Source organism: Bradyrhizobium sp. sGM-13, assembly GCF_018398875.1.
Taxonomy (GTDB): Bacteria; Pseudomonadota; Alphaproteobacteria; order Rhizobiales; family Xanthobacteraceae; genus Bradyrhizobium.
Genome location: NZ_JAGWDK010000022.1, coordinates 1 through 113,007, shown reverse-complemented (window position 1 = coordinate 113,007; position 113,007 = coordinate 1). Strand labels below are relative to the sequence as shown.

Annotated in this window: 105 protein-coding genes, 1 tRNA gene and 4 pseudogenes (1 of these 110 only partly in view); 67 read left to right on the top strand and 43 right to left on the bottom strand. The window is 62.8% G+C overall.

The genetic code is table 11. From position 1 onward, the window contains the following. On the top strand, positions 1-875 hold the 3' portion of the coding sequence (locus KJQ96_RS27980) for a tripartite tricarboxylate transporter substrate binding protein (protein WP_213289594.1). Its footprint begins 133 nt before the window's first position; the window shows 875 of its 1,008 coding nt (coding positions 134-1,008); its start codon lies beyond the left edge, outside the window; its stop codon occupies positions 873-875. Positions 876-990: 115 nt separating this feature from the next. On the opposite strand, the gene KJQ96_RS27975 is transcribed toward KJQ96_RS27980, so the two are convergent. The 4 genes from KJQ96_RS27975 to KJQ96_RS27960 form a co-directional block, all read right to left on the bottom strand. Continuing rightward, positions 991-1,665 (bottom strand): dienelactone hydrolase family protein, encoded by a 675-nt coding sequence (locus tag KJQ96_RS27975; RefSeq protein ID WP_213289593.1) that lies wholly within the window; start codon positions 1,663-1,665, stop codon positions 991-993. Positions 1,666-1,716: 51 nt separating this feature from the next. Then, positions 1,717-2,061, bottom strand: coding sequence for a hypothetical protein (locus KJQ96_RS27970; protein WP_213289592.1), 345 nt, complete (start codon positions 2,059-2,061; stop codon positions 1,717-1,719). Beyond that, the gene (locus KJQ96_RS27965; protein ID WP_213289591.1) at positions 2,058-2,846 is read right to left on the bottom strand and encodes an alpha/beta fold hydrolase; all 789 of its coding nucleotides are present in this window, start codon (positions 2,844-2,846) and stop codon (positions 2,058-2,060) included. The genes KJQ96_RS27970 and KJQ96_RS27965 overlap by 4 nt, the downstream gene beginning before the upstream one ends. 198 nt (positions 2,847-3,044) lie before the next feature. Next, the gene (locus tag KJQ96_RS27960) at positions 3,045-3,656 is read right to left on the bottom strand and encodes a TetR/AcrR family transcriptional regulator (RefSeq protein WP_213289590.1); all 612 of its coding nucleotides are present in this window, start codon (positions 3,654-3,656) and stop codon (positions 3,045-3,047) included. 81 nt (positions 3,657-3,737) lie between these two features. Between KJQ96_RS27960 and KJQ96_RS27955 the strand changes: the two genes are divergently transcribed. Further along, entirely contained in the window at positions 3,738-4,562 is an 825-nt protein-coding gene (locus tag KJQ96_RS27955) for an oxidoreductase (protein ID WP_213289589.1), read from the top strand. Between the two features lie 251 nt (positions 4,563-4,813). After that, complete coding sequence (locus KJQ96_RS27950) at positions 4,814-5,911, top strand: HD-GYP domain-containing protein (protein ID WP_213289588.1); 1,098 nt, start codon at positions 4,814-4,816, stop codon at positions 5,909-5,911. A gap of 122 nt (positions 5,912-6,033) precedes the next feature. On the opposite strand, the gene KJQ96_RS27945 is transcribed toward KJQ96_RS27950, so the two are convergent. Together KJQ96_RS27945 and KJQ96_RS27940 are read right to left on the bottom strand one after the other, a co-directional pair. Then, positions 6,034-7,614, bottom strand: coding sequence for an AMP-binding protein (locus KJQ96_RS27945; protein ID WP_213289587.1), 1,581 nt, complete (start codon positions 7,612-7,614; stop codon positions 6,034-6,036). 95 nt (positions 7,615-7,709) lie between these two features. Beyond that, positions 7,710-8,129: a VOC family protein gene (locus KJQ96_RS27940; protein WP_213289586.1), complete on the bottom strand. Its 420-nt coding sequence runs from the start codon at positions 8,127-8,129 to the stop codon at positions 7,710-7,712. Positions 8,130-8,279: 150 nt separating this feature from the next. Here KJQ96_RS27940 and KJQ96_RS27935 point away from each other — a divergent pair, with 150 nt between their 5' ends. The 11 genes from KJQ96_RS27935 to KJQ96_RS27885 all read left to right on the top strand — a co-directional run bounded on the left by KJQ96_RS27935 (position 8,280) and on the right by KJQ96_RS27885 (position 17,135). After that, positions 8,280-9,257 carry a tripartite tricarboxylate transporter substrate binding protein gene (locus tag KJQ96_RS27935; RefSeq protein WP_213289585.1) on the top strand — a complete coding sequence of 326 codons (978 nt, stop codon included), beginning with the start codon at positions 8,280-8,282 and terminating at the stop codon, positions 9,255-9,257. Positions 9,258-9,338: 81 nt separating this feature from the next. Continuing rightward, complete coding sequence (locus KJQ96_RS27930; RefSeq protein WP_213289584.1) at positions 9,339-9,596, top strand: DUF3551 domain-containing protein; 258 nt, start codon at positions 9,339-9,341, stop codon at positions 9,594-9,596. Positions 9,597-9,748: 152 nt separating this feature from the next. Further along, on the top strand, positions 9,749-10,219 hold the full coding sequence (locus KJQ96_RS27925) for a helix-turn-helix transcriptional regulator (RefSeq protein ID WP_213289583.1): 471 nt from the start codon (positions 9,749-9,751) through the stop codon (positions 10,217-10,219). Next, complete coding sequence (locus KJQ96_RS27920) at positions 10,219-10,560, top strand: SRPBCC domain-containing protein (protein WP_213289614.1); 342 nt, start codon at positions 10,219-10,221, stop codon at positions 10,558-10,560. Before KJQ96_RS27925 ends, KJQ96_RS27920 begins: the two co-directional genes overlap by 1 nt. A gap of 15 nt (positions 10,561-10,575) precedes the next feature. Then, positions 10,576-11,313: a thioredoxin family protein gene (locus tag KJQ96_RS27915; RefSeq protein ID WP_213289582.1), complete on the top strand. Its 738-nt coding sequence runs from the start codon at positions 10,576-10,578 to the stop codon at positions 11,311-11,313. Between the two features lie 168 nt (positions 11,314-11,481). Next, positions 11,482-11,844 (top strand): DUF1428 domain-containing protein, encoded by a 363-nt coding sequence (locus KJQ96_RS27910; protein WP_213289581.1) that lies wholly within the window; start codon positions 11,482-11,484, stop codon positions 11,842-11,844. A 147-nt stretch (positions 11,845-11,991) separates the two neighbouring features. Then, positions 11,992-13,149 (top strand): ABC transporter ATP-binding protein, encoded by a 1,158-nt coding sequence (locus tag KJQ96_RS27905; RefSeq protein ID WP_213289580.1) that lies wholly within the window; start codon positions 11,992-11,994, stop codon positions 13,147-13,149. Positions 13,150-13,177: 28 nt separating this feature from the next. Beyond that, a complete protein-coding gene (locus KJQ96_RS27900) occupies positions 13,178-14,092 on the top strand; it encodes a carbohydrate ABC transporter permease (RefSeq protein ID WP_213289613.1) in 915 nt (304 codons plus the stop codon). Further along, positions 14,089-14,925: a carbohydrate ABC transporter permease gene (locus KJQ96_RS27895; protein ID WP_213289579.1), complete on the top strand. Its 837-nt coding sequence runs from the start codon at positions 14,089-14,091 to the stop codon at positions 14,923-14,925. Before KJQ96_RS27900 ends, KJQ96_RS27895 begins: the two co-directional genes overlap by 4 nt. A gap of 30 nt (positions 14,926-14,955) precedes the next feature. Next, a complete protein-coding gene (locus KJQ96_RS27890) occupies positions 14,956-16,230 on the top strand; it encodes an ABC transporter substrate-binding protein (RefSeq protein ID WP_213289578.1) in 1,275 nt (424 codons plus the stop codon). Positions 16,231-16,310: 80 nt separating this feature from the next. Then, positions 16,311-17,135, top strand: coding sequence for a phosphodiesterase (locus KJQ96_RS27885; RefSeq protein ID WP_213289577.1), 825 nt, complete (start codon positions 16,311-16,313; stop codon positions 17,133-17,135). A 34-nt stretch (positions 17,136-17,169) separates the two neighbouring features. On the opposite strand, the gene KJQ96_RS27880 is transcribed toward KJQ96_RS27885, so the two are convergent. Further along, entirely contained in the window at positions 17,170-18,288 is a 1,119-nt protein-coding gene (locus tag KJQ96_RS27880; RefSeq protein ID WP_213289576.1) for an amino acid ABC transporter permease, read from the bottom strand. Positions 18,289-18,292: 4 nt separating this feature from the next. Next, positions 18,293-19,480 (bottom strand): amino acid ABC transporter permease, encoded by a 1,188-nt coding sequence (locus tag KJQ96_RS27875; protein WP_213289575.1) that lies wholly within the window; start codon positions 19,478-19,480, stop codon positions 18,293-18,295. 116 nt (positions 19,481-19,596) lie between these two features. Here KJQ96_RS27875 and KJQ96_RS27870 point away from each other — a divergent pair, with 116 nt between their 5' ends. From KJQ96_RS27870 to KJQ96_RS27855, 4 genes are read left to right on the top strand one after another with little or no spacing between them, the layout of a single operon-like run. Next, positions 19,597-20,472, top strand: coding sequence for a MurR/RpiR family transcriptional regulator (locus KJQ96_RS27870; RefSeq protein ID WP_213289574.1), 876 nt, complete (start codon positions 19,597-19,599; stop codon positions 20,470-20,472). A 5-nt stretch (positions 20,473-20,477) separates the two neighbouring features. Beyond that, positions 20,478-21,827, top strand: coding sequence for an aspartate aminotransferase family protein (locus KJQ96_RS27865; protein ID WP_213289573.1), 1,350 nt, complete (start codon positions 20,478-20,480; stop codon positions 21,825-21,827). A 10-nt stretch (positions 21,828-21,837) separates the two neighbouring features. Continuing rightward, positions 21,838-22,848 (top strand): amino acid ABC transporter substrate-binding protein, encoded by a 1,011-nt coding sequence (locus KJQ96_RS27860; RefSeq protein WP_213289572.1) that lies wholly within the window; start codon positions 21,838-21,840, stop codon positions 22,846-22,848. 56 nt (positions 22,849-22,904) lie between these two features. After that, positions 22,905-23,546, top strand: a complete 642-nt coding sequence (locus KJQ96_RS27855) for an arylsulfatase (protein ID WP_213289571.1) — start codon at positions 22,905-22,907, stop codon at positions 23,544-23,546. 121 nt (positions 23,547-23,667) lie between these two features. Here the strand turns inward: KJQ96_RS27855 and KJQ96_RS42140 are convergent. Together KJQ96_RS42140 and KJQ96_RS27845 are read right to left on the bottom strand one after the other, a co-directional pair. Then, positions 23,668-24,744 (bottom strand): annotated as a pseudogene (locus tag KJQ96_RS42140) (MFS transporter); the annotation flags it as partial. Positions 24,745-24,787: 43 nt separating this feature from the next. Beyond that, positions 24,788-25,357, bottom strand: coding sequence for a hypothetical protein (locus KJQ96_RS27845; RefSeq protein WP_213289570.1), 570 nt, complete (start codon positions 25,355-25,357; stop codon positions 24,788-24,790). 326 nt (positions 25,358-25,683) lie between these two features. Between KJQ96_RS27845 and KJQ96_RS27840 the strand changes: the two genes are divergently transcribed. Beyond that, positions 25,684-25,869, top strand: coding sequence for a hypothetical protein (locus KJQ96_RS27840; RefSeq protein WP_213289569.1), 186 nt, complete (start codon positions 25,684-25,686; stop codon positions 25,867-25,869). A gap of 120 nt (positions 25,870-25,989) precedes the next feature. Here the strand turns inward: KJQ96_RS27840 and KJQ96_RS27835 are convergent, their stop codons facing one another. Both KJQ96_RS27835 and KJQ96_RS27830 read right to left on the bottom strand, forming a co-directional pair. Continuing rightward, entirely contained in the window at positions 25,990-26,307 is a 318-nt protein-coding gene (locus KJQ96_RS27835) for a hypothetical protein (RefSeq protein ID WP_213289568.1), read from the bottom strand. Continuing rightward, on the bottom strand, positions 26,307-26,489 hold the full coding sequence (locus KJQ96_RS27830; RefSeq protein ID WP_213289567.1) for a hypothetical protein: 183 nt from the start codon (positions 26,487-26,489) through the stop codon (positions 26,307-26,309). Before KJQ96_RS27830 ends, KJQ96_RS27835 begins: the two co-directional genes overlap by 1 nt. A gap of 76 nt (positions 26,490-26,565) precedes the next feature. Here KJQ96_RS27830 and KJQ96_RS27825 point away from each other — a divergent pair, with 76 nt between their 5' ends. Next, positions 26,566-28,263 (top strand): methyl-accepting chemotaxis protein, encoded by a 1,698-nt coding sequence (locus KJQ96_RS27825; RefSeq protein ID WP_213289566.1) that lies wholly within the window; start codon positions 26,566-26,568, stop codon positions 28,261-28,263. A gap of 117 nt (positions 28,264-28,380) precedes the next feature. On the opposite strand, the gene KJQ96_RS27820 is transcribed toward KJQ96_RS27825, so the two are convergent. Continuing rightward, entirely contained in the window at positions 28,381-29,484 is a 1,104-nt protein-coding gene (locus KJQ96_RS27820; RefSeq protein ID WP_213289565.1) for a transporter, read from the bottom strand. 387 nt (positions 29,485-29,871) lie between these two features. On the opposite strand from KJQ96_RS27820, the gene KJQ96_RS27815 reads away from it, so the two are divergent. After that, positions 29,872-30,390, top strand: a complete 519-nt coding sequence (locus KJQ96_RS27815) for a copper chaperone PCu(A)C (RefSeq protein WP_213289564.1) — start codon at positions 29,872-29,874, stop codon at positions 30,388-30,390. Between the two features lie 538 nt (positions 30,391-30,928). Beyond that, positions 30,929-31,153 carry a hypothetical protein gene (locus tag KJQ96_RS27810; RefSeq protein WP_213289563.1) on the top strand — a complete coding sequence of 75 codons (225 nt, stop codon included), beginning with the start codon at positions 30,929-30,931 and terminating at the stop codon, positions 31,151-31,153. Between the two features lie 162 nt (positions 31,154-31,315). Here KJQ96_RS27810 and fabA read toward each other — a convergent pair whose 3' ends face one another. After that, entirely contained in the window at positions 31,316-31,846 is a 531-nt protein-coding gene (gene fabA, locus KJQ96_RS27805) for a bifunctional 3-hydroxydecanoyl-ACP dehydratase/trans-2-decenoyl-ACP isomerase (protein WP_213289612.1), read from the bottom strand. 211 nt (positions 31,847-32,057) lie between these two features. On the opposite strand from fabA, the gene KJQ96_RS27800 reads away from it, so the two are divergent. After that, the gene (locus KJQ96_RS27800) at positions 32,058-33,386 is read left to right on the top strand and encodes an MFS transporter (RefSeq protein WP_249734614.1); all 1,329 of its coding nucleotides are present in this window, start codon (positions 32,058-32,060) and stop codon (positions 33,384-33,386) included. Positions 33,387-33,402: 16 nt separating this feature from the next. On the opposite strand, the gene KJQ96_RS40490 is transcribed toward KJQ96_RS27800, so the two are convergent. Together KJQ96_RS40490 and KJQ96_RS27790 are read right to left on the bottom strand one after the other, a co-directional pair. Continuing rightward, the gene (locus KJQ96_RS40490; RefSeq protein ID WP_375293210.1) at positions 33,403-33,630 is read right to left on the bottom strand and encodes an MAPEG family protein; all 228 of its coding nucleotides are present in this window, start codon (positions 33,628-33,630) and stop codon (positions 33,403-33,405) included. A 387-nt stretch (positions 33,631-34,017) separates the two neighbouring features. Further along, positions 34,018-34,094 (bottom strand) — tRNA-Arg (locus KJQ96_RS27790). Positions 34,095-34,266: 172 nt separating this feature from the next. Here KJQ96_RS27790 and KJQ96_RS27785 point away from each other — a divergent pair. Next, on the top strand, positions 34,267-34,743 hold the full coding sequence (locus tag KJQ96_RS27785) for a universal stress protein (RefSeq protein WP_057844660.1): 477 nt from the start codon (positions 34,267-34,269) through the stop codon (positions 34,741-34,743). 19 nt (positions 34,744-34,762) lie between these two features. On the opposite strand, the gene KJQ96_RS27780 is transcribed toward KJQ96_RS27785, so the two are convergent. Next, positions 34,763-35,170 carry a YccF domain-containing protein gene (locus KJQ96_RS27780; RefSeq protein WP_213289562.1) on the bottom strand — a complete coding sequence of 136 codons (408 nt, stop codon included), beginning with the start codon at positions 35,168-35,170 and terminating at the stop codon, positions 34,763-34,765. Positions 35,171-35,314: 144 nt separating this feature from the next. Here KJQ96_RS27780 and KJQ96_RS27775 point away from each other — a divergent pair, with 144 nt between their 5' ends. Then, the gene (locus tag KJQ96_RS27775; protein ID WP_213289561.1) at positions 35,315-36,394 is read left to right on the top strand and encodes an LLM class flavin-dependent oxidoreductase; all 1,080 of its coding nucleotides are present in this window, start codon (positions 35,315-35,317) and stop codon (positions 36,392-36,394) included. A 209-nt stretch (positions 36,395-36,603) separates the two neighbouring features. Beyond that, positions 36,604-38,502 (top strand): cyclic nucleotide-binding and patatin-like phospholipase domain-containing protein, encoded by a 1,899-nt coding sequence (locus KJQ96_RS27770; protein ID WP_249734612.1) that lies wholly within the window; start codon positions 36,604-36,606, stop codon positions 38,500-38,502. Here KJQ96_RS27770 and KJQ96_RS27765 read toward each other — a convergent pair. From KJQ96_RS27765 to KJQ96_RS27755, 3 genes are all read right to left on the bottom strand, one after another. Then, positions 38,415-41,525: an EAL domain-containing protein gene (locus tag KJQ96_RS27765; RefSeq protein WP_375293209.1), complete on the bottom strand. Its 3,111-nt coding sequence runs from the start codon at positions 41,523-41,525 to the stop codon at positions 38,415-38,417. The two genes, KJQ96_RS27770 and KJQ96_RS27765, sit on opposite strands and share 88 nt — an antisense overlap. A 108-nt stretch (positions 41,526-41,633) precedes the next feature. Next, positions 41,634-43,409 (bottom strand): bifunctional diguanylate cyclase/phosphodiesterase, encoded by a 1,776-nt coding sequence (locus tag KJQ96_RS27760; RefSeq protein WP_213289559.1) that lies wholly within the window; start codon positions 43,407-43,409, stop codon positions 41,634-41,636. Positions 43,410-43,571: 162 nt separating this feature from the next. Further along, positions 43,572-44,534: a sensor histidine kinase gene (locus tag KJQ96_RS27755; protein WP_213289558.1), complete on the bottom strand. Its 963-nt coding sequence runs from the start codon at positions 44,532-44,534 to the stop codon at positions 43,572-43,574. Positions 44,535-44,727: 193 nt separating this feature from the next. On the opposite strand from KJQ96_RS27755, the gene KJQ96_RS27750 reads away from it, so the two are divergent. Both KJQ96_RS27750 and KJQ96_RS27745 read left to right on the top strand, forming a co-directional pair. Then, positions 44,728-45,564, top strand: coding sequence for an SDR family NAD(P)-dependent oxidoreductase (locus tag KJQ96_RS27750; protein WP_213289557.1), 837 nt, complete (start codon positions 44,728-44,730; stop codon positions 45,562-45,564). Positions 45,565-45,702: 138 nt separating this feature from the next. Then, a complete protein-coding gene (locus tag KJQ96_RS27745) occupies positions 45,703-46,200 on the top strand; it encodes a cupin domain-containing protein (RefSeq protein ID WP_213289556.1) in 498 nt (165 codons plus the stop codon). A gap of 84 nt (positions 46,201-46,284) precedes the next feature. Here the strand turns inward: KJQ96_RS27745 and KJQ96_RS27740 are convergent, their stop codons facing one another. After that, positions 46,285-47,661, bottom strand: coding sequence for a cytochrome P450 (locus tag KJQ96_RS27740; RefSeq protein ID WP_213289555.1), 1,377 nt, complete (start codon positions 47,659-47,661; stop codon positions 46,285-46,287). A 204-nt stretch (positions 47,662-47,865) separates the two neighbouring features. Further along, positions 47,866-49,107, bottom strand: coding sequence for an LLM class flavin-dependent oxidoreductase (locus KJQ96_RS27735; protein ID WP_213289554.1), 1,242 nt, complete (start codon positions 49,105-49,107; stop codon positions 47,866-47,868). Between the two features lie 289 nt (positions 49,108-49,396). Here KJQ96_RS27735 and KJQ96_RS41455 point away from each other — a divergent pair, with 289 nt between their 5' ends. Together KJQ96_RS41455 and KJQ96_RS27730 are read left to right on the top strand one after the other, a co-directional pair. Then, positions 49,397-49,522, top strand: a complete 126-nt coding sequence (locus KJQ96_RS41455; RefSeq protein ID WP_256441671.1) for a hypothetical protein — start codon at positions 49,397-49,399, stop codon at positions 49,520-49,522. A gap of 126 nt (positions 49,523-49,648) precedes the next feature. Beyond that, entirely contained in the window at positions 49,649-50,860 is a 1,212-nt protein-coding gene (locus KJQ96_RS27730; protein WP_213289553.1) for a PHB depolymerase family esterase, read from the top strand. A gap of 34 nt (positions 50,861-50,894) precedes the next feature. Here the strand turns inward: KJQ96_RS27730 and KJQ96_RS27725 are convergent, their stop codons facing one another. After that, positions 50,895-51,563 carry an MBL fold metallo-hydrolase gene (locus tag KJQ96_RS27725; RefSeq protein WP_213289552.1) on the bottom strand — a complete coding sequence of 223 codons (669 nt, stop codon included), beginning with the start codon at positions 51,561-51,563 and terminating at the stop codon, positions 50,895-50,897. Positions 51,564-51,724: 161 nt separating this feature from the next. On the opposite strand from KJQ96_RS27725, the gene KJQ96_RS27720 reads away from it, so the two are divergent. Both KJQ96_RS27720 and KJQ96_RS27715 read left to right on the top strand, forming a co-directional pair. Further along, complete coding sequence (locus KJQ96_RS27720) at positions 51,725-52,540, top strand: RMD1 family protein (RefSeq protein WP_213289609.1); 816 nt, start codon at positions 51,725-51,727, stop codon at positions 52,538-52,540. 187 nt (positions 52,541-52,727) lie between these two features. Beyond that, a complete protein-coding gene (locus KJQ96_RS27715; protein ID WP_213289551.1) occupies positions 52,728-53,213 on the top strand; it encodes an MmcB family DNA repair protein in 486 nt (161 codons plus the stop codon). A gap of 23 nt (positions 53,214-53,236) precedes the next feature. On the opposite strand, the gene KJQ96_RS27710 is transcribed toward KJQ96_RS27715, so the two are convergent. Then, on the bottom strand, positions 53,237-54,958 hold the full coding sequence (locus KJQ96_RS27710; RefSeq protein WP_213289550.1) for a SulP family inorganic anion transporter: 1,722 nt from the start codon (positions 54,956-54,958) through the stop codon (positions 53,237-53,239). A 158-nt stretch (positions 54,959-55,116) separates the two neighbouring features. Here KJQ96_RS27710 and KJQ96_RS27705 point away from each other — a divergent pair. After that, a pseudogene (locus tag KJQ96_RS27705) lies at positions 55,117-55,233 on the top strand (hypothetical protein); the annotation flags it as partial. 27 nt (positions 55,234-55,260) lie between these two features. On the opposite strand, the gene KJQ96_RS27700 reads toward KJQ96_RS27705, so the two are convergent. Then, on the bottom strand, positions 55,261-55,815 hold the full coding sequence (locus KJQ96_RS27700; RefSeq protein WP_028347745.1) for an ActR/PrrA/RegA family redox response regulator transcription factor: 555 nt from the start codon (positions 55,813-55,815) through the stop codon (positions 55,261-55,263). A 116-nt stretch (positions 55,816-55,931) separates the two neighbouring features. Further along, positions 55,932-57,257, bottom strand: coding sequence for an ActS/PrrB/RegB family redox-sensitive histidine kinase (locus KJQ96_RS27695; RefSeq protein ID WP_213289549.1), 1,326 nt, complete (start codon positions 57,255-57,257; stop codon positions 55,932-55,934). Positions 57,258-57,385: 128 nt separating this feature from the next. Between KJQ96_RS27695 and KJQ96_RS27690 the strand changes: the two genes are divergently transcribed. The 4 genes and pseudogenes from KJQ96_RS27690 (at position 57,386) to KJQ96_RS27675 (ending at position 61,520) form a co-directional block, all read left to right on the top strand. Further along, positions 57,386-58,180, top strand: a complete 795-nt coding sequence (locus KJQ96_RS27690; protein ID WP_213289608.1) for an ABC transporter ATP-binding protein — start codon at positions 57,386-57,388, stop codon at positions 58,178-58,180. Then, positions 58,177-58,995: an ABC transporter permease gene (locus tag KJQ96_RS27685; RefSeq protein ID WP_213289548.1), complete on the top strand. Its 819-nt coding sequence runs from the start codon at positions 58,177-58,179 to the stop codon at positions 58,993-58,995. Before KJQ96_RS27690 ends, KJQ96_RS27685 begins: the two co-directional genes overlap by 4 nt. A 128-nt stretch (positions 58,996-59,123) precedes the next feature. Beyond that, a complete protein-coding gene (locus KJQ96_RS27680) occupies positions 59,124-60,473 on the top strand; it encodes a polyhydroxyalkanoate depolymerase (protein WP_213289547.1) in 1,350 nt (449 codons plus the stop codon). A 196-nt stretch (positions 60,474-60,669) separates the two neighbouring features. Then, positions 60,670-61,520 (top strand): annotated as a pseudogene (locus tag KJQ96_RS27675) (M48 family metallopeptidase). A 215-nt stretch (positions 61,521-61,735) separates the two neighbouring features. Here KJQ96_RS27675 and KJQ96_RS27670 read toward each other — a convergent pair. Then, positions 61,736-63,952, bottom strand: a complete 2,217-nt coding sequence (locus KJQ96_RS27670) for a transglycosylase domain-containing protein (protein WP_213289545.1) — start codon at positions 63,950-63,952, stop codon at positions 61,736-61,738. A 144-nt stretch (positions 63,953-64,096) separates the two neighbouring features. On the opposite strand from KJQ96_RS27670, the gene KJQ96_RS27665 reads away from it, so the two are divergent. Beyond that, on the top strand, positions 64,097-64,522 hold the full coding sequence (locus KJQ96_RS27665) for a DUF1330 domain-containing protein (protein WP_213289544.1): 426 nt from the start codon (positions 64,097-64,099) through the stop codon (positions 64,520-64,522). Positions 64,523-64,689: 167 nt separating this feature from the next. Here the strand turns inward: KJQ96_RS27665 and KJQ96_RS27660 are convergent, their stop codons facing one another. Together KJQ96_RS27660 and KJQ96_RS27655 are read right to left on the bottom strand one after the other, a co-directional pair. Beyond that, positions 64,690-65,916, bottom strand: a complete 1,227-nt coding sequence (locus KJQ96_RS27660; protein WP_213289543.1) for an ABC transporter substrate-binding protein — start codon at positions 65,914-65,916, stop codon at positions 64,690-64,692. A gap of 286 nt (positions 65,917-66,202) precedes the next feature. Beyond that, positions 66,203-67,426 carry an ABC transporter substrate-binding protein gene (locus KJQ96_RS27655; RefSeq protein ID WP_213289542.1) on the bottom strand — a complete coding sequence of 408 codons (1,224 nt, stop codon included), beginning with the start codon at positions 67,424-67,426 and terminating at the stop codon, positions 66,203-66,205. Positions 67,427-67,702: 276 nt separating this feature from the next. Here KJQ96_RS27655 and KJQ96_RS27650 point away from each other — a divergent pair. Beyond that, positions 67,703-68,215: pseudogene (locus KJQ96_RS27650) on the top strand (methylated-DNA--[protein]-cysteine S-methyltransferase); the annotation flags it as partial. 733 nt (positions 68,216-68,948) lie between these two features. Here the strand turns inward: KJQ96_RS27650 and KJQ96_RS27645 are convergent. The 4 genes from KJQ96_RS27645 to KJQ96_RS27630 form a co-directional block, all read right to left on the bottom strand. Further along, positions 68,949-69,335 carry a response regulator transcription factor gene (locus KJQ96_RS27645; protein WP_213289540.1) on the bottom strand — a complete coding sequence of 129 codons (387 nt, stop codon included), beginning with the start codon at positions 69,333-69,335 and terminating at the stop codon, positions 68,949-68,951. A gap of 94 nt (positions 69,336-69,429) precedes the next feature. Beyond that, entirely contained in the window at positions 69,430-70,101 is a 672-nt protein-coding gene (locus tag KJQ96_RS27640) for a response regulator transcription factor (RefSeq protein WP_213289539.1), read from the bottom strand. Further along, the gene (locus tag KJQ96_RS27635; RefSeq protein WP_309142477.1) at positions 70,098-71,864 is read right to left on the bottom strand and encodes a PAS domain S-box protein; all 1,767 of its coding nucleotides are present in this window, start codon (positions 71,862-71,864) and stop codon (positions 70,098-70,100) included. The genes KJQ96_RS27640 and KJQ96_RS27635 overlap by 4 nt, the downstream gene beginning before the upstream one ends. Before the next feature lie 1,053 nt (positions 71,865-72,917). After that, positions 72,918-75,713, bottom strand: a complete 2,796-nt coding sequence (locus tag KJQ96_RS27630; RefSeq protein WP_213289538.1) for a [protein-PII] uridylyltransferase — start codon at positions 75,711-75,713, stop codon at positions 72,918-72,920. Between the two features lie 209 nt (positions 75,714-75,922). On the opposite strand from KJQ96_RS27630, the gene KJQ96_RS27625 reads away from it, so the two are divergent. Both KJQ96_RS27625 and KJQ96_RS27620 read left to right on the top strand, forming a co-directional pair. Next, positions 75,923-76,432 carry an OsmC family protein gene (locus KJQ96_RS27625; protein WP_213289537.1) on the top strand — a complete coding sequence of 170 codons (510 nt, stop codon included), beginning with the start codon at positions 75,923-75,925 and terminating at the stop codon, positions 76,430-76,432. Positions 76,433-76,575: 143 nt separating this feature from the next. Continuing rightward, positions 76,576-77,370: a hypothetical protein gene (locus tag KJQ96_RS27620; RefSeq protein ID WP_213289536.1), complete on the top strand. Its 795-nt coding sequence runs from the start codon at positions 76,576-76,578 to the stop codon at positions 77,368-77,370. A gap of 7 nt (positions 77,371-77,377) precedes the next feature. Here KJQ96_RS27620 and KJQ96_RS27615 read toward each other — a convergent pair whose 3' ends face one another. Both KJQ96_RS27615 and mutS read right to left on the bottom strand, forming a co-directional pair. Further along, complete coding sequence (locus tag KJQ96_RS27615; protein ID WP_213289535.1) at positions 77,378-78,418, bottom strand: hypothetical protein; 1,041 nt, start codon at positions 78,416-78,418, stop codon at positions 77,378-77,380. Positions 78,419-78,451: 33 nt separating this feature from the next. After that, positions 78,452-81,184, bottom strand: coding sequence for a DNA mismatch repair protein MutS (gene mutS / locus KJQ96_RS27610; RefSeq protein ID WP_213289534.1), 2,733 nt, complete (start codon positions 81,182-81,184; stop codon positions 78,452-78,454). 300 nt (positions 81,185-81,484) lie between these two features. Between mutS and pcaF the strand changes: the two genes are divergently transcribed. The 13 genes from pcaF to KJQ96_RS27545 all read left to right on the top strand — a co-directional run bounded on the left by pcaF (position 81,485) and on the right by KJQ96_RS27545 (position 93,822). After that, positions 81,485-82,693, top strand: a complete 1,209-nt coding sequence (gene pcaF, locus KJQ96_RS27605; protein WP_213289533.1) for a 3-oxoadipyl-CoA thiolase — start codon at positions 81,485-81,487, stop codon at positions 82,691-82,693. A gap of 134 nt (positions 82,694-82,827) precedes the next feature. Further along, positions 82,828-83,529: a protocatechuate 3,4-dioxygenase subunit beta gene (gene pcaH / locus KJQ96_RS27600; RefSeq protein ID WP_213289532.1), complete on the top strand. Its 702-nt coding sequence runs from the start codon at positions 82,828-82,830 to the stop codon at positions 83,527-83,529. Beyond that, complete coding sequence (gene pcaG, locus KJQ96_RS27595; protein ID WP_213289531.1) at positions 83,530-84,135, top strand: protocatechuate 3,4-dioxygenase subunit alpha; 606 nt, start codon at positions 83,530-83,532, stop codon at positions 84,133-84,135. Between the two features lie 45 nt (positions 84,136-84,180). After that, positions 84,181-85,119 (top strand): LysR family transcriptional regulator, encoded by a 939-nt coding sequence (locus tag KJQ96_RS27590; RefSeq protein ID WP_213289530.1) that lies wholly within the window; start codon positions 84,181-84,183, stop codon positions 85,117-85,119. 129 nt (positions 85,120-85,248) lie between these two features. Next, on the top strand, positions 85,249-86,139 hold the full coding sequence (locus KJQ96_RS27585; protein WP_213289529.1) for a shikimate dehydrogenase: 891 nt from the start codon (positions 85,249-85,251) through the stop codon (positions 86,137-86,139). Positions 86,140-86,191: 52 nt separating this feature from the next. Next, a complete protein-coding gene (locus tag KJQ96_RS27580) occupies positions 86,192-87,328 on the top strand; it encodes an ABC transporter substrate-binding protein (RefSeq protein ID WP_213289528.1) in 1,137 nt (378 codons plus the stop codon). Positions 87,329-87,586: 258 nt separating this feature from the next. After that, positions 87,587-88,462 carry a branched-chain amino acid ABC transporter permease gene (locus KJQ96_RS27575; RefSeq protein WP_028347722.1) on the top strand — a complete coding sequence of 292 codons (876 nt, stop codon included), beginning with the start codon at positions 87,587-87,589 and terminating at the stop codon, positions 88,460-88,462. Next, complete coding sequence (locus KJQ96_RS27570) at positions 88,459-89,457, top strand: branched-chain amino acid ABC transporter permease (protein WP_213289527.1); 999 nt, start codon at positions 88,459-88,461, stop codon at positions 89,455-89,457. Before KJQ96_RS27575 ends, KJQ96_RS27570 begins: the two co-directional genes overlap by 4 nt. Then, positions 89,454-90,197, top strand: a complete 744-nt coding sequence (locus KJQ96_RS27565) for an ABC transporter ATP-binding protein (RefSeq protein ID WP_213289526.1) — start codon at positions 89,454-89,456, stop codon at positions 90,195-90,197. The genes KJQ96_RS27570 and KJQ96_RS27565 overlap by 4 nt, the downstream gene beginning before the upstream one ends. An 11-nt stretch (positions 90,198-90,208) precedes the next feature. Then, positions 90,209-90,949 (top strand): ABC transporter ATP-binding protein, encoded by a 741-nt coding sequence (locus tag KJQ96_RS27560; protein ID WP_213289525.1) that lies wholly within the window; start codon positions 90,209-90,211, stop codon positions 90,947-90,949. Further along, positions 90,946-92,817 carry a bifunctional sugar phosphate isomerase/epimerase/4-hydroxyphenylpyruvate dioxygenase family protein gene (locus KJQ96_RS27555; protein ID WP_213289524.1) on the top strand — a complete coding sequence of 624 codons (1,872 nt, stop codon included), beginning with the start codon at positions 90,946-90,948 and terminating at the stop codon, positions 92,815-92,817. The genes KJQ96_RS27560 and KJQ96_RS27555 overlap by 4 nt, the downstream gene beginning before the upstream one ends. Positions 92,818-93,010: 193 nt before the next feature. Next, on the top strand, positions 93,011-93,346 hold the full coding sequence (locus KJQ96_RS27550) for a metalloregulator ArsR/SmtB family transcription factor (protein ID WP_213289523.1): 336 nt from the start codon (positions 93,011-93,013) through the stop codon (positions 93,344-93,346). Beyond that, complete coding sequence (locus KJQ96_RS27545; protein WP_213289522.1) at positions 93,343-93,822, top strand: SRPBCC domain-containing protein; 480 nt, start codon at positions 93,343-93,345, stop codon at positions 93,820-93,822. The genes KJQ96_RS27550 and KJQ96_RS27545 overlap by 4 nt, the downstream gene beginning before the upstream one ends. A 23-nt stretch (positions 93,823-93,845) precedes the next feature. On the opposite strand, the gene KJQ96_RS27540 is transcribed toward KJQ96_RS27545, so the two are convergent. From KJQ96_RS27540 to KJQ96_RS27530, 3 genes are read right to left on the bottom strand one after another with little or no spacing between them, the layout of a single operon-like run. Continuing rightward, positions 93,846-95,405 (bottom strand): MDR family MFS transporter, encoded by a 1,560-nt coding sequence (locus tag KJQ96_RS27540; RefSeq protein WP_213289521.1) that lies wholly within the window; start codon positions 95,403-95,405, stop codon positions 93,846-93,848. A 4-nt stretch (positions 95,406-95,409) separates the two neighbouring features. Next, a complete protein-coding gene (locus tag KJQ96_RS27535; RefSeq protein WP_213289520.1) occupies positions 95,410-96,579 on the bottom strand; it encodes an HlyD family secretion protein in 1,170 nt (389 codons plus the stop codon). Then, positions 96,572-97,051, bottom strand: coding sequence for a MarR family winged helix-turn-helix transcriptional regulator (locus KJQ96_RS27530; RefSeq protein ID WP_213289519.1), 480 nt, complete (start codon positions 97,049-97,051; stop codon positions 96,572-96,574). Before KJQ96_RS27530 ends, KJQ96_RS27535 begins: the two co-directional genes overlap by 8 nt. 153 nt (positions 97,052-97,204) lie before the next feature. Between KJQ96_RS27530 and KJQ96_RS27525 the strand changes: the two genes are divergently transcribed. Both KJQ96_RS27525 and KJQ96_RS27520 read left to right on the top strand, forming a co-directional pair. Next, on the top strand, positions 97,205-97,690 hold the full coding sequence (locus KJQ96_RS27525) for a Fur family transcriptional regulator (RefSeq protein ID WP_065746567.1): 486 nt from the start codon (positions 97,205-97,207) through the stop codon (positions 97,688-97,690). 34 nt (positions 97,691-97,724) lie between these two features. Then, positions 97,725-98,663 (top strand): DMT family transporter, encoded by a 939-nt coding sequence (locus tag KJQ96_RS27520; protein WP_213289518.1) that lies wholly within the window; start codon positions 97,725-97,727, stop codon positions 98,661-98,663. Between the two features lie 180 nt (positions 98,664-98,843). On the opposite strand, the gene KJQ96_RS27515 is transcribed toward KJQ96_RS27520, so the two are convergent. Then, on the bottom strand, positions 98,844-99,719 hold the full coding sequence (locus KJQ96_RS27515) for a sulfurtransferase (protein ID WP_213289517.1): 876 nt from the start codon (positions 99,717-99,719) through the stop codon (positions 98,844-98,846). Between the two features lie 268 nt (positions 99,720-99,987). Here KJQ96_RS27515 and ispG point away from each other — a divergent pair, with 268 nt between their 5' ends. The 5 genes from ispG to KJQ96_RS40475 all read left to right on the top strand — a co-directional run bounded on the left by ispG (position 99,988) and on the right by KJQ96_RS40475 (position 103,947). Further along, positions 99,988-101,280: a flavodoxin-dependent (E)-4-hydroxy-3-methylbut-2-enyl-diphosphate synthase gene (gene ispG, locus KJQ96_RS27510; protein WP_213289516.1), complete on the top strand. Its 1,293-nt coding sequence runs from the start codon at positions 99,988-99,990 to the stop codon at positions 101,278-101,280. Between the two features lie 226 nt (positions 101,281-101,506). After that, complete coding sequence (locus KJQ96_RS27505) at positions 101,507-102,400, top strand: TauD/TfdA family dioxygenase (RefSeq protein ID WP_213289515.1); 894 nt, start codon at positions 101,507-101,509, stop codon at positions 102,398-102,400. A gap of 208 nt (positions 102,401-102,608) precedes the next feature. Beyond that, a complete protein-coding gene (locus KJQ96_RS40485) occupies positions 102,609-103,220 on the top strand; it encodes a Rieske 2Fe-2S domain-containing protein (protein ID WP_249734610.1) in 612 nt (203 codons plus the stop codon). After that, positions 103,217-103,483: a hypothetical protein gene (locus KJQ96_RS40480; protein WP_249734608.1), complete on the top strand. Its 267-nt coding sequence runs from the start codon at positions 103,217-103,219 to the stop codon at positions 103,481-103,483. Before KJQ96_RS40485 ends, KJQ96_RS40480 begins: the two co-directional genes overlap by 4 nt. Further along, on the top strand, positions 103,459-103,947 hold the full coding sequence (locus KJQ96_RS40475; RefSeq protein WP_249734606.1) for a hypothetical protein: 489 nt from the start codon (positions 103,459-103,461) through the stop codon (positions 103,945-103,947). The genes KJQ96_RS40480 and KJQ96_RS40475 overlap by 25 nt, the downstream gene beginning before the upstream one ends. Before the next feature lie 18 nt (positions 103,948-103,965). Here KJQ96_RS40475 and KJQ96_RS27495 read toward each other — a convergent pair whose 3' ends face one another. After that, entirely contained in the window at positions 103,966-104,340 is a 375-nt protein-coding gene (locus KJQ96_RS27495) for a nuclear transport factor 2 family protein (RefSeq protein WP_213289514.1), read from the bottom strand. Between the two features lie 101 nt (positions 104,341-104,441). Here KJQ96_RS27495 and KJQ96_RS27490 point away from each other — a divergent pair, with 101 nt between their 5' ends. Then, positions 104,442-104,870, top strand: coding sequence for a GFA family protein (locus KJQ96_RS27490; protein ID WP_213289513.1), 429 nt, complete (start codon positions 104,442-104,444; stop codon positions 104,868-104,870). Positions 104,871-105,089: 219 nt separating this feature from the next. Continuing rightward, a complete protein-coding gene (locus tag KJQ96_RS27485) occupies positions 105,090-106,856 on the top strand; it encodes a caspase family protein (RefSeq protein ID WP_213289606.1) in 1,767 nt (588 codons plus the stop codon). A 59-nt stretch (positions 106,857-106,915) separates the two neighbouring features. Here KJQ96_RS27485 and KJQ96_RS27480 read toward each other — a convergent pair whose 3' ends face one another. Beyond that, positions 106,916-107,596, bottom strand: coding sequence for a DUF1345 domain-containing protein (locus tag KJQ96_RS27480; RefSeq protein ID WP_213289512.1), 681 nt, complete (start codon positions 107,594-107,596; stop codon positions 106,916-106,918). A 121-nt stretch (positions 107,597-107,717) separates the two neighbouring features. After that, the gene (locus KJQ96_RS27475) at positions 107,718-108,638 is read right to left on the bottom strand and encodes a polyprenyl synthetase family protein (protein ID WP_213289511.1); all 921 of its coding nucleotides are present in this window, start codon (positions 108,636-108,638) and stop codon (positions 107,718-107,720) included. A 118-nt stretch (positions 108,639-108,756) separates the two neighbouring features. Here KJQ96_RS27475 and mtgA point away from each other — a divergent pair, with 118 nt between their 5' ends. From mtgA to KJQ96_RS27460, 3 genes are all read left to right on the top strand, one after another. Then, positions 108,757-109,485, top strand: coding sequence for a monofunctional biosynthetic peptidoglycan transglycosylase (gene mtgA, locus KJQ96_RS27470; protein WP_213289510.1), 729 nt, complete (start codon positions 108,757-108,759; stop codon positions 109,483-109,485). Positions 109,486-109,642: 157 nt separating this feature from the next. Further along, positions 109,643-109,825 (top strand): 50S ribosomal protein L32, encoded by a 183-nt coding sequence (gene rpmF, locus KJQ96_RS27465; RefSeq protein ID WP_028347701.1) that lies wholly within the window; start codon positions 109,643-109,645, stop codon positions 109,823-109,825. Positions 109,826-109,959: 134 nt separating this feature from the next. Beyond that, positions 109,960-110,727 (top strand): hypothetical protein, encoded by a 768-nt coding sequence (locus KJQ96_RS27460; protein ID WP_213289509.1) that lies wholly within the window; start codon positions 109,960-109,962, stop codon positions 110,725-110,727. Between the two features lies 1 nt (position 110,728). Here KJQ96_RS27460 and KJQ96_RS27455 read toward each other — a convergent pair whose 3' ends face one another. Further along, on the bottom strand, positions 110,729-111,016 hold the full coding sequence (locus tag KJQ96_RS27455) for a hypothetical protein (protein WP_249734603.1): 288 nt from the start codon (positions 111,014-111,016) through the stop codon (positions 110,729-110,731). A gap of 244 nt (positions 111,017-111,260) precedes the next feature. Between KJQ96_RS27455 and KJQ96_RS27450 the strand changes: the two genes are divergently transcribed. Continuing rightward, positions 111,261-112,949, top strand: a complete 1,689-nt coding sequence (locus KJQ96_RS27450; protein WP_213289508.1) for a bifunctional diguanylate cyclase/phosphodiesterase — start codon at positions 111,261-111,263, stop codon at positions 112,947-112,949. Positions 112,950-113,007 lie beyond the last annotated feature (58 nt).

The following is a 113,007-nucleotide window of genomic DNA, read 5'->3' as shown; positions in this document are numbered from 1 at the left end:
TCACATTCGTGGTGCCCTATCCTGCGGGCGGCGCCACCGACGTGCTCGCCCGTCTGCTTGCCAACAAGCTGTCGGAGTCGTGGAAGCAGACCGTCCTCGTGGAGAACAAGTCGGGCGGCGGCGGCGTGGTCGGCAACGACTACGTGGCCAAGGCACAGCCAGATGGTTACACCGTGCTGGTCGGCATTACGCAGATCATTCAGGCGCCGAGCCTCGTTACGAAGCTGCCCTACGATGTCTTCAAGGATCTCGCGCCGGTCACCCAGATCGCGCTGTCGACGATCGTTCTGGTGGTTCCCGAGCAGCAGCCGATCAAGTCCGTCAAGGAGCTGATCGATTATGCCAAGGCGAACCCCGGCAAGCCTTACGGCACCTTCGGCAACGCCACGACGTCTCACCTCTACGGCGAATTGCTCAAGAAGACCGCCAATATCGACATGACCCATGTCCCCTATCGCGGCTCGGCTCCTCTGACGAACGACTTGCTCGCCAACACGGTTACTTCGGCGTTCCAGGACCTGACCACGGCGAGCTCGCAAATCAAGGCGGGCAAGCTCAGGGCGCTGGCGGTTGGCGGCGAGAAGCGCAGGAAAGCGTTGCCCGACGTGCCGACGATGGCCGAACTCGGTTACCCCGGTTTTGAGATCGAAGGCTGGCTCGGCGTGTTCGTGCCCGCCGCAACGCCCAAGGAGATCGTGACGAAGCTTTCCGACGAACTCGCCCGCATCATCGCCTCGCCCGAGGGTGTCGCCGGGATCGAGACGCTCAGCCTCGTGCCCGTGGGCGGATCGGCGGAAACGTTCGAGAAAGTCCTGCGCCGCGATTACGAGCGGTGGGCCGATGTCGTGAAGGCAACCGGCGTCAAGGGCGAGTGAGGCGTTAGTTGCAAGCCGTCATTCCGGGATGGTCCGAAGGACCAGACCCGGAATCTCGAGATTCCGGGTTCGATGCTTCGCATCGCCCCGGAATGACGGCGGAGAGATTTGCGCGCTATTTGCTCAAATGCTTGCCGAAAAACGCCAGGCTGCGCGGCCAGGCAATGTCGGCGCTGGCCTTGTCGTAGCTGGCGCGTTCGTCGCAGTGAAAGCCATGCTGCGCGCCGGGATAGAGATGGACTTCGACCTCCGGCCGCTTGGCCTTGATGGTTTCGACGTCGGTTAGCGGAATGCCCGCATCCTTTTCGCCGAAATGCAATTGCGTCGGCACTTGCGGCTTCTCGTCGGCAAAGCGGACAACAGCGCCGCCGTAATAGCCGACCGCGGCAGACAAGCCCGACAGCTTGGTCGCTGCCGCATAGGCGAGGCTGCCGCCGAGGCAGAAGCCGATGATGCCGACCGGGCCGACATCCTTCACGGCGTCGATCCCGGCTTGGGTATCGCGCAGCATCGCGGCCCAATCCGGATTGGCGATGAACTTTCGTGCGTTTGCAATCTCGTCAGGCGAATAGCCGCATTGGAAGTTCGGTTGCGTGCGATCGAAAATCGACGGCGCAATCGCGACATAGCCTTCGCCCGCCAATCGGTCGCACACCGAGCGGATGTGGTGGTTGACGCCAAAAATCTCCTGGATCACGACGATCGCCGCTTTCGGCGCGCCAGCCGGATCGGCGCGATAGCCGCCCAGTTTGAAGCCGTCCGAAGCCGTCAGTTCGATATCTTGTCCCACGGATCATCCATTTGCGTTTGAGTTGCACGAGATCGATGTTCTGGGGGTCGGCTACTGCCATATCCAATTGTGACCCCAGTCGCCCTTCCAGCCGGCCAGCCTGCCCTTACGAAACTGCAGATAGAGCCGGTCCTTCTTGTAGAACAGCCCGCTGCCGCCGACGTTGCGGAACGCGAGAAAGATTTCATCGCCGGGACGGCCCCTGATGTAGTTGAGCGGGACGCCGAGCGCGCGTGCGGCTTCATCCGCCTCCATGCCAAACGCCAGCGGGATGTTGTTCGACAGCGTCTCGGTGAACGGTGGCGGGTAGGGGCCGCCGATCGGCGGCAAGTGCTGCGCGGCCGCTTGCGTGAAGCTGCTTGCGATAAGGGCGAGGGCGACCGCCGCTGTCTTCATGACGCGGCCTTCTGGGGTGCCTTGGCATCAAGGCTGTCGAGGAACGGCAGCACCGCGTCGATGAAGCCCTGCGGCTGGTCGATGTTGACGGCATGGCCGGCAGCCGGGATCACCACCTTCTGCGCACCCGGAATCTTGGCCGCCATATAGTCAGAAGCGGCGAGGAACGGGGTGTCGTCGGCGCCGACCACGATCAGCGACGGCACCTTGATATGGGGTAGTGATTCGATCACGCGGGCATCGCGCTGGATCAGCATGCCGCGCGCGGCGCGCGCCAGTCCCGAGGCATCGCGATGGATGACGCTGGAGCGTTCGCGGCTGGCCGATTTCAAAACCTCCAGGCCCTCGCGCTCGAAGCGGTCGCCGGTATCGTGCGCGCGCTTGTTCCAGACCTCGCGCGCCTCGTCCTTTTTGAATCCTGGGCCGGTATCAATGATCAGCAGCGCGCGGACGCGGTTTGGATGAGCGCGGTAGAACGCCAGCGACATGTAGCCGCCCAGCGAGAGCCCGCCGACGATCGCGTTCTCGGTGCCGACGGCGTCAAGCAGCGCCGCCATGTCGGCAACCGTCAGCGCTTCGCTATAGGCTGCGGGATCACTGGGATAATCGGATTGGCCGTGGCCGCGCATGTCCCACAGCACGAGCTTGTAATGCTTCGACAAGGCCGCGATCTGTCCCTGCCACATCCCACTGGTCGATGAATAGCCGTGGGTCAAGAGCAACGGTGGGCCGGAGCCGTGAACCTCGTAATAGATGCGGACCCCGTCGCGATCGATCGTCGGCATTGCGGCTCCCTGGGAGTTCCCATGCAACTGTCGGCGGCATCCTAGCGCGATCTGCTCGCGAATGGGAAATGCGGAAAGCGAGGGGCATATCAGCGCATTGACAAGGCAATGACCGCTTGTTGACGACGGCCCGAATTACTCCACGATGAGCAAAACAGCGGCGCGCATCGGTTCGCGATCTCCACCGCTTTTAATATTTCATCCTTGTACGCCTTCATGTTCGACAGAACCGTCGGCCAAGCCGGCAAGCGCCGTTGCCGCACGAATGCCCGCAGCAAGCATGGCGTCTGACAACTTTGGGTCATCGACGGCGCGCGAAAGCTGAAGCGTCCCGATGAAGAGGGCAAGGATCGCGGTCGCTGTATCCTGGGCTTCGGGGATGGAGTTCCCCTGCGGCAACCGTCGCGCCATCTGCTCGATGAGCGTGCGTAACCGAGCGGTGTAAGCCTTCCGGACGGAGAGGGGCTGGCGGGCAATTTCGGGCAGTAGCGCCGCGGAGGCGCACCCGGTGCCGGGCCGATCACGATGATGCTGAGACAAATAAGAACGGATCAGGTGAGCTAATGCGTCCGGCTTGGGGTCGGGTTCGGCCAGGCTTTGCAGTTGGTCGGCGAGCGCTCGCTCCAGGCCTTCCCTGACCAGGTCGCTCTTCGAGCGGAAGTGCGAGTAGAACCCGCCGTTCGTCAGTCCTGCCTCCGCCATGATCCCGGTCATTCCGGCGGCGGCAATGCCGTCCCGTCTGAACCTTTTCGCTGCAGCCTTCACGATTCGCTGGTGTGAGGTTTCTTTTTGCCCCTTGGCGTAGCGCATAGTGGGTCCTCCGGCCGCCTATTGAATTATGATCATCATATGATATTTATACTTTAATTTAAACGGCTGTTCAATGCGTCCATGGAGGTTCTCATGCGGCAAGACGGTAGAGTGGCGATTGTGACCGGGGCTTCCACGGGCATTGGGTTGGCTTCAGCAAAGGCCTTGCGCGAGGCCGGATTTCGCGTGTTCGGCACCAGTCGACGGATGGCCGCAAGCGGGCCCGACGGCATTGCGATGGTCGCCTGCGATGTGACCGATGACGGTTCAGTGAAGCTTGCCGTCGACAAGGTGCTCGATACGACGGGCAGGATCGACGTTTTGGTCAACAACGCCGGGACGGGCCTGATGGGCGGAGCCGAGGAATCGTCAATCGGTCAAGCCCAGGCGCTGTTCGACGTAAACCTGTTCGGAGTCATGCGCATGAGCAATGCGGTGTTGCCGCATATGCGGGCTCGGCAGGGTGGAAGGATCATCAATATAAGTTCGGTGCTTGGCCTGATACCGGCGCCGTTCTCGGCGCTCTACGCCTCCACAAAGCATGCTCTCGAAGGTTATTCGGAATCTCTCGATCACGAGGTGCGGAGCTTCGGCATCCGCGTTTGCTTGCTGGAACCGGCGTATACCAGCACTTCCTTCGAACAGAACATGGTGCTTCCGGATCAGGCACTGCATGCATACCGCTCGGCGCGAACACGGGCGGTCGCGGTTCTGCAGGAAGTGATGAAGACGGCGGATAGGCCCGAAGTCGTCGCGACGAGAGTGGTTGAGGCGGCGACTACAGCATCGCCTCGTCACCGATACACGTGCGGTAAGATGGCTGGCCGGGTGAGCGTGCTGCGCCGCTTTGTTCCCGAGCGCATGTTCGACAAGAGCCTTCGTAAGCAAATGGGGCTGCCGGTATAGTCGTTTCACGCGCCATCTTCAGACCCAACGGCGCGGCTCACGCGCAACGACGTGGCCAATCGCATGCCAATGCCCCGCAAACACATCCGCTTTCGCGGATGATAACGTCGCGGGTGCGGTGCATCGCGAACCAGATCGCTAAAATTTTAGCGTTCACATTAGCCTATGTTCACGATGCCTCTTAAGCCCCGGGGAACCCCTTATCCGCTAGCCTCGGTTGCAAGTCATCATCGCTAGGGGTCTGGGGTTTCATGACATCCGCAACCAACAAGACTTCGACCAGGCGCCGGCTGTTGCTCGCTTCGGATCGGAGCGATCAGAGCAGCGAACTCGCCAGCATTTTGCGGTCCGTCGGTCAGGTCGACACCATCGCGACTTCCGACATTCCCGACAGCCCGGAACGGGATCTGGCGGGCATCGTGGTCGACATCAACCTGCGTTCCGCCGAAAGCGTGCAACTGGTGCGCAACAAGCTGCGGGCCGAGGCCTATCGCGAGATGCCGCGGCTGTTCGTGCTGGCGGACGCGCTTCACCACGGATCGATGCAGGCCTGGGCGCTCGGCGCCACCGACACGATCGCGCGGCCGTTCGATGCACAAGGCATCCTGCAGCGGATCCGCGCCGCGTTTCCGGACAGCGACGGCTACGACGAAACCGATCGCGGCAAGGCGCTCAACCGGGGCGTCGAGGCGGCGCATGCCGTGATGGTCAAGATCTTCGAAAAGCTTCCGGCCGGCGTTCCCCTAAAGTTCAGCGACATCATCGAGGCCGAGAGCAAGATTCTCAAGGCGATCAAGCACTCGTCCTTGCGGGAATGGTTGACGGCGGTCGGCTGCCACCACACCGGCAGCTATCGCCATTGTCTCTTCGTCACCGGTTTTGCGGTGGCGTATGCGCAGCATCTCGGCATGCGAGACGACGACCAGCGCCGTCTCGCCCGCGCGGCCCTGCTACACGACGTCGGCAAGGCGTTCATTCCGGTGGCGATCCTGGATAAGCCGGGCCCGTTGACGCTGGAAGAGATGGAAGAGATGCGCCAGCATCCGCGCCGCGGCTACGACGCGCTGTCCGCGCAAGGCGGCTTCCCGCCCGAAATGCTCGACGTGGTGCTACACCACCATGAATTTCTCGACGGCACCGGCTATCCCAACGGCCTGAGCGGCAAGGAGATCAGCGACATCGTGAGGCTGACCACGATCGTGGATATCTACGCGGCCCTCGTCGAGAAGCGCGCCTACCGGCTGCAGTTCACCCACGCCCGGGCCTACGGGATGATGGAAGAAATGGGCGACAAGCTCGACCAGCATCTGCTGCACGCCTTCCGCCCGGTGGCCTTCGGGTATTATTGATTCCGCGGTCCGGTCAGTAGGGTGGGCAAAGGCGCGTTTGCGCCGTGCCCACCATCACTTGCACCGTTGCCGACCAATGGTGGGCACGGCGCTGCGCCCTTTGCCCACCCTACGAGCCGCTCTCACCCTAGCATCTTCCGCAATTCCGCTTTTGCCACCTTCTCCAGCGTCGAGCGCGGCATGTCGTCGACGAAGTGAATTTCGCGCGGAACCTTGAAGTCGGCGAGGGCGGTTCTGCAGGCGGCCGTCACTGTATCATGGAGATCGGCCGGTGCGCCCGCGACACCGGCCTGCGGAATGATGAAGACCACCGGCACTTCATCCAGCATCGGGTGCTTCTTTGCCACCACCGCGGCCTCGCGCACGCCGGGCACCACCGCGATTACCTGTTCGATTTCGGAGGCCGCGACGTTCTCGCCGCCGACCTTCAGCATGTCCTTGGTACGGTCGCCGAACCGGATGAAACCGTTCTCGAGCAGCGTGACGCGGTCGCCGGTGATGAAATAGCCGTGCTCGTCGAAACTCTCGCGCGTGGCTTTTTCGTTGTGGAGGTATTCTGAAAACAGCGACAGGCCGGGAATGCCCTTGATCAGGAGATTGCCGGTGCCGCCGACTTCAGTCGGTGTGCCGTCGTCCTCGACGATGCGGATCTGATATTCCGGCGCCGCGCGGCCGATCGACATCGGCGTATTGGGCTGGTCGACTTCGCCGACGATGCCGTGGGTGATGGTCTCCGTCATGCCCCACCAGCCGATCGTCTTGACGCTGAAGGCGACAAACGGCGGCGGCTCGGATACCGCGGTGCCCCAGAGCCGGAAGTTGTGGTTCTTCGGGATCTCGTGTTCCAGCAGCGCCTTCATGCAGAAGGGAATCGTCGAGGTCCAGGTGCAGTTGTGCTCGAGCGCCACGCCCCAGAAGCGGCTGGCCGAAAACCGCGGCTGGATCACGCAGGTCGCGCCGACCCACAGCGATGCCAGCATCGAATAGGCCAGCGCGTTGGTGTGAAACAGCGGCAGATAGGTCTGGTGCACGTCGCCAGCATGCAGGTCCTCATGCGCGGCATTGATCTTGGCGCCCCACAATGCGTTGGCATGCGTCCATAGCACCGCCTTTGGCCGCGACGTGGTGCCGGAGGTATATTGCACGCTGCACGGCGCGAACGGATCGGTGGCGCGGCGCGGCCGGTCGGCGCTGTCGGCGAAGAGCTGTTCAAAACTGTCGCCGCGCGGCGCGACTTGCGCGGGCGTACTGCCGGCGTCGTGCGAAATCACGGCGATCCAGCGCAGGTCGCGGCAATTGGCCGAGATCAGCTCGGCGTAGGCGGGCTGGGTGATGGCGGCGACCGCGCCGCAATGGCCGGCGAAATACTCCATCTCGGCTGCCGCCGAGCGGGTGTTAGTGGTGACGGCGATCGCGCCGAGTTCGACACAGGCGAACCAGGCCAGCATGGCCTCGATGCAATTGTCGAGATGGATCAGGACGTATTCGCCGGGCTTGACGCCGCGATTGGCGAGGCCAGCGGAAAGCGCGCCGACGCGCTCGTGGAATTCCCCGTAAGACCAGTTGCGCGCAGGCCCCTCGAACGGCGCCCAGATCAGGAATGGATGGTTGCGGCGGCTTTCGGCACGCATCCGCAGCAGCCACGGCACGTCGAGCCCTCCGAACGGTCCGATAATGCCCGGTGCGGCCTGCGAAAGTGGCATGATTCCTCCCGCGCGGCTCTACGGCCGCCTTGGTTTTTGCTTGGAAGCAGTTCTGCCATCGGACGGCGCAGGGCGCAAATCGGGATTCCTACGCCCTAGCCCGTCCCATCCTCATACGACGAAATCTCGATCAAGCTTCCGTCCGGATCACGGCAATAGACGGAGCGCAGCCTGCCGCGGGCGCCTTGCTTCGCGACTGGGCCTTCCTCAATCGCGACGCCGTTGGCCTGCAGGTGCGCCACGACTTCGTCCGGCGTGCTCGACGTCAGGAAGCACAGATCGTCGCTGCCGGCGGCTTCGTGGTCGGCCGTGAACCACTCGACCTTGTCGGCGTCGCGCGGCCGCACGTTGATCTTCTGGTTACCAAACACCAGCGAGGTCCGCGGCGTTTTGCCCGGACCGGGATCGAACACCTTGACCTCCATGCCGAGGATCTTCCGGTACCACTCGGCGGAACGCGCCACGTCCGACACATTAATCACGAGATGGTCGAGAGCGTTAACCCTGACAGACATGCCTTATCCTTTCGTCGCGGTCGCAGACGCTGCGCCCCACTGGCCGCACCCGAGTTTGTTTGTTACAACGCGCGCCGCGTTCGGTTCAATAGAACCGCACCTCAATAGAAACGGACCGGGCCTGAACCCCGGCCTCCAAGGAGAAGTTTTATGATTTCACGCCGTACCGCGATTTGCCTGGCCGCCATCGGCCTTTCCACTGCCGCTTCGATCGGCAGCGTTTCGGCGGCGGATTATCCGACCCGGCCGGTTAAATGGGTCGTCGGATATCCGCCGGGCGGCGCGACCGACATCATAGCGCGGCTGATCGGCCAGCGGCTCTCCGAACGGCTCGGCCAGCAATTCGTGATCGAGAACAAGCCCGGCGCCGGGAACAATATCGCGACCGAATCCGTCATCAACGCCGAGCCGGACGGCTATACATTGCTGCTGGTTAATCCCGCGAACTACATCAACGCCACGCTCTACGCCAATCTGAAGTTCAACGTGGTCCGCGATCTTGCGCCGATCGCGGCGTTCAATCGCGTGCCGAACGTGATGACGGTCAACAAGGACGTGCCGGCCAAAACGCCCGCCGAGTTCATCGCCTATGTGAAAGCCAATCCCGGCAAGGTGAACCTGGCCTCGTCCGGCAACGGCACGTCCGTGCATTTGTCGGGCGAAATGTTCATGGCGATGTCCGGCGCCAAGATGCAGCACGTGCCCTATCGCGGTGCCGCGCCCGCAATCACCGACCTGCTCGGCGGCCAGGTCCAGCTGATCTTCGACAACATGCCTTCCATCCTCCAGCATGTTCGTGCCGGCTCGGTGCGGGCGCTGGCCGTCACCAGCACGACAAAGTCACCGCTATTGCCTGATGTGCCGGTGCTTGCCGACACCATCCCCGGCTATGAGGCGAGCGCGCTGTTCGGCGTCGGTGCACCGAAGAACACGCCGAAGGAGGTCATCGCCAAGCTGAACAAGGAGATCAACGAGATCCTCGCCGAGCCGGCGATCAAGGCCCGCCTGACCGAGCTTGGCGGCGAGCCGCTGATCGGGCCGCCGGAGGCGTTCGGCAAGATGATCGTGGCCGAAACCGAAAAGTGGAAGAAGGTGATCGAGGAAGCCAAGATCGAAAAAGTGCAGTGATCTTCGTCACGGAACATAGGCAGGGCCGCGATGTTTTATGGCAAAGGCGACGCGGCTTGCGTCATGTGAAGGAGATCGAAGATGCGCAGTGCAGTAATAGCGACATTGGCGCTGACGGTGGCGACAGTCGCCACCGTCGCGGGCAGTTCACCCGCGGCGGCGTATGACTATCCCTATTGCCTCCAGGGTCGGACCATCGGCATTCCTGGCGACTGCTCCTACAGCAGCTATGGTCAGTGCATGGCATCGGCGTCGGGTCGCGGGCTCTACTGCAACGTCAATCCGCGCTTCGCCTTTGGACAACAGCAGCGGCGGATGCGGGTTTATCGGGATTATTGATCGCTCCTTGCAATCCTCCTGCATGATGGCCGGGCGAGAGCGCTGTTTGCGCTGAACGATCCGGCCATCAGTGTCTCGCTCTTTCGCCACTCCCGACTTCGTGATGTAAACGCCGGCTTGACGGCGTTCTGTTTACGTCTATACTAAACCATATGGTTAAGTATCAAGAGAACGTTCTGGACCGCACCTTTGCCGCGCTGTCCGATCCGACGCGGCGCGCGCTGCTGGCGCGGCTCGGCGACCGCGAAAGCCTGTCGGTCAGCGAGCTGGCGCAACCGTTTTCGATGTCGCTGCCCGCGATCATGAAGCATCTCGATGTGCTGTCTGATGCCGGCCTGATCGCGCGCGAAAAGACCGGCCGCACGGTCGCGTGCCGGTTGACCGCCGAGCCGATGGAGCAGGCGATGGACTGGCTCAATCGCTACCAGCGCTTCTGGTCCGACAATCTCGACCGCCTTGCCGCTTTTGTGGAGGAAGACCCATGGCCACCCAGTCAAGCCTTGCCAAGCACGATACTGCCCGCGACGACGAACTCGCCGCGCGGCCCAGCCTCACGCTCACGCGCCGGTTCAGCGCGGCGCCCGAAAAAGTCTACGCCGCGTGGGCCGACCCGCAAAAGCTAGTGCAATGGTTCGGGCCGACCTCCGTAGAGGAGGGCTCGGTCAAGGCCGACATCGATCTGCGCGTCGGCGGCCGTTATCGCATCAGCTTCAACGCCGACGGCAATTACAACGAGGTCGGTGGCGTCTATCGCGAGGTCGTTCCGAACGAGCGGTTGGTGTTTAGCTGGGCATGGCATTCGACGCCGGAGCGTGAATCGCTGGTGAGCATTTCGATCAGGCCGGAAGGAAGCGGTTCGCTGCTCGTCTTCAACCACGCGCAGTTCGTCGATTCCGTTGCGCGCGACAACCACGAGCGCGGCTGGACGGAACTCTTCGCCAAACTCGAAAACTATCTGGCTTGAACGACGGAGCCTGCCATGCCATCGAACGCCGTTGTTTCCCGCGAGGAATGGATCGTCGCCCGCAAGGCGCACCTTGCGCATGAGAAGGAATTCACCCGAGCGCGCGAGCGTCTGAGCGAAGAACGGCGCGCGCTGCCCTGGGTCAGGGTCGAAAAGAACTACGTATTCGATGGGCCCGGCGGAAAGGTCTCGCTCGGCGACCTGTTCAAGGGGCGGAGCCAGCTCGTGGTGCAGCATCTGATGTTCGCGCCCGACTGGAGCGAGGCCTGCAAGAGCTGCTCGTTCTGGGCAGACGGGTTCGAGCGCATGATCCCGCATCTGGCCGCCCGCGACACCACGATGGTCGCGATCTCGCGCGCGCCGCTGCAAAAGCTTACCGCATTCAAGCAGCGGATGGGCTGGACCTTCGATTGGCTGTCGTCGGGTGCAAATGAGTTCAATTACGATTACGGTGTCTCGTTCACACCCGAGCAGCTCAAGTCAGGCGCCACGCTCTACAATTTCGGCACGACTCCCTTTGGCGGCGAAGAGGCGCCGGGCATCAGCGTATTCTATCGCGACGAGGCCGGGACCGTCTTCCACACCTACTCCTGTTTCTCGCGCGGCCTCGACATGATGAACGCCGCCTATCACTATCTCGACCTCACCCCGCTCGGGCGCCACGAGGAAGGCCTGCCATACCCGATGGACTGGGTGCGGCTACGTGACCAATACCAACCGTCACAGGTTCAGGCATCTTGCTGTCATGGCTGAGCAAGTGTTTGTTCTCGTCATTCCGGGGCGATGCGAAGCATCGAACTATGGTGCGCAATTGCGCACCTGAGAATCTCGAGATTCCGGGTCTGGTGCTAACGCACCATCCCGGAATGACGGCGGCGACTTTGCTCCTGACGCTCAAGGGAAATAACGGAGAAAGTACGCGTGCCTTACGTCGATGGCTTCATCGTCGCCGTGCCGAAGAAAAATCTCGAGGCGTACGCCCGCCTGTCGAAGAAGGCCGGCAAGGTCTGGCGCGAATATGGCGCGCTCGATTATCGCGAATGGGTCGCTGAGGACGTCAAGGTCGGCAAGATCACGTCGTTTCCGCGCGCGGTGAAGCTCAAGCCGGGCGAGACCGTCGTGTTCGCGTGGATCACCTACAAGTCGCGCGCCCAGCGCGATAAGATCAACGCCAAGGTGATGGCGGACCCGCGGCTGAACGAAATGATGGATCCGAAAGCAAAGCCGCCGTTCGATGGTAAGCGGATGATCTATGGTGGATTCGAGAGCTTGGTGAAAGTGTAGGCGGAGCCCCGCCGGTGCATCACCCATGTTCCGGGGAGCGGCCGGTGGAAAGCTGGGGCCAAGCCCGACGGTTCGTTCCAGTGTGATATAACTGTCAAACAAGCCCTTTAGGACATCCGGTACCGCAGCCACGGATACCGGATTGAAATGGCCGAGATCGAGATTCGGGCGCTTCGCAAGGCTTTTGACGGCGCCGAGGTTCTGAAAGGCGTTGATCTCACGATTCACGACGGGGAGTTCATCTCCCTCGTCGGCCCATCCGGGTGCGGCAAATCCACGCTTCTGCGCATCATCGCCGGTCTCGAACCGCAGTCCTCCGGCGAAGTCCGGATTGATGGTGTCAATGCCGACGGCGTCAGGCCGAGTGCGCGCAATCTGGCAATGGTGTTCCAGTCCTACGCGCTTTATCCGCACCTCAGCGTGTTTGACAATATCGCCGTCCCACTGCGGATGAAGCGCCTGTCTGCGCTGGAGCGGGCGCCGTTCCTGGGTCGGCTGATGCCTGGTCGCCGCCGCGCCGAACGCGTCATTCGCGACGATGTCGAAAGGGTGGCCGAGCAGCTCGAAATTTCGCCGCTGCTGAAGCGCAAGCCCGGGCAATTGTCCGGAGGACAGCGCCAGCGCGTTGCGGTCGGCCGCGCCATCGTGCGTCAACCGCGCGCGTTTCTGTTCGACGAGCCGCTATCCAATCTCGACGCCAAGCTTCGGGTGCACATGCGCGCCGAGATTGCCCAGTTGCACCGACAGCTAAAGACGACCTTCATCTACGTCACCCACGACCAGGCCGAAGCCATGACCATGTCGGGCCGGATTGCCGTCATGATCGGCGGCGAGCTCATTCAGGTCGGTACGCCCGCCGCTGTCTATGACGACCCCCACGATATCCGCGTCGCCGAATTCGTCGGCACGCCGAAGATAAACGTATTTCCCGGTCGTATCCGCAGCGATGGCCGGCTCGAGATGCTCGGACATGTTCTCCATGTGGCAACACCAGCGCCGGAAGGAGAGTGCCGAATCTGCGTCAGGCCGGAGCGGATCGAGCTGGCTTTGCACGGACTGCTTTACGGCACGGTCGTGCATCTGGAAAATCTGGGATCGGAAGCCTTCGTCCATATCGGCAGCGCGGGCACGGACGCGCCCGTGGTGGCGCGCGTCAACGACCCCAGCCAGTTGCCGGCGATCGGAGCCACAGTCGGCTACGGCTTTGCACCGGAGGCGGTTCGCGCCTTCGACGTCGACGGTAAGCGCATCGTGACCTCCGTCCCGTCGCGCGTCGAGCGGCCGCGGGAGAAGGCCGTTGTCTGACGCTGCCACCGCGCTGCAGGGAGCGGCGATGGCGCCACGCGTCCCTGCGCGGGTGCTTGCCAGTTTCCGCCGGACGGGGCGATCGCAGGCAGCCTACGCGCTGGCCGCGCCGGCCTTCGTGCTGATGCTGCTGATGCTGATCGGCCCGCTCGCCGGCGTGATCGCGCTCTCGTTTACAGACTATCAACTCGGCGCGCCGGCGTTCTCCTGGATCGGACTCTCGAACTACCGGGAGATGTTCGCCGACCGGGTGTTCTGGATTTCGCTGAAGAACACGCTGACCTATGTCGCGATCGTAGTGCCCGGCGCGGTGGCGCTCGGGCTCGGCGTTGCTCTCCTGATCCAGAGCGGCGCCGGGCTCAAGAGCTGGTATCGCACCGTCTACTTCCTTCCTGTCATGGCGACGCTGATTGCGATGGCGATCGTCTGGGAATTCATGCTGCACCCGCAGTTCGGCCTGGTGAATGGACTTTTGCGCGCCGCCGGCCTGCAGGGCCATAGCTGGCTGCAGGATCGCGGCACCGCTCTTTATTCGCTGTGCGTGATCGGTATCTGGCAGGCCACTGGTTTCAACATGGTGCTGTTTCTCGCCGGTCTCGTCTCGATCCCGAAGCATCTCTACGACGCGGCCGAGATCGACGGCGCCGAAGGCGCGTGGTCGCGTTTCCGCCTGGTGACGTGGCCGATGCTCGGGCCGGTTACCCTGTTCGTGGTGGCGATCTCGGCAATCCGCTCGTTCCAGGTGTTCGACACCGTTCAGGTCCTGACCAAGGGCGGCCCCTCGAAATCGTCGGAAGTGCTGATCTACACGATGTATACTGAAGGCTTCGAGTTCTTCCGCTCCGGATATGGGGCGGCCGTTACCGTCGTGTTCCTGGCCTTCGTGCTGCTGCTCACCCTGCTCAAATCGGCGCTCGGCAACCGGGAAGTGCACTACGCATGACGCCGCGGGCCCGCATGCTTCTGTGGTCTGCGATCCGGCACATCGTGCTGCTGGCGGGAGCGCTGGTGATGCTGACGCCGTTCATCTGGATGGTATCGACCGCGTCAAAACCTCAAACCGAGATTTTTTCGTCCGATCTGCACCTGATCCCCTACCAGTTCGCGCTGTGGGACAATCTGCTGATCGCCTTCGCCAAGGCCGATCTATGGCGCTATCTGCTCAACGGCTTGATCGTCACGATCTCGATCTTCGGCCTTCAGGTGCTGGTTGCCCTGCCTGCCGCCTACGCCCTTGCCAAACTCCGCTTTCTCGGCCGTGACGTGCTGTTCGCGCTCGTCGTGTTCTGCATCCTTATTCCGCCGCAGGCGACCGCGATCCCGGTATTCCTGCTGCTGCATAAGATGGGTGTTCTCGACACTTATGCGGCACTGGTGCTGCCGTTCACCATCTCGGTGTTCGGCATTTTCCTGATGCGCCAGTTTTTCAAGACCGTGCCCGACGACCTGATCGACGCCGCGCGAATGGACGGGATTTCCGAGTTCGGCATCGTCTGGCGCGTGATGCTTCCGACCGCGATTCCGGCGGTGACGGCGTTCGGCATCTTCTCGGTGGTCGCGCACTGGAACGACTATTTCTGGCCATTGATCGTGCTGAACAGCGAGCATTTGCAGACGCCGCCGCTTGCGGTCGCGCACTTTCGCAACAATGAGGCCGGAACCAATTACGGCCCGCTGATGGCGGCGGCGATGGTCATCATCGCCCCGCTCGTCATCGCCTTCCTGTTCGCCCAGCGACGCTTCATCGAAGGCATCACGCTCACCGGCATCAAGTAACCGAGTCTTTTCAAACCTCAGGAGACGACAATGCTCAGAACATGGATTGCCGCAGCCGCCTTTTCGCTCGCCGCCGGCCTCGCGCATGCGCAGACCGAAGTCGTCGTTCAATACCCCTATGCCGAATTGTTCGAAGGCACGCACAAGCGCATCATCGAGGAGTTCGCCAAGGTGCGGCCGGACATCAAGGTCACGCTGCGTGCGCCCTATGACTCCTACGAGGAGGGCACCCAGAAAGTGCTGCGCGAGGCGGTGACCAACCAGATGCCCGACGTGAGCTTCCAGGGTCTCAACCGCATCCGCGTGCTGGTCGACAAGAACATTCCGGCTGAACTCGACGGCTATATCGCGGCCGAGAAGGATTTCGACAAGCAGGGCTTCCATCAGGCGTTGTTCGATATCGGCACGGCGAGCGGCAAGGTCTATGCGCTACCGTTCGCGATTTCCCTGCCGATCGTCTACGTCAATCTCGATCTGGCGAAGAAGGCCGGCGCCGATCCGGCCAATCTGCCGAAGACGTGGGACGGGCTGATCGATCTCGCCAGGAAGATCAAGGCGCTCGGTCCCGACATCAACGGCATCACCTACGCCTGGGACATCACCGGCAACTGGCTGTGGCAGGCGCCGGTGTTTTCGCGCGGCGGCACCATGTTGAGCGCCGAGGAAAACAAGGTGGCGTTCAACGGGCCGGAAGGCCAGTTCGCGATCAGAACGCTGGCGCGCCTTGTCAGTGAAGCCGGCATGCCCAATCTCGACCAGCCGGCGATGCGCGCAACCTTTGCCGCCGGCAAGACCGGCATTCACGTCACCTCGACCTCCGACCTCAACAAGACCACGCAGATGATCGGCGGCAAGTTCGAACTGAAGACCCACACCTTTCCGGACGTGGTGTCGCCGAACGGCCGGTTACCGGCCGGCGGGAATGTTGTGATGATCTTGGCCAAGGACAAGGCCAAGCGTGACGCGGCCTGGGAGGTCGTGAAGTTCTGGACCGGCCCGAAGGGGGCTGCGATCATGGCGGAGACCACCGGCTACATGCCGCCGAACAAGGTCGCCAACGACATCCACCTGAAGGATTTCTACGTCAAGAATCCGAACAACTACACCGCGGTCAGCCAGCTCGCGTTGCTGACCAAATGGTACGCCTTCCCCGGCGACAACGGTCTCAAGATCACCGACGTGATCAAGGATCATCTCAACTCCATCGTGACGGGTGCGCGCACCAAGGAGCCGGAAGCCGTTCTCGCCGACATGACTAGCGACGTGCAGAAGCTGCTGCCGAAGACGGTGGGTTCGGTGCGTTGACAACCGCCTTATCAAGAACCGCCGCGGCTACCACACCACGCCGCGCCGCGGCGGTCGCTAACAGGGGAGACCATGATTCGATGAAATTCGTCATCCTCACCGACACTCATTTCGTCGCCCGTGGCCGTAGGCTTTACGGGCTGGATCCCACCGAGCGGCTTGGCGCGGCGGTCGAGCGGATCAACCGCGATCATCCGGATATTTCCTTCGTGATCGTGACCGGTGACCTTGCCCATTGGGGCGAGGACACCGCTTACGAAAATCTCGCCTCGGTCCTGGCGCGGCTGAAGGCGCCGACCATCCTCTTGATGGGCAACCACGACAAGCGCGAGCCGTTCCGCCGCTACTTTCCGGGCGTCGCGCGCGACCAGTCCGGCTTCGTACAAAGTGTTCAGACGTTCGACGCTGCGACGGTCGTCACTCTCGACACGCTGAACGAGGCCGCGCCTGACCACGCCGGCTTGCTGTGCGAGGCGCGGCTCGCTTTCCTCGAACACGCGCTTGCTTCGGCACCGGCCGATCGCCCGCTGCTGCTGTTTCAGCACCATCCGCCGTTCGACACCGGGTTGCGCTACATGGACGACATCAAGCTCGCCGATCCCGAGGCCGAATGGGACGTGATCGCACGCACGCGAAAGCCGGATTATCTATTTATGGGCCATCTGCACCGGCCGATCTCGGGCGCCTGGCGCGGCATTCCCTTCCACATCCAGCGCGCGCTATCGCATCAGGTGGCGTTCGACCTCGATACGGCGGATCACATTCCCGGGTCGCACGAACCGCCGGACTATTCGCACGTGACCGTCAGCGCAGGGCAGGTGGTGATTCACCAATGCTCGTTCCTCTACGATGGACCGCTGTTTTCGTTGCAGGACCGCGCCGCAATCGAATGGACCGACCGATAACGCCGGCTAACGCCAGGCACGCCGCGATCGGCCGTCAGCCCGGCCGGGACTGCGCTTCCAATTGCCGGCTGTAGCGGGACATCGCAAAGCAGAACACGAAATAGATCAGCCCGACGAACACGTAGACTTCGACGCTGAACTGCTGCCAGGCGGGATCGATGATGGAGGTCTTCGCCGTCGTCAGCAGGTCGAAGATACCGATGATCAGCACCAGGCTGGTGTCCTTGAAGAAGGCGATGAACGTGTTCACCAGCGGCGGGATCACATGGCGAATCGCCTGCGGCAGGATGATCAGGCCGTTCTTCTTCCAGTAGGTGAGCCCGAGCGCGTCGGCGGCATCGTGCTGTCCTCTCGGAATGGCCTGCAGGCCACCGCGGATGACTTCGGCAAGATAGGCGCCGGCGTACAATATGAACGCGATCTGCGCCCGGAGCAGTTTGTCGATGTTGACGCCGTCGGGCAGGAACAGCGGAAACATCACGCTCGCCATGAACAGCAGGCTGATCAGGGAAACGCCGCGGATCAACTCGACATAGAGCACGCAGAGCGACCGGATCGCGGGCAACTTTGAACGGCGGCCCAGCGCCACCACGATCCCGAGCGGAAAGCCTAACGCCAGTCCGAACGTCGCCAGGATCAGCGTCACCGGCAGCCCGCCCCAGCGATCCTGTGAAACGTAGGACAGTCCGAAGACGCCGCCCCACATCAAGACGCCGATCAGGACCAACGCCGCCGCCCACACCAATACCAGCTCCTTGCGCCACCAATTGCGCCGGCTCGACACCCAGAACAGCGCAATGAAGATGAGGCACACCAGCGCCGGCCGCCACTGCTCATTGAAGGGGTAAGTGCCGAACAGGATGAAGCGATATTTTTCAGGAATCACAGCCCAGCAGGCGCCGAGCCCACGGATCGACCGGCAGGGGCCGGTCTGGTTGCCGGAAACGATCCAGATCGCATTCCAGTAGCCCCACTGCACCAGGCTGATGAACGCCTTGGCGAGCAGCGCGATCAGAAGCACGGAGATGATGCTTGACGTGACCGAGGCGAACAGATTCGTGCGCAGCCACCGGATGGCGTGGCCGGTCGGAGTCCTGCGGGGTCGCGCGTCGAAGGGGAGCGGATTTTGCGGAGCGTCCGTAATCGACGTCATGGCATCAGCGCTCCACCAGCGCGATGCGCGCATTGTACCAGTTCATGAATAGGCTGATGCCGAGGCTGATGGTGAGGAACACGGCCATGATGAGCGCGATGGCTTCGATGGCCTGTCCGGTCTGGTTCAGCGTGGTATTCGCGATCGACACCACGTCCTGGTATCCGACCGCAACCGCAAGCGAGGAATTCTTGGTCAGGTTCAGATATTGGCTGGTCATCGGCGGAATGATGACGCGGAGCGCCTGCGGCAGCACGATGCGCTTAAGCACAAAACTACGGCGCAGGCCGAGCGCGTTGGCGGCGTCCCATTGGCCTTTTGGAACAGCCTGAATACCGCTGCGTACGATTTCGGCGATAAAGGCCGAGGTGTAGGTGACGAGCGCGATCAGCAGCGCGAAATATTCCGGTGCGAGCGTCAGTCCGCCGACAAAATTGAAGCCGCGCAGTTCGGGCAACGTGATGGTCCATGACGCGCCGAGACCGAACGACACCAGCGCCGGCAGGCAGACGAGCAAGGCTAGCGCATAGGGCCAGAGCGGACGCGCTTTGCCGTCCGCCATTTGCCGCGCCACCAACTGCCGCCGCAATAGATACAGCGCGCTCAACCCGGCCAGCACTGCGGCGATCACCCACAGATTTGCGGTCTCGATCGGAACCGATGGCAACACCAGGCCTCTGTTCGACAGAAAGACGCCTTCGATCGGCTTCCAGGCCGCGCGTGCCGCCGGAAGTCCCTGCATCAGCACGTACCAGAACAACAGCTGCAGCAGCAGCGGAACGTCGCGGTGCACCTCGACGTAGACCGCAGCCAGTCGCGACAAGAGCCAGTTCGACGACAGCCGCGCGATGCCGATCAGCGTGCCAAGCACGGTCGCGAGCACGATGCCGATGACCGCGACGCGGAGCGTATTGACGATGCCGACGATGAAGGCGCGGGCGTAAGGATCCCTGGGGCTGTAGGCAAGCCAGCTATCCGCGATCGGCATCCCGGCCTCGCGGCCGAGAAAGGCGAAGCCGGTCGAAATCCGGCGTACCGACAAATTGTGCAGGGCGTTGGACCAGAGCCAGCCAACGATCGCGACCGCGATGGCAACCACCACGATCTGCCAGACGAGGCCGTTGATCTGCTGGCGATTCAGGCGGAGGTGCATTCGCCGGCGGCGAGGGAGTTCGGGCGTGGATGTCGTCACAGCACAAGGATCCTCGACTTAAGCAACGATGTCTTGCAGCAGCGATCTTCGGCCATGCGTCCGAGAGGTGCATTTCAAATGTTGCACCAAAATGAATTCTGTGCAACATATGTTTCATGACGCAACCCCGGCCGAAATCCTCGCCGCTGAACGATTTGTGCAGTGCGCTGCCATCGTTGCCGATGCGGTTGCAGCAAGTCGGCCGGTTCGTTGCCGCCAATGACTACGACGCCACCACGCGCTCGATGCGTGATCTTGCCGCCGAGGCCGGCGCTGATCCCGCCGCTTTCACCCGGCTCGCAAAAGCGCTCGGCTATTCCGGATGGGACGAATTGCGCGCCGCGCTGACCGAGGCCCGCCGGCCCGCGCAATCTTCGCCGTTTTCGGGTCGCGCCAAAGGCGGCCGGAAAGGGCCCGACGCCGAGATATCGCTGGTCTCCGAGAAGCTGGAAGCCGAGGCGGCAGGTCTTGCGCGCATTTCGGCCGGCTCGGTGGCCAACGCGGCCAAGGCTCTGCACGCCGCGCGGCGCATCTGGATCGCCGGCTTTCGGAGCTGCCGCAGCGTTGCAGAATTGCTCAATTATCAGCTCCGCCTGTTCCGGCCCGACGCGGTGCATCTGGTCGGCGGCTCGGGTCCCGAAGATCTCGATCTGGGCGCGTTCCATAGCGGCGATGCCATCGTCGTGATCGGGTTTGCGCCCTATTCGAGGGCAAGCGTTTTATCGGCGCGGGCGGCCCATGATTCCGGCGCCACGCTGGTTGCGATTGCCGATACGATTACGGCGCCGATGGCGGAGGGGGCCGATCATCTGTTGCTCTATGAGGCTGCCGCATCGCCGGGATTCTTTCCGAGTCTGACCGGCGCCATCGCCATCGCACAGTCGCTGGCCGCCATGACCTTCGTGCTGGGCGGCGCCGGCGCCAAGCGGCGCCTCGAAGAGACCGAAGGCCGATTGGCCGCGCTGTCGCAATATGTCGCGGAGAAAGGTTGATCGTCATGGGAGCCAGCAAAAGCCGGTTGCTGCACCGAAGCCTGCGTGAAACGCCGCCGATGGCCATCGGCGGGGATGGCGTCTGGCTGATCGCCGAGGATGGCAGACGGATTCTGGATGCTTCCGGCGGCGCGGCCGTCTCCTGCCTCGGCCACCAGCACCCTCGCGTGCTCGAGGCCATGACGCGGCAGGCATCGAAGCTGGCCTTTGCCCATACCGGCTTCTTCTCGTCGGAGCCCGCCGAAGCGCTGGCTGAGGCGCTCGTTGGCGACGAGCCCGGCGGTCTGGCCTACGCCTATCTCGTCAGCGGCGGGTCGGAAGCGATCGAGGCCAGCATCAAGCTGGCGCGGCAATACTTTGTCGAAACCGGCCAGCCGCAACGCCAGCGCTTCATCGCGCGCCGCCAGAGCTATCACGGCAATACGCTGGGCGCGCTCGCCGCCGGCGGCAACGCCTGGCGGCGCGAGCCCTACGCGCCGCTATTGTCGGCGGCCTTCAGCCACGTGACGCCGGCGTTCGCCTATCACGAAAAACGCGACAGCGAATCCGAGAGGGATTTCGTGGCGCGACTGGCGGCCGAGCTCGAAGCCGAATTCCAGCGCCTTGGTCCGGATACGGTGGCGGCATTCATCGCCGAGCCGGTGGTGGGCGCAACGGCCGGATGCGTGCCGGCGCCGGAGGGATACTTCCGCGCCGTCCGTGAGATCTGCAACCGGCATGGCGCGCTCTTGATCCTGGACGAGGTGATGTGCGGCATGGGCCGCACCGGCACGCGCCACGCCTGGGAGCAGGAGGGCATCGCGCCCGATATCCAGGCGATCGCTAAGGGCCTCGGCGGCGGCTATCAACCGATCGGCGCCATGCTCGCCGGCGGGCGCATCGTCGATGCGATCCGGGATGGCTCGGGCGTATTCAAGCACGGCCACACCTATCTGGCGCATCCGCTCGCTTGTGCAGCAGCGCTTGAGGTGCAGCGGGTGATCGATGACGAGCAATTGCTCGATAGGGTCAAGGATCTTGGCCGCCAGCTCGAACGGCGCCTGACCGAGCGTTTCGGCAACCACCGCCATGTCGGCGATATCAGGGGGCGGGGCCTGTTCCAGGCTATTGAGCTCGTCGCCGATCGCTCCACCCGCGCGCCGTTCGATCCTGCGCTCAAACTCCACCAGCGGATCAAGGCCGCCGCGTTGGAAGGCGGCCTTGCCTGTTATCCCTCGGGTGGAACGGTGGATGGCCGCAGCGGCGACCACGTCCTGCTGGCGCCGCCCTATATCGCGACATCAGACGATATCGACATGATCGTCGACCGGCTGGGTCACGCCGTCGACTTGGCCTTGAAGAGTGTTGGTCATTAGGAGGAGCAGAATGAAGAGAATCATCATCGCTACAGGCCTGCTCGCCGCGTCGGGCTTGATGGCGCAAGCCGCAACGCTCGATACGGTCAAGCAGCGCGGCACGCTGGTGTGCGGCGTCAGCATCGGCTTCGCCGGCTTCTCCACGCCGGACTCGCAGGGCAACTACAAAGGGCTCGACGTCGACTATTGCCGCGCCTTGGCGGCCGGAGTGCTCGGCGACGCCAGCAAGGTGCGCTATGTCGCGCTCACCGCGCAGAACCGCTTCACGGCCTTGCAGTCGGGCGAGATCGACGTGCTCTATCGCAACTCGACCCAAACCTATCTGCGCGGCGCGACGCTGGGGCTGCGGCAGGGCCCGGTCAATTTCTACGATGGCCAGGGTTTCGTCGTAAGGGCCGACGCCGGCGTAAAGGACCTCAAGAGCCTCAATGGTGCCACCGTCTGCGTCGCGCAGGGCACGACCCATGAAGTGACGCTCGGCGACTACGGCCGCGCCAACGGCATCGAATGGAAACCGCTGGTGTTCGACCGCACCGATACCATGTACCAGACGTTCTTTGGCGGGCGCTGCGATGCCATGACCCAGGACGCGTCTGCGCTCGCTGGCGCGATCATCACCGCAGCTTCCAATCCGGCCGATTACACCGTGCTGCCGCAGACCATCAGCAAGGAGCCGCTCGGGCCGTTCACCCGCAACGGCGACGATGTGTGGACCGATATCATCGCCTGGCTGCACTATGGCCTGATCGAGGCGGAAGAGCTTGGCGTCACCGCAGCCAACGCCGAACAAATGGCTAAATCCAATGTGCCGGCCGTCCAGCGGCTGCTCGGTACTTCGGGCGATCTCGGCTCGCGATTGGGCCTCGACAACAAATGGATGCTGCAGGCGATCAAGGCGGGGGGCAATTACGGCGAGATCTTTGAACGCAATGTCGGCAAGGCGAGCCCGTTAAAGCTCGATCGCGGCCTCAACGCGACCTGGGCCAAGGGCGGCCTGATGTACGCTCTGCCGTTCAAGTAGTGAGACGTTGTAGCGCGGCGGGTTGACACATCTCGCGCCGCAGCCAGACTGACCACATGCGCATTACCCTGATCCACGCCCTGAAGCATTCGATTGTGCCGATCGAAGCCTCCTTCGCCAGGCTTTGGCCGGACGCTCGCCTGATGAATCTGCTCGACGACAGCCTGTCGGCCGATCTGGCGCGTGACGGCGGGCTCACTGATGCGATGACCGAGCGATTCCTCGGGCTCGGACGTTACGCCGTCGGCACCGGATCTGATGCGATCCTGTTCACCTGCTCGGCGTTCGGCCCCTGCATCGAAGCTGTCGCGCGGGCCCACGCCCCGATGCCGGTGCTCAAGCCTAACGAGGCGATGATCGAGCAGGCGGTCGCTAAGGGGCGCAAGATCGGACTGTTGTCGACGTTCCCGCCGACGCTCGCCTCGATGCCGCCGGAGTTTCCGTCGCAGGTCGAGCTGGTGCCGAAACTGGCGGAAGGCGCGTTGGCCGCGCTCGACCGCGGCGATCGCGCGACCCATGACCGCCTGGTGGTGGAAGCATCGAGGAGCTTGGGCGACTGCGACCTGATCGCGCTCGCCCAGTACAGCCTGGCGCCAGCGGCCGACGCGGTCGCCGAGGCGACGGGACGGCCGGTGCTGACCACGCCGGACAGCGCGGTGCAGAAGCTGATGAAGATGCTCGGAGTGGACCGAGCCTAGGCTTCTTTCCTCGTTTGGCGTCTTTTCGGCTAGGCTTGCTCAACGTTATCTCTTGCCGCGGGCCGTTGGCCAGCGGCAAATGCTGCTCCAATCGCAGCAACAAGCAGAGCAGTCCTCCCCAAGCGAGCGCATTCGGGCCGAACCAAATGATCAGGCTGCCACCGAAGGCGCTGCCGAACATTTGCCCGAGATACGTGGCGGACAGCTTCAATGCTGCGGAGGCTGAAGCCATTTCCGGCGACAGGAGCACCAGCCGCGCCTGCTGAGACGGATGAATAGCGAAGCCGCCAAGCCCCCAGATCGCGATCGCCAGCATCGTAGTCACCAGCGAGCCGTATGCCATGGGCCACATGGCAAATGCTGCAATCATGAGGACAAGGCAAGCGCCAACCACACGTCCAGCGCCAATGCGATCTATCACGCGGCTCGCGAAGTAATTGCCAGCAAGCCCCGCTACCCCGAACCAGCCAAACAGAAGGCCGATTCCCGCCGCATCAATGCCCAGGCTGTCCCTGAGGCCGGGAGCAAGGTAGGTATAGAGTGTAAATTGGCCTGCACACTGGAGAACCGTGGTCAGCAACAACCATAGAAATCTTGCATTGCGCGCCAAAGGCCGCCATGCGTTCCAGTCTACCGGCGTATTCGGCAGTCTGGCTGACACCGTGAGCGCGACCCACACCGCGCTCGCGAACGACATTGCGCCGATAAGGCCCAGCGTTACGCGCCAGCCAAGAACCGCTCCGAGCGCGTTTCCTGCAGGTATCCCAATCACGATCGAGAGCGTGAACCCAAGAAACATCGTGGCGATGGCTCTGCCGCTCTGTCCGGGCGGAGCTGCAAGTCCGGCGGCAGCGATCGAGTGTGGAGTGACGATCGCGGCAGCGAGGCCTGCAAATATGCGCGCCGCTGCAAGTGTGCTGTAGGTCGGCGCCACCGCCGCGGCAAACTGCAGGACTCCAAACAAGACAAGTCCCGCCGCAATCAAGTCCCGCCGACCGAACCGCCTCGTGAGAGATATCAGCGGCGGCGCCCCGACCGCGAGCGCAAGCGAATAGGCGGACATCAACTGTCCCGCACCTGCGACCGACGTCCCAAGCTCCAGCGCGATCTCGTTGGGCAGACCGGTCACCGCGAAAGCGCCGACCCCCACAACGAAGTAGCCGAATGCAAGAGCTGCCGTGGATTGGGTTCTGCGCACACGACCTCCCGTAAGCTTCGGTGTCGTCGCTGCCGGCAGCCACTCACATGCGGCGCGCACGAATGTCGACTTCCTTCCGCCAGTTTTCGTTGTCCAAACTCCGCTCCGCCGTCCAATGAAAAGCCGTCGGTTCAATTTCGGAAAAGGTCCAGCGCATCGAGCCGCCTCGTGGATCCGGGCCTTCCTGCACAATATCTCGGTCTCTTGCGCGGCCGGTCTGTTGCGTGAAAACATTGGTCGCAGGGTCATTCCATAGAATGTGCCAAGCATCGAGATTCGGATCGTAGATGCGAAGCGTCGTTCCGTACCAATTTCCTGCCCCGGGGAGCTGCTCAATACCAGGGCGCCGTTGGTTGAGGCGCGGGATCATCCAAACGTCCTGTATGGCGCGGCCTTGCAGTATCCAGCCGGCGTGAATCTCGCCGCGACCGGCGTGGGTGGACCCGTCCTCAAGTATTGTAGTGACGTCCATCTCCCACTGACCGACGAGCCATGAATACAGTTCTAGCTTGGCCTTGCGCTCTGGATCCGGGCCATCGGCGTGGAGCACGCGAGGAAATGACGTGGTAAGCGAGCTTGGCGCTTGAGCATTTGTGGTATGCGCAGATGTCATCATAAACTCCTCTGACTCTAACGATCGGCTTCGCAGTGGGCCTCGATCCGATATTCCGTCGGGATCAAGCACAAAGGTCGCCGCATGGAACTTGCTCACTGTCACGGTCCGGTGCCGCGAAACTGAAGTGCATGCCTGGACGGGATCCGGATCACCCCTGAAGATGTGGCGCGGCGCCGGTTTTCGCTTGGGAAAAATTGCTAAATCTGATCTGGCTGGCCGGAACAGCCCGTTGCCCGCTCTGTTGGAGAACCTGAGACCGAATTGGTCGTTCTGGCGTTGTGGCACTCAAGATTGAGGTGTTGGCGTCTGGCCCGGGTTGGAGCGTGCGTGACGTGCTCTGCGACTACGCGCCGCACGACCACTCTTTCGTCGAGCAGCATGCCGGAACGGCAATCTTGCCAGTTGCGCAGGGAAGCTTTCAGTACCGGACGAAGGTTGGAGCCGCGACGCTCGTGCCAGGATCGCTTCTGCTCGGCAACGCCGGCAGCTACTACCGCGCGATCGGTTAGATATTTCCCGGTGGCCAACTCGAACAGGGAGCAGGTCCGTGAGCGCTTTGGCTGACACGGTTGCTGTTGTGGCTGGTGCGACGAGGCGCATCGGAAGGCGCTGCTCGCCGCTGATTGCGGCTAGGAGTCCTTCGGAGCCTTTTTCGAAGGCTTCTTCGCTGCCTTCGCCGCCGCCGCTTCCTCGGCCGCGTTCCTGATCGCCCGCGCGTAACTATCGGCAGTATTTTGCGCAGAGTTTTGCAGCCGCTTGGCTGCGGCCGTACCGAGTTCCATCGTGCTCTTGGCAATCAGCCGGAATTGGTCCCGCGTCTCCTTGTCCTTTGCCTTGGCCGCGCGGGCCATGATCTGGTCGCGCCGTTTCTTCACGGCTGCCATCAGGCTCTTGTTCTGCGCTTTTGCGATTTGCCGGATGACGACGTCGAGATCGGCTTCAGCCATTATGAGACACTCTTGCCGCACCATGCCCCGGTCAGGGTGCGCTGATACACTGGCGCATTACGGTTGATGAAGGAACAGGCGGCATTGTGTCGCCCTGGCGTGATGATTTCAAGCGCGATTTGGCAGCGGTGCGGCGTGGCGGCTTGCTCACCCTGAAGCTGACGCACAAAGCCGGGCGTCATGCCGGAAGGATCCGCCGATAACCGTCGGTTAACGTTGTGTTGCTACGCATTCGCAACCGACAGGAAAGGCAAGCGGATGCGAAACCTCACCGTCTATCAGCGCTTTGCGATGGTCATTGCGGCGTTGACGATCGTGCTGCTGGCCGTCTCCGCCTTGCAGATCCTGGTGCTGCGCGATGCGGTCCTGGCCGAGCGGCGCACTACGGTCCGCAATCTTGTCGAGGCCGCGACGAAGATCCTCGCCCAGTACGAGGCTGAGGCCAAGGCCGGCAAGATCGAGCCTGACCGGGCGCGCCAGATGGCCTTTGCTTCGATCGGCGCCATGCGTTGGGGTGAACACGCCGACTACATCGGCGTGTACGGCACGGGAAGCGCCGATGCCGGCGTCACCTATGTGCACGTCAATCCGAAATACATCAATGTCAACCGCTGGGAGTTCAAGGACAAGAGCGGCAAGCTGTTGATCCAGGACATCGTGCGAACCGCGCGCGCCGGCGGCGGCTTTGTCGAGTATCTGGCGCCCCGCTCCGCCGGCGGAGCCGAAGTTCGTAAGCTCGCCTATGTCGGGGCGTTTGGCGCAGGCGACAAGCTTCTCGCCATCCAGGCCGGCGTTTATGTCGACGACATCGACGCGGTGGTCTTCAGTCGGATGATCTGGGCCGGGATCGCCGGGCTGGCCGGACTGGCAATCGCAGCCTTCTCTGCATTCTGGCTCGGCCGCGGCATGGTCGTTCCGCTGAACAGAACCTGCTCGGCGATGGACGAACTGGTCAAGGGCAACCTTGCTGCCGAGATTCCGTTCGTCGACCGGACCAACGAGATCGGCCGGATTGCGCGAAGCCTCCAGATCTTCAAGGATCATCTGGTCGAAACCACGCGGCTGCGCACCGAACAGGAAGCGATGAAGACGCGTTCCGCCGAGGAGCGGCAAGCGGTTCTGTCCCGCATCGCCGACGAATTCGAGCGCAGCATCGGCGGGGTGATCCGGGGCACCGCAACGGCCGCCGACGAATTGCAGAATTCCGCTTCGTCGATGTCCACGATTGCAGTGGGAACGACAGATCAGAGCGCGAAGGTCGCAGCCGCCGCCGAGCAGACGGCGTCGAACGTGCAGACCGTTGCGGCGTCGGCGGAGGAATTGTCGTCCTCGATCCAGGAGATCGCGCGGCAGGTCACCCAATCTTCGTCAATTGCCCAGAATGCAGTTGGGCAGGCCAACCGGACGGAGGCCATGGTCGGCCGCCTGGTCGAGGCCTCGCAAAAGATCGGCGAGGTCATGGCGCTGATCCAGACCATCGCGGGACAGACGAATTTGCTGGCGTTGAACGCGACCATCGAAGCTGCGCGGGCCGGCGAGGCCGGTAGAGGCTTCGCCGTCGTCGCCAACGAGGTGAAGGCGCTGTCGTCGCAGACCGCCAAAGCTACCGACGAAATCACCAGTCAGATCCAGGAAATTCGCGATGCGACCGGTTCGACGGTCAACGCAATCCGTGAGATCGGCACCACGATCGGGCAGATGAACGAGATCGCAGGCTCCATTGCGGCCGCCGTCGAAGAGCAGGGCGCTGCGACCAACGAGATCGCCCGCAGCGTGCAGCAGGCGGCGCAAGGCGCCCAAGAGGTGATGCAAAACATCACGGGCGTGCGCGAAGCTTCGAGCAAAGTCGACGCTGCCGCGAACCTCGTGCTTAATGCCGCCGGTCAACTGACGTCGCAATCCGAGCAGCTCAAAACTGAAACCGGCAAATTCCTCGGCAACATTCGGGCCGCGTGAAAGTGGGCGCTAGCTTCGTCGTCATGCCCGGGCTTGTCCCGGGCATCCACGTCTTCGTATGCTGCAGCAACAAAGACGTGCATGGCCGGGACAAACGGCGGCTCGCGACCTCAGCGATTAGTTAAGCCGCGCGCCGATCCCCGTGAGCACGCGATAATCCGGCTTGGACTGAATGCCGTTGTGCTGGTTGATGACCGGCACGCCGACGGAGACGAAGCCGGAGAAGCGATCGAAGCCCACCCGCACGCCGGGCGAGAGATAGACCGTGGTGCCGCCCGAATTGGGATCCGGAATGCCGGCGATGCGCTGCTTGTCATGCCACTCGCCATTGAGTTCGAGGACGAGGTCCAGCGTGTAGGGCGTCTTCTTCATGTCGCTGTGGTCGTGATTGGCATGATAGAGACAATGCTCCTGTAGCTGGTTGCGCGGCTGCATGCAGTATTCATGCAGCTCCACCTCTTTCGCCGAGCCGGTCGGCCCGACCAGGCGATACGACACGGCGGTCCCGAACAGGAAGCGGTCGCCGAGATTGGTGTCCTGCGTGCCCGTGCTGATCAGGTAATAGAGGCCGCTCACGTCGAACGACCAGCGGCCAGCACGCTTGGTGACGGCGGCGCCGAACAGGCCATCCCACGAGCCGGAGCCCGGCTGAAATTGGGCTTGGAAGAGTTGACCGGTAGCATCACGCTGGTTGGTGCTGCCGGTCGGCGCCTTGAAACCGAACAGCACGGCGGCCGACGTCCCGCTCTGCGCGTTACTGTGGAAACGATACTGCCCGAGCATGGTGACGTCGCCGAACCCCGCCGAATTGCCGCGCCGGTTGATGCCGTCGGGGCTCATGAGGCTGCCCATGTCGCTCGCATCCATCATGCCCATATGGCCGCCGCTCAGCATGTCATGCCCGGGCTCACGGATATCCGAGCGCCGCACGCCGGCCGCGCGAACGGCAACGGTCAGGTCGTTGGTGATGCCGTAGGCGACTGAAAGCGAGACGCTGTCGATCGAGCGGATCGAATGCGCGTGCGTGCCCCGGCTCGCCGCGGCCAGCAGGTCGGCATCGCTGAGTTGGCCCAGTCGGATGAACTCGTAGCGGATCGATGCGGCGATCAGTCCTTCGGAAAGCGTGTCGGCCGAGATGGTGTTGATGGGCCCGCCGCTGCCGGTATTGCCGCCGCCCCCGGGATGATGCGCTTCTGCGGGAGCGGTGAGAAAAAGTATCATGGATGAAAAGATGCCGGCCGCCGGCCGTCTAAGATATGCACGCACTTACGCCCCCTGTACTCACTGTCCGGCGATTAGCCATCGCAATCGGGCGCGAGATTGACTGGATCTAGCGAGAAGCGCGGCTGGCTGGCGACCGAAGCGAAGCGGAAAAGCGAACGCACCGTCGCCGGCGTGACCTCTGTGTGGCTGACGCGTGTTGGGCGAATGGCGAGAGAGGCGCAATCGTTTGCTTGGTTGTATGCCCAGGGTCGCTCGCGTCACAGCGCAGTGGCCGCAATCACGTCCGGCAGTGGCCGTAATCACGGCGAGCGCCAGCCGTAATCGCGTCTGATTGATTCTCTACACGCTTCACGGTCCAGCGCGCGTATCGGAGTAGGACCAATTATGACAACCGTCGTCAGAGATATCTTTGTATTTGTCACCGCGGCTATTTTTATCGCAGCGAGTTTGCTCATTGCGACCAGCGCCGGCGCGCACGAGTTCAAGGTCGGCGCGCTCGATATCGGTCATCCCTGGTCGCGCCCGACCCCGAAAGACGCTAATATCGCGGGCGGCTATTTCACCATCACCAACAAGGGAAAGACTGCGGATCGTCTGATCGGCGGCACCTCGCCCGCGGCAAGCCAGATCGAGGTGCACGAGGTGGTCGATGTGGACGGTATGGCGAAGACGCGTCCGCTCGCGAACGGTCTTGAGATTAAGCCCGGCAAGACCGTGGAGCTCAAGCCCGGCGCCTATCGCATCCTGCTGATGGGCCTCAAGGAGCCGTTCGTGATTGGCCAGAAGGTGAAGGGCACGCTGGTGTTCGAGAAGGCCGGGCCCGTCGATATCATCTACAACGTCGAGGAGAACGTCGGGGCCGCCGTCAGTGGCGTCAGTGGTGTCGCGCACAAGCACCATTAGCGCAGTCGCACTCTGCCAGGATCCCAAGCCGTGTCCAACTCGAGCCAAATGTCGCTCGTCGCCGTCGGCAGACCGCCGCCGTCACGGCAGAGAACGCAGGCTACCTGGCGGATTGCCGCCGCGGTCTTGTCCGCATCACTTCTCGGTATCGGACTGGCCTACTGTGCCTGCATATTGCTGATCCCGGCCGCAGGGCATGGGAGCAGCGCGTCCTTCTCTTCAGCCAACGATCGTTCGCAAGGTGTGATCTGCTCAAGCAGCAATTCGCTGCAGGCAGCTCGCGCCAATGAGTGAACCGGTCGAGCTTGGCCCGACTTGTCCGGCATCGAGATAGTTTGCGCGTTATCGCGGCGCGGCCGCACGCATGTCCGCAGGCGCGGGTGCTGGCGGCATTGCCGTGGCAAGCCGCGTCCATCCCCTGCGCGCCCGCCATCAACAGTTCGGAAACCACACGCGCTCTCTTCCAGTCCCGCTAACTAATCGAAAATCGTTCTACCGCAAATTCGTACCCGGGAAAGGGAATGGGGAGATCCAAACAATGAACGGCCTGGCCATCATGGAAAACGTTCGCCGCTACCGCACAATCGCATCGTTGTACCGCCAGACCGCGGCCTTCCGGCCGCTTCATAGCGGTTCTCTGCTGGCGCAAGCCAGGGAATGGGAGCATCGCGCCGTAGCGGAGCTGGAAGCCTATTATGAGGCTTTCTGTCAGGCCGCTTCCGGCAATACGCCAACCCACTCCGCAACCCGCGCGGTGAACTGACGGCGGTGCGCTCCGAAGTTAACGAATTCAGGCGGCGTGGGTAAGATCCATTTACCTTCGCCGTCCCAGATGGGTAACTCGATCGATCCAACTGCCACCCTCGACAGTGATACGATCGAAATTTACGGCAGCCCGCTTGCAGCTTCTTTCCTGGGCTGCGTATCAGCTCGCCGGCGCTATCAGTCCGACCCGCATATCCCTGGCGATATAGACCCATGTGTCGTCGGCAAAGACACGGCCGTTCGCAATTCCAACAGCCAGTTTGCCGCGCCGGACATGGCGCATGCTGACCTCGTAGCGCACGCGCTTGACGTCCGGCTTGATGTCGCCTCGGAATTTCACCTCGCCGACGCCGACCGCGCGACCTTTGCCCGGTGACCCCGACCAGCCGAGCCAATAGCCGATGATCTGCCACATGGCATCCAGACCCAGACACCCAGGCATCACAGGGTCGCCGGCAAAGTGATAGTCAAAGAACCAGAGGTTCGGCGTGATATCGAGCTCGCCGATGACATGGCCCTTGCCGAATTCGCCGCCGTATAAGCTGATCTCGATGATCCGGTCCATCATCAGCATGGGCGGTGCAGGGAGCTGCGCATTGCCCGGGCCGAAATAACCGCCTTCGCTCGACTTGAGCAGATCCTCTCTTGTGTAGGACGATTGCGGAGCGTGAAAGTCGCGCGGGTTGGACACGGCCATGTCACCTCTGACGATGTTTAGCGGGCGGTTGTCAAATGTGCTTTCCGTAGCCTGACTTCAAGCCAAAGTTTCCGCCGCATGCCGTCGGGATCGCGCTCGATGGTTAGCAATGGTCCGCGCGGCGCGCATCCGCACGCCGGGCGCGAAACTTCTTATGATCTACGGTCTTATCAACACATTCTGGATACAATGAATCTGGACTCTGATGACTGTTGGGTCGATCCGGATGCCGAAGACCTTGCGCCCGATCGTGTCGTTGCTCCTGGGGCTCGCATTCCTGCTGGCGGGCAGCGGCCTGCAATTCACGTTACTGCCGTTGCGCGGCAGCGCGGAAGGTTTTGACGATCTTGCGCTCGGCGTCATCAGCTCGGCCTATTATGTCGGCTTCGTCAGCGGCTGTTTCCTCGCGCCTTATCTGATCCAGCGCGCGGGACACATTCGCGCTTTTACAGCGATGGTGGCGGTGGCGGCGGCCGTGGCGCTTGCCCACGCGCTCGCGCCGGTGGTCGTGGCCTGGATAGTTTTCCGCGGCGTAACCGGCCTCTGCCTCGCCGGTCTGTACCTGGTGGTCGAGAGCTGGCTCAACGATCGCGCCTCCAACGAGACTCGCGGGCTCGTGCTGTCGGCCTACGTGATGGTCAATTATGGTGCCATCACATTTGGTCAGGCCCTGGTGACGCTTTATCCGATCGCTGAGGCTGGAAACTTCATGGTGGCCGCTATGCTTTCCTCGCTGGCCATCGTTCCGGTGGCCCTGACCCGTGCGGCGCAACCAGCACCGATTACTACCGTCAGCTTTCGCGTCGGACAGCTGTATCGCGCGGCACCCGTCGCGCTGGTCGCAAGTTTCATGATTGGCGCAGCTAACGGTGCATTCTGGGGCCTTGCGCCGCTGTCGGCCGCCGGTAGCGGCCTCAGCATCGATCAGGTGGCGCTGTTCATGAGTACGGCGGTGCTGGCAGGAGCGATCGTCCAGTGGCCGGTAGGCCGTCTGTCCGACCGCGTCGATCGCCGCCTGGTGCTGCTCGTTCTCTTGATCGGAGCCGCCGTCGCGGGCGTTGCCTCGTGGCTGATCTCCGCATCCGGAATGATGCTGCTGCTGTTCGGTATTCTCTTCGGGGCGCTCGCGCTGCCCGGCTATTCGCTTGCCGCGGCTCATGCCTATGACAAGACCCCAGCGAGTGATGTCGTGCCGATCGCCGCCACGATCCTGCTCACCAACGGCCTCGGTTCAGTGGTCGGACCGCTCATTGCCGCGGCCTTCATGTCGGCGGAAGGGCCACGCGCCTTGTTCCTGTTCACCGCGATGGTCCAGGCGTTGCTTGCGGCCTACGTTTTGTATCGGACGCAGGTGCAGGTTTCGCTCGCTTCGCCACAGAAGACCGACTTCGATCTTGCCTCGACAGCACTCGTGGGTACGGTGGTCACGCACGATGCGCTGGACCCGGCCGATCCCTCGATTATTATCCCCGAGGCCTATGCGCGCACGCCCATGCAAGCCAATGCCAGATCGACTCCGTCGTCGGAGAGCTGACCTTCGGCTCGCCGCTTCAGCCGTGCCTACGCAAACGAGGCCCGAGCCGGTGCCATCGGCGCTTAGCGCGGCACGAAAGGCGCCGCCGGACCGCGAGCATGCCAAAGGCGGCGATGTTCCAGAACAGCGAGCGGATGAACGGTATTCCGGATATATAAAGCGCGGTGTAAGCGATGCGCCCGCCGATATAGGCAATCGATCCCCAATGGGCCAGCTCATTGTGAACGCCTGCCGCCTGAACAATGAGAACCGCTGCGCCAAAAGAACGGAAACATCTCCATGTAGTTGACGTCGCGCGGGCTCGCAGCTCATTTGAGGCCGTACTGCGCGTTTGCGGCCTGCGCCGCAGCGACGAGCTGACGGAAGCCCCAAAGAGTTGCGGTTGCCAGCACCATTAGCTCGAAGCTCATGCCCATCCTGTGTCCCCTTTCAAAAAGGTGCGGCCGGCTTTCAGCATGCCGCGTTACCCCGCATTTCTCGCGAGATTAAGTGCATCGGGGCCTGCGAATCAGCGAACGTTGTTGTGCGCCGGTCGCTATACGGTTGTCGAGGATATCCGCTTCCGGGCGACCTCTTCGGTCGCCGTGAATTCGCAGAAGGGGCGAGATTGGGCGCCAGTAACGTACTGAACTGGCGCACCCGACACGATTCGAACGTGTGACCTTTGCCTTCGGAGGGCAACGCTCTATCCAGCTGAGCTACGGGTGCAACAGGGCTTCATTTAGCTGATTGGCCGGGCAGGGGCAACCGGCCCTTCCGGGGCTGGTGAGACGAAGGTGGCACGACGCTGGCCACATTCCTTAACAAAATTCCGGCCCCTTCCCGTTAATTGGTGGTAATCTTGCCGCGTTGAACTTTTCGCCATGGATGGGGACGTCCGATGTATAAGAAGGTTCTTCTCGCCTATGACGGTTCGGTCGAGGGGCGGCGCGCGTTGCGGGAGGGCGCAAAGCTCGCACAACTCTGCCGTTCCGAGGTCTTTTTGCTCGCCGTCGTCGAGGTTTCCTCGATCATGACGCCAGAGGCCGGGCTTACCATCCCGATCGAGCTGCAGACCGAAGATTACAAGGCCATCCTGAACGAAGGCGCCGAGCGGCTGAAGGCGCTGGGATTTACGCCGACCGTGCGGCTTGAAGTCGGCGATGCCGGGCAGAAAATTGCCGAGGTCGCCGAAGAAATCGGCGCGCATCTGGTTGTCGTTGGGCATCGCCCGCAGGGGGCGCTGGCGCGCTGGTTCGGCTCGATCGGCAGCTACCTGGTCAAGCGGCTGCGCTGCAGCGTGCTGGTCGCCCAGACCGAAATCAGCGACGCCGAATTCGAGCGGTTGAAACCGGCGGAAACGGTGGCCTCGGGATAGCCGTAAGGCTGCGCCGAACTTAGTTCGCGGGAACGATGATCTTGCCGATCGGCCACAGCGCGATGCCGGCAAGTTTTAAGTGCGCCCAGGCAAAGGGAATGCCGATGATGGTTACGGCCAGCAGCACGGCCGTGACGACATGCCCGAGCGCCAGCCACCATCCCGCCAGCACCAGCCAGATGATGTTGCCGATCACCCCGAGCGGTCCGGTGCCGATATCTTCTTGGCCCGTATAGGCGTCGCGCGAGATCGCCGTGAAGCCGAACGGGAACAAGGTGTACGCCGCGATATTGAACGCGGCCCGCGCCCAGGGAATGCCGATGATCGTGATCGCCATGACGACGGACGCGACCAGCCAGCCGAACGCCATCCACGCGCCACCGAGAACGACCCAGATCACATTGAGGAGCAGTGAGACCGGTGACATGGATGCTATCCCTATGTTGACGCAATGCTGACGAAACCGCGCTGCGGGCGAACCCGATTGCCCCAAGCCCAGCAGACGCTAGACTGATTCCCACGACGATCAAGCAACAAGCGCGCCAAAGAGCACGTCAAGGGAGAAGCGTTCATGCGTCCGCTCGAATTCGGCTGGTATCTGCCCACGCATGGCGACACCACGGCCTATGGCCTGATGGAAGCGCAGATTCCGGGATCTCCTGAACTGTGCGACCGCGTGGTGCAGGCGGCGGAGAAGGCCGGCTTCGAATATCTCCTGATCCCGGTCGGTTCCGTGTGCTGGGAAGCCTGGATCACGGGCGCGTTCATGGCGGCGCGCTCGTCGTCGATCAAGCCGCTGATCGCAGCGCGCCCCGGCTATATCAATCCGGTGCTGCTGGCGAAGATGATCTCGACCTTCGACCAAATGTCGGGCGGGCGGATCTGCATCAATCTGATCGCCGGTCAGAACGAAAGCGAGGTCGAGGGCGAGGGCGTCCGTTATCCGAAGGAAGCGCGCTACGAATTGATGGAAGAGGAAGTCTCGATCCTGAAGCCGCTGTGGACGACGCGCGGGCCGGTGAATTTCGAAGGCAAGTTTCACAAACTATCGGCTGCGCACATCCGCCCGCGCCCGCACCAGCAGCCGTTTCCAAAGTTCTATCTCGGCGGCGGCTCGCGCCAGGCCTGGGAACTGTCGGCCAAACATTCCGACGTGCATCTGTTCTGGGGCGATCTACCGGAACAGATCGCCTCGAATATCGCCGAGATCAGGGAGATGGCGCGCGCGCATGGCCGCGAGAACGACATCGGCTTCGGCATGCGCCTTCAAGTGATCTGCCGCGAGAACGAGGCGGACGCTTGGCAGGCCGCCGATCAACTGGTACGGCATGCGACCGAGCGGCAGAAGCAGGAAATGAAAACGCTTTACAACAAATCGGAAGCGAACCAGCGGGTGCAGCAGCTCGCCCGCGAACATGGCGATCTCCTGCTGCCGCATCTGTGGACCGGCATTACAAAAGCCCGCCCCGGCGCCGGCATTGCCGTCGTCGGCAATCCGGTCCAGTGCGCCGACATGCTGCAGCAGTTCGTCGACACCGGCTGCCACTCGTTCTGCCCGTCCGGCTATCTGCATGACGAGGAGGCCGAGCGTTTTGGCCGGCTGATCCGGCCCATTCTCGCCGAGAACAATCGCGGCCGGTGGGCGGCGTAGCGCGGACGGCGGATGCCGGCCGTCATGCTGCAGTGCAGCCGAAGCCGGATGACGCCGGGCGCATTGCTGCGCTGCGCCGAGGCACACTCTTTATATCGCTCGCGATATCGCTCGCGGTGGTGTGTGGGCGGCGCTAAAGTCGGGCCGCGAATTCAACTGGGTACCGCCAAATGAGTGGATCGAGCTCGGTACTTGCGTGGAGCTCCGCGTTGGAGGAATTCGCGCTGTTTCGAACGCTCAGTTCCGAACAGCGGCTAAAGGCCCTCAACGCCATGGTCCGCCAGGATCTGGTGCGCGGGCAAATGCTGGTCGCGCAAGGCGGGCCGTCGGACTCGCTCTTCCTGGTGCTGCACGGCGCGCTGGCGGTGCGCAAGACCGGCTATCTCGAACCGATCGCCGAGCTTCGCGCCGGCGAACTGGTCGGCGAAATCGGCTTCTTCGCCGATGTGCCGCGCACCGCGGATGTGATCGCCATCCGCGACACCAGCGTGCTGGCGTTGACGCGTCCGGCCTATCAGAAGCTCGTCGAGGAGGCTCCCGCCATCGTCGAGGCGCTGCTCGCGGCGCTGGCGCGGCGGTTCGCCAAGGAGACCGCGCGCATCGCGCCGTTCCCCACCTCGCCGAAAGCACGAACGGTGGCGCTGATCGACGGCGGATTGGAGCCTCTGCCGGAAACCTTCGATCGCCGGATGCGCGAGGGGCTGGCAGCGACCCATGCCGAGATCGTCGATGCCGCCCGCCTGCAGGCGATGTTTCCCGGGCGCGCGCTCGATGCGCATGAAGTCACCGAATGGCTCAACAGGCTCGAACATACCGCGCCGTTGGTCGTCTATCTCGGCGGCCGCGAGGCTCAGGCCTGGGCGCGCAAGGCCATCCGTCAGGCCGACATGGTCGTGTTCGCCTGTCGCGGGGATGCGCCCGCGGCCCCATTGACGGAAATCGAGGCGTTCGCCTGCGAGGTTCATTCGATTTCGGCTCGACGTCTCGTCCGCATCCATGACCGGCGAAGCGGCGAGGTCTCCGGCACCGCTGCCTGGCTCGCCCGGCTGCCGGCCTTCATGCACCACCATGTCGCGCTCGAAGACCAGGTCGATATCGACAGCCTGATCCGTTTTCTGTGCGGCCGCGCCGTCGGCTTCGTCGCTGCCGGCGGCGGCAGTTTTGGAACCGCGCATGTCGGAATCTACAAGGCCTTTCGCGAACGCGGCGTGATGTTCGATATCTTTGTCGGCACCAGCGTCGGCTCGGCCATGGTCGCCGGCTTTGCCAAAAATTTAGAAGCCGAGCATCTCGAGCATGGCACGCATGAAATCTTCGTCAGGAGCCGAAGCTTTCGGCGGCCGACCTGGCCGCGCTATGCGCTGTTGGATCACAAGGCGTTCGATCGCGCGCTCGCGCAACAATACGGCCGTGACTGCCGGATCGAGGATTGCTGGCGGCCGTTCGCGGCCGTCGCCACCAACCTTTCGACGCACAATCTCGAACTGATCCGCACGGGGCGGCTCTGGCAGGCGGTCCGCGCATCGAGCGCGATCCCCGGACTGTTGCCGCCGTTCTACACGGCTGAGGGCGCGATGCTGGTCGATGGATGTCTGATCGACAACGTGCCGCTGGCCTCGATGCATCAGCTCAAGAGCGGCCCCAATCTGGTCGTGCATTTCGGCGAGCCGGCGGCTGAGATGTTCGACGTCGATTATGCCTCGCTGCCGGGACGGCTGGAACTGATCGCCGCCATGCTGACGCCGTTTCGTAAAAAACTGCTTCCGGCCGCGCCGAGCGCGGTGAACGTGCTGTGGCGAAGCCTCGTGGCGCATCAGCGCTACGATACCTTGCCGGTCGGGCCGTTCGATACGGTGATGCGGCCGCCGCTACCGCTCGATATCGATGTGACGGATTTCGATCGCCACACGGAAATCTTTGAAGCTTCCTACCTCTGGGCCAAGGAGGCCATCGCGGCGCTGGAGGCGGGGGGCAGTTCGGCCATCGCAGCCATCCTCGACGCCGGCGCACTGGAACGGCGTCAGGCGACGGCCGTCGCCGCGGTCTCCAATCGCGCGCCCAGCAACCGCCTCGCATCGGCCGCCGGCTTCGGTGCGCTGAACAGGTAGCCCTGCATCTGGGTGCAGCCGAGTTGGCGCAGCAGCTCGCGCTGCTGCTCGGTTTCGACGCCTTCCGCCGTCGTGGTCATGTTGCGGGCGGCTGCAATGTTCACCACCGCCTGCACGATCGCCGCCGAACCGTCGACCTCGATGTCGCTGACGAAGCAGCGGTCGATCTTGATCTTGTCGAACGGGAATCGTTTCAGATAGCTCAGCGAGGAGAAGCCGGTGCCGAAATCGTCGAGCGCGATGCGCACGCCGATGGCCCGAAGCTGATGCAGGATGGCGAGAGCCGTTTCGTCGTCATGGATCAGCACCGCCTCAGTGATTTCGATCTCGAGCCGGTCGGGCGGCAGGCCGGAGGCAGCCAGCGCGCCGGTGATCCGCAGCGCTAGCGTCGGCGACTTCAACTGGATCGGAGAAACGTTGACGGCGAGCCTGACCCGGGACGGCCAGCCGGCCGCCTCGGCGCAGGCGGTCTGCATGACCCAATCGCCGAGTTCGTTGATCAGGCCGGTATCTTCGGCAATCGGGATGAATTCGGCCGGAGAGACCATGCCCCGTTCGGGATGCCGCCAACGCAACAGCGCTTCGCAGCCCGTCACCTCCCCGCTCGCGAGATCGAGCAGCGGCTGGTAATGAATTTCGAAGCCGCCGTCGGCCAACGCCTGTCGCAGATCCTGCTCCATCGTGAGCCGTGCCTGGGCGCGCGCATCCATCGCTGGCTCGAAGAAGCGATGGGTGCGGCGTCCCTCGGCCTTGGCGGCGTACATGGCAAGGTCGGCGTGCTTGATCAACTGGTCGAGTTCGATGCCGTCCTCCGGCGCGAGCGCGATGCCGATGCTCGCATCAGTCGAGAGATGATGGCCGAGGCACCGATAGGGCTGCCGTATCGCCTCGTAAACGCGGGTCACGAATTCCTCGACCTCCGTGCGGCCGCCGATCGCGGTCTGGATCACAGCGAATTCGTCGCCGCCGAGACGGGCGATCAGATCGCCGGGCTTGATGCAGTCCTTGAGGCAGGCTGCGACCGCCTTCAGGAGTTCGTCGCCGACATGGTGTCCGAGCGAGTCGTTGATGCCCTTGAACTCGTCGATGTCGATATAGAGCAATGCGAATCGCTCGCCGCCTGCGGCCTTGCGAAGCTCGCACTCGATCTGCTCGCGGAACAGTACCCGGTTCGGAAGGTCGGTCAGCGCGTCGTAATGCGCCAGATGCGCGATCTTGTCGTTGGCAAGCCGGCGTTCGGTAACGTCGTCGACGACGTTGATGATGTAATGCGCCTGGCCCGCCGCGTTGCGGATTCCGAGCCGTTTGGAGGTGACGTAGCGCGGGCCCATTCCCTGGGTTTCCCAGACATGCTCGTCCTTGAACAGGCCGTCGGGAGATTGCAGCGTTTTCTCTTCGTCGGCCGCGATGATCTCGGCGGCGGCCTGCGGAAAGATGTCGGAGGCCGTCCTGCCGATGATCAGGTCGCGCGAGATGCCGAATTGGGCTTCCGCCACGCGGTTGACCAGCAGATAGCGCCGGTCGTGCACGTCCTTCACGGTGATCTGGGAGGGAATGTGATCGATGATCTGGCTCAGGAAGGCGTAGTTGCGGTCGCGCTCCTGCTCGAGGTTGCGCCGCTCGGTGATGTCTTCCATGGTGGCGATCCAGCCGCCATCCGCCAGAGGCTTTCTCACCGTCAGGAATGTGCGCCCGTCGGCGCATTGGGTGACGCTGTGACTCGCCTCTCCTCGCGCGATGTTCTGCACGACCGAATCGCAGAACTCATCAATGTCGCCATCGAACGAGCCGCGATCCTTGCGATGCTGCATCAGGTCGCGAAGATGGCAGCCGGGCTTGACCACGTCTACCGACAGATTGTGCATGTCGATGTAGCGCTGGTTGAAGGTGACGAGGCGAGCCGAGGCGTCGAACGTTGCCAGACCCTGAATCATGTTGTTCAGGGCGGTATCGAGCCGGCCTCGCTCCGTTTCCAGCCGCTGCTGTGCTTCGCGGCTCTGCTGGGTGATCTGCCGGATGATCAGGAACAGGATCAGGGCAATCACCACAGCGGACAGCGTTGCTGCGATGAGCAGGAACGTGGTTTGCTCCTGCCAGTCGGCGAGTGCGGCGGCAACCGTGTTGGTCGCGACCACCACGCCCGAGTAATGCGCGAGCGGAGCCGCAGATCCCAGCCTGGCAGTCTGGTCGATCGGACTTTGCACGCGCAGCGTCTGCGCGCCGCCGCTTTCCCGCACGCGCTGCAGCAGCGGCGCGTTCGAAAAGTTCTGACCGATCAGTGCGTCGACACGCGGATAGCGGGCCAGCAAGGTGCCGTCGGCATGAAACATCGAAATGGCGGCGCTGGATCCGAGCGCAACGGAAGCGAAGAATTTTTCGTAGTTGGCGGGGTTGATGCGCCGCGTCATAACGCCGAGGAAGATGCCGTCGTCGCCCTTCAATCGATGGGCGATAACGGAATTCAGGTTGCCCGTAAGATAGCTGCGAACCGACTCGGCCAGAATGGAGGGTGATCGCGAATCGAACTTGAAGCTCTTGAAATAAGCCCGCTCGGAAATGTTGAGCTTGGGCGCCGGCAGCGGCCGCGACCAGTTGATCATGTCTCCATTGGAATCGAAGATCGAGATGTCGCCGAGATAGGACAAGACGCCCGCCTTCGATCTCAGGATCTCGTGCGCTTCCGCGCTCGCGACGCGTTGCCGGAATTCCTTCTCCGAGCCGATGCCGGAAATCTGCAGCCGGGAGATCACGTCGTCGGCGAGCGTGTCGGAGTCCTCGAACTGCTGGTCGAAATGGCGGGCGAGCAGAAGAACGGTGTTCTCCAGCTCGCGCTCGCTGTTGACAAGCGCGCGCTCACGGAACTCGCCGGTCATCATGATGGTGCCGACGAAAATCGCCGCGACCAGCAAGCCGCCGCAAAGGGTCAGCCACAACACCGGGCCCCGGATCGTTGCGGCAAGGTGCCGTCCGGCGGCCACGGTCCGCGCCTTCATGCCTCGCAGGTGGTGAAACAGGTCGCGCATTCTCCCTTCTCCCCGGGACCATGCATACGATGCGCGCATGTCACAAGCCGTTAGGAAATCCGGTTACCTAAGCCTTAATCGAGCGTCCTTCGGGCGCAATCGCGCGCTCTAACGGCGATAGCCGCCGGCGCGCGAATAGGCGGAACGGTTTTCCTGTGCCGGCCGGCTGGCTTGGCTGGCGCGCGCCTCGCTGGCGCGCGGGGTCGTCAGCTTGAGGTCTTCCAGGAAGATCGGCTTTGAGAAGTAGTAACCCTGGGCGTAGCGAATCTTGGTCGCTGCCTGCAGATAGGCCAGTTCCTCGAAAGTTTCGATGCCTTCGGCGATCACGGTCATGCCGAGCGCTTCGCTCAGGGATTCGATTGCCCGCAAGATGCCCTGGCTGCGCGGACGCTTATGGATATCAGTGATGAAGGAGCGGTCGATCTTGATCTCGTCGGCTGTAATGTCGGCCAGCGCCGACAGCGACGAATAGCCGATGCCGAAATCGTCGATCGAGATCTTGACGCCGAGCTTGCGTAAGATCGGCAGGATTTCGTCCTGGAAATGCGTCTTGGTCACGAAGGCGTCTTCCGTCACCTCGATCATGAAGCGCTTCGGAAATCCGGTGGCTTCGATCGCCTGGGCGAACGGGCGCATGAATTCGAGATTGCCGGCCTGTTTGGCCGCGACGTTCATGCTGATCGTGGTGTCGGGGCCGAAGTTTTCATTGATCAGGTCGATCGATTTGACGATCTCGGCCAGCACCAGGTGAGTCAATTCGTCGATCAGGCCGAGTTCGGTGGCAAGATTGATGAAGGTGCTGGGGGCTTGAATCACCCCCTCGTCGTCGCGCAGTCGCACCAGCGCCTCGACGCCCATGAGCTCCTGGGTCCGGATATCGACCTTGGGCTGGAACGCGCAGCAGAAGCGTTTTTCCAGGATCGCCACCCGCAGCGCCTGCTCGACCTTCATCCGCGCCAGGGCTTCGCGTTCCATGCTGGCGTCGAAGAACGCGGCGGCGCCTTTGCTGCCGTTCTTGACGCGGTACATCGCGATATCGGCGTTTTGACGCAACTCCTCATAGCTGCGCCCGTGCTCGGGGTAGAGGCTGACGCCGATCGAGGTCGAGGCGAAGATTTCAGACTGGTCGATGAAGAACGGCGCCTTCAGCCGCTGCAGGATGAAGCGGATGAATTCAGCAACCTCGCTCTCGCTCTGGACCGGGTTGAGCAGCAGCACGAACTCGTCGCCGCTGATCCGCGACAGAATGTCGGAGTCGCGCAAATCAAGTCCCACCCGCTTGGCGATCTCCGCCAACAGCGCGTCGCCGACCGAATGTCCGTAGTAGTCGTTAATGTGCTTGAAATTATCGACGTCGAGAAAGGCCAACGCGAAAAGGCCCTGTCCGTTGTCGTACTTCAAGAGACTGTTGACGCGATGTTCGATCACGCGCCGCGTCGGCAGCCCGGTCAACTCGTCGTAATAGGCGGAGCGGAACAGATGTTCCTCGAACGCCTTCTGTTCGGAGATGTCGGTCGAGCTCGAGATCAGCAGATTGCGGTCGGCGATCCGAACCGGCCGGTGGGAGGTCAGGAATACCTGCTTGGCTTGGCCAGCAGCAATGGATTCTTCCAGCACCGCCGGGCGGCCGGAACGCAGCAATTCGAGGCAGGTTTCGCGACGATCGTTCAGGTGCGAGGCGTCCGGCGCGGCAGTGGCCATCTGCAGCGCGGCTGCCGCGGCGTCGTTCACCAGCACGAACTCGCCGTTCTCGTCCTGAACCGTCACGCCGGTCGGAAGCAGCCTGAAGATATCCTTTAGGATATTCAGTTCGGATTCGAATGCGCTTTCGTTGACGGCCTGCGTAGCCGCCGCCTGAAAGTCGTTCTTGTAGGGACTATGCATGCCGCGGAGCTTGGCAAAGTCGGTTGTAGTATTGGTTAAGCGGACTTCCGAAAGACCGCAACAACCGTAGGAGTTGGCGATTTCGAGCCGCCCCGAGCTCGATCGTCATTAACAGAGTGTCAACGCGATGCGAGAGAGTTCGCGAGTGCCGGCGGCAATCGCCTAGCTCGCCGGGATCTTGCACTGCATCGCGCAATGCACGCCGGTTTTCAGGAAGCTGATCTCGGTCTTGCCGTCGAACGAGCGCAGTGCCGATTGCAACAGCTTGGTGCCGAAGCCCGGCGGGCCGACACCTTCGATCACGGGGCCTTCGGTTTCATCCCAGGTGAGATTGAGCCGATCGTCCGACACCGACCACGACACCTGCAGCAGCCCGCGGGCCGAAGAAAACGCGCCGTACTTGCCTGCATTGGTGGCCAGCTCGTGGAAGATCAGCGCCAGGCTGACCGCCAGTTTGGCCGGCAGAAACAGCGCATCGCCGTTCAAATTGAACCGGACATGGCCGTAGGGCCCGAGCTCGGAACGCAGCATATCCTTGATGTCGCAGCCGCTGCCGTCCAGCCGCGCGATCAAATCGTCGGTCGCTGACAACGCGCGGAGGCGGCGATCGATGCTGCCCCAGATCTGCGGCTGGTCCTGCAGGACCTGGTGCAGCACTGCGTGGATCGTCGACGTCTTGTTCTTGAGCCGATGCTGCAACTCCTCGACCAGGAGCTTGCGATACTCCTCTTCCTGGACCAGGCGTTTGGAATCTTCCCGTTGTTGCGCGACGATCCTCCGGTAGTGGTCGACGCCCCAAATAGCGAAGCCGCAAACTACCCAGAACATCACTAGCAGCGCAAACCGAGCGGAATCGGCCGTGGCACTGCTGAAATTGACGAGCACGCCGAGCGCGCCTCCCGCGATTGCCGTCGCGATCCCGATCCGGGCGCCGCCGACGGCGGCGGCCAGGAACACGGCTGGAAAATAAGGCGTGAAGAATACGTCCGGACGAAGCTGGGCAATGCCCCACCGGGCGATCGTCGACAAGGCGAGACAGCCGGCCGCGAACACCGTGCTGGAAAGCAGGGAGGGCTGGGAGATTCCCTGCCAGCCGTGCCTGAGCTCGTCGATCAATTTCTTCATCGCGGTTGTCACTTCACGTGATCAGCGCATCCAAAATATGGCCGATCATACCGAAAATCGGGGATTTCGTAGCGACCAATGCAGCGAGCCAGCCGACCACCGGAGATCGCGATGGTAACAAGCCTGCTTGCCTTGTCCGCGAGAGGCGGGAATATTGGCGTCAACGTCAACGAATTTCGACGGGGGTAACAACATGGGACGGCTGGACGGCAAAGTCGCAGTGATCACCGGCGCGACCAGCGGAATCGGGTTGCACACCGCGGAGCTATTCGTCGCCGAGGGCGCAAAAATCGTCGTCGCCGGACGCCGCGCGCCGGAGGGCGAGGCGCTGGCCAAGAAGCTCGGTGCCAACTGCATCTTCCGCCAGACCGACGTCACGGTGGAAGAGCAGATGAGTGCGCTGATCGGGCTTGCGGTGGAGAATTTCGGCCGCATCGATTGCCTGTTCAACAATGCCGGCGGCCCGGCGCAGACCGGCGGCATCGAAGGCCTCGAGGTTGAACGGTTTGATGCCGCGATGGCGACGCTGGTGCGCAGCGTGATGCTCGGCATGAAGCATGCGGCGCCGCATATGCGCAGGCAAGGCTCCGGCAGCATCATCAACAACGGCAGCATTGCCGGCCGCCTCGCCGGCTTTTCGTCGTCGATGGTCTATAGCGCGGCGAAGGCGGCCGTCATTCATCTTACCAAATGCGTGGCGATGGAGCTCGGCGAAGCCAACATCCGCGTCAATTCGATTTCGCCCGGCGCGATCGCGACCGGCATTTTCGGTAAAGCGCTCGGCCTGTCGGTGGAAGCCGCCGAAAAGACCTCGGCCGTGATGCGCGAGGTCTACAAGGCCGCGCAGCCGATTCCGCGCGCCGGTCTACCCGAGGATATCGCGCACGCCGCGGTGTTTCTGGCCAGCGACGAATCCTCCTTCATCAACGGCCACGATCTGGTGGTCGACGGTGCCATGACCGGCGGCCGCAACTGGAGCCAGCAGCAGCAGGGTTATGTCGCGCTGAGGAAGGCCTTCGATCAGGGTTAGGGGTAACGGGGCTGTCATTCCGGGGACGGTCCGAAGGGCCGGACTATGATGCGCAATTGCGCATCTGAGGTCTGGTGCTAGCGCACCATCCCGGAATGACGGATGCAGAAGCTTCGCTCTTGGGAGGGTTAGAAATAAATGTCCGCAACATTCCGGCTGTCACAACCAGCCAACTCTCGCCCGTTCTATCTCGCCATCATTGCCGGTCTTGCCTGTGCCTTCGTCATCGGCAAGACGCTGCCGTCGACCATGGACGCGGTGTCAGCGATCATCGAGCCGCTCTGCGCCAACAGCGTGACCGGTTCGACGCAGGATGTCGTCGAGCCGATCAGCTCGCATGCACTGCCGAACGTGCCGGGCAAGCGCGTCACCATCGTGCGGGTATTCTACGGCCCGGGCGGCTTTACGCCTGCGCACCAGCATGCCGGCTCCGTCACCGCCTATGTCACCAAGGGCGAGATCCGCTCGCAGCTTGCCGGCGGCCCGATCGAGACGTTTGGGGTAGGTCAGTCGTTCTTCGAGCCGCCGGGCTCAACCCATCTGGTTTCGGCCAATGCCAGCACTACGGAGCCGGCGGAATTGATCGCGGTGTTCGTGGCCGACGAAGGCGCGCAACTCACGACGCTGGTGAAGTAGCCAAATTGTAGGGTGGGCAAAGCGAAGCGTGCCCACCCTCACGGGCACAGTGCTTGATGGTGGGCAGGCTGCGCTTTGCCCACCCTACACCGGTTTCACCACTACCCGTAGCCCGTCCCGCGGCTTCGGGATCGGCCACATCTGCCAGTCCGCCTTGTAGCCGGGCTCCAGCGACACTTCGAGATTCTGCAGGAAATGCCGCGCAAAGGTCTTCGCCTGCATGTAGGCGAAGTGCAGGCCGAGGCACATATGCGCGCCGCCGCCGAACGGCACCCAGGCGAAGCGGTGGCGGGTGCGCTGCGCCTCGTCGGAGAAACGCATCGGATCGAACTTGTTCGGCTCGGACCAGATCTCCGGCATATGGTGCGTGAACAGCGGGTTGACACCGACCAGCGTGCCGGCGGGAATGTCGTATCCCTTAAACGAAAGGCCGCGCACCGCGCGGCGCGGCATCGACGGCACCGGCGGCTTCAGCCGCAGCGCCTCCTTGAACGCCATTTCCGACAGCGGCATCTTTTCGAGATTGTCGATGCTGGAGGGATCGTTGGCCTCGATGCCGAGGCCTTTGACTTCCTCGCGCAACTGCTGCTGCCATTCGGGATGGGCGGCAAGCTCGCCGACAAAGGAGGTCAGCGACGATGTCAGCGTGTCATGCGCCGCCATCATCAGAAAACTCATGTGGTCGATGATGTCCTGGGTCGACAGCAGCGCGCCGTTCTCGTGCGTCGCCTGGCATAGCTGCGAGAACAGGTCATCGCCGCCGCCCCGCGCGCGGCGGATCGGAATTTGCTCGGAGAAGTAGGCAACGATCCGCTTGCGGCCGGCAACGCCGCGGCCCATCTGCGTGAACGGCAGCGGCCGCCGGATCGGCGCCACGGCTGCGGCCACCATGTCGATGAAGGCGCGGGTGATCTCGTCGACCTCAGGCCCGATATCGGCGCCGAGGAACGAAGTCGCCGCCAGATCGAGCGTGAGCTGCTTCATCGCCGGATACACCAGCATCTCGCCCGGCTGCGCCTTCCACTGCTTGACCCGCGCGGCAATGCCGCGGTCGAGATCGACGAGGTAGGACTTCATCGGTCCCGACTTGAACGCGACCGACAGCGCGCGGCGGTGCAGGCGGTGCTCTTCAAAATCCAGCAACATCAGCCCGCGCGGAAACAACAGGCCGAGGATCGGCCCCCAGCCGTGGGTGGAGGAGAACAGACGCGCCTGGTCGAACAGCACGAGCTCGTTGGCCTCGGGCCCGAGCATCGTCACGCTGGTCTCGCCGAACAGATGGGTGCGGTAGATCAGGCCGTATTTGGCGGCCGACTTCTCAATCTGTCCCTTGGGGTCGGCCAGCACCGCCAGCGTGTTGCCGATGAACGGCCAACCCTCGTTACCGGGAATGTGCCGCAACGCCTTGGGGTTCGGCGGCACCGGAATATTGACGGGGGAAGCCACACTCTGCATCGACATGGCAATTGCTCCGGTTGAGCCTCGGATTGCGAGTATTATCGCCCGAGTCAGCGGCTTTGTCGCGGCCTGAATTACGGGAAGTAGGCGCCCCCGCCAGGCAAAATGCCGCCAGCCCCGTCATTGCGAGGAGCCAACGGGTCACGCAAATGCATGAAAGGCTCCGCAATGACGGAGGAGGGATCTCGTCGATCCTGACGAGAGCCGTTACGCCTTGCGCTTCGCCGCCTCCTTCTGCAGGTCGGGCGCATTCACGGCGGGAATCGCGACCCGGCCTGGGCCGGTGTGCTGCAAGGCGGCGGCGGCCTTTTCATTTTCCATGATCTTGGCCATCACGGCCTGGCCCGCGCGCTCGAACACCGCGCGGTTCTCGACCAGGAATTTTTGCGATTCGCGCAGTTTTGCGACATAGCCGTTGATCTCCGGAATCACGTAGCGCGCGACCATGTCCCAGCTACGCCTTGTGTTTTCCGGATTGGCCCAGTCGTGCACGAAGCCGATGATGGCGCCGACGCCACCCGAGACCTGCATCAAATTCTTGATGGTTTGGACCAGATCATCCGGCGTGCCGATGGTGGAGGCGGCATTTTCGCCGCCGGCGGTTTTCTCGATCGCGTCCTCCGGCGAGGTGAACGGCTCCAGTCCCGGCCGCTGCAGCGTGCGGACATTATATTCGTTGTGCCAGCGCATCAGGCCGGGGCCGGCCTCGCGCTGCGCCTGTTCGCGCGTCTCGGCGATGTGCCAGCTTAGCAGCACGCGCCAGTCGGAACGGCTCACGGTGGTGCCGGCCTTCTTGGCGGCATCCTCGGCAAAGCCCCATTGCGTCGGCAGCGCCATCAGGCCCTGCGTCGACATCGAGCCGAGCGAGATGATGCCGATGCCGTATTTGCCGGCAACCGTCATGCCCGACGGTGAAATCTGCGACGCCACCACGAAAGGCATCTCTTCCTGCAGCGGCAGCAATTGCAGCGCGGCATCCTGCATAGTGAACCAGTCGCTTCTGGCGGTGACGCGCTCGCCCCTGAACAGCCGGCGGATGATCGCGATCGCCTCGTCCTGGCGGTCGCGCTGCGTCATCGGATCGATGCCGAGCGTGTGCGCGTCGGAGGCCAGCGCGCCCGGACCGGAGCCGAAAATGGCGCGGCCGCCGGTCATCCAGTCGAGCTGCACCATGCGCTGCGCGACATTGTAAGGGTGGTGATAGGGCAGCGAGATCACGCCGGTGCCGAGCTTGATGCGCTTGGTGCGCTCGCCGGCGGCGGCCAGAAACATTTCCGGCGAGGCGATCATTTCCCAGCCCGAGGAATGGTGCTCGCCGCACCAGAATTCGTCGAAGCCGAGCGTGTCGATCTGTTCGACAAAGTCGAGGTCGCGGCGGAATTGCAGCAACGGATGCTCGCCAATCGGATGATGCGGGGCGAGAAAGGCTCCAAATTTCAGGCGTGCCATGGGTGGTTCTCTCCGGATCTATTGTTCTTTGGAATTGCTTGGCATGAAACCTACGGGGTGGACCGGAGCAAGGCAATCCTCGGAGCCGGGCAGCCGGCGCATGGTTGTCGCGCGTAGTTGGCTGACTTGCCGCCGCCCGGAATTACGCGGGTCTTGATCGTCTCGGTGAGAAATTTTTCGAGATCGCGCGTGATGCCGACGCGTACTTTCAGGAGCTAATTCCAGGCGCCGGTGATGTAGTGGACTCCAGCACGTCGGGCACGCCTTCACCCTTTTCAGGTCGCCTCTATTGTTCTTCGCGATCGCACCAGCCCAGTCGGCGCGGCCGGCGCTGGTCGTCGCGTGCGCGCTGTTTGCGTTGTCGATCATCGCCTGCGCCGCATTCCTGTCATGGATGCGTCGGATCACGGGATGACAAATTAACGTCAGTTGCCAAAATTTGATTGTGGGCAATGACAGTGCACGTTCTTTTTAGTTTGCAGTGCAGCAACTATCTGTTCTGGGTAGCGTTCATAGGAACGACTCGCCCCAGGAGCTGCAATTGTCTCTCGCCAAGAACGTCGAATTCCTGCGCCATTTGCCGAAGCTGAACGGCTTCAATGGCTTGGGAATCTATGGCCGAAGCACGTTGCCCGGGGCCGGCAGTCCGCTCGTCGAAATCAGCGGATTTGGTACCAATCCAGGCGCGCTCAAAATGTTCGCGTTCGTGCCGGAGCAATTGCTGCCCGCACGCGCCCTTGTCGTCGTGCTGCATGGCTGCGGCCAGACCGCAGCCGGGTACGATTTCGGCACCGGATGGTCGACGCTCGCCAAACGCTACGGGTTCGCGTTGCTGATGCCCGAGCAGCAGGCGTCGAACAACGCCAACACCTGCTTCAACTGGTTTAATCCGGGCGACATCGCGCGCGGCCGCGGCGAGGCCGCTTCGATCCGGCAGATGGTCGCGCGGATGGTTGCCGATCACAAACTCGATTCGCGCCGCATCTTCATCACCGGGCTTTCCGCCGGCGGCGCGATGACCTCGGTGATGCTGGCGACCTATCCGGACGTGTTTGCAGGCGGCGCCATCATCGCCGGCCTGCCCTACGGTATCGCCAGCAATGTCCGCGAAGCGCTTGGCGGCATGATGCAGTCGACATCGCGCCCCGCCGGCAAGCTGGGCGACCTCGTGCGCAAGGCCTCCAAGCACAGGGGACCATGGCCGAAAGTATCGGTGTGGCACGGCAGCGCCGATCGCACCGTCAACCCGGCCAACGCCAATGAGATCGTCAAGCAGTGGCTCGACGTCCACGGCCTGCCGGCGGCGCCGATGTCGATGGGAGACGTCGACGGCCATCCGCGCGAGGTCTGGTGGAATGAAGACGGCGAGACCGTCGTGGAGTCCTATACCATCACCGATATGGCCCACGGTACGCCGCTGGGGCTTGCCGGCAACGACGAGCCCTACGGCGCGGAAGGCGCGTTCCTGATCGAGGCGGGAATCTCCTCGTCGTATCACATAGCCAATTTTTTTGGCCTGACCGAGCGCGTCAGTCCGGCCAGCGAAGCGGCCAGGCCGGCGCAGGCGCCAAAGATCGTTCCGTCGGCTGCCACGGAATCCCTGCAGTCGTCCGATATCGCCGCGAGACTCTGGTCCAGGACCCACAAGCCGGTCCGCGAACACAAGCCGGCGCCGCGCGAACCGAAGCGCCGCGGCATCGATGTCGGCAGCGTCATCGCCCGCGCGCTGACGGCCGCAGGCTTGATGAAGTAGCCGGACATCACAGCGTCAGCCGGACAATTTCAGCTCACATCTCGTCGGTGAGGAACGGATTGGTCAGCCGCTCCTGACCGAGGCTGGAGCCGGCGCCATGGCCGCAGATGAAGCCGACGTCGTCGCCGAGCGGCAACAGCTTTTCCTTGATCGAATTGATCAGCGTAGCGTGGCTGCCGCCAGGCAGGTCGGTGCGCCCGACCGAGCCGTTGAATAGCACGTCGCCGACATGGGCGAAGCGCAATTCCTTGTTGAAGAACACGACGCTGCCGGGTGAGTGGCCGGGGCAGTGCAGGATGTCGAAGGTGAGTTCGCCGATCGAGACAGAATCGCCTTCGTCGAGCCAGCGGTCGGGCCCGAAATTGCGCACCCCGGTGATGCCGAAGCGCTCGCCGCTCGAGACGACGTTGTCGAGCAGGAATTTATCGGCGATATGCGGACCCTCGATCTTGACCTGCAGCGCGTCACGCAAATCGGCGGCGCCGCCGACATGATCGATATGGCCGTGCGTCAGCCAGATCTTCTCGACCGTGACGCCGGTCTGCTTGATCGCCTCCAGAATTTTGGGAACGTCCCCGCCGGGATCGATCACCACGGCCTTCTTGGAAGGCTCGTGCCAGATGATGGTGCAGTTCTGCTCGAACAGCGTCACCGGCACGATCATCGCGCCGGCCTTCGCCTGGGTGTCGGTTTCATCATCCATCGCAGGCACCATATTCTACCTTGAAAAGGGGTCAACACGGACGGGAACCGGTATGGGGTCCGTTTCAGTCCGTGGTAGGGTTTGCACGGAAGGAATATTTAGTGACGAAAGACGGAAATCGCATCGGCGCCGATCGTGATTTCGGCCGGGATGCGCAGGTCATAAACCAAGCCTCCAAATCGCCGCTCGGCGGGGCCCGAACGACGGCGCGGGCATTTTTTGTCAGCGATCGCCTCAATACGTCGGGGCTCGAGCGCGGCGACGTGCTGGCAACGACGCCACTGGCATTTCGCGTCAATGAAAACGGTGTCGCGGTCCTGTTTCGCTATGGCGTGGTGGTCCTGGTCGGGCTGAATGCGCTGGAAGAGGAGGAATTTCTCCGCGGCCTGGATCACCGCATGACCGGGAAGTTTGCGCGGCGCGACGAGGAAATCGCAATCATAGAGCTGGCCGCGGAAAAGGAGGACCAGATTCCACCGGGCGGGCCGATCTGCTTGCAAAGCCTTTCGCCCGAGCGGCTGATCCTGATCGGCGAGGCGCTGGCGAAGAGCGTTGTTCTGGCTCGGCATGAACGCGAGGTTGCCAGCGTATTTGACACGACCGAACCGTTCGCGCGGGAACTGGCGCTGAGCGGGCGCATGCGCGGCAGCCGTCGCTCGATCCTGAAAAATATCGGCAGCGCGCTTCTGGTGCGGCATCGGGTGTCTGGGCCGGTCGAGGTGGCAGAGAAACCCGACGTGCTCTGGGATAAGCCGCATTTGGAGCGGCTGTATGCCCGGCTGGAGGACGAGTACGAGCTCAATGAGCGTGCGGAATCGCTGAACCACAAGCTCGCCGTGATTGCCGAGAGCGCGCAGGTGTTGACCGATATCATCGACACGCGTCGCTCGCTTCGGCTCGAAGTGATTATCGTGCTCCTGATCCTGTTCGAAGTTCTGGTGACGATCTACCAGCTCGCGATGGGCCGGCACCCCTGAACTTGTCGTCCCGGCCAAGCGAGCCAACGGGTCGCGCGAACGCGCGCCCAGCGACGAGCGCAAGGGCGCTCGCGGAGTGATGACAGGCTCCGCGAACGCTGAGCCGGGGCCCGAGGGACAAATTTGCGGGCGACTCGGCGAGGAACCGCCTGTTGGACTGCCCGGAATCGGCTAAGGTTCGAGCATCATGGAATCACCCGCCCGCCACATCAGCCTCGTGCCTCCGCCCGACCGTCGTCAGTCGGAGGCGGCACTGGCGATCGCGCGCGGCACCGCGCGGCTGCTACGGTCGTTGGGCTTTTCCTGCGTCAGCGAATTGCCGCTACCGTCGGGCCGGCGTGCCGACCTGGTGGCGCTGAACGAGAAGGGCGAGATCTGGATCGTCGAGATCAAGTCGTCGGTGGAAGATCTGCGCGCCGACCAGAAATGGCAGGATTACCGGATGCATTGCGACCGGCTGTTCTTCGCCTTCACGCAGGATCTGCCGTGCGAGATCTTCCCGCAAGACACCGGCCTGATCATCGCCGACGCCTATGGCGCTTATCTGCATTGCGAAGCGCCCGAGCATCGCCTGCCGGCCGCGACGCGGAAATCGATGACGCTGCGTTTTGCCATGGCCGCAGCCCAGCGCATCAGCCGTCTGGTCGATCCGCAAGGGCATGGGGAGTTCTAGTTCGGGATGAGAGCCAGTCCATCCTAACGTTTGGCTCGGTCTTCCCAGTCCTCCCACTCAACGTCATGGGCTTCCAGGTAGCCGGAAACGGCCGCGCCGACGGTTGGGAAAAAGCAATTCTCGCCAAGCTGCGCCAATAAGCCGAATTTCTTCAGCCTGTCCTTTACGGGATCCTTGAGTTCGGCAAAACAAAGCTCGATACCCTGAGCGTGCAACGTCTCGTCCAATACGGCGAGCGTATCGCCGGCGGTGACGTCAACGCCGGTGACCGGCTCCGCCGCAACGACCAGCCAACGGACGGGCGTCGGGGATTTCGCAACCGCGTCCAGAGCGCGCTCCTTGAAAAATTCAGCGTTGGCGAAGAACAGAGGCGCATCCCATCGGAACAGAACCAGCCCGGGGATCTGGCGTGCATCCGTATATCTCGTGATGTCGTGATAACCTTTGACGCCGTCGGCGCGCCCCAATACGGCGGAGTGCGGGCGCCAAGCGTCCCATAGAAATTCGGCAATGGCGATAGCGATTGCCAGACCTATTCCCGGAATCACTCCGAGCGCGACAACGCCGGCAAAGCAGATGATCGATAGCCAGAACTCCCACGGCTGAATGCGGAAGATCCGTTTGAGATCGGTGACCTCAATCAAGCTGATCGCAGCGGCGATGACGACAGCGGCCAACGCAGCGTTAGGCAAATACTGAAGGAGGTTGGGTGCCGCCAGCAGAAGGAACGCGATGGCAAGCGCACCAACGATGCAGGTCAGTTGAGTGCGGGCGCCGGCGGCTTCCGCAACAGGCGTACGCGAACTGCTGCTGCTGATCGGAAAACCTTGAAAAAGACCGGTTGCCAGATTGGCGGCGCCGAGCGCCACCATCTCCTGGTTGGGATCGACATGAACGCCCAGTCGTGCGGCATAGGCCCGCGAAAGCACGCTGGTATCTGCAAAAGATACCATGGCGATCGCGCAACCGCCGATCAGCACCGGGACTATATCGGCGGGGCCGATCCAGGGAACGGCGAAACCCGGCAGACCCTGTGCAAGGGGACCCAGAACAGCCACGTTGTAACGCGTCGTAAGTTCCAGCGCAGCGACAGCGGCGGTTGCCGCGACGACTGCAATCAGAATGCCCGGCAGCCGCTTGTATTTCTGGAGCAGCAGAATAACCGTCAACGTGCCGAGCCCGATCCCGAAGGCCACCCAGTTGGTCTTTCCTTCAAGGAAGGCACCGGCGATCGCCCACAAGCTCCGCAAAGATCCTTCGCTCTCGATCGAGAGGCCGAACAGCTTTGGTAGCTGGCTGATCAATGCGGTCAATGCAATTCCGTTCATGTAGCCGTAGCGTATCGGTTTGGAGAGCAGCTCGGTCACAAAGCCCAGGCGCGCGATGCCTGCCAGCATGAGTACCGCCCCGGAAACGATTGCCATCATGCCGGCCAAGGCTGCCGCACGGACCGGATCCCCGCCAGACAACGGAACGACAACGCCAAGGATGATAGCTACAAGAGCTGAGTCCGGTCCCAGCACGAGGATGCGGCTTGGGCCGAACAATGCGTAGGCAAAGAGTGGAATGATGGTCGCGTACAGACCGTAGATGCCGGGCAAGCCAGACGCCTCCGCGTAGGCAATGCCAACCGGGACCAGCATGGCCGACAGCGCAAGCCCGGCGAGGATATCGTGCCTGAGCCACCCCGCTTCATATCGAAGGAGGGTGTCAAGACCTGGCAGCCAGCGCATCCAATGCTTCATTGCCGGTCACTCCCAGGTCCGGCCGGGCTCATTAGTTCAGGGTCGTACGTCGTTGCGACCGGTCTTTGCCCATGCGTACCCCGCCGTACGAGATTTCCCTCTGGATGCCGATGACTATAGCCGATACCTGTCGCGCGCATCTGTAGGCGCCCCAGCATCGCCTGCCTGCGGAAACGCGCAGATCAATGACGGTACGCTTTGTTATGGCGGCTACGCAGCGGATCAACCAATTGATTGATCCGCAGGGGCAGCGAGATTTGGCGAAGGTGCTGTAGGGTGGGCACCCTACGTCTCTACAAGAATCACCGCGGCGCGCGCTTCGCGAGAATCCGCTGCAGGGTGCGGCGGTGCATGTTCAGGCGCCGCGCGGTTTCGGAGACGTTGCGGTTGCACATTTCATAGATGCGCTGGATGTGTTCCCAGCGCACGCGATCCGCCGACATCGGATTGGACGGCAGCTCGGATTTCTCGGTGCCGCTGGCCAGCAGCGCCGCAACCACGTCGTCGGCGTCAGCAGGTTTCGAGAGGTAGTCCACCGCGCCCATCTTCACCGCCGTGACGGCGGTTGCGATGTTGCCGTAGCCGGTCAGCACAATGGTGCGCGCGTCGGGGCGCTTGCGCTTGAGCGCCGACACCACATCGAGCCCGTTGCCGTCGCCGAGCCGCAGGTCCACGACCGCAAAGGCCGGTGCTGACTTGTTGATCTGCGCCAGCCCGTCGGACACGGTGTCACAGGATGTCACCGCGAAACCGCGGGTTTCCATCGCTCGCGACAGGCGCTCCAGAAACGGCTTGTCGTCCTCGACGATCAGCAGCGAGCGGTCGGCGAGATCGTTCAGTTCGGCGATGTCGTTCAAGGCAAGGTATCCCGGTTGCGGATGCGGAGCACTTATAGACCATATGGCGCGGTAATTTTGCACTGCCAAGGGCCCCAGCGTCGAGCAGCCCCGGTTTCCTCAATCCTTAACGCCTTTTAATCCACTGGCCCCGCAGCATTTTCCTCGGCTTCGAAGCGGACGCGCGGCCACGCGATCCGCACCACGGCACCGTGATCGGGAAAGGTCCGGTTGGAGAACGAGACCTTTGCGCCGGTGCGTTCCAGGAGCGTTCGGGCGATAAACACACCAAGGCCGAGGCCGGCGCGTTCGCGGTGGGTTTCATCGGCGCTGCGACGCCTTGATAAATAGGGCTCGCCGATCCGTTTCAGCATGTCGGGCGCGATGCCGGGGCCGTCATCGGAGATGACGATTTCGACCGTATCCGCGTTCCACCAGGCGTTAACCTCTACCGTTGTCCGCGCGAAATCGACGGCGTTCTCCAGGATGTTGCCGACACCATACAGAATCGCCGGGTTCCGGGCGCCGACAGGCTCGCGGGTGGCTGCGACAGCAAGCCGCACCCTGATCGTGACGCCAAAATCACGGTGCGGCGCCACCACTTCCTCGATCAGCGTAGACAGCGGCATAAGATCGAATGGCGCCCCGGACGAGGAAAGCTGGGTGATCTTGGCGAGGATGTCGCGGCAGCGCTGCGCCTGCTCGCGCAGGGTCTTCAGATCGGAGGCCAATTGATCGTTGTCCTCGACGGTCTTTTCCAGCTCCCGCGAAATCAGGAAGATCGTCGACAGCGGCGTGCCGAGTTCATGCGCGGCAGCGGCAGCCAGCCCGTCAAGCTGGGTCAGATGCTGCTCGCGCGTCAGCACCAGCTCGGTTGCGGCCAGCGCGTCGGAAAGTTTGCGCGCCTCCTCCGTCGCCTGGAACGCGTAGAGACTGGTAACGCCGATCGCGAGCACGATCGAGAGCCAGACGCCGAACAGATAGATCGGCGGCAGCACCAGCGGGTCTTCGCTGTCCCAGGGGAGCGGCAGATGGAAGAACACCAGCACCGAGGAGCAGGCGACCGCCAACAGCCCGAGGCCAACCGTCATCCGGATCGGCAGCACCGTTGCCGAGATCAGGACGGGGCCGAGGAACAGAAATGAAAACGGATTCTGCAAACCCCCGGTCAGGAACAACAGCGCGGCCAGTTCGACGATGTTGAGCGCGAGCAGCGCCGCCGCATAGACCGGTTCCAGCCGTTGCATCGGGTTGAAGGCAACCTGCAGCGCAAGATTGAGCAGCGCCGAGATGCCGACGACGGCCACGCAGGCAACAACGGGAAGGTCGAACTCCAGCCCATGCGCCACGATGAAGATCGCGGTGAGCTGGCCGAGCGCCGCCAGCCAGCGCAGCCGGAGGATCGTGTCGAGACGGACATAGCGATGCGGATGGCGGAAATCGGAGGCTGCGACGTCGGACATTGCCGGAGTTTAACGGTCGCAGCGCACGATCACAAATTTGCTGGATTTCGCGGGGTGCAGGCCCGCCCGCCGCCCAGGAGTGCAAAGCCTTGCGCTATCAGTCGCAATGGCTCAATGAACGGGCCGTAATGGCCGATAGCGGGACAGTACCAGCGCAATCGCCCGCGGCCGGGTCGCAAGGTCCCGCCGCGATCGAGGTTGCGCATCTGATAAAGCTCTACAAGACCACCCGCGCGGTTGACGATATCTCGTTCCGGATCGCGCGCGGCAGCGTCACCGGGCTGCTCGGCGGCAATGGCGCCGGCAAGACCACGACCATTGCCATGATCATGGGACTGGTGCTGCCGACCTCGGGTCGCGTCCAGGTGCTGGGACATGCGATGCCGGAGCAGAGCGCCGAGGTGCTCGGGCGGATGAATTTCGAGAGCCCGTATGTCGATATGCCGATGCGGCTCACGGTGCGGCAGAACCTTACCATTTTCGGGCGGCTCTATGCGGTGGAGAATCTCGCCGAGCGCATCGCGCAGCTCGCCTCCGACCTCGACCTGAAAGATTTTCTCGATCGCGCCAATGGCAAGCTATCGGCCGGACAGAAGACCCGCGTCGCGCTGGCGAAGGCGCTGATCAACCAGCCGGAGCTGCTGTTGCTCGACGAGCCGACGGCCTCGCTCGATCCAGATACCGCAGACTGGGTGCGGCAGCATTTGCAGACCTATCGCAGGACCCATGACGCCACCATCCTGCTGGCCTCGCACAACATGCTGGAAGTGGAGCGGCTGTGCGATCGCGTCATAATCATGAAGCGCGGCCGTATCGAGGATGATGACAGCCCCGACCAGATCATGGCGCGCTACAACCGCACCACGCTGGAAGACGTGTTCCTCGACGTCGCGCGCGGCCGGGTGGCGGAGACCGCGCCATGAGCGCTACCGCCACCCATCACGGGATTTCCGCGCACCGCATCCAGGCGATGGTGCTGCGCTACTGGTACCTTCTGATGTCGTCGTGGCCGCGGCTATTGGAGCTGATCTACTGGCCGGCGCTGCAGATCATCACTTGGGGATTTCTGCAAAACTACATCGCGCAGAACGACAATTTCTTCGCGCGCGCCGGCGGCACGCTGATCGGCGCGGTGATCCTGTGGGACATCCTGTTCCGCGGTCAGCTTGGCTTTTCGATCTCGTTTCTCGAGGAGATGTGGGCGCGCAACCTCGGCAACCTCATGATGAGCCCGCTGAAGCCGATCGAGTTCCTGATCTCGCTAATGATCATGAGCCTGATCCGGCTCGCGATCGGCGTGATTCCGATGACGCTGCTGGCGCTGTTCTTCTTCGATTTCAATTTCTTCGCGATCGGCCTGCCGCTGATCGCGTTCTTCTGCAATCTGATCTTCACGAGCTGGTCGCTCGGGATCTTTGTTTCTGGCTTGGTGCTGCGCAACGGGCTTGGCGCCGAGAGCATCGTCTGGACGGTGATGTTCGGCCTGATGCCGCTCGCCTGCGTCTACTATCCGGTCGCGGTGCTGCCCGCTTGGCTGCAATGGATTGCGTGGATGCTGCCGCCGACCTATGTGTTCGAAGGCATGCGCGCGCTCCTGATCGATCACGTATTCAGGAGTGACCTGATGATCTGGTCGCTGGCCATCAACGCGGTGCTCTTTACCGCCTCCTTTGCGATCTTCCTTGCCCTTTTGCGCAGTGCCAAACATCACGGATCTTTGCTCGGGGGTGGCGAATAAGTCACAGATTCCCGTGGTTTCCCGGGGTGTTTAGGCTCTTTAGCGCGTGGATAGGCCCGAGCGGTGCATTGACGCAATATTTCGCATTCTGCACTATGCTGCGGCGCAAACAGAAGGTCAGAAATAAAATGCCGATTGGTGAGTTTGGCGGCGCACCGCCGCTGGTGGCCGAAGGCAGTCCGGCGCTCACGACGCCTATGTATTGGATGTACGAAATGGGCCACGCGTCGCTCAATCCGGCACGGGCCGTGACCGACGCCGCCAAGATCCTGTTTCAAAACCCGCTTAATCCGTGGTCGCACACGCAATTCGGCAAATCGATCGCGGCGGCCTGCGAGTTATTCGAGCGCACCACGCGCCGCTACGGCAAGCCCGAATGGGGGCTCGACTTCACCGAGGTTAACGGCATCCAGACGCCCGTCGAGGTCCGCTCGATCTGGGAAAAGCCGTTCTGTCGTTTGCTGCACTTCGATCGCAAGCTGACCCGGCCGCTGCGCGCGCCCCATCCGCGGGTCTTGATCGTGGCGCCGATGTCCGGCCACTACGCGACGCTGCTGCGCGGCACTGTCGAGGCGTTCCTGCCGACTCATGAAGTCTACATCACCGACTGGTCCGACGCCCGCATGGTTCCCCTCACCGAGGGCCGCTTCGATCTCGATGACTACGTCGATTACGTCATCGAGATGCTGCATGTGCTCGGCGGCAACATGCACGTGATCGCGGTGTGTCAGCCTTCGGTGCCCGTCGTGGCGGCGGTCTCCGTGATGGAAGCCACGCGCGATCCGTTCGTGCCGCTGTCGATGACCTTGATGGGCGGCCCCATCGATACCCGCCGCAATCCGACCTCGGTGAACAACCTCGCGGCCGAGCGCGGCATCGACTGGTTCCGTAACCATGTCATCACCAAAGTGCCGTTCCCGCATCCCGGCGTGATGCGCGACGTCTATCCGGGCTTTTTGCAGCTCTCGGGCTTCATCAGCATGAACCTCGACCGCCACACCGACGCGCACAAGGCGCTGTTCAACAATCTGGTGAAGGGCGACGGCGACATGGTCGACAAGCACCGCGAGTTCTATGACGAGTACCTCGCGGTGATGGATCTGACGGCGGAGTATTACCTGCAGACGGTCGATCTCGTGTTCGTCAAGCACGCGTTGCCCAAGGGCGAGATGACTCACCGTGGCAAGCCGGTCGATCCGTCAAAGATCCGGCGCGTGGCGCTGATGACGGTGGAAGGCGAGAACGACGACATCTCCGGGCTCGGCCAGACCGAAGCGACGCACGCTTTGTGCCCCCATATTCCCGATCATCGCCGCGTGCATTATGTGCAAAAGGGCGTCGGACATTACGGCGTGTTCAACGGATCGCGATTCCGTTCCGAAATCGTGCCGCGCATCTCCGATTTCATGATGTCGGCGATGAATACCAATGAGTCAGCGGCTAAGATCAAGCCAACATTGGTCCGTGCGGCCGAATAGTGCGCCGGCGGCACCGATTCGGGGTCGCTGATAAGTTACTGAGGAGATTCAAACAATCGGAATTCCGGTCGAATCAAGGGGTGAGTTCAGACTCACTGCTTGAGGCGGCCTTTGACGTCCGGTTTCAGCGGAAATTTTGAGTTCCAGGCCCATTAGCTAGGGGTGGTTCGTCGCCCAACCCCTGTATATTGGGCAAATGATTTGTTTTTGCGCCGAGCAATTTAGATGCGATTTCCCTGGCGGCGGATATGGCAGAATCCGGGCGAACTCCTACTCCCCGGACTCCAAGAAATGGCTACTCGCGCCCTCCTTTATCGGCGGCCCGCCGAACCCGCGACTCTTTTGGTCAAACACTGCTCGCAAGTCTTTGCGATCAGGCTGCGCCGACATCGGCGGGCGCGGCGTTACACCTTACGCATTCATCCAACCGATCGCGAAGCCATCCTGACGATGCCGCCGCGCGGTACGCTCGCGGAAGCCAAGGACTTTGCGCAGCTTCACGGCGGCTGGATCGCCGCTCGTCTCGGCCGTTTGCCGAAGGCTGCGCCCTTTCAACCCGGCACGATCGTACCGTTGCGCGGCGTGCCGCATCGCCTGGTGCATCGCGCCGGCGAACGCGGCACGGTGTGGACCGAAACCCGCGACAGCGGCGAGAAGATTTTATGCGTGGCCGGCGGCTACGATCACATGGACCGGCGCGTCCACGACTTCCTCAAGCGCGAAGCGCGCAAGGATCTGCACAAGGCATCGCTCGCCTATGCGGCGGAACTTGGCGTCCGGGTCAGGCGCGTGTCGATCCGCGACCAGTCGAGCCGCTGGGGTTCGTGCACCTCGGCCGGGTCGTTGTCGTATTCCTGGCGATTGATCCTCGCGCCGCCCTATGTCCTCGACTATCTCGCCGCCCATGAGGTCGCGCATCTCGTCGAGATGAACCATTCAGCCAGGTTCTGGAGGGTTGTCGACCGCATCTGCGTTCATGTCGAACGCGCCAAGCGCTGGCTCGACACCCACGGCAACGATTTGCATCGTTATGGGGTCGAGGATTAGGTTTTCCCGTCGCCCCTGCGAACGCATTGCGTTCGCGGGGGACGACAAGTTGAGAGGTTCTCGCCTCTATCCCGCCATCCCTGCGAACGCAGGGACCCAAACCACCAGCCTACATTGTTGAAACGCAGCCGTCGCCCCGAGCACCCTTTACGCGGGCCGCGGCGTATGGATCCCTGCGTTCGCAGGGACGATGGCGGTGGCTTCATCTGCGGCGACTACCGTCCAAACAGCCGGTCCACCAGCCAGCCATCCAATCCCGCCGCAGCTTCAGGGCGCGCATTTGGATTGGGTGGCGGTGCGGAGGTTCGTGCCGGCGCAGGCCGATATCCGCCGCCTGATGGGACCGGCGCCGACGGCGGCGGTTGTGCACTGACCTGCGATGCGGTCTGGAACATGTTCGACAAAAATCCGCCGCGCTGCGCGTTCGGCAGGCTCGCCACCGGCACGCCCTGATGCGCCGTGCGCATGAAGCGGGTCCATACTTCCACCGGCAGGCCGCCGCCGGTCGCCTTCTTGGTCGGCGAGTTGTCGTCATTGCCGAGCCAGACGCCGGTGACGAGGTTGGCCGTGTAGCCGATGAACCACGCGTCACGGAAATCCTGGCTGGTGCCGGTCTTGCCGGCGGCCATCCAGCCCGGAATCTCTGCTTTCCGCGCGGTGCCCGAGAGCAACGTCTCCTGCATCATCGTGTTCATCATCGCGACATGGCGCGGTTCGATCACCTGGCCGAGCGAATCGGCCGTGCGCCTGTACAGCACCTTGCCTTCGTTGGTGCGAATCTTCGTCACCACATGCGGGGAGACGCCGAGCCCGCCATTGGCAAACGGCGCATAGGCGCCCACCAGCTCAACGACCGAGACTTCCGAGGTGCCGAGTGCAATCGAGGGATTGGCCTCGAGTTTTGATGAAATCCCGAGCCGGTGTGCGGTCCGCACCACGTTTTTCGGCCCCACTTCCAGGCCGAGCCGCACCGCGACCGTGTTGAGCGACATTGCTAGCGCCTGGGTCAGCGTCACCGAGCCGAAATATTCATGCGTATAGTTCTCCGGCCGCCAGCCTTTCAGGTCGAGCGGCGCGTCCTGTCGGATCGTTTCCGGCGAAAGCCCGCCCTCGATCGCCGTCAGGTAGATGAACGGCTTGAACGCCGAGCCGGGCTGGCGTTTGGCGGTGACTGCGCGGTTATACTGGCTCTCGGCGTAGTTCCGACCCCCCACCATGGCGCGCACTGCGCCATCGGGCGTCATCGCCACCAGCGCGCCTTGCGTGACATGGAACTTCACGCTCTTGGCCGCCAGCTCGTCGATGATCGCGGCTTCCGCCACGCTCTGCAGCTTCGGATCGATCGTGGTCTCGACCACGATGCTCTGGTCGATCTGGCCGACGAGATCGTCGAGCACTTCGCCGATCCAGTCGGCGACGTAGTTGATGGTGCCGGCGCCGGCCGGCTTCACGTTGTAGGAGGGATGGCCGATCGAGGCCTTGGCCTGGGCGTCGCTGATGAACTTGGCGTCCGCCATCGCCGCGAGCACGATTCCGGCACGCGCTTCCGCGCCTTCGGGGTTGCGGTTCGGCGCCAGCCGCGACGGCGACTTGACGAGGCCGGCCAGCATCGCGGCCTCCGCGACCGTGACGTTCTTCGCCGACTTGCCGAAATAACGCTGCGCCGCCGCCTCGACGCCATAGGCGCCGGAGCCGAAATAGACGCGGTTCAGGTAAAGCTCGAGAATTTGGTTCTTGGAATGCTTGCGTTCCAGCCAGAGCGCGAGCTCCACTTCCTGCAGCTTGCGCGCGATTGTCCGTTCCTGGGTCAGGAACAGATTCTTCGCGAGCTGCTGCGTCAGCGTCGAGCCGCCCTGCGAAACGCCGCGATGCAGGATGTTGGCGACGGCCGCGCGTGCAATGCCGATCGGATCGATGCCGTAATGCGAATAGAAGCGGCGGTCCTCGATCGCGATGAACGCCTTCGGTAGATAGGGCGGCAGATCCTTCAACGCGACATTGGCGCCCGGCGCTTCGCCGCGCGAGGCCAGCACGCTGCCGTCGATGCCGACAATCTGGATGGTCGGCGGGCGCTTTGGAATTTCCAGCGACTGGATTGCCGGCAGATGCGCGCCGACCCAGACCACGACGCCGATGATCGCGATCGCCGCCCACAGGCCAAGCACCGCGGCCCAATAAACGAGGCGGCCAAACCTGAAGCGGCGTTTCGAGCGCCGCTTCGCGCCGCTTTTTGCGCCACGGGGCTTGCGCTCGCGCGGCGGCTCGTCCTCGTCGTCTTCGTGCTTGCGCTTCGGCACTGGCTTTTTCGATTTGTCGTCGTCGGTGGCAGCCGGAATGCGATCCTCGGGCGAGAGACGCAGCTCCGCGAGCGCCGCCGGAAGCCCAAACAACGGCTCCTTGCGTCCGCCGCTCTTTTTCCGTCTCCACGCCATGCCAAACGCCGTTCACACCCGCCCAGCAGCACGCTAACGGTCGCTGTTTAAGGGTCGGTTACCGAAAGGTTAATGCGGGATTAGGAGGTGCGGCGGGGCCGTATTAGGGTTGGCGCAAACGAGCGTTCTTAAGGAGAAGACGGCATGGGTTACATCGATCCGACCAAGGAAGTGTTCGCGCAATTCAGGGCCAATGACCGGCCGGGTCCGATCCACATGCTCAACCTGGTCCGGCTGCGCGCCGAGGCCGCCTATCCCGACGGCCGCAAGGCGACCGGCGCGGAAGCCTATGCCGCCTATGGGCGCGAAAGCGGGCCGGTGTTCGAACGGCTCGGCGGACGGATCGTGTGGCAGGGCAGGTTCGAGCTGATGCTGATCGGGCCGCAAGATGAGCGCTGGGACCATTGCTTCATCGCCGAATACCCGAGCGTCGCAGCGTTTGTGGAAATGATCCGCGATCCCGTCTATCGCGAGGCGGTGAAGCACCGCCAGGCCGCGGTCGAGGATTCCCGCCTCATCCGCCATGCCGTGCTGCCGGCCGGCAAGACGTTCGGGGAAATCCCGAAGTAAGTGGCGATTCGTAGGATGGGTGGAGCGAAGCGATACCCATTAATACCGGTAACGCAGATTCTTGCGATGATGGGTTTCGCTGCGCTCTACCCATCCTACAAAAAAATCGGCGGTCCCGAAGGACCGCCGATCGCTCTTCCGCCGATCGTTCTCTTCGCTCAACGGGCCTAACCCGCCGGGCCGGCATCCTCGAGGATCGGGCCGAACATCTCCCAACGCTCCCCGTTGAACTTCATCATCTGCAACTGCTTGTTGACGCGGTAGTCGGTCGGCGTCGTGTTGACGGAGATGCCCGGCAGCAGCAGGTCGAGCTGAACGTTCTTCAGGTTGGTCGCCTGCTTCAGCACGTTCTCGCGGGTCAGGTTGTCGCCGCACGCCTTGAGCACATGGATCAGCAATTGCGAGGTCATGTAGCCATAGGAGTTGAAGCTCGAATCCTTGTCGCCTTCAGGATAATACTTCGCCATGAACTCGAAGTACTTCTTCATTCCGGGGTCGTCCTTCCAGGTCGGATCGAGCGGATCCTTGCCGTAGTTGACGCTGATCACGCCCTTGGAAGCTTCGAGGCCTGCCGGCTTCATCACCGCGCCGACCGAGGTGGCGTTGATGTCGAGGATGTGCACCGGCTTCCAGTTGAGCTCGGCGATCTTCTTGATCGCCTGCGCCGCCTGCTTTGGCGTCGTCGCCGAGAAGAACAGGTCGGCGCCGGCGTCCTTGATCTTGAGGATCTGGGAGTCGATGGTCGGATCGGAGACTTCGTAGGAAGCTTCCGCCACGATCATCTTCGCCGCCTTGTCGCCGAGGCCGGCCTTGATGCCGTTCAGATAGTCCTTGCCGAGGTCATCATTCTGGTAGAGCACGCCGATCTTGGCGTTCGGATGTTCCTTCAGGATGTACTGGCCGTAGATGCGTCCCTCGACGAAATAGTTGGGGTTGAAGCCCATCGTCCACGGGAAATTCTTCGGATCGGTGAATTTCGACGCGCCGGTGGCGGCGAACAGTTGCGGCACCTTCTTCGAATTGAGGTACTTCTGCACGGCTGCGTTCGAGGGCGTTCCGAGAACCTGGAAGGTCAGCAGCACCTCATCGCTCTCTACCAGCTTGCGCACCTGCTCGACCGCCTTGGGCGGTGAGTAAGCGTCGTCATACTGAATCAGATTGATCTTGCGGCCGTTCACGCCGCCCTGATCGTTGATCATCTTGATGTAGGCCGCCTGGGTCTTGCCGATCGTGGCGTAGGAGGAGGCCGGTCCCGAGAATGGATTGGTCTGGCCAATCTTGATCTCGGTGTCGGTCGCGCCTGTATCGTATTTCTTCTGCGCCGACGCCGTCGAGACCGACAGCGCCAAAGCGAGCGCCGTGCCGGTGGCCAGATGGAAAATACCCTTCCTCATAATGCTGCATTCCTCGTGTGTTTTATGATTGGCGCTGACCGTGCCGCCGGCCGGTCCGGCCGCGGATGTCTTCGCTGCCACAATAGTGGCGGAAGCCATGTTGCAATGCAAGGCATCGAAATCCGAACAATTTCGGGACCGAGCTCCGTCTGCTCAAAAAGAATCCACTACGTGTATCAGCCGAAAAATGATGCACGCGCCGCGCGGCCTGAAAACAAAAGCCGCCGGCATCGCGGTGACGCCGGCGGCTCGTGTCTTGCATCGTATCTTGGATCGGCGCAGGGCGCTAACCGCTCGGTCCGGTATCCTCGATGATCGGGCCGAACAGTTCCCAGCGCTCGCCGTTGAACTTCATCATCTGCATCTGCTTGTTGATGCGGTAGTCGGTCGGCGAGGTGTTGGTGACCATGCCGGGCAGCGACAGGCTGCCGGTGACGTTCTTCAGATTGGCCGCCTGCTTCATAATGTTTTCGCGGGTGAGGTTGTCGCCGCATTGCTGCAGGATCTTCACCAGCAATTCTGCCGTCGCATAACCGTACGTGTTGACGGTGTTGAGCTTGTCGCCCTCGGGGTAATATTTGTCCATGAAGGCGAAATAGGCCTTCATGCCGGGATCGTCTTTCCACTGCGGATCGCCCGGATCCTTGCCGTAGTTGGTCGAGATGATGTCCTTGGAGATGTCGAGGCCCGCCGGCTTCAGCGTGGCCGAGACCGGGCTCGCATTGATGTCGAGGATATGGACCGGCTTCCAGCCGAGGTCGGCGACCTTCTTGATCGCCTGCGCCGCAAACTTCGGGGTCGAGGCGTCGTAGAGCAGGTCCGCGCCGGCGGCTTTCAATTTGACGATCTGCGAGTCGATAGTCGGATCGGTCAGCTCGTAGGAGACTTCGGCGACGATCATTGACGCGGCCTTGGAGCCGAGCCCTTCTTTCAGGCCCGTGACGTAGTCGCGGCCGAGATCGTCGTTCTGGTAGAGAATGCCGATCTTGGCGTTGGGATGATTTTGCAGAATGTATTTGGCGTAGATGCGTCCTTCTGACTGGTAATTGGGATTGTATCCCATCGTCCAGGGAAAGTTCTTGGGGTCGGTGAATTTCGAGGCGCCGGTCGCGGCGAGGAGTTGCGGCACCTTCTTGGCGTTGAGATATTTCTGTACGGCGGCGTTCGAGGGCGTGCCGATGATCTGGAAGGTGAACAGCACCTCGTCGCTCTCGACCAGCTTGCGCACCTGCTCAACGGCTTTCGGCGGCGAGTAGGCGTCGTCATACTGGATCAGGTTGATCTTGCGGCCGTTGATGCCGCCTTTTTCGTTGATCATCCTGAAATAGGCGGCCTGCGTCTTGCCGATGCCGGCATAGGCGGAGGCCGGTCCCGAGAACGGAACGGTCTGGCCGATCTTGATCTCGGTATCGCTCGCGCCGGTATCGTATTTCTTCTGCGCGTTGGCGGGTGACGCCAGCGCGATCGCGACCGCCATGCCTGCGATCAGATGAAGAACGCCACTTCTCATATAGCTGCTCCCTTCCCTTGATCTCGACCGATGATCCTGTTCCGGTCATCCGTTCGGAAGGCCGGACGTCATCGTTGGGAGCGAGTGTGGCGGAACGGTTTTGCCAATGCAAGGTAGCACGGGGAGGCCGCTACGCCAGCCAGAGCAGCACCAAGGCGAGCGCCACGGGCGCCTGCCTGCACGCATAAGATCCGGCCAACCGGCAGCGGAATTCGGGTGGACGCTAAACACGCCGCAGGTGAAAAGTGCGGATCGCTTGCCGATATCTTTGTAGGGATGACGATGCCAGAGAACTTCAACCTCGACCGCCTGCCAACGCCGATCGGCACGGCGCTATTGGTCACCGATGCGGACGGCCTGCTCCGCGCGCTGGACTGGGAAGACTATGAGCCGCGCATGAAACAATTGCTGCGCCTGCATTATGGCGCGGTGAATTTGAACAACGGGCGGGCGCCGCGTGATTTGCGCGCCGCCTTGACCGGCTATTTCAAGGGCGACCTCGACCGCCTCGCAGCAATCGAATGGCGCGTCGCCGGCACGCCGTTCCAACAGAAGGTCTGGAACGCGCTGCCGAAGATCGCGGCAGGGACGACGATGAGCTATGGCGCGCTCGCCGCAAAACTTCGGATGCCGCGCGCCGTTCGCGCCGTCGGTCACGCCAACGGTTCGAATCCGATCAGCGTGGTTCTGCCCTGCCACCGCCTGATCGGCGCCGATGGTTCGCTGGTGAAGTACGGCGGCGGGCTGGAGCGCAAGCGCTGGCTGCTCAAGCACGAGGGTGTGGAAATTGCGTACTCGGGAACAGGAGGGGCGGATCGGCCGGGCGCGTTGCGCTCGGCGTCGTTACCTGTTTCAAGTCAATCGGGGTCACGGGGCGCGTTTCGCATGTCGCGAAGGATATAGATGAATACAATCAGCAGAGGTCCCCACGCCAGTAATGCGCCCACCAGCATCGCGTTTACCGTCGCCATGCTGGCTCCTCCGCGATCACCGGCACGATAGATGGTTTCTGTGCGCCGCAGATTCCGGCACCTGGTAGAGCCACTTCCAATATGTCCGGTTGCGCTCCAGTTGACGCTTGTAGATCTCGCGGCACTTCACCGAACAAAACTGCTGGAAGTACCAGCTACGCCGGACCAGCCCGAAGGGACGGTTGCATTCCGGATTTCCGCAACAATTTTTCATGACGCAATCTCCGCATTGGCACGCCGTATCCAGCGAATGAAACTCTCGTGGCCCTTGTCGAGACAGAAGCGCCCGCAATAGCGCTCACGCGCTGGATTTCGCAGAGAGATGATTTTGGGGCCTTCGCTGTCACACTCGGTGCAACGCAGTTCTGTACGCATGGCGACCTCCTTCCGAGGAATTGCCATTTTGCCGATCAAATTGTGTGATGCTCTGCGCCCTTCTTTTCCAAAAGGACGGTGCGAAGTCTGGCGTGGTCGGGGCTTATCTGCAATTCGTCCAGATGTTTGGCGAGATCATCCTTACGTATGCTGGCTCGCCCGAGGGCCGGATCGGCTCATTTGGTTGCGGCCGCGCCATTTGGCGCCAGCGCCGCTTCGAGGCATTTGATCAGCGCTTCCCCGTCGCACGGCTTGCTCAAGAAGCAGGTCGCTCCCGCCTTCATGGCTCGGGCGCGGTCGCTTTCGACTGAAAAGGCCGTGACGAAAATGAAAGGAAAGCGATGCCCGGTGGCGAGTAGATGAGCTTGCAGGTCGAGCCCGCTCATGGCGGGCATTCTGACATCCGTTATCACGCACGAGGTGTCATTCAGATGCGGCGATTGCAGGAACTCCTCGGCCGATGCAAATGAATGGACGACGTAGCCAAGCGACCTGACGAGATTATGGGTCGCCGCGCGAACCGATCCGTCGTCGTCGATGATTGATATGGCCCGATTGGACAAGGAGATCCTTTTCTGGAGACGACCAGAGGATGTCTTTTCCTGTGGCGCCGCGTCTCAGAAGAGTGCGCTGCAAATCTGCGAGGGAAAATCATACTTAGGTTTGCGACCGGCCGGATGCAGGCCCGATCCCGAGTAGCTCGGCCATCCGTACCAGATCGGGCAGCGACTTCGCTCCCATTTTGCGCATGATGTGCCCGCGATGTATCTTCACGGTGATCTCCGCCAGGCCGATTTCGGCTGCGATCTGCTTGTTCATGAGCCCCGACGTCACCAGCGCCATCACCTGCCGCTCCCGGGGAGTTAGCGTCGCAAAAAGCGCCTGCAGCTCCGAGAGAACCATCGCTTCGCCGCGGCTGTTGCGGTCGCGCTCGATTGCCGCGGTTACGGCATCCAGCATGTCCTGATCGCGGAATGGCTTGGTCAGAAAATCGACGGCGCCGGCCTTCATTGCGCGGACCGTCATCGGAATATCGCCATGACCGGTCATGAAGATGATCGGAATGTGAATGTCGGCCTTGGCCAATTCGGCCTGAAAGTCGAGGCCGCTCAGCCGAGGCAGCCTGATGTCAAGGATCAGACAACTCGGGGCATTAGGAAGCTTGTACTGCAGAAATTCGTGAGCCGAACCGAACGACTCGACCCGCAATCCCACTGAGCGAAAGAGATTGCTCAGCGCCTCACGTACCGATGCGTCGTCGTCGATGACGAAGACGACAGGTTCCTCGACACTTGCGAGGCTGGAAGGCGATGCCGGCCGCGCGTTCAAGCTGCATCCTCCTGAGTTAACGGCAAGGTGAACTGGAATGTCGCGCCAGGGCCGGCATTTCCGGACGCGGACAGCCGTCCGCCATGAGCGCCGATGATGGAGCGGCAGATCGACAGGCCCATGCCCATGCCGCTGGATTTGGTGGTGAAGAAGGCGTCGAACAGCCGGCCAGCGTTCTCGGCTGCGAGGCCAACGCCGCAATCCTTCACCGTCACCACGATCTGCCTGATATCATCCTGGCATGTCCGGATCACCAGTTCCCGCGGCCGGTCCGTGACCGGCTGCATCGCCTCAATGGCATTGATGACCAGGTTGAGAATGACCTGTTGCAACTGGACCCGATCGGCGATGACCAGCGGCAGGTCGGGGGCGAGCTCCAGCCGCAATGATACCTGATGGTTGACCAGCGCATGCTGCACCAAGCTGATGACCTCGTTGATGACATCGTTGATGTGAAGCGGAGCCTTTTGATCGGTCGCCTTGCTCACGAGCGCACGGACCCGCTGGATCACTTCGCCGGCACGATTGCCGTCCTTGATGATCGCTGCCACAGTCGCGCGCGCTTCCTTCAGATCGGGAGGCTCGCGGTCGAGCCAACGCCGGCATGCGGCGGCATTGGTGACCACGGCTGCGAGCGGCTGGTTCACCTCGTGGGCGATCGAGGCAGCAAGTTCGCCAAGCGCAGTCACCCGCGTGACATGCGCAAGCGTCGCCTGCGCTTCATGCAATTCCATCTCGGCTCGCTTGCGCGCCGTGATATCGGTTACCGCCCCAACGAATTCGACTCCGCCTGATGCATCCTTCACCGCATGCGCGGTCGCGTGGACATGCTTGATCGAGCCATCGGGCATCAGCAATCGATAACTATGCGCGAAGTCCTTGCCCTCGCTGGACGCGCGGTCGATGGTCCGTTGCACGCGTCCGCGATCGTCCGGATGAATGCGTTGAATGACGGTGGCGAGCTTGATGGACGGGGCCCTTTTGAATCCAAATATTCTGAACGTCTCTTCCGACCAGATGATTTCGCCGCTGGCGACGCGCAAGCCGAAGCTGCCGGTGTGGCTCAATCGCTGGGCTTTGGCCAAATACATTTCGCTCTGCCGCAGCGCATTTTCAGCTTGCTTGCGCTCCGTGATGTCCTCGCACGCGATCAGGACGATCAATCGGCCGTCCAGCCGCCGCACGGCTTTGGCGTTCTCGCGAACCCAGAGGGTTGAACCGTCCTTGCGAACCTTGCATATCTCCCAATTGTGGGTCTCGCCGATATTGTCCAGGCATACGGCGACGTTGCGCTGGGCGGCGGGTTGCTCTTCGGCCGGAAAGACCTTCAGCACGGATTTCCCGAGCAGTTCGCTGACGGAGTAGCCAAGTTGTGCGGCGCCGAATGTGTTGACGGACAGCACGGTTCCGGTCGCATCGACCATGAAGTACATCACCGGGTTATGCTCGAACACCTCCTTCCATTGCGCCTCGCTGTGGCGCAGCGTCTCGATCGCGCGCGCTTCGGCGCTCAGTCGGCCCTCAAGCACGGCTTCCATCTGCCGGCGGGTACGCCCCACCAGGCCCATCATGACCAATGAGGCGGCAATCGAAGCGGTCAGCAGCACGATCGCAATGAAATGAGGCGCGGCCATCGGTACTGGGCCGAGCAACAGCCAGATCCCGGCTACCGCTCCCAACGCCAGCGCCATGCTGCCGAGCAGCCATTGCTCGGCCGAGCTCCGGGACTTTATCGTCGGCTTACGCATCATCAGCACTGACACTCGGCTATCCCGAGCGGCGCTGCGTCGCCAGGTGTTCGCGACCATCAGCGGCGACAACGTCGCCCTCCTAACGGGCTGGATACTAGCAGCTTTTCGCAGGCCCGGAGGGCAAAATCGGCCGATCCTTTGCGGCACCTTGACCTCCAGGCGCGATCTTCCGTCGCGCGAGGGCAGGTTGCGATCCTAAACCTCGGTATGGTCCGCCCAACCGAATGGAACGTTTGGATCAACCTCCGTTCAATGGTCCTGTCCTTCTCGAAGGCTACGCTGATTGACTAGCCGGATGGGCGGCGGAGCGCCGGTTTGCCATGCGGGAAGAGTGTTACGGAAGACCCAACGAGCTGACGCCTTGCCTGGTCGCAACCCTCGCCGTTGTCGAACCCGCTTCGTTCAGGGATCGCCGGCCGAACTCTGGGGATTGATATGCCGAAAGCATACTTGCATCTAATCCGTTGCTCTGACGACATCGCATCCGAAACAACTCGCCGAGATCGCAGGTTCCAGCCCACCCTTATCGCTGGCGGCAGGGGAACAAACGCCGTCCCGGTAGAGAACCCTTGGGAAGATCTACTCGGCCTGTTCGATCTCGGCATCCTGATTGCGCAGGCAAGCTATCTTACCTTCGTCGCGGCGAGCTTGGCCGCGCTCGAGTCTCACGCTCGGGCTGCGGCAGAACGGACTACCTAGCAGCCCAGGGTGGGCAAAGGCGCGCATGCGTCGTGTCCACCATCTCTCGGCGATCGCCTTCTCTGATGCGCGTCGTCCCTGCGAACGCAGGGACCCATAACCACCGCACTTCATTGTTGAAGCAAAGCCGTCTCGCCGTGTGCCATTTCCGCGGGCCGCGGAGTATGGGTCCCTGCGTTCGCAGGGACGACAGCGAGTCCGTAGGATGGGTAGAGCGCAGCGAAACCCATCACCGTCTCCCACATGATTGATGGGTATCGCTTTCGCTCCACCCATCCTACGAATCGCTGGATCCCGCCTTCGCGGGGATGACAGCTTGTCGTGCTTCGGCACTCGTCGTCATTGCGAGCGCAGCGAAGCATTCCATCACGCCGCCGGCTTGGCGACGTTGTCTTCGGCAGAGAGTAGATGAAGCAGCGCACTCTTGATCGCGGCCTGCCGGGTCGGCGCGTTGATTTGGGCGCCGAGCAGATCGGTGACGTAGAACACGTCGCGGGCGCGTTCGCCGAAGGTCGCGACATGGGCGGAGGCGATGTTGAGGTTGAGCTTCGAGATCGCAGTAGTGAGCTGATACAAGAGGCCGGGGCGGTCGAGACCGGAGACCTCGATGACGGTGTAGCGGTCCGACCACTGGTTGTTGATGGTGACCTCGGGCTCGACCACGAAGGCGCGCACCTTGCCGCGGTTGGCGGCCTTGCGCGCCACCACTTCGGGCAGCCGCAACTTACCCTCGAGCACGTGCTCGATCATCTCGCCGATACGGGTCGCGCGCCGTCCCTCGTCCTCGTCGCGGTCGTATTCCCTTGATATCGCGATGGTGTCGAGCGCGCGGCCGTCGGTCGTCGTATAGATCTGCGCATCGACGATGTTGGCGCCGGCAGATGCACAGGCACCCGCAATGATCGACAGCAGCCACGGATGGTCGGTGGCCAGTATCGTCAATTCGGTAACGCCGCGCGCCTCGTCGAAGCCGACATTGATTGCGAGCTGATGCCCGGCCTGTTCGCTGGCGCGGATGAAACGCGCCTGGCGGATTTTTCGCTGCAGATCGACCTTGAGCCAGTAGGCGGGATAATGCCGCGCAATGTAGGCATTGAGCTCTTCCTCCGGCCATTCGGTGAAGGCGGCGCGGAATTCGGCCTGTGCCACCGCAATGCGCTGCGCGCGGTTCACTTCCGAGAAGCCGCCGGTCAGGACCGGCTCGGTTTCGTAGTACAGCGTGCGCAGCAATTGCGCTTTCCAGCCGTTCCACACCCCAGGGCCGACGCCCCGGATGTCGGCGGTGGTCAGGATGGTCAGCAGCTTCATCTGTTCGACGGATTGCACAACGGCGGCAAAATTCTCGATCGTCTTGCGGTCGGAGAGGTCGCGCGACTGCGCTACCGTCGACATCGTCAGATGCTCTTCGATCAGCCAGGCCACCAGCTCGGTGTCGGCGGTGGAAAAGCCGAGCCGCGGGCACAGCCGGCGCGCCACCCTGGCGCCCGCGATCGAATGGTCCTCCGGCCGGCCCTTGGCAACGTCGTGCAGCAGGGTGGCGATGTAGACCACCGCGCGATGCTCGGGCTGGATCTTGCGGAACAGGTCGCTGGCGACCGTGAACTCGTCATTGCCGCCGCGCTCGATCTCCTGCAGGAAGCCGATGCAGCGGATCAGATGCTCGTCCACCGTATAATGGTGGTACATGTTGAACTGCATCATCGACACGATCTTGCCGAAGGCGCGGATGAAGTGACCGAGCACGCCGGTCTCGTTCATACGCCGCAGAACGGTCTCGGCGTCGTTCGACGTCAGGATCTCCATGAACAGCCGGTTGGCTTCCGGATTTTCGCGAAGCTGGCTGTTCACCAGTTTCAGCGAGCGGGTCACCGTCCGCATCGCGTCGGGGTGGAAGGCGAGGTTGTTCTTCTGCGCCAGATGGAAGATGCGGATCAGGTTGACCGGGTCGTGCTTGAAGACGTCGGGCGCGGCGAGGTTGATGCGGTTGTTGTCGATAATGAAGTCGTCGCTGTCGGGCACCCGCCGCCGCTTGGGGGCCGGCCGCAGCCGCGCCACCATCCGGCTCAGGACCGGCGCGGGTTTGGCCTGCTCCTCTTCCAGCTTGGCGCACAGGATCGCGGTGAGATCGCCGACGTCCTTCGCCACCAGGAAGTAGTGCTTCATGAAGCGCTCGACATCCTGCATGCCGGGGTGCGAGGTGTAGCCGAGGCGGACTGCGATCTCGCGCTGCATGTCGAACGACAGCCGCTCCTCGGCGCGCCCCGAGACGAAATGCAAATTGCAGCGCACCGACCACAGGAAATCGGCGCAGCGGCGGAAGGTGCGGTATTCCTGCGCGTCGAACACGCCGCGCTCGACCAACTCCCCGGTCTCGCGCACGCGGTAGACGTATTTGGCGATCCAGAACAGCGTGTGCAGGTCGCGCAAGCCGCCCTTGCCGTCCTTGACGTTGGGCTCGACCAGATAGCGCGATTGCCCGGCGCGGCGGTGGCGCTCCTCGCGCTCGGCGAGTTTGGCGGTGACGAATTCGGCAGCCGTGCCCTGCACGACATCCTTGTCGAACCGGGCGACCAGCTCGTCATAAAGTGGCCGGTCGCCGGTCAAGAACCGCGTCTCCAGGATCGCGGTGCGGATCGTCATGTCGCCGCGCGCCTGACGGATACACTCATCGACCGAGCGCGTGGCGTGGCCGACCTTCAATCCCATGTCCCACAGGCAATAGAGAATGGCTTCGGCGACCTGCTCGCCCCACGCGGTCTGCTTGTAGGGCAGGATGAACAAGAGATCGATGTCGGATTCCGGCGCCATCAGGCCGCGGCCGTAGCCGCCGGTGGCGACGACCGCCATGCGCTCGGCGCCGGACGGCACATGCGAGCGATAGAGATGCCGCGTCGCAGCCGCATAGAGGATGCGGATAATTTCGTCCTGCATGAAGCAAAGCCGTTCCGCGCAGCGGCGGCCGTGCCGATCCTTCAAGAGCACGGCCTGCGCGGTGGCGCGCGCGGCGATCATCTCGGCCTTGAGCAATTGCGCCAGCGCCGAGCGGAACACCTCCTCGCGGCCGGCATGTTTTTCGGCCAGCGCATCGACCGCTGCGGTGATCCGCGCGGTATCGAAACGGTCATCCGCCCCGGAGCGGTCCTCTGTCACGATGCTGTCCATGATCTCCCCGATATCGGACGGCGCAGGGGCTGTCACGGGCGATTGTACGGTCAACGCAAAGCTATGCCGTCGCCTCGGCGAATGCCAGCCATAACCTGTTGGAAAGGCGCGGATTTCCAAAATGTCATGCACGCCGCCGCGAGGCGTGATGACAGCAGGTCGCTAGCCGATTATATCGACTCGCACAAACACAGTCGGGAGAGAGCAAGATGGACGCCGCCGAACTCCGCGCGATGCAGGCCCCGATCAAGGAACGCTACAAGTCCGATCCCTCGGCCGCGGTCATTACCCTCAAAGCCAAAGGCTCGATCGACCATGAAGGCATCGCCTGCAAGGTCGAGACCGGCCGCGCGCCGGCGGTTGCGGGGCTGCACCCCGGCACCGGCGGCTCCGGCCTGGAGCTCTGCTCCGGCGACATGCTGCTCGAAGCCCTGGTCGCCTGTGCCGGCGTGACGCTGAAGTCGGTGGCCACCGCCACCGATATTCCTCTGAAGGCCGGCAACGTCATCGCCGAAGGCGACCTGGATTTCCGCGGCACGCTCGGCGTCGACAAGGAAGCTCCGGTCGGCTTCGAGGAGATCCGCCTGCGCTTCGAGGTCGCAACCGACGCGCCGCAGGACAAGCTCGATCTGCTGCTCAAGCTGACGGAGCGCTATTGCGTGGTCTATCAGACCATCAAGAACGGCCCGAAAGTCTCGGTGTCGATGAAGCGGGTGTGAAGCAATCTTCGGCGTCGTTCCTGCGAACGCAGGGACCCATAACCACGGAAGTCCATTGGTGCGGGAAGTATCAGCCCGCACCTCCCAAAATCGATCAGCCGCGGCGTATGGTTCCCTGCGTTCGCAGGGACGACGGATAGAGCATGTCCCCCGAACTCGCCTTCCTCCTGACGCTCGGCCTGCGCATGGCGATCACCGCGGCGTTCGTGGTGACGGCCTCCATCGTCACCGAACGCTCAGGCCCCGTCATCGGCGCGCTGATCGCGAAGCTGCCGATCTCGGCGGGGCCGTCCTACGTATTCCTCGCGCTCGATCATGACGCAGCCTTCATCGCCGAGGGCGCGCTGGCGAGCCTGCCGATCAATGCCGCGACGATCTTCCTCGGACTGACCTATGTCGTGCTGGCGCAGCGCCACGGCGCGCTGCTCAGTTGCCTCGCGGCGGTCGCCGTATGGCTCGTGCTCGCCGCGATCATCCGCTCGGTGCAATGGTCGCTCGCCGGCGGCCTGATCGCGAACGCCATTGCCTTTGCCATCTGCGTGCCGCTGCTCGCCCGCTACCGCCACGCCAAAATGCCGCCGATCCGGCGCCGGTGGTACGACATCCCGCTGCGGGCCTCGCTGGTCGCAACGCTGGTGGCGACGGTGGTCACGACCTCGAGCTGGGTCGGTCCGAAGATCAGCGGCATGATCGCGCTATTCCCGATCGTGTTCACTTCGATGATGCTGATCCTGCATCCGCGCATCGGCGGTCCGCCGACCGCGGCGGTACTCGCCAACAGCGCCTGGGGCTTGATCGGATTGGGGATCGCGATCGCCGTGCTGCATGTCGCAGCACTGCAGTTCGGCTCGGCGGTTGGGCTCAGTCTCGCGCTGGCGACGTGTATCGGCTGGAACCTGAGCCTGTGGTGGCTCGGGCGAAGGAAGTCGGCGCCCTAGCGAAACCTTACTGCGGATGTCGCAGCATATAGTCCGCTCGCGATCGGACTGCTGAGCTGCGATCACTTCCCAGAACCGCGATTAAGCTGTCCGCATCCGGCAACTGCGCCCGAGCGCCGACCATGGCGTCGGCGGCAACCCTTCGGACCAGAACTGACCTGTCGTGGATGCCTCTTCTGATCCAATCGGCAGCAGGGCTCGCTCTCTGAATTTCGCGCGAGTCCAGCATCCTCACACGCTTCCGCAAGCCATAGACCTTGTCGATCCAGCTCCACCCGTAACCCACCGGCCAGGTTGCTCTGCCGGACAACAAGCACTGGTAGGCTGCGACTCGGACGGATGGCTGAATCGCATCGATAGCAAGGCGTGGAAGGTGCTTATCGATCTCTGGATATCGCAACGCGTGGCGCAGGCAGCTTGCATACGTTCCGGTCTGTTGCTTCTGCATCCGCATGGCGAGAGCCGCCATGACATCGGTGTGTCCAAATACGGAATCCAGGACCTTTGCCTCCTCGCGCCAACGAGCCCACACGAACCGGCGGTCAAGCAGGTACGGAGCGGCACTCGCTGCGACTTCTGGGCTAATTCGAGGGAAAACTCGTTCGGCGCAACGGACCGCCGCCTGACGTACCGCGCCGACCCAGTCGTTTAATCGCCAAGCCAGCGCCGATAGGAAGAAGGCAGAAGCCGGAGGTGCGTTGATGACGTCGAGCGCGGCCTCTCTCACATAACCACTGCGGTGAAACAGAAAGAGCCAGGCGTAATCGTGGCTCCTCTTCATGAGCTGCTGCTCGGATTTCCTAAGCTGCTCAAGCAGGGAAGGTTCATACGGCGAGACCACATCGGTCATTTCGCGACTTGCATCCACGATCAGCTTGGCTGGAAGTTCAGAAAATTCAGCCAGAATGTCCTGCAATTCGGAATCAGACAGCGAGCGAAAGCGCCGGGTGATCAACGCGGACAGTTGGGCGGACAGCGATGGCGGCAGGACGGATTGACGTGGCATCGCCGCATTCTGGCACCACTCGTTGAATGCTGGAAGATGCACGCTGCATGTCTGCTGAGATTTACGAACCCTTCATTACGTCGGCAGCTTCGTCTTGAGCGCATACAACGCCTCCAGCGCCTCGCGCGGCGACATCTCATCGGGATGCAAGGCCTTCACGGCTTCCATCAACTGCTCCGCCTCGCTCGGGGCTGCTGCTTCGGCGGCAGCGCGGGAGGGGACGGCGAACAGCGGCAGATCGTCGGCGAGTGCCCGCGCGGTCTGGCCACGGTCCTGAGCCTCGAGCTTCGCCAGCACCGACTTGGCGCGCGTGATCACGGCCGGCGGCAGGCCGGCGAGCTTCGCGACCTGGATGCCGTAGGACCGATCGGCCGAACCCGGCAGCACCTCGTGCAGGAATACGACATCGCCCTGCCACTCTTTGACGCGCACGGTGGCGTTGAACATCCGCGGCAGCTTGGCGGACAGCGCGGTCAGCTCGTGATAATGCGTGGCGAACAGCGCGCGGCAGCGATTGGCCTCATGCAGATGCTCTATCGCGGCCCACGCGATCGACAGGCCGTCGAACGTCGCAGTGCCGCGGCCGATTTCATCCAGGATCACCAGCGAGCGTTCGCTGGCCTGGTTCAAAATCACGGCGGTCTCGACCATCTCGACCATGAAGGTCGATCGTCCCCGCGCGAGATCGTCGGCCGCGCCGACGCGTGAGAACAGGCGGTCGACGACGCCGATCCGGGCGCGCGACGCCGGCACGTAGGAGCCGATCTGCGCCATCAGCGCGATCAAGGCGTTCTGCCGCAGGAACGTCGACTTACCCGCCATGTTCGGGCCGGTGATCAGCCAGATCTGACCGGACTTCTCGCCCGGCCCCGGCGAAAGGTCGCAGGCATTGGCGATGAACGGCTGGCCGTCGCGCTTCAGCGCCTGTTCGACCACCGGATGCCGGCCGCCCTCAACGGCGAAGCCGAGCGAGCCGTCGACCTCTGGCCGCACGTAATTGTCGTCTACCGCAAGCTTTGCGAGCGCAGTCGCGACATCGAGCAGCGCGAAGGCATGCGCCGCGGCACGCAGATCGTCGCTGGCGGCGAGCGCCATCGCAGAGAGCCGCTCGAAGATTTCCAGCTCCAGATTGAGCGCGCGATCGCCGGCATTGGCGATCTTGGCTTCGATCTCGCCGAGCTCGGAGGTGGTGAAACGAACCTGCCCCGCCAGCGTCTGGCGGTGGATGAAAGTCGCATTCAACGGCGGCGCCATCAGTCTGTCGCCATGCTGCGCCGTGACCTCTACGAAATAGCCGAGGACGTTGTTGTGCCGGATCTTGAGGGCCTTTATGCCGGTGTCATCGGCGTAGCGCGCCTGCATCGCCGCGACCACGAGGCGGGAGGCGTCGCGCAGGTTCCGGCTCTCGTCGAGCGCGGGCTCATAGCTCTCGCGGATGAAGCCGCCGTCGCGCTTGATCAGCGGCAGTTGCTCGGCGAGCGCGCGTTCGAATTCGCGCGCCAGATCGCGCGAGGGGCGGCGCAGCGCCTCCATCACGGCGATGATTTCAGCCGGTGCGGCTTCGAGCTGTGCGAGGCGCGCCAGCGCCTGGTCCGCCGCGAGAATGCCGTCGCGCAAAGCCGCAAGGTCGCGCGGGCCGCCGCGACCAACCGACAGCCGCGCCAATGCACGCGACATGTCGGGTGCGGCGCGCAGCGTCGTGCGGATGTCGTCACGTGCGGCGCTGTCGGCGACAAAGGCGGCAATCGCATCCAGCCGCCGTGCAATCGCAGCACTATCGGTGAGCGGCGCCGCCAGACGTTGCGCCAGTAGCCGGGAGCCTGCCGCAGTCACGGTGCAGTCAATCGCATCCAGCAGCGATCCGCGCCGCTCGCCAGCGAGAGTCCGGGTCAGTTCGAGATTGGCGCGGGTGGCGGGATCGATCGCCATCGTCGTGCCCGCGGCCTCGCGCGAGGGCGGGGACAGCGGCGGACGCTTACCGACCTGGGTGCGGTCAATGTAAGTGACGGCGGCGGCCGCAGCGGTCGCCTCCAGCCGTGTCATCGCGGAGAGACCATCCATGGTCGCGACTGCGAAATAGTCACAGAGGCGCCGCTCCGCGGTGGCGCCGTCGAAGACGTCGCGGGTCAAGGGCGTCACTGAGGGCAGTTCGCGCAGCAGCGCGCCCAGATCAGGATCGCCATAGAGCGCATCGGTAACGATGGCCTCGTTCGGATTGATCCGCGCCAGCGTCGCAGCGAGTTCCGCCGTCGAGCATTCCGTGACCATGAACTCCGAGGTCGAGATATCGATCCAGGCGAGGCCAATTCGGTCGCCGCCGGAGGAGGCGCGGGCGCGCGCGATCGCCAGCAGATAATTATTGGTGCGGGCATCGAGCAGCGTGTCTTCGGTCAGCGTGCCCGGCGTCACCAGCCGCACCACGCCACGCGCCACCACGCTCTTGTTGCCGCGGGCGCGCGCGGCGGCCGGATTCTCGGTCTGCTCGCATACGGCAACGCGGTGGCCGGCATTGATCAGGCGATGCAGATAATCCTCGGAGCGTTCCACCGGCACGCCGCACATCGGGATATCCATGCCCTGATGCTTGCCGCGCTTGGTCAGCACGATGCCGAGCGCCTTCGAGGCGATCTCGGCGTCCTCGAAGAACAGCTCGTAGAAATCGCCCATCCGGTAGAACAGCAAGAGCCCGGGATGGGCGGCCTTGATCTCCAAATATTGTTCCATCATCGGCGTGACGCGTGAAGTTGCATCAGGTGCCGGCGTGGCCTCGGGCGGTGCGGGGGCGGGGATGGATTGCTGGATCGTCATCAGAGCGTTTTCAAGTGAAGTGGGTACCGGTTCGCGTGAAGAAAACGCGTCCAAACGAGAAGCTGGAGCCGGCCACGGCTCCAGGGGCGGCAAACTACAAAATTTCGCCGCGCGGTCCTATTCCCATACCCGCGTTGTCAGAGTTTTCCACGCATCACACCAGCGTTGAGGGCATGACGGACCTCCCGCGAAAGCGCCGCCCGGGAACGATGCCTCAATTGACCTGCCGCGGGTGCGATCCTAAAACTCGCCATCAAATCTGGGTCAACGCCTAAAGCACGGCATTCAGGGAGAGATTCTATGCGTGATGTATTCATTTGCGATGCCGTCCGGACCCCGATCGGCCGTTTCGGCGGATCGCTCGCCAAGGTGCGCGCCGACGATCTGGCCGCAGCCCCGATCAAGGCGCTGATGGCGAAGCACCCCAATCTCGACTGGACCCAGGTCGACGAAGTATTTTTCGGCTGCGCCAACCAGGCCGGTGAGGACAACCGCAACGTGGCGCGGATGGCGCTGTTGCTCGCGGGCATGCCGGAGCAGGTTCCCGGGCAGACGCTGAACCGACTCTGCGCGTCGGGTCTCGATGCGGTCGGCGCCGGGGGCCGCGCGATCCGCGCTGGCGAAATTGATTTCGCGATTGCCGGCGGTGTCGAATCGATGACGCGCGCACCCTTCGTGATGGGCAAGGCGCCGGAAGCGTTTGCGCGCTCGGCCGAGATTTACGACACCACCATCGGCTGGCGCTTCATCAATCCCCTGTTGAAGGCGCAGTACGGCGTCGATGCGATGCCGGAAACCGGCGAGAACGTCGCCGAAGAATTCCAGGTATCGCGCGCCGACCAGGATGCGATGGCGATCCGCTCACAGCAGCGCGCGGGCGCGGCGATCGCCTCGGGCTATTTCGCCGAGGAGATTACGCCGATCCAGGTGCCCGGCGGCAAGGCAGGTCCCATCACCGTCGACAAGGATGAGCATCCGCGTCCCGAAACGACGCTCGAAGGATTGGCAAAACTGAAGCCGATCGTGCGCAATCCCGGCACGGTGACGGCGGGCAATGCCTCCGGCGTCAATGATGGCGCAGCCGCGATGATCCTCGCCTCTGAGCTCGCCGTGAAAAAGCACGGGTTGACGCCGCGGGCGCGCATCCTTGGGTTAGCCTCGGCGGCGGTGCCGCCGCGCATCATGGGCATCGGTCCGGTGCCGGCGACGAAGAAGCTGATGGAGCGGCTCGGCATCAAGATCTCTGACTTCGATTTGATCGAGCTCAATGAAGCCTTCGCTTCCCAGGGCATAGCCTGCCTGCGGCAACTGGGCGTCAAGGACGATGCCGACTTCGTCAACCCGCATGGCGGCGCGATCGCGCTCGGCCATCCGCTCGGCATGAGCGGCGCGCGGCTGGCGCTGACGGCGGTGCACGGCATGGAGAAGCGAGGCGGGAAGCTTGCCTTGGCAACCATGTGCGTCGGCGTCGGCCAGGGCGTCGCGGTCGCGATCGAAAAGGTCAATTAAGACAATGGGTAGGGAGAGCGAAAAATCGCCCTTTCCCAAATTAGTTATGTCATATAATGATCCGGCGGCGCGGCTCAGCGAAAAATTGCAAAGCAATTTTGCGCGGCGACTGCGATGCTAGGGAGGAATTCGTCATGACATTGGTCTATCCAGTGCAAAGTCTCGCGGCGCATCCGCCGCGGCTGTCTCCCGCCTACAAGAGCACGGTCAAGCGTTCGCCCTCCAAGCCGCTGATTCCGATGCGTCATACGCTGTCGGAATTGACCGGGCCGGTCTACGGCCACGAGACCGTGCGCGCGAACGATCATGACCTCACCGTTCACGGCAAGGGCGAGCCGATCGGCGAGCGCATCATTGTGCACGGCCATGTGCTCGATGAAGACGGCCGCGGTGTGCCGAACACGCTGGTTGAACTGTGGCAGGCCAATTCCTGCGGCCGCTATGTCCACGTCGTCGACCAGCATCCCGCGCCGCTCGATCCGAACTTCACCGGCGCCGGCCGCGCGCAAACCGACGCGCAAGGCTATTACCGCTTCGTTACCATCAAGCCCGGCGCGTATCCCTGGGGCAATCACCACAACGCCTGGCGTCCGGCCCATATCCACTTCTCGGTGTTCGGGCACTCGTTCGTCTCGCGCCTGGTGACGCAGATGTACTTCCCCGGCGATCCGCTATTCCCGTTCGATCCGATCTTCAATTCGGTTACCGACGAGAAGGCGCGCAACCGGATGATCTCGTCATTCGATCTGGAGAACACCAAGCCGGATTGGGCGCTGTGCTACCGCTTCAACATTGTGCTGCGCGGGCGCAACGCCACGCCGATGGAGAACAGTTAAGTGCCTCAGACCAAACCGGACGGCATCACCCCGTCGCAAACCGTCGGTCCCTACTTCGCCTACGGCCTGACGCCGGGCGGCAAATACGACTGGAACGATGCGTTCAACAACAATCTGGTGACGCCGGACACCTCGGGCGAGCGCATTCGCGTCGAAGGCACGGTGTTCGACGGCGACGGCGTGCCGGTGCCGGATTGCATGCTGGAGATCTGGCAGGCGGACGCGCAGGGCCGGTTCTCCGATCCGCAGGACAAGCGCGCATTGCCGAATACGTCGTTCAAGGGGTTTGGCCGCATCGGCACCGATGCCAGAGGCGGTTATGCCTTCGACACCATCAAGCCGGGCGTGGTGCCCGATCCCGACGGCAAGCCGCAGGCGCCACATATCGTGCTTGCGGTGTTCGCACGTGGCATGCTCCTGCATAATTACTCGCGAATTTATTTCGACGGCGAGGCGGCCAATGCCGCCGATCCGGTGCTGGCGCTGGTGCCGGCCGAGCGCCGCTCCACGCTGATCGCGACGCGCCAGCCGGGCAGCGGCAATCCGGTCTATCGTTTTGACGTACACCTGCAGGGCGACAACGAGACGGTGTTCTTCGACGTGTAGCCGCGACTGCATCGCAGGGGCGGCGCGACAGGCAAGACTTCGCACATGATGACGCTTCGCCAGGTCGAGGTGATCCGCGCCGTGATGGTGACCGGCACGATCGGCGGAGCTGCGAGACTTCTGAACGTATCCGCGCCGGGCATCAGCCGCCTGGTGAAATATACCGAGAAGTCGCTGGGCGTCCGCTTCTTCCAGCGCCAGAACGGGCGCTATTTCCCGACAGCGGAAGCCCGCAACATCTTCGAGCAGATCAACGGCGTCTACGAGAAGATGGACGATCTCTCCGAGATCATCTCCAAGATCGGACGCGGCGATCTGTCCGAACTGCGCATTGGCTCGGTGCCGAGCATCTCGCAGGTGATGGTGCCGCGCACGATCGAGCGGGTGCGGCGCCGCTATCCCGAACTGCGGATCGACATCAACATCCTCAAGATCGAGGAAGCCGTCGACTATCTGTTGCTCGGCCGCGGCGATTGCGTCGCCATGAGCTACCGGCTCGAGCATCCCGGCCTCGACTTCCTGCCGCTGGCGTCGGGCGAATTGTTCTGCATCGTGCCGGCGGGACATGAGCTTGCGGGGTGCAAGCAGGTCTCGGCCAAGGAAATCATCCGCTATCCGCTGATCGGCATCGATCCCAACGATCCCTATGGACGGATCATGGCTGAGATATTTGCGCGCAACAAACTCGACTACGACATCACCATCCGCGCGCGCTTCGGCACCACGGTGTGTGCACTGGTCAAAGCCGGCCTCGGCATCGCCGTGATCGACCAGTTTACGGTCGCGCATGGCGGCTATCCCGGCGTCGAACTGCTCAGGATCATCGAGCCGACCAGGTTCGACACCTACATCGCGGTAAAACGTGGCGCTCCGCTGTCGCTGCACATCGAGCACTTCATCGAGTGCCTGCGCTCGGAAATGCGCGCCGTTGGGCCGGGCAAGGCGGCGCTGCGAAGGCCCGATCCCAAGCCGCGCAAGAAATAACATGGTGTTATCTATCCGGCATAAATGGGTAATTGTGTTAGGTCGGCAAAACGCTATCGTTCGGCCGGATCGGGACGTTCCCGAGCCGTCCGCTGGCCCTTACGCGCATTTGCGCCCGACGACGAGATCATGAGCCCTGCCGCCCGCCCAATTGCTCCGGCCGATCGCCGCTTCCTCACCGGCCTGATCGGCGCGCCGATTGCGCATTCGGCATCGCCTGCGATGCATGAGCGGGCCGCCGAGGCGCTTGGCGCTCATTGCCACTATCAGCTTATCGAAGTTGCCGATGCGGGCCGCGAAGAATTGCGACTGCTGCTCGACGGTGTACGCCGGCTGGGTTTTGCCGGCGTCAACGTCACCTTCCCGTACAAGGAAGCGGTGGTTTCCCTGCTCGACGAATTGTCGCCCGGTGCGCGCGCGATCGGCGCCGTCAACACCGTCGTGGTTCGGGATGACCGGCTGATCGGACATAACACCGACACAACGGGATTTGCCCGGGCGATCACCGAACTCGTCCGCGATCCCGCGCAGAGCATTGTCGCCGTGATCGGCGCGGGCGGTGTCGGCAAGGCGATCGCCTTTGCGCTTGCCGGAATTGGCGTGGCGGAGATCAGAATCTTCGACACTGATGCAGCCAAGGCAACGCAACTTGCCGGCCTGATCGAGAGCCGTGGCCGCACAAAGGTTGCCGATAGCGTCGAGGAAGCCATGCGCGGCGTCAGCGGCGTGGTCAATGGATCGCCGGTCGGCATGCTGCCGAACCGTCGCACGCCTGTGCCGGATGCGCTGCTGCACAGGGATATTTGGGTGGCGGATGCGGTCTACACGCCGCTCTGGACGCCGCTGTTGAATGCCGCCAAAGCGAAGGGGGCCGAGGTCATGACCGGGCGCGAGCTCGCGATCTACCAGGCGGCGGACGCCTTCGAGCTGTTCACGGGATTGAAGCCATCGGCCGTCGAGATGGGAAATGCATTCGACGCCATGATGGCCAAACGCTACGCTAAAGTGAATGCAGCGTAACAGCACGGCCGGTTACAAGGCCGTCTTTTTGAAACAACAAGAGGGGATGGAAATGAGATCTGGAATCTTTGCCGGGCTATTGCTCGCTACCGTATCGGCCGCAACCGCATTGGCGCAGGGAGCACCGATCAAGCTCGCCGACGTCGCCGAACTGTCGGGCGGCGGCGCCACCGTCGGCAACAACTGGAAAAACGGCATCGATCTCGCGATCGAGGAGATCAACGCCAAGGGCGGCGTGCTCGGCCGCAAGCTCGAAGTCACGCATGCGGATTCGCAATCCAACCCCGGCGTTGCCCGCGCGCAGGTGCAAAAGGCGCTCGACAATGAGCCCTACGTCCTGCTCGGGCCCGGCTACTCGGGCTCGGTCAAGGTCACTTCGCCGCTCGCCGCCGAAGCCGGCATCACCCAGATCATGGGCGGCGAGGCGGCCGAACTAACGCAGGGTGGCAACAAGTTTCTGTTCCGCACCTCGTTCGGCCAGCAATCCTCGATGCCAAAAGTCGCGAAATACATCAACGATGAGCTGAAGGCCAAATCGGTTGCGATCGTCTGGGTCAACAACGACTTCGGCAAAGGTGGCCGCGACGTCATCAGCAAGGAATTCGCCAAATACAACATCAAGGTCGCGGCAGACCTTTCCACCGAAGCGGGACAGGCCGATTTCGCTGCCGACGTCAGCAAGATCAAGGCCGCGGCGCCCGATGCCGCCTTCATCTACCTCAACGAGGAAGAAAGCGCGCGCATCTTGAAAGAGCTGAAACGGCAGGCAGTCGCTGTGCCGCTGGTGGGCGAGACTACCCTGGTCGGTCAAAAGGTCGTCGAACTGGCTGGAGACGCGGCAAACGGTGCGCGCGGCCACGTTGGGCTTACCACCGACGCACCCGTCGATCTGGTCAAGGCCTTCAGGGAAAAGTTCGTCAAGAAGTACAACTACGTCCCCGACCACAACGGACTCAAGGGCTATCTCGCGATCTACATGGTCAAGGCGACTACCGAAAAGATGGGCAAGGTCGACGCCAAAAAGTTCGCTGATACGCTTCACGGCCTCACCATCAAGGCCGCGAGCGAGCCCGGCATCCTGATGGATGTGACCTTCGATGAGAAAGGCGACATCGATCGCCAGGGATTCCTGGTCGAGATCGTCGAGGGCAAGCAGGTCGTCAAGCAGGTGCTGCCGAAGCTGAATTGAGTTGTTGTGAACCGTGGCCGGATGAGTTCAGCCGCGACGGGACTGCACTCCCTCTCCCGCTTGCGGGGGAGGGCCGGGGTGGGGGTGTCGCCGCGAGTTGCACTGCCCGCGTGGAGAGAGCCCCCACCCGCATCGCATCTGTCGATGCAATGCGACCTCCCCCGCACGCGGGAGAGGTGGAGCCCGGCGCGCGGCCGAGCGAAATTCATCTGAGCCGAAGTGTCAGCGGAGCCGATCTCCGCGTCGTGAGGGAAAAGCATGTCCAATCTGCTCGATCTGCTCGTGGCAGGCCTTGCGACCGGGGCGATCTATGCCCTTGTCGCAGTCGGTTTCACGCTGCTGTGGCAGACGTCGCAAACCATCAATTTCGCGCAAGGCGAATTCGTGATGCTGCCAGCGTTCCTGATGCTGGCGGTGATGCACGCGGGCGCACCGTTCTGGCTCGCCATCATCCTTGGCATCCTGCTGTCGCTGCTGCTCTTAGGGCTCGGCTTCAAGCTCTTGCTGGTGGATCCGATGCTGCGGCACGGCGTGCTGCCACTCGCGATCGCGACCATGGCGCTCGCAATCGGCATGAAGGAGGCGGTGAAGCAGTTCTTCAGTGCGGAAGCCTCGCCATTCCCCTCTATCGTGCCTGCCGGCGACGTCTGGGTCCTCGGCCGCGTGGTCTCGTTGCAGAGCCTCGGCGTGCTCGCGCTTGCGATCGCCGTGGTGATTGGCCTGACCGCGCTGTTGAACCGCACGTCGATCGGTCACCAGATGCAAGCGACCGCGCAGAATCCGACGGTTGCCCGCATTATCGGCGTGCCGGTCGAACGCATGATCCTGCTGACGTTCCTGATCAACGCGTTTCTGGTGGCGTTGGCGTCGCTGCTGATCACGCCGATTTATCTGGCGAAATTCTCCTCCGGCGAAGTGTTGGGGCAGGCGGCGTTCATCGCGGCGATCGTCGGCGGCTTCAATCAGGTGCGCGGCGCCATTGCCGGCGGGCTGTTGATCGGCGTCGTCGACAATCTGGCGGCGGCCTATGTGTCGACGCAATACCGTGCCGCGGTGCCGTTGATCCTGCTGATCGTCATTATCCTGTTCCGCCCGCAGGGGTTACTCGGCAGGCCCGAGGAGCGCACAGTATGACCGCAATCGGAAAATACTGGCGTATTGCCCTCGGCGTTGCCGTCATCGCGGCGCTGATTATCGTGCCGATGAATTTCAACCGCTATGGCCTCTACATCCTGAGCCAATGGGCTGTCATGACGATTGCCGCAATGGGGCTCAATCTGACGCTGGGATATGCCGGCCAGGTTTCGCTGGCGCAGGGCGCGTTCGTCGGCATCGGCGCCTACGCGGCGGCGATCATGACCACGCAGGGCATGCCGCTGATCGTGGCGCTCGGTGTCGCGATCGTGCTGTGCTTTGCGATCGGCTGGATCCTGGGCTATCCGGCGCTGCGCGTGCAGCATCACTACCTCGCCTTCGTGACGCTGGCGTTCTCGACTCTGGCCTTCCTGGTGTTCCGCAACGAGGACTGGCTCACCAAGGGCATCTACGGCATCTCCAATATTCCGCGGCCGAATGTCCTTGGCTTCGCGACCAACCGGCCGCTGCCGTTCTATTATTTCTGCCTCGGCTCGCTCGGCATCGTCTCGCTGGTGATGTGGTGGCTGATCCGCTCGCCTTGGGGCCGCGCTTTCGTGGCGCTGCGCGAAAATCCGGTGCGCGCGCTGTCGCTCGGTATCGACACGCGCCGCTATACGCTGATGGCGTTCGCAATCGGATCGGCGCTGGGCGGCGTCGCCGGCACGCTTTATGCGCCGCTGACGCAATATATCGATCCGGTTCCGTTCAACCTCTCGCTCTCGCTTGACTTGTTGATGATGGTGATCGTCGGCGGCTCCGGATTCTTCTTCGGGCCGTTCCTCGGCGCAATGATTGCGGTGCTGCTGCCGGAATGGCTGCGCTTCACGCAAGGCTACTATTTGATGCTCTATGCGGTCGCCGTGATGCTGCTTCTGATCTATTCGCCGACCGGTATTCTCGGCATTCTCGATCGTTATCTGACCGAGCGTCGCACCAAGGCGGCGTCCGCCTTGCGGGCAGTGGCTAAATCCCGGCTGGAGACGGCGCCATGACCGCAGTTCTCGAAGTCAGCAACATCAAAAAGAGTTTTGGGGGCATCAAGGCGGTCGACGGCGTCAGCTTTGACGTGCAGGAGGGTGAGATCCTCGGCCTAATCGGCCCGAACGGCTGTGGCAAGTCCACCCTGTTCAACTGCATCCTCGGGCAACTCACGCCGACCGATGGCGAGGTAAAGGTCGACGGCAAAGTCGTCACGGGATTGCGGCCGTCCGAGTTGAATCGTCTGGGCGTCAGCCGCACCTTCCAGCTTCTGCAGGTATTCCCAAAACTCTCGGTGCGGGAGAATCTGATCCTTGCTGGCCAAGAGCATCAGGGCAACATGGTGTCGCGGCTGTTCGGTCCGTCGGATGCGGGACTGACCGCCGCGGCCGACCAGATAATCGGCTTCTTCAAGCTCGACCATCTCGCCACCGAAACCGCCGGCGGGCTGTCGTATGGCCAGCAAAAGCTGCTGGACGCCGCGATGGCGTTCATGGGTGGCCCGCGGCTGGTGCTGCTCGATGAACCGGCCGGCGGCGTCAACCTCACCATGCTCGGGGATCTCAAGGAACGGCTGGCCGCGATCAACCGAGAGAAGCGCGCCACCTTCGTCGTGATCGAGCACAACATGGAATTCGTGATGTCGCTATGCACGCGCGTGATGGTGATGGCGGAAGGCAGGCTGCTGGCGATGGGCACGCCTGGCGAAGTCCGCGCCAATCCCGCTGTCATCGAAGCCTATCTCGGCCACTAGAGGAGCAGCCCATGAGCGACGCCATCCTCGATGTTCAAGGCCTCGTCGGCGGCTACGGCAAGATGACGATCCTCAACGGCACCAGTTTTTCCGTGCCGGCGGGCTCCATCACCACCGTGATCGGCCCGAACGGCGCCGGAAAATCCACCGTGTTCAAGGCGATCTTCGGGCTGTTGAAGCTGCGTGAAGGCAGGATCGTATTCAAAGGGCGCGACGTTACCGGGCTGAGCCAGCGCGAATTGCTGACTTCAGGCATCTGCTACGTGCCGCAGGGACGCAACATCTTCCCCGAATTGTCGGTGCGCGACAACATCCAGCTCGGCGCCGTCGTCGCCGGGCGGGACATCACCGATCTGCCCGCGCGGATCGAGGCGGCGCTCGACAAGTTTCCTGCGCTGCGCAAAAGGGCGACCCAGCAGGCGTCCACGCTCTCGGGTGGCGAGCAGAAACAGCTCGAGATCGTCCGCGGCCTCCTGCTCAATCCGCAACTCGTGCTGATCGACGAGCCTTCGATCGGGCTATCGCCGCTGATGGTGCAGCAGACCTTCAACATTCTGAAGGAATTGCGCGATCGCGGCGTGTCGATCCTGATGATCGAGCAGAATGCGCGCTCGGCGCTGGAGATTTCAGATTACGGCATCGTGCTTGAACTCGGTCAGACCCGGCTCGTCGACAAAGCGGAGCGGGTGCTGAACGATCCCCGCATCGGGCAATTGTTCCTAGGTGGCGCCATGACGGAAACTGCGGCATGAACAAGCGCTCGATCGCTACCGTTTCGCTGAGCGGCGCGCTCGACGAAAAGCTGCGGGCGATAGCCGCTGCCGGATTCGACGCCGTCGAGATCTTCGAGAACGACCTGCTGTCGTTCGCAGGCAGCCCGCGCGAGGTCGGCCAGATGTGCCGCGATCTCGGGCTGTCGATCTGCGCTTTCCAGCCATTTCGCGACTTCGAGGGCATGCCGGAGCCGCAGCGAGGGCGCAATTTCGGCCGCGCCGAGCGCAAGTTCGACTTGATGCAGGAATTGCAGACCGACTTGATGCTGATCTGCAGCAACATCTCGCCGGCCTCGCTCGGCGGCATCGACCGCGCGGCGGCCGATTTCCGCGAACTGGGTGAGCGGGCCGCCGCGCGGGGCTTGCGCGTCGGCTATGAGGCGCTCGCCTGGGGGCTTCACGTCAACGATTATCGCGACGCCTGGGAGATCGTGCGGCGCGCCGACCACAAATCGATCGGCGTCATTCTGGATAGCTTTCACGCTCTGGCGCCGGCGTTCCCGACGCTGCCGATTCAATCGATCCCCGCCGACAAGATCTTTCTGGTGCAACTCGCCGACGCGCCGAAACTTGGCCTCGACGTTTTGTCCTGGAGCCGGCATTTCCGCTGCTTCCCGGGGCAGGGTGACCTGCCGGTCGCCCGCTTCGTGGAAGACGTGCTTGCCACCGGCTATGCCGGCCCGCTGTCGCTGGAAATATTCAACGATCAGTTTCGCGCCGGCTCCGCGGTGCGCACCGCGACCGACGGGCTGCGCTCGCTGATCCTGCTTGAGGATGACGTCCGTAGCGCCGCCTCGATCGCTCCGGCAAAGCCACTGCCGCCGAAGGCGCGCAGCCGCGGCGTCGGCTTCATCGAATTTGCCGTCAGTGAAGAGAAGGCCAGCGACCTCGCGGCGCTGTTCGGCCAACTGGGCTTTCGCAAGACGGGTGCGCATCGCAGCAAGGACGTCGAGCGTTGGTCGCAGGGCCATATCGATCTCGTGATCAATTGCGAGCCTGATAGCTTTGCCCATTCGCATTTTGTCGCGCACGGTCCCGGGGTCTGCGCCATCGCTGTTGATGTCGATGACGCCAGCAGCACCATGGCGCGCGCCGAAGCGCTGCAGGCGCGCACCTTCTATCAGCCGGTAGGGCCGGGCGAGCTTGAAATCCCGGCGATCCGCGGCGTCGGCGGCAGCCTGCTGTATTTTCGGGAGCAAGCCGGCAAGAACTGGGAGCTCGATTTCGAGCCGCTGCGCAGCGATGCGGCTACCGATCGTCTCGACGAAGTCGACCACATCTCGCAATCGATGCCCTACGACGAGATGCTGTCGTGGTTATTATTCTATACCGGCATTCTCGATCTGAAGCGTCTACCTCAGTTCGAGATCGCCGATCCGGTCGGCCTGGTGCAGAGCCAGGCGCTGATCAACGCCAACGAAAACCTGCGGGTGGTTCTGAACGGTTCATCGGCGACGCGCACGCTGTCGGCCCGCTTCATCCACGAATTCTTCGGCTCCGGTGTCCAGCACGTCGCGTTCTCCTGCCGCGATATCTTTGCAGCCGTGGCCGATATGCGCGCGCGGGGTGCAGATTTCCTGAAGATTCCCGACAATTACTACGATGATCTCGAGGCCAAATACGGCCTCGACGCCACGACGATGGCGGCGCTGCGCGACAATCAGATTCTCTACGACCGCGAGGGCGAGGGCGAATTCTTCCAAGCCTATACCCATGCCTTCGACGAGCGGTTTTTCTTCGAGATCGTCGAGCGGCGCGACTATCACGGCTTCGGCGCTGCCAACGCCGCGATCAGGCTCGCCGCACAGACCCGGGCATCCCGGCCGCTGACCATGCCACGGGCTTGAGCAGCCGCGAATTTCAGTTTTGGCGGCGTCGCTTCCTCGTTTCTGGAGAACTCGACCGCCTCGGCCTAGCTGATATCGAGCTGAGTTGCCGGGCGGCCGGCGGCCCAGCCGCAGCCAGCCTTTCACATTCCCGACTTGACATAAAAGAACGATTATATAAAAGATCAGTTATATAACGGATCTGAGATGTTCTATGGCGAATCTTGATGCTGCCTTTTCCGCGCTGGCCGACCCGACCCGCCGGGCGATCCTGGCGCGCCTTGCGCTAGGCGAGGCCACCGTCATGGAATTGGCTGAGCCGTTCGAGATGACGCAGCCCGCCATCTCCCGTCACCTCAAAGTCCTCGAAGGCGCCGGCCTTATTCTGCGCCGCGTCGAAGGCACGAAACGGCCATGCCGGCTAGCGCCTGCGGCCGTCGCCGAGATCGACCAATGGCTTGCGATGCTGCGGCAGACGCTCGCGGCAAATTACAACCGGTTGGACGACGTGCTGGCCGAAATGAAAACCCAGGAGAAGGCAATCCCATGAGTAAGTTGACGCTGAAGACCGAAGGCGACACCCACGTCGTGGTTACCAGGCGGTTTGCCGCCACGCCGGAGGCGGTGTTTCGCGCGCACACCGAGCCGGCGCTGATCCAGAAGTGGCTGCTTGGTCCGGAAGGCTGGACGATGCCGGTCTGCGTCAACGAGGCACGCCCGGGCGGCAAGATCCGGTACGAATGGAGCGACGGCAAGGGCGGCGGCTTCCACCTGACCGGCGAATTTATCGAGGTGGCGCCGTTCAGCCGCCTCGTACATGTCGAACGGATGCATCTGCCGGACCCGACACCTGACAATCACGTCGAAACCAACTTCGCGTCGGACGGAGCCGGCACCTTGATGACCATGCGTATGACGCTGCCAGATGCTGCGACGCGCGCCACGATGCTGGCGACCGGCATGGAGCAGGGAATGGAAGCGAGCTACGTCCGGCTCGACGCGCTTTCAGTGTCGGAGCGGCCGTAACGCGGGCGCTCCGAATGGCAGCCCTACTCCATCACCGCATGATCCGGCGCGGTCGACTGCTCGCGCAGCGTCGCCTTGGTCGAGCCGATCATGATGGCGAGCGGGATGGCGCAGGCGGTGAAGATCATCACGAGCTGGTAGTCATATGAGAATGCGATGATCTGCGCCTGTATCTTGACCATCATATCCGCCATGGCGCGGCCCTTGTCGGTGGCGAGGTCGATCATGTCGCGCACTTGGGGCATCTGCAGGGCGTGATTGAACGGATTGATGTGCTCCGACAGGACCGCGTAGGTGTAGCGCGTGCCTTGCGTCAGTTGCGAGATCACGAGCGATATCCCGATCGAGCTGGCGACGTTGCGCATCAAGGTCAGCATCGACGTGCCGTCGGTGCGCAGATGATTGGGTAGCGTCAGGAACGCCACCGTGGAGAGCGGCACGAATACCAACCCAAAGCCAAAGCCCTGAACCACGCTGATGGTCACGATCTCGGTCACGCCGGTCTGGTCGGTCCAGCCGGTCATGTAGAACAGCGACAGGCAGGTGATGCCGAGGCCGGAGACGATCAGTGTTCGTGCCTCGATATGGTTCATCATGCGGCCGACCAGCATCATCGCCACGAACGTGCCGCAGCCGCGGCTCGCCAGCAGAAGCCCGGCGGTGATGATGGGATAGCCGATCACGTTCTGCAGGAACGGCGAGGAAAGGGCCATGGTGGAAAACAGCACCAGTCCCATGACCGCCATAAATACGCAGCCGGCGACGAAATTCTTGTCCTTGAACAGCGCGAACTGGATGAACGGATGTTGCGTCGTCAGCGAATGCGCCAGGAAGTAATAGAAGCCGATGCCGGCAATGATGAACTCGGCAATGATCTCGTTGGATTCCAGCCAGCCGAGCTGTTCGCCGCGGTCGAGCGCGAGCTGCAGCGCGCCGATGGCGACCGCCAGCGCGGTGAAGCCGAACCAGTCGAACCGCAGCTCGATGTCCTTCTTGGTCTCGTCCATGAAGATGACGAGGCCGAGCACAGTGATAATGCCAAACGGCAGGTTGACGAAGAACACCCAGTGCCAGGAATAGGTTTCCGTCAGCCAGGCGCCAAGCGACGGACCCATGATCGGCCCCATCATCACCCCCATGCCCCAGATCGCCATTGCTTTGGCGCGTTCATGCAGCGCGTAGGAATCGAGCATCACGGCCTGCGACAGCGGCACCAGCGCCGCGCCGAACACGCCCTGCAGCAGACGAAACACCACCATCTGGCCGATGTCCTGCGCCAATCCGCATAACACCGAGGCGATCGTGAAGCCGGCCGAGCAGATGATGAAGATGCGCTTGCTGCCGAAGCGGTTGGCGATCCATCCGACCGGCGCGGTCATGATCGCGGCGGCGACGATATAGGAGGTCAGCACCCAGTTGATCTGGTCCTGCGACGCCGACAGCGTGCCCTGCATGTAGGGCAGCGCGACGTTGGCGATCGTCGTGTCCAGCGCCTGCATGATCGTCGCCGTCATGGCGCAGATCGTCACCATGTTCCGGCGCAGGCCGGGAACGGATGCCGATGGCTGGCCCGACGTCGCCATGGCGCTAATCGTGGTCCTGGTTCGCCGTCGCCGGCGACAGGCCGAGCAGGGCTGAGAGCGAGCGCCGATGGTTGGTGTCGATGGTGGCGTAGACGCTCATGCCGGCCTTCAGCTTGCGCACGAACTTATCGTTCTTGTCGAAATAGATCCGCACCGGCACGCGCTGCACCACCTTGACGAAATTGCCCGACGCGTTCTGCGGCGGTAGGATCGCAAACTGCGCGCCGGTGCCGGGCGAGAGCGAGCCGACCGTGCCCTTGAAGGGGTGATTGGGAAACGCATCGACCTCGAGCGTGACCGACTGGCCGACCGCGACATAGGTGAAATCGGATTCCTTCGGGTTGGCGTCGACCCACGGGTTCGCGGTGTCAATGATACTGAACACCGGCGTGCCCGCGGTGACGAAGCGGCCGAGCTGGATCTGCTCGACCTGCGTGGCGATGCCGGCCATCGGCGCGCGCATCACGGTGTGGTCGAGATTGCGCTGGGCCTGGTCGAGGGCGGCTTTGGCCTGGGCATAGGGCGGGAATTCCTCGAGCGGCAGATCAGGATTGCCGAGCAGTTGGGCTTTTGCGGTCGCGATCTTCTGCTGCAGCAACTGATACTGCGCGCTCGCGGTGACGAGGGCGGTCGACGCGTTATCGAGGTCAAGCTGCGAGCCGAAATTGTTCTTCACCAGCGAAGACTTGCGCTCCACATCACGCCGCTTCAGGTCCATACCCTGCTGCGAGAGTTCACTCATCCGGCTATAGATTTTCAGGTCGGCGATCAGATTGTCATAGGTGACCTTGGTTTGCGCGAGGTTGGCCTTGGCTTGCGCCACGGCGAGGCGGAATGGCACCGGATCGATCTCAAACAGGACGTCGCCTGGATTGACCTGCTGGCCTTCCTTCACCACGACCTTCTCGATCTTGCCGGAGATGTCGGGCGTGATCAGAACCTTCTGCGCGCCGACATAGGCATCGTCGGTGGTCACGTAGCGGCCGCCGTTGAGATAGAACGTCACGCCGGCGACCAGCGCAACCAACGGCAACACCACCAACAGCAGAAAGCGCCGGTAGCGCCGCATGCCGGCCATCAGCCGGCGGCGCGGCTCGGCCGCGAGTTTCGGCCGTGACGGTCCCGCGGGGGCGCCCTTCTGCTCGGGCGGGAATTTGAGGACCGGATCAGCCATAGCGCTGCTCCTTTCTGGGAGGTTCGCCGGCCGCATTCTGGATCGCGTTGCGAACGTTTTCCTTGATCAGATCGAGTTGGTCGAGCAGGCGGTGGGCATCAGTGGGATTGATGCCGTCGAGCGCGGTCGCCGTCAGTTCGGAGCGAAGCCCGGCGAGCTTGCCGAGCAGCGGCCGCGCGGCCTTGCGCAGATAGAGGCGGTTGACGCGGCGGTCATTCTCGTCGCCGCGGCGTTCGATCCAGCCATTGTCGCAGAGCTTGTCGATCAGCCGCGTCAGCGTGATCGGCTGCATCTCCATCTGTTCGGCAAGTTCCGACTGCTTGAGGCCCTCGGTGCGCTCGACCTTGGCCAGCACCGCCCATTGCGCACGGGTGATGCCGTAGCGCGCCGCCTGCCGGTCGGCATAGGCGCGCACCATCCGTTGCACCTCACCAAGCGTAAACAGGAAGTTCATGTCCACGGAGCCGCGCATGCCCAAGCCTCCATAACCTTGTAATATGATAAGCTTGCTTATGAATTCCGCACAACGAGTTAACAATGGTCTGATCCGCTTCCAGCACATGGCTGGGAACCAATGCGAGCGCGGGCTTTAGGATCGGCCCTCAAACTGGTACAAGGAGCTGATATGAGCCTGACAAAGCCGACATTTCCTGCGCCTGACCATGATCACGGCCGCTGCACTGCGGAAGCGATCGCGCATGCCGAACAGGTTTGCGCGCGGCGGGCGCAGAAATTTACCCCGATCCGGCGTCAGGTGCTGCAGGCGCTGCTGTCGAGCCACCGCCCGCTCGGGGCCTACGAGGTGATCGACGAGCTCGCCAAATCGATGCCGCGGCCGGCGCCGATCACGGTCTACCGCGCGCTCGATTTCCTGATGGAAAACGGCCTCGTCCACCGCATCGAGAGCCGCAATGCGTTCCTTGCCTGCGCGCATGATCATGACGAGACCTCGATGGTGGCGTTTTTGATCTGCGAGCTCTGCGGTTCCGTCGGCGAAATCCCCGCAGCCCCCGTGGCGCAAAGCCTCAATGCGGCGGCGCGAGCATCCGGATTCGCGCCAAAACTCTCCGTCGTCGAGATCGCCGGCATCTGCGCGCATTGCCAGAAATAACGAGAACACGGCGCGAAGCCGGCCACGAGGATTAATGTCGCCCAAGCCAGTAGAACCTTCCGCCGGGCGTGCGCTCACCCCGGGCGCCATCGCCTTGATGCTGATGTTGTGCCTGAGCTGGGGCTTCAACCAGATTGCGGTGAAGCTGACGCTGCCCGATGTGCCGCCGATGCTGCAGGCCTTGATCCGCTCGGCTGGCGCGTTGCCGGTGATGCTGCTGGCCGGTTGGCTGCGCGGCGTGAAATTCTTCGAGCGTGACGGCTCGCTCGGTCCCGGCCTGCTGGCAGGCACGTTGTTCGGTATCGAATTCGTGCTGATCTTCAGCGGGCTGGTGTTCACATCGGCGTCGCGCGCCGCCGTGTTCCTGTACACTGCACCGTTTTTCGTCGCGCTCGGCTCCTATCAGTTTCTCGGCGAGCGCCTGAGCATGCTGCAATGGGGCGGACTGGGCCTCAGTTTTGCCGGTGTGGCGCTGGCAATCGGCGTGCCGCAGGCAAATGTCGACGCAAAAGTGTTGCTGGGCGACCTGCTGGTGGTCGGCGGCGGCGCGCTGTGGGGCGCGACCACGCTGATCGCCAAGGGCACGAAACTTCGTAACGCAGCTCCGGAAAAGGCGCTCGGATATCAGGTGGCCGTATCGATCCCGATCCTGGGATGCGCATCCCTGCTGTTCGGCGAGAAGATCACCCACATGCCGGGCGCGCTGTCGATCTCGCTGTTGGCTTATCAGGCGATCTGGGTGGTGGGCTGCACCTTCGTGCTGTGGTTCGCGCTGGTGAAGACCTATTCGGCGAGCAAGCTGTCGTCCTTCACCTTCGTCACGCCATTGTTCGGCGTGGTCGCCGCCTACTTCATCCTGCACGACACGCTGACCATTGCCTTCGGTATTGCAGCGCTGCTCGTCATCGCCGGGCTCTATCTCGTCAACAAGCCGGATCCAAAGGTGGTGCCCGATCCGAACGTGCCGGCGTGATGGTGGATGCCAACCACGTCATTGCGAGGAGCGCAGCGACGAAGCAATCCATCTTTCGGCGCGCGGGGACAGATGGATTGCTTCCGCCTTCGCGCAGAAGCGCTTCGGCGGACTTGAGCCTGCGAAGCTTGCGCAGCAAGCGTAGAAGGGTCGCTTCGCTCGCAATGACGTGGGGAGGGTCTACCCCGTCTCGATCGGCAGCGACGCATCCTTGGCCCATTCGCCCATCGACCCGTCATAGAGGGTGAGATTGTCGTAGCCGAGACGGTGCAGCAGGAACAGATCAACCGTCGCCGAAATACCGCCGCCGCAATAGGCGACCACGCGTTTGTCCTTGGTGATACCCTGGGCCTTGAATTTGGCTTCCGCCTCCGCAAGCGGGACGAACGCCTTGGTCTTCGGGTCGAGCAGTGTGGCCGCCGATACGTTGCAACTGCCGGGAACGCGGCCGGGCCGGCCATAGCGGCTGGGCTCGAGGCCTTTGTGAAATTGCGGGCCGAGCGCGTTGACGATGACGGTGCCTCGCTCGGACGTAGCGGCAAGCGTCTCGTGCTTGTCGACGAAGAAACCTGGCCTCGGATTGGCCGTGAATGTTGCCGGCTCGTATCCCTTCGCCGGCCCGGTTTCGAGCGGGCGTCCCTCGAACTTCCATTTGTCGAGACCGCCATCGAGCACCGCGACGTTCTCGAAGCCGAGCGATCTGAGCATCCACCAGAACCGCGTTGCCCACATCGGCGTGCCGATGCTGTACAGCACGACCCGGCTTTGACTTGAAACGCCATGGCAGCCGAACGCCCGTTCGAGCCGCACCACATCCGGCATCATGAAGCGAAGTTCGGTATCGGGATCGGAGAACTCGCCCTGCAGATCGAGAAAGTCCGCGCCCGGAATATGTCCGGCCTCGAAGCTGTGCCGGCCCGGCACGGTGAGATAGGGCAGGCTGGAGCCTTCAGGGGCGGGTTCGAGGTAGGTGGTGCAATCGAACAGGCGCAGATCGGGCTGACTGAGAAGGTCAGTGAGTTCCGCCGTCGTGATCAGCTCGTTTCGCGCCGGCATGCCCGCCTCCCATTATTTATGTTTCGGCGATGCTAGGGCTCGCATCGGGCCATGAAAAGGCCGCCAGACGCATGCTCGCCCTTTCAATTCGGCGATTCCTGTCCAATATAGCGGTTAACGAAGACTGAGGCCTTTTGCCCTGCTTTCGGCCGCTGCGGCTGGCCTAAGCTATTGAACACACAAGATAAAGATCCGCTATGTGACAAGGCGCACACTGCCTTCGCCGCCCCCTTGGTACATGTCACCAAAACCTGATATTCGAGGCCCCATGAACAAGCCCGAAATAATCCCGCAAGACGACGTCGCCGGCCCGAAGGCCCGGCACAAAACCACACAGGTCATGGTCGGCAATGTTGCCGTCGGCGGAGGGGCGCCGATCGTCGTGCAGTCGATGACCAATACCGACACCGCCGATGTCGAAGGCACAATCGCGCAGGTCGCGGCGCTGTCGCGCGCCGGATCGGAGATGGTGCGCATCACGGTCGACCGCGAGGAAGCTGCTGCCGCCGTTCCGCACATCCGCGATGGGCTGCGCAAGCGCGGCATCACCACGCCCCTGATCGGTGACTTCCATTATATCGGTCACAAGCTGCTCGCCGAATATCCGGCCTGTGCCGAGGCGCTCGACAAGTATCGCATCAATCCCGGCAATGTCGGCTTCAAGAACAAGCGCGACACGCAGTTCGCCGATATCATCGAGATCGCCAACAAGAACAACAAGCCGGTGCGTATCGGCGCCAATTGGGGCTCGCTGGATCAGGAACTGCTGACCAAGCTGATGGACGAGAATACAGCCTCGGCCAACCCGCGCGATGCGCGCGCGGTGACGCGCGAGGCCATGGTGCAGTCGGCGCTGCTGTCGGCCGCCCGCGCCCAAGAGCTCGGCATGCCCAAGGACCGCATGATTTTGTCGGCAAAAGTTTCCGCCGTGCAGGATCTGATCGCGGTCTATCAGGAGCTGGCGCGCCGCTCGGATTACGCCATCCATCTCGGCCTGACCGAAGCCGGCATGGGATCGAAGGGCATCGTGGCTTCATCGGCCGCGCTCGGCATCCTGCTGCAGGACGGCATCGGCGACACCATCCGCATTTCGCTCACGCCCGAGCCCGGCGGCGACCGCACGCTGGAAGTTCAGGTCGCGCAGGAATTGCTGCAGACCATGGGCTTCCGCACCTTTGTGCCGCTGGTCGCGGCATGCCCGGGCTGCGGCCGCACCACCTCGACCACATTCCAGGAACTGGCGCGCTCGATCCAGGATTTCATTCGCGAGGAAATGCCGGCCTGGAAAACGCAGTATCCCGGCGTCGAGCAGCTTAACGTCGCGGTGATGGGCTGCATCGTCAACGGCCCGGGCGAATCCAAGCACGCCAATATCGGCATCTCCCTGCCAGGCACCGGCGAAGCGCCGGCCGCGCCCGTGTTCGTCGACGGCAAGAAGTTCCGCACCCTGCGCGGTCCGACGATTGCCGCCGACTTCAAGGCGCTGGTGATCGACTATATCGACCAGCGGTATGGCAAGGGCAGCAAGACGCCGGTGAGCAGCGTGACGGCGGCGGAGTAAGGCTATCTTGTCCGTCGTCCCTGCGAACGCAGGGACCCATAACCACAGGGCTTTGTGGTTATGCCAAGCTGTGGCTCCAGCTTTCACAACAATGTGCTCCTGTGGTTATGGGTCCCGGCTCCTGATGCGCAATTGCGCATAAGGGCCGGGACGACACCTACTGCATTGCGCTCGACATCGCCTGCGCTACGATGCGTCCCAATCAAGAACGATTGGGAGAACGCCCATGTCATCGCTGTCCGGCAAGCAGGGACCGCGCTACCGGCACGTCGCCGACGAAGCCGAACCTTACGAGACCATTGCGGTCGAGAAACTCACGCCAATCATCGGCGCGGAAATCTCCGGCGTCGATATCGGCAAGCTCGTCTCGGACGACGCGCGCTCCAACCGGCAGATGGACGAAATCCATCGCGCGCTTGCCGAAAACCTCGTCATCTTCTTTCGCGACCAGCATATCACCCCGCAGCAACATCTCGCTTTCGGGCGCAAGTTCGGTGAACTGCATGTGCATCCGGCGGCGCCCAACGAGGGCGACCCGGCGCTGATGAAGATCCATGCCGACAAGGATTCGCCGCGCGCCAATGGCGAGGGCTGGCACACCGACGTATCCTGCGACGTCGAGCCGCCGATGGGATCGATCCTCTACATCAAGCAATGCCCGCCACGCGGCGGCGATACGCTGTTTGCCAACATGTATGCCGCCTATGAGGCACTGTCGGACCGGATGAAGATCTACCTCGACGGGCTGACCGCGTTGCACGATGGCGAGCAGACCTATCGCGGGCTCTACGCCAACTATGGCGTCGCCGACCGGGTGGAATATCCGCGTGCCGAACACCCCGTGGTGCGCACCCATCCCGTCACCGGCAACAAGGCGCTCTACGTCAATCGCGGCTTCACCCGCCACATCATAGGCATCCCTCGCGACGAGAGCGATGCCATGCTCGCCTATCTCTACCAGCACGCGGAGAACCCGCTGTTCCAATGCCGCTTCCGCTGGACGGAAAACGCCATCGCGTTCTGGGACAATCGCTGCGCCCAGCACCGCGCGATGTGGGACTACTGGCCGCATACGCGGTCAGGCACGCGAGTGACGGTGAAGGGCGAGCGGCCGGTGTAAGGCGGCATATCGTGCCCCGGACGCAGTGCATCGCGAAGCGATGCACTGCAGAGCCGGGGCCCACACTTTGCATCCACAACGGGTCCCGGCTCTGCGGCGCGTCACTTCGTGCCGCGCCGCGTCCGGGACACGAGAGTGGGACGAGCGTTGACGTTATCGGCCGCCCGCGTCAATCTTCTGCAAACAAGAACAATATCGGGAGGCCCTCATGCTCCGCGCCGAAGACAACAAATTCCTCACCGAGAGCGGTGCAGGCACCGGCATGGGCGAATTGCTGCGCCGCTTCTGGATTCCGGTGCTGCTGTCGGAAGAGTTACCTGAGGCCGACGGTCCGCCGAAGAAAATCGTCGTCATGGGCGAGGAACTGCTCGCCTTCCGCGATACGCGCGGCATCGTCGGCGTCATCGATCAATATTGCCCGCATCGCGGCGCCAATCTCTGGCTTGGCCGCAACGAGGAGTGCGGCATCCGCTGCGTCTATCACGGTTGGAAGTTCGACACCGACGGCCGCTGCGTCGACATGCCGACCTCCTATCCCGATCTCAATGCGAAAGACCTGATCCGCATCAAGTCCTATCCGGTGCGCGAGTGGGGCGAGATGATCTGGGCCTATATGGGCCCCGCCGATCAGGTGCCGGAGCTGCCCGATCTGGAAATGGCGCTGGTGCCGCCCTCGCATCGCTACGTTTCGAAGAAATGGCAGGACTGCAACTGGGTGCAGGCACTGGAAGGCTCGATCGACACCGCGCATTTTACCTTTGCGCATCTCTCCTTCGAAAGGAAGAGAACGAGATCCTCGATATCAAGAAGCACTTTGTGAATCCGCTTGTGCGCGTGGCCACCGATCACATGCGCTGGATTGCGGAAGATCCGCGCCCCGTCATCAAGATCAACCCGCATGACGCCGGGCTCACGATCGCCGGCGGGCGTCTCACCGGCAGCGACGATATCTACTGGCGCATCGCCCAGTTCCTGATGCCGGTGCACGCCTATGCGCCGAGCGCGATGCCGGGCGAGAACATCTTTGGTCAGAGCTTTGTGCCGGTGACCAATACCAATTGCTGGATCTATACTTATGCCTGAATCCGGAACGGCCGATTACGGATGCCGAGCGTGAGGCCTACGATCGCGGCAACGGCGTCATTGCGGAAGTCGACGAATATTATGTGCCGCTGCGCAACAAGTCGAACGACTACCTGATCGATCGCAAGCTGCAGAAGACCCATAGCTACACTGGCATCAAGGGCGTGTCCGAGCAGGACGCCGCCGTGCAGGACAGCCAGGGCCCGATCGCCGACCGCGCGCGCGAACATCTTGGCCCGACCGACCTCGGCATCATGCATTTCCGCAAGCTCGTGATGGACGCCGCCCGCGCGCTGCAAAAAGGCGAGGCGCCGCCGCACCTGAAGCATCAGGACCGCTACGCCGTGCGCTCCGGCGCCTGCGTGACCAGCAAAGCCAAGGACCTCACCGCTGTCATGATCGAGCGGTTCGGCGATGCGGCCGGCTATGTTGGCGGTCCCGGCAGGAACGCGGCGGCGGAGTAAGGCAGGCCCGAGTAGGTATTACTCGCGCAGATCGTAGCGGTAGGATTTCGAGACGATCTTCCAGCCGTCGCGCAGTTTCATTGCCACCAGATAATCGGTGAAATAGCGCGGCGGCAATTGGCAGCGCACCTTGATGAAGGCGGTGGATTCGTCCAAGCGGTCTATCGTGACGATGAAATCCTCGCGCGGCTTTCCTTCAGCCTTCGCCGACGGCCGCTTTCGCACGCGATCGAGCCAGTCCGGAACGCTCAGCACCTGCAACTCGCCCTTCTCCAGCCAGCGCAAATCTGCGGAGGGGTCGAAGATCGCGCCGAGCTTGTCGGCATCGCCCTCATAAAGGCCATCGAAATAGTTCTGCACCACGGCTTCGACGGTCGATCGGTCCTGACTCACAGCTATTCCTCCCCGACATTTGAAATTTGTTCGAGTTGAATTAAGCCACGAACCGGCGCATTGCGCTATGGTGAGTTCATCACAGGTGCGAGGGATTGCGGGTGGCGGGTTCAGCAAAATCGAATGCTCGCATTCTTGCCGGAGAATGCTTCTGTCGCGCGACGCGCTATGCGGTGGCGGACGAATTCGAATATGCCTTGAATTGCCATTGCTCGGATTGCCGGCGCACCACCGGTTCGGCATTCAAGCCGTTTGCCGGCATCGCACGGGACAAGTTTGATGTCACCAAAGGCAAAGACAGCATCATGATCTATGGCGATGCGGCGAACCACAACGCGCATTGCCCCGAATGCGGCTCGTTGCTCTATTCCGTGGTGCGCGACGGCGCCTTCGTCCATGTTGCCATGGGCACGCTGGTTGACGATCCCTCGATCCGTCCAACGGCCCACATCTTCGTCGGCTCCAAGGCGCCCTGGCTCTTGATCACGGATGACCTGCCGCAATTTCAGGAACATGTCGTACCGCAGTGATCGCGCGGGCGGAACACGTTTGCCGCCATACCCGGCCGGATCCGGCGGAAAAGGTGATTGGCGATGGCCGAACCAGCGGGACACTGGCCAGACTAAGGATGGAGAGGGTGCGATTCACGTCTGCGTGGTTCGTGACCTAACTCACAAAGCCGGCCTGATCCTTCTGATAGGCAGACCGGTGTGGTAAAAAGGGTACAAGGCTCCGGAGGAGTCATGATGATGTCTGGATCGCTAAAATTGTGCCGATGGGCACTTGCAGCCGCCGCCTTCCTGCTGGTGGGCGAGCCGGCCTTTGCCGAGAAGCGCGTCGCGCTGATCCTCGGCAATTCCGCCTACCAGAATGTCGCACCGCTCAGCAACCCGGTTAACGACAGTTCCAAAATGGCGGCCACGCTGAAGAACGCCGGTTTTGACGTCGTCGATTCCCGCCGTGACTTGCCGGCGGCCGAGACCCGTCGCGCGCTGCGCGACTTCGCCGATCGCGCGCGCGATGCCGATATCGCCGTGGTCTATTACGCCGGCCACGGGATCGAAGTTGACGGCGCGAATTACCTGATTCCCGTCGATGCGCGGCTGGAACGCGATACCGACATTTATGACGAGGGCCTTTCGCTCGATCGCATCCTGATCGCAATCGAGCCCGCCAAGAAGCTGCGGCTCGTGATTCTCGACGCCTGCCGCGACAATCCGTTTGCCCGCACCATGAAGCGTACCGTCGCGTCGCGCGCGATCGGGCAAGGCCTGGCCAAGGTCGAGCCGACCAGCCCCAACGTCCTGATCGCCTATTCGGCCAAGGCCGGTTCGACCGCGGCCGACGGTGACGGCAAGAACAGCCCGTTCACGTCGGCGCTGTCGAATCATTTGACGAAGCCCGGGCTCGACGTCCGCCGCGCGTTCGGCTTTGTCCGCGACGAGGTGCTCAAGACCACCAATAATCGGCAGGAACCCTTTGTGTATGGTTCGCTCGGCGGTGAAGACGTGCCGCTGGTGCCGGCACCGCGCGCGGCGCCGGCCGCTGCGCCAGCCCTGAGCGCGCAGGCCGAAGCCCGCCGCGATTACGAACTCGCGCTGCAGATCGGCAACAAGAGCGCGCTCAACGCCTTCCTTGGGCAATATCCCGACGGCTTCTATTCGAGCCTTGCAAAACTTCAGCTCGACAAGATCGCCGCCGAGGAGGCGCGGGTCGCGGCGACCGAGAAAGCGCGGCTGGCCGAGCAGGAGCGGGCACGGCTCGCCGCCGAGGGCGCCCAGAAGTCGCAGCAGGCAAAGGCCGAAGCGGAAGCCAAAGCGGCCGAGCAGGCGCGCGTCGCGGCTGAAAAGGCCAAGCAGGTGGCGCAGGAGCAGGCGGCCGCGGCCGAGCAGAAGCGCGTCGCCGCCGAAAGCGCTGCCGCCGACAAGGCGCCCGCGCCGGCACCCGCTGACAAGGACAAGACCGTGAACGTTGCTGCCCTCACATCAGGGCCGCCGCAGGCCGACGTCACCAAGTCGGTACAGGCCGAACTGCAACGCGTTGGCTGCCTGGCCGGCAACGCCGATGGCAACTGGAATCGCGCCTCGCAGCGGTCGCTGACCCTGTTCAACCGTTACGCCGGAACCAAGCTCGACACCAAGGTCGCCAGCGTCGATACGCTCGATACGATCAAGCTGAAATCGGCGCGCGTGTGCCCGCTGGTCTGCGAGCACGGCTTCAAGGCCGAGGGCGAGCGCTGCGCCAAAATCACCTGCGCAGAGGGCTCGTTCCTCAACGACGACAACGAATGCGAGAAGCGTAGCGCCAGGAAGCCGGTCGCCAAGCGCGGGAAGCCCGAACCGCGGCAGGCGCTGGAAGCCAGGCCGTATCAGGCGCCGCGGGCCAGGCAGGCCGCCGCCGGGCGTTATCAGGGACGGGATCCGAGCATCGGGGCCAGTGGCCGCCCGCTCACCGGCCTCGAACGCCAGCAGGGCTGCAATGGCTACCAAGCCATCATGTCGGGCGTGTGCCCGTAACAGCGGCCGCCATCAGATCAAGTCCATATTGGCGCCGCGACAGCGGCGCCAATTGCTTTTCAAATAGCGCTCGCCGCGATGTTCACCATCAGCGCCAGCAAGGCCGTGTTGAACACGAACGAGATGATGCCGTGCACGGTCGCGGTGCGGCGGATGACCTTATCGGTGATGCCGACGTCGGAAACCTGCGCGGTCATGCCGATCACGAACGAGAAGTAGACGAAATCCCAGTAATCCGCATCCTCGTGCGGGTCGCCGCTTGGAAACTGCAGGCCGCCGGGCCTTTTGCCGCGATAAAAATCATGGGCGTAGTGCAGCGCAAAGGCGGTATGCACAAGCGCCCATGACAATGCGATCGTCGCCGTCGCCAGGATCAGCCCGGCCGGATTGCCGTTCGAGGCGCCGAGCTCGAACGCGATCGCGCCAAGGCTTGCGAGGGCGCCGAACGCGGTCACTAACAGGATCAGGAAACGCCCGTCATCCTGCAACACCGCGCTGCGTCTTATATGGCCGACGTCGCAGCGCAGCATCATAATGTAAGCGAGTACGAGATACAGCGCGGCGAAGACATCCCAGCCGACGATGAGACGTGTCGCGAGCCGAAACGTGTCAGGCATCAGGAAGAATACGGCCACGCCAACCCCGAGCGCGATGAAAGTCCGCGGCCTTCCGTAGACGACGCGGACCGGCATCGGCAGGTTCTGGAAGCGAACAAGGTGTTTCTCGAATTCCTTGTCCATCCGCTGGCCCTCGATACGCGCTATAGCGTTTTCGAGCGAAGTGGATACCGGTTCGCGTGAAGAAAACGCGTCAAAACATGAATCTAGAGCTTCGGCTCTGATTTCAATCAGAGCCGAAGCTCTAGTTCCTGCGCTCCGCGACAAAGCGCGCGGCTGCCCGCAATATGTTGCCCTTCGCGCCGAAGATCGACAGCGCGGAATCGGCTCGCGCCAGGAGATCGCGCACGCGCTGCTTGGCGCCGTCGATGCCGAGCTGGGTGACGAAGGTGGTCTTGCCGAGCGCCGCATCCTGGCCGGTCTGCTTGCCGAGCGCTGCGGCGTCGCCCTCGACGTCGAGCAGGTCGTCGGCGATCTGGAACGCCTCGCCCAGCGCGCGGCCGTAATCGTCGAGCGCCTGGTATTCCTTCGGCGTGGACTGGCCGAGGATCGCGCCCGCGATGCAGCCATAGCGCAACAGCGCGCCGGTCTTCATCTGCTGCAGCCGCGCCACGTCGACCGGTTCGCGGTCGCCGAAGCGGCCTTCGCCGGCGAGGTCGAGGATCTGGCCGCCGACCATGCCGCCGATGCCGGAAGCGCGCGCCAGTGCCCGCGTCAACAGCAGGCGCACATTGGCGTCCTTGTGGATCTCGTCGCGGGTGACGATGTCGAACGCCAGCGTCAACAGCCCGTCGCCGGCGAGGATGGCGGTGGCATCGTCGGTCTTCTTGTGCAGCGTGGGCCGGCCGCGGCGCAAATCGCTGTTGTCCATCGCCGGCAGATCGTCATGGATCAGGGAATAGCAATGGATGCATTCCAGCGCCGCGCCGACCAGCAGCGCGGCCTCGCGCGGGACGCCGAACACCGCCGAGCTTTCAACCACCAGAAAGGGCCGCAGCCGCTTTCCGCCGCCGAGGCTGGAATAGCGCATCGCGTCCATCAGCCGCTTCGGCCGCGCGATCTCGTCGGGCAGCAGCGTATCGGACAACAGCTTCGCCAGCAGCGCTTCGGTGTCCTCCGCGGTTTGGTCCAGTCGTTTGGCAAAATCGGCAGTGATGGTGGTCATTAAGAATAGCTCCAGATCAATTTGGCCCGGACAATGTTTGATGGCGGGCGCTTCGTCAATTCCATGACCCCCGTCACAAAAGCGCTGGAAAACGCCCGAAATATCATGGAGATGTCACATGGGTGGGCCTGTTCAGCGGTCCCCTAGGGGCTGGGCTGAACCGGAAGCATCCAATTTGCGCATTGTCCGAATTTTAGCGCTGATCCTGCTGGCGGTGCTGTTACTGCCCTATCTGGTGACGCCGTTCTACCGCAGCGGGCATCCGGTCTCGGCCCTGATGGCCTGGCGCTGGCTCAAGGGCGCGCCGGTGTCGCGGCAATGGATCGATTTCAAAGCGATTTCGCCCTACCTGCCGCGCTCGGTGGTCGGCTCCGAAGACGCCAGATTCTGCAGCCATCGCGGGGTCGATTGGGGCGCGCTGCAGGACGCAATCGACGACGCCGAGGACGGCGAACCCACCCGCGGCGGGTCGACGATTACCCAGCAGGTGGCGAAAAACCTGTTCCTGTGGCCGGGCCGCAGCGTGGTCCGCAAGGTGCTGGAACTTCCGCTTGCGATGTGGATCGATCTGGTGCTGCCCAAGCAGCGGATCCTGGAAATCTATCTCAACATCGCTGAACTCGGCCCGTCCGGGCAGTTCGGGGCGGAAGCCGGTTCCCTTTACGCTTTTGGCCGTTCTGCCTCGACCCTGTCGCCGCGCGAGGCCGCCTTGCTAGCGGCGATCCTGCCCAACCCTGTCAGGCGCAGCGCCCGCAATCCCGGCCCCGGCGTGCGCCGTCTGGCCGCGACCTACACCGCGCGAGCGAGTGCCGTGCAGCGCTGTTGGAGCGAGAATCGCGCTTTTTGAGCCAATTTTCGGCCGCTTTTACCGCAACCTGCCCTAGCTTTACGCCAGCCCATCCTCTATAAGCGCGGCCTTATCGGCATCGCAGCCCGTGCGCGAAGCGCTGGGCGGTCTGGTTTCGGACGATGCCTCCGACAAAACACCCCTAGAGGACTGTGTTATGGCCGTTCCCAGAAGAAAAACATCGCCCTCGCGGCGTGGCATGCGCCGCTCGGCGGATGCGCTGAAGAAGCCGACCTATGCCGAGGACAAGGATTCGGGCGAGCTGCGCCGTCCGCACCACCTCGACCTGAAGACCGGCATGTACAAGGGCCGGCAGGTGCTGAAGAAGAAGGAATCCTGACCGGATAGGGGATACGGCGCCGCTTCCAGTGGCGCCCGCCCGAATTTGGCCAACGAGTGGGCCAACGGTTCCACTGGGCGAAGCGGTGCTTTGCCCGGGGACATTTCCGGTTTTTCTAGCAAGGCGTGATACCCATGGTCGGTTTTCCGCTGCTTCTGATTCCGCTCGCGATCTACAACATCATTGTCTTCCTGATGCCGGAGGTATCGTTCACCGAGCCGCTGGTGAAGCTGACCTTGATGTCGGGTGCGGAATGGACCGTGACGCTGAGCGACGTGCTGCTCACGCTCGGCATCTTGCTGCTGCTCGCCGAGGTCATCAAAGGCGCGCGGCCGGGCGCGAAATATCTCACCGACCATCTGCTGTCGCTGATCGTGTTTGGAGCGGCAGCGGCTGAATTCCTGCTGTGGCCGAAGTTCGGCACCTCGACCTATTTCCTGATGACGGCGCTGTCGCTGGTGGATTTCGTCTCCGGCCTCGCATTGCGGACACGACGCCGTGCCGTCGTCGCGGCGGCGCCGCCGGCAAAAGGCGCCGAACAGTCCGAGGCCCCGGCAGCCGAGCCCAAAATTGAGCCTGCACCGGCAGCAGCACCTTCGCCTGCGCCTGCTACACCAGCGGCAGCCTCTGTTGCCGAATCCGTGTTGAAGGATCACGCCGAACCGAAACCGGTGCAGCCCGCCGCCGCGCCCGAGGCGGCTTCAACGGCAGCCCCGTCGCCCGCAGTGTCGTCATCGGAAGTTCCTGCGCCAGAAGCCCCTGCACCCCAAGGCCGTGCACCCCAAGTTCCTATGCCCCAAGGCCCTACGCCCCAAGTTCCTACGCCCCAAGTCTCGTCGCCAGGACTACAGCCGGGCTCAGGCCCTCCGCCCTCGGATAAGCCCGATACGCCTCAGCGCTGAGCTAGATGGTTTGCCGTGTCCGGAAGCCGGTGCTGCAGCACCCGATTTGTCTGGCGCCATAGGCCGTCTGCGCATCCGCCAATGAGGCCCGCCTCAGGACGCGGGTTTGCGGTGTCTGATCGGCGGCCGCGATCAACTGCGCGAGGAAGGTCGGATCGGGCCGCGGCACCGCCGCTCGCTGTGACCAGTGTACGGACTGGGCGACCGGCACCAACGCGACGCAGGCCGGCTCGTCGAGGTTGACGAACTCGCCGTCCAAAATTTCGTCTGATCGATCGATATCCAGCATCGCGCACCGCAACCGGCTAAAACTGTCACGTTTCGGGACGAAACGCCCCACTGCGATCTCACCTCGCAAGGCCTATGCCGCTCCCTTCCGCTTCGTTCCCGGCTGACCCGGAAAGTCCGTGAAACATGGTTTCCGGATTGTTTATCAACTTGGTCTAGCCTCTCGTTCGAAACAGCCACTATCCTCAAGGCCCAAGGGAATCACCAGGGAATCACCCGGCGGTGTCCCGAATCGAGGCGATCTGATGCCCCCTGTCCCGGAAGCCTCCAGCATTCTCGCCTCGCTAGGCCAGGCCGCTTTCGTTTGGGACCTGATAGCGGACAACATCGCCTGGAGCGACAATGCCGGTGCGGTTTTCACCGACATTCCGGCGGAAGCGCTACGGAGTGGCGCCGGGTTGGCCGGGCTGATCGAGCCCTCCCGTTCGATCCGGACGGACGCCCTCACTCGATCGCCTCCGCCGCGGGGCGGCGAAGGCGTCCCCTATCGGATCGAATATGGCGTGCGAGCCTCAAGCTCCGCGCCGGTACTCTGGATCGAGGAAACCGGTTGCTGGTTCGCGGGGCCCGACGGCAAGCCAGTGCGCGCGCAAGGCATTGTCCGCATCAACAATGAGCGCCGTGCCCGCGACGAGCAATTGCTGAAGCTCTCGATGCACGATCCGCTGACCGGTGAACTCAATCGCACGCACCTCATCGCTTCGCTGGCGGAGGCGATCGAGGAAGCCATGCGTCTCCGAACGACGTGCGCCTTCATGCTGATCGGCATCGATCATTTGGCGCGCGTCAACGACGCCTTCGGCTTCGATGTCGCTGACGCCGTGATTGCGGAAGTCGGAAGGCGCATCCGCGCCAAGCTGCGCGGCGGCGACGTGCTCGGGCGCTTCTCCGGCAACAAGTTCGGGCTGATCTTGAGGAATTGCACCGTCGAAGACGCCAATATCGCGGCCGAGCGTTTCCTGGCAGGGATCCGCGACGAGGTAATCCCGACCAAATCCGGCCCGGTTTCGGTGACGGCCTCGATCGGCGCGATCAGCATCCCTCGTTACGCCCGCAATGCCGATGAGGCTGTCAACCGCGCCCAGGAAACGCTCGATGACGCCAAGCGCCGCCGCGCCGGATCGTTCTCGCTGTGGAAGCCGAACGTCGAGCGCGACGCCCAGCGTCGGGTCAACATCCGCGTCACCGACGAGATCGTCACTGCATTGAACGAGCGGCGGATCGTCACCGCCTTTGAGCCCGTGGTCGAAGCGCGCTCGCGGCAGCCGGCGTTCTATGAATGCCTGGTGCGGATGGAGCAGGAGGACGGGCAGGCGCTGCTGGCGCCCGATATCGTTCCGGTCGCCGAGCGATTGGGCCTGATCCGGCTGGTCGATCATCGCGTGCTCGAACTCGCGGTCGCCGAGCTCGCGGCGTCGCCGAACGTGCGGCTCAGCCTCAACATCTCGCCCGACACCACCATGGACCCGGACTGGTGGACCGGAATCGAATCGCTGATGCAGGCGCATCCCGGCGCCGGCGAGCGGCTGATCGTCGAGATCACCGAAACGGTTGCGATCCAGGACATTGACGATATCAGGGGCTTCATCACGCGACTGAAAAGCTTCGGCAGCCAGATCGCGATCGACGATTTCGGCGCCGGCTACACCTCGTTCCGCAACTTGCGCAAGCTCGGCGTCGATATCGTGAAGATCGACGGCGCCTTCGTGCAGAACATCGCACGCTCCGCCGACGATCGCGCCTTCGTGCATACGCTGATCGATCTGGCCAACCGCCTGCAGATCAAGACGGTAGCCGAATGGGTGCAGGACGAAGAAACCGCCGTGATGCTGCGCGAATGGGGCTGCAACTACATCCAGGGCCGCCTGATCGGACTGGCATCGCCGCAGCGGCCATGGAGCACGACCGATACCGCGCTGCCGGCAGCGGGTTGAATTGTCGTCCCTGCGAACGCACTAGGGCATGCACACATTTCTGAGGGTCCATCCGATT

What these genes read in the sequence shown, in the direction of transcription:
- mutS (WP_213289534.1), bottom strand. Translation starts at nt 81,184, where the DNA reads ATGACGATCCAGCAATCCATCCCCGCCCCCGCACCGCCCGAGGCCACG.
- KJQ96_RS27895 (WP_213289579.1), top strand. Translation starts at nt 14,089, where the DNA reads ATGACGCCGCGGGCCCGCATGCTTCTGTGGTCTGCGATCCGGCACATC.
- KJQ96_RS27955 (WP_213289589.1), top strand. Translation starts at nt 3,738, where the DNA reads ATGGAGGTTCTCATGCGGCAAGACGGTAGAGTGGCGATTGTGACCGGG.
- KJQ96_RS27950 (WP_213289588.1), top strand. Translation starts at nt 4,814, where the DNA reads ATGACATCCGCAACCAACAAGACTTCGACCAGGCGCCGGCTGTTGCTC.
- KJQ96_RS27590 (WP_213289530.1), top strand. Translation starts at nt 84,181, where the DNA reads ATGATGACGCTTCGCCAGGTCGAGGTGATCCGCGCCGTGATGGTGACC.
- KJQ96_RS27960 (WP_213289590.1), bottom strand. Translation starts at nt 3,656, where the DNA reads ATGCGCTACGCCAAGGGGCAAAAAGAAACCTCACACCAGCGAATCGTG.
- KJQ96_RS27630 (WP_213289538.1), bottom strand. Translation starts at nt 75,713, where the DNA reads ATGGACAGCATCGTGACAGAGGACCGCTCCGGGGCGGATGACCGTTTC.
- KJQ96_RS27870 (WP_213289574.1), top strand. Translation starts at nt 19,597, where the DNA reads ATGACGCAACCCCGGCCGAAATCCTCGCCGCTGAACGATTTGTGCAGT.
- rpmF (WP_028347701.1), top strand. Translation starts at nt 109,643, where the DNA reads ATGGCCGTTCCCAGAAGAAAAACATCGCCCTCGCGGCGTGGCATGCGC.
- KJQ96_RS27765 (WP_375293209.1), bottom strand. Translation starts at nt 41,525, where the DNA reads ATGCGCGACCTGTTTCACCACCTGCGAGGCATGAAGGCGCGGACCGTG.
- KJQ96_RS27475 (WP_213289511.1), bottom strand. Translation starts at nt 108,638, where the DNA reads ATGACCACCATCACTGCCGATTTTGCCAAACGACTGGACCAAACCGCG.
- KJQ96_RS27565 (WP_213289526.1), top strand. Translation starts at nt 89,454, where the DNA reads ATGACCGCAGTTCTCGAAGTCAGCAACATCAAAAAGAGTTTTGGGGGC.
- mtgA (WP_213289510.1), top strand. Translation starts at nt 108,757, where the DNA reads ATGGGTGGGCCTGTTCAGCGGTCCCCTAGGGGCTGGGCTGAACCGGAA.
- KJQ96_RS27970 (WP_213289592.1), bottom strand. Translation starts at nt 2,061, where the DNA reads ATGAAGACAGCGGCGGTCGCCCTCGCCCTTATCGCAAGCAGCTTCACG.
- KJQ96_RS27825 (WP_213289566.1), top strand. Translation starts at nt 26,566, where the DNA reads ATGCGAAACCTCACCGTCTATCAGCGCTTTGCGATGGTCATTGCGGCG.
- KJQ96_RS27715 (WP_213289551.1), top strand. Translation starts at nt 52,728, where the DNA reads ATGGAATCACCCGCCCGCCACATCAGCCTCGTGCCTCCGCCCGACCGT.
- KJQ96_RS27560 (WP_213289525.1), top strand. Translation starts at nt 90,209, where the DNA reads ATGAGCGACGCCATCCTCGATGTTCAAGGCCTCGTCGGCGGCTACGGC.
- KJQ96_RS27575 (WP_028347722.1), top strand. Translation starts at nt 87,587, where the DNA reads ATGTCCAATCTGCTCGATCTGCTCGTGGCAGGCCTTGCGACCGGGGCG.
- KJQ96_RS27655 (WP_213289542.1), bottom strand. Translation starts at nt 67,426, where the DNA reads ATGAGAAGTGGCGTTCTTCATCTGATCGCAGGCATGGCGGTCGCGATC.
- KJQ96_RS27750 (WP_213289557.1), top strand. Translation starts at nt 44,728, where the DNA reads ATGGGACGGCTGGACGGCAAAGTCGCAGTGATCACCGGCGCGACCAGC.
- KJQ96_RS27865 (WP_213289573.1), top strand. Translation starts at nt 20,478, where the DNA reads ATGGGAGCCAGCAAAAGCCGGTTGCTGCACCGAAGCCTGCGTGAAACG.
- KJQ96_RS27755 (WP_213289558.1), bottom strand. Translation starts at nt 44,534, where the DNA reads ATGAAGAAATTGATCGACGAGCTCAGGCACGGCTGGCAGGGAATCTCC.
- KJQ96_RS27810 (WP_213289563.1), top strand. Translation starts at nt 30,929, where the DNA reads ATGAACGGCCTGGCCATCATGGAAAACGTTCGCCGCTACCGCACAATC.
- KJQ96_RS27540 (WP_213289521.1), bottom strand. Translation starts at nt 95,405, where the DNA reads ATGGCGACGTCGGGCCAGCCATCGGCATCCGTTCCCGGCCTGCGCCGG.
- KJQ96_RS27900 (WP_213289613.1), top strand. Translation starts at nt 13,178, where the DNA reads ATGGCGCCACGCGTCCCTGCGCGGGTGCTTGCCAGTTTCCGCCGGACG.
- KJQ96_RS27680 (WP_213289547.1), top strand. Translation starts at nt 59,124, where the DNA reads ATGCCGATTGGTGAGTTTGGCGGCGCACCGCCGCTGGTGGCCGAAGGC.
- KJQ96_RS27725 (WP_213289552.1), bottom strand. Translation starts at nt 51,563, where the DNA reads ATGGATGATGAAACCGACACCCAGGCGAAGGCCGGCGCGATGATCGTG.
- KJQ96_RS27945 (WP_213289587.1), bottom strand. Translation starts at nt 7,614, where the DNA reads ATGCCACTTTCGCAGGCCGCACCGGGCATTATCGGACCGTTCGGAGGG.
- KJQ96_RS27670 (WP_213289545.1), bottom strand. Translation starts at nt 63,952, where the DNA reads ATGGCGTGGAGACGGAAAAAGAGCGGCGGACGCAAGGAGCCGTTGTTT.
- KJQ96_RS27800 (WP_249734614.1), top strand. Translation starts at nt 32,058, where the DNA reads ATGACTGTTGGGTCGATCCGGATGCCGAAGACCTTGCGCCCGATCGTG.
- KJQ96_RS27525 (WP_065746567.1), top strand. Translation starts at nt 97,205, where the DNA reads ATGAGCCTGACAAAGCCGACATTTCCTGCGCCTGACCATGATCACGGC.
- KJQ96_RS27915 (WP_213289582.1), top strand. Translation starts at nt 10,576, where the DNA reads ATGCCATCGAACGCCGTTGTTTCCCGCGAGGAATGGATCGTCGCCCGC.
- KJQ96_RS27885 (WP_213289577.1), top strand. Translation starts at nt 16,311, where the DNA reads ATGAAATTCGTCATCCTCACCGACACTCATTTCGTCGCCCGTGGCCGT.
- KJQ96_RS27580 (WP_213289528.1), top strand. Translation starts at nt 86,192, where the DNA reads ATGAGATCTGGAATCTTTGCCGGGCTATTGCTCGCTACCGTATCGGCC.
- KJQ96_RS27740 (WP_213289555.1), bottom strand. Translation starts at nt 47,661, where the DNA reads ATGTCGATGCAGAGTGTGGCTTCCCCCGTCAATATTCCGGTGCCGCCG.
- KJQ96_RS27550 (WP_213289523.1), top strand. Translation starts at nt 93,011, where the DNA reads ATGGCGAATCTTGATGCTGCCTTTTCCGCGCTGGCCGACCCGACCCGC.
- pcaH (WP_213289532.1), top strand. Translation starts at nt 82,828, where the DNA reads ATGACATTGGTCTATCCAGTGCAAAGTCTCGCGGCGCATCCGCCGCGG.
- KJQ96_RS27535 (WP_213289520.1), bottom strand. Translation starts at nt 96,579, where the DNA reads ATGGCTGATCCGGTCCTCAAATTCCCGCCCGAGCAGAAGGGCGCCCCC.
- KJQ96_RS27845 (WP_213289570.1), bottom strand. Translation starts at nt 25,357, where the DNA reads ATGACATCTGCGCATACCACAAATGCTCAAGCGCCAAGCTCGCTTACC.
- KJQ96_RS27665 (WP_213289544.1), top strand. Translation starts at nt 64,097, where the DNA reads ATGGGTTACATCGATCCGACCAAGGAAGTGTTCGCGCAATTCAGGGCC.
- KJQ96_RS27690 (WP_213289608.1), top strand. Translation starts at nt 57,386, where the DNA reads ATGGCCGATAGCGGGACAGTACCAGCGCAATCGCCCGCGGCCGGGTCG.
- KJQ96_RS27685 (WP_213289548.1), top strand. Translation starts at nt 58,177, where the DNA reads ATGAGCGCTACCGCCACCCATCACGGGATTTCCGCGCACCGCATCCAG.
- KJQ96_RS27935 (WP_213289585.1), top strand. Translation starts at nt 8,280, where the DNA reads ATGATTTCACGCCGTACCGCGATTTGCCTGGCCGCCATCGGCCTTTCC.
- KJQ96_RS27555 (WP_213289524.1), top strand. Translation starts at nt 90,946, where the DNA reads ATGAACAAGCGCTCGATCGCTACCGTTTCGCTGAGCGGCGCGCTCGAC.
- KJQ96_RS27820 (WP_213289565.1), bottom strand. Translation starts at nt 29,484, where the DNA reads ATGATACTTTTTCTCACCGCTCCCGCAGAAGCGCATCATCCCGGGGGC.
- KJQ96_RS27485 (WP_213289606.1), top strand. Translation starts at nt 105,090, where the DNA reads ATGTCTGGATCGCTAAAATTGTGCCGATGGGCACTTGCAGCCGCCGCC.
- KJQ96_RS27775 (WP_213289561.1), top strand. Translation starts at nt 35,315, where the DNA reads ATGCGTCCGCTCGAATTCGGCTGGTATCTGCCCACGCATGGCGACACC.
- KJQ96_RS27620 (WP_213289536.1), top strand. Translation starts at nt 76,576, where the DNA reads ATGTCCCCCGAACTCGCCTTCCTCCTGACGCTCGGCCTGCGCATGGCG.
- KJQ96_RS27780 (WP_213289562.1), bottom strand. Translation starts at nt 35,170, where the DNA reads ATGTCACCGGTCTCACTGCTCCTCAATGTGATCTGGGTCGTTCTCGGT.
- ispG (WP_213289516.1), top strand. Translation starts at nt 99,988, where the DNA reads ATGAACAAGCCCGAAATAATCCCGCAAGACGACGTCGCCGGCCCGAAG.
- KJQ96_RS27735 (WP_213289554.1), bottom strand. Translation starts at nt 49,107, where the DNA reads ATGGCACGCCTGAAATTTGGAGCCTTTCTCGCCCCGCATCATCCGATT.
- KJQ96_RS27930 (WP_213289584.1), top strand. Translation starts at nt 9,339, where the DNA reads ATGCGCAGTGCAGTAATAGCGACATTGGCGCTGACGGTGGCGACAGTC.
- KJQ96_RS27835 (WP_213289568.1), bottom strand. Translation starts at nt 26,307, where the DNA reads ATGGCTGAAGCCGATCTCGACGTCGTCATCCGGCAAATCGCAAAAGCG.
- KJQ96_RS27815 (WP_213289564.1), top strand. Translation starts at nt 29,872, where the DNA reads ATGACAACCGTCGTCAGAGATATCTTTGTATTTGTCACCGCGGCTATT.
- KJQ96_RS27515 (WP_213289517.1), bottom strand. Translation starts at nt 99,719, where the DNA reads ATGCCGGCGCGAAACGAGCTGATCACGACGGCGGAACTCACTGACCTT.
- KJQ96_RS27625 (WP_213289537.1), top strand. Translation starts at nt 75,923, where the DNA reads ATGGACGCCGCCGAACTCCGCGCGATGCAGGCCCCGATCAAGGAACGC.
- KJQ96_RS27460 (WP_213289509.1), top strand. Translation starts at nt 109,960, where the DNA reads ATGGTCGGTTTTCCGCTGCTTCTGATTCCGCTCGCGATCTACAACATC.
- KJQ96_RS27545 (WP_213289522.1), top strand. Translation starts at nt 93,343, where the DNA reads ATGAGTAAGTTGACGCTGAAGACCGAAGGCGACACCCACGTCGTGGTT.
- KJQ96_RS27855 (WP_213289571.1), top strand. Translation starts at nt 22,905, where the DNA reads ATGCGCATTACCCTGATCCACGCCCTGAAGCATTCGATTGTGCCGATC.
- KJQ96_RS27905 (WP_213289580.1), top strand. Translation starts at nt 11,992, where the DNA reads ATGGCCGAGATCGAGATTCGGGCGCTTCGCAAGGCTTTTGACGGCGCC.
- KJQ96_RS27890 (WP_213289578.1), top strand. Translation starts at nt 14,956, where the DNA reads ATGCTCAGAACATGGATTGCCGCAGCCGCCTTTTCGCTCGCCGCCGGC.
- KJQ96_RS27660 (WP_213289543.1), bottom strand. Translation starts at nt 65,916, where the DNA reads ATGAGGAAGGGTATTTTCCATCTGGCCACCGGCACGGCGCTCGCTTTG.
- KJQ96_RS27530 (WP_213289519.1), bottom strand. Translation starts at nt 97,051, where the DNA reads ATGCGCGGCTCCGTGGACATGAACTTCCTGTTTACGCTTGGTGAGGTG.
- KJQ96_RS27785 (WP_057844660.1), top strand. Translation starts at nt 34,267, where the DNA reads ATGTATAAGAAGGTTCTTCTCGCCTATGACGGTTCGGTCGAGGGGCGG.
- KJQ96_RS27925 (WP_213289583.1), top strand. Translation starts at nt 9,749, where the DNA reads ATGGTTAAGTATCAAGAGAACGTTCTGGACCGCACCTTTGCCGCGCTG.
- KJQ96_RS27745 (WP_213289556.1), top strand. Translation starts at nt 45,703, where the DNA reads ATGTCCGCAACATTCCGGCTGTCACAACCAGCCAACTCTCGCCCGTTC.
- KJQ96_RS27965 (WP_213289591.1), bottom strand. Translation starts at nt 2,846, where the DNA reads ATGCCGACGATCGATCGCGACGGGGTCCGCATCTATTACGAGGTTCAC.
- pcaF (WP_213289533.1), top strand. Translation starts at nt 81,485, where the DNA reads ATGCGTGATGTATTCATTTGCGATGCCGTCCGGACCCCGATCGGCCGT.
- KJQ96_RS27450 (WP_213289508.1), top strand. Translation starts at nt 111,261, where the DNA reads ATGCCCCCTGTCCCGGAAGCCTCCAGCATTCTCGCCTCGCTAGGCCAG.
- KJQ96_RS27585 (WP_213289529.1), top strand. Translation starts at nt 85,249, where the DNA reads ATGAGCCCTGCCGCCCGCCCAATTGCTCCGGCCGATCGCCGCTTCCTC.
- KJQ96_RS27505 (WP_213289515.1), top strand. Translation starts at nt 101,507, where the DNA reads ATGTCATCGCTGTCCGGCAAGCAGGGACCGCGCTACCGGCACGTCGCC.
- KJQ96_RS27760 (WP_213289559.1), bottom strand. Translation starts at nt 43,409, where the DNA reads ATGCATAGTCCCTACAAGAACGACTTTCAGGCGGCGGCTACGCAGGCC.
- KJQ96_RS27695 (WP_213289549.1), bottom strand. Translation starts at nt 57,257, where the DNA reads ATGTCCGACGTCGCAGCCTCCGATTTCCGCCATCCGCATCGCTATGTC.
- KJQ96_RS40485 (WP_249734610.1), top strand. Translation starts at nt 102,609, where the DNA reads ATGCTCCGCGCCGAAGACAACAAATTCCTCACCGAGAGCGGTGCAGGC.
- KJQ96_RS27480 (WP_213289512.1), bottom strand. Translation starts at nt 107,596, where the DNA reads ATGGACAAGGAATTCGAGAAACACCTTGTTCGCTTCCAGAACCTGCCG.
- KJQ96_RS27830 (WP_213289567.1), bottom strand. Translation starts at nt 26,489, where the DNA reads ATGACGCCCGGCTTTGTGCGTCAGCTTCAGGGTGAGCAAGCCGCCACG.
- KJQ96_RS27455 (WP_249734603.1), bottom strand. Translation starts at nt 111,016, where the DNA reads ATGCTGGATATCGATCGATCAGACGAAATTTTGGACGGCGAGTTCGTC.
- KJQ96_RS27940 (WP_213289586.1), bottom strand. Translation starts at nt 8,129, where the DNA reads ATGTCTGTCAGGGTTAACGCTCTCGACCATCTCGTGATTAATGTGTCG.
- KJQ96_RS27520 (WP_213289518.1), top strand. Translation starts at nt 97,725, where the DNA reads ATGTCGCCCAAGCCAGTAGAACCTTCCGCCGGGCGTGCGCTCACCCCG.
- KJQ96_RS27710 (WP_213289550.1), bottom strand. Translation starts at nt 54,958, where the DNA reads ATGAAGCATTGGATGCGCTGGCTGCCAGGTCTTGACACCCTCCTTCGA.
- KJQ96_RS27860 (WP_213289572.1), top strand. Translation starts at nt 21,838, where the DNA reads ATGAAGAGAATCATCATCGCTACAGGCCTGCTCGCCGCGTCGGGCTTG.
- KJQ96_RS27570 (WP_213289527.1), top strand. Translation starts at nt 88,459, where the DNA reads ATGACCGCAATCGGAAAATACTGGCGTATTGCCCTCGGCGTTGCCGTC.
- KJQ96_RS27880 (WP_213289576.1), bottom strand. Translation starts at nt 18,288, where the DNA reads ATGACGTCGATTACGGACGCTCCGCAAAATCCGCTCCCCTTCGACGCG.